Genomic DNA, 112,542 nt, shown 5'->3' on the forward strand with positions numbered 1-112,542 from the left:
GTACCTCCTCGACGGTGGGGGAGCGGCGGATGAGGGCGCTGCCCTCGTCGCGCGCGCCCCGCGCCTCGAGGTAGCCGCGCAGGCCCTGGCCCCGCCCCTCCCCCTCGTCGAGGACGCGATCGAGCACGACTCCCCGGCGGAGGTCCGGCCCACCTGGCGCGGCTGGATCCACGCCGGCCTCTTCCCGGTCGCGATCGTCGCCGGAGTGGTGCTGATCGTGGTCGCGGAGGGGACCGCTGCGAAGTGGGCGGCCGCGGTGTTCGCGACCACGTCGCTCCTGCTCTTCGGCAACTCCGCGCTGTACCACCGCTTCGATTGGAAGCCGCGGACGAAGATGATCCTCAAGCGGATCGACCACGCCAACATCTTCCTGCTGATCGCCGGCACCTACACGCCGCTGGCCGTGCTCGCCCTGCCGCCCGCGCAGGGCACCCTCCTGCTGGTCCTGGTCTGGGCGGGGGCGCTGCTCGGGATCGGCTTCCGCGTCTTCTGGATCGGCGCGCCGCGCTGGCTCTACGTGCCGCTCTACCTCCTGCTGGGCTGGGCGGCCGTGATGTACCTCGGCCCGCTCTTCGAGGCCAGCGCGATCATGATGGTGCTCGTCCTCGTCGGCGGGCTCTGCTACTCCGCGGGCGCCGTGATCTACGGCATCAAGAAGCCGAACCCGGTCCCGGGCGTCTTCGGCTTCCACGAGATCTTCCACGCGCTCACGGCCGTGGCGTTCCTCTGCCACTGGACGGCGGCGCTGATCGTCTCGCTCCACCCCGCCTACAACGCGTAGCGGGACCCGAGTCCGCCGCGGCGGGCCGGGCTCAGCTCCCGCTGCGCTCCGCCTCCTCGGCGTCGAGCCGCTCCTTCACCTGCGCGGTGTAGGTGGTGCGCCGCACGCGTCGGACCATGTCGAGCGCGAGGAGGACGGCGGCGAGGGCGATCACGAGCATCGTGACGAAGCCGAAGAGGCCCGGCGTGACCGTGTCCTCGTTGAACTCGGGACCCGGGGTCGGCACCGTCGTGGAGGCGAGGACGACGGCCCGCTGGGCGCCCTCGAGCAGCCCGGCGATCACGCGCGCACCTCGTCGGCGACGACGACGCCGGAGCCGTCGGGCTCCGGGGAGACCGGGGCCTCCCCCGAGGTCTCGGGGGAGGGAGCGATCGGCGGGACGACCGCGGTCGGGCCCGGGGCGAGCTCGGCCAGGTCCAGACCGGCGAAGAGATCGGTCTCGGGCGTCGGCGCGTCGACCCGGCTCTCGACGAGCTGGAAGTCGTCGGTCGGCCAGGCGGCGTCGATCGCCTCGTGCGGGAGGAAGAAGAAGGCGTTGTCCGGAGCGACCTGGCTGGCGTGCGCGAGCAGGGCCGCATCGCGCCGGTCGTGGAAGCCGGAGATCACGACGCGCGTGGTCGCGAGGTACGGGGTGTCCTCGTTCCAGCGCTTCATCTCCTCGAAGACCGACAGGCGCGGGTCCTCCGGGTCGATCGAGCGCAGGTGCTCGGCGATCGCCCGCAGCTTCTGGCCGCTGAAGACGCGGTCGTAGTACAGCTTCGAGATCGACCACGGAGCGCCCGTGCCCCGGTACTCCTCGGCGAGGCCCGCCGCGCGGTACGCCTCGACGGCGACCTGGTGGGCGCGGATGTGGTCGGGGTGCGGGTAGCCGCCGTTCTCGTCGTAGCTGATGATCACGTGCGGCCGGAACCGGCGGACGAGGCGCACGAGCGGAGCGGCGGCCGTGGCGAGCGGCAGGCCCGCGAACGAGGCGGCGTCGACCTTCCCGTCCTCGGGCATCCCGGAGTCCACGAAGCCGAGCCAGGCGTGCTCGACGCCGAGCGCCTCGCGGGCGGCGGCCATCTCGTACCGGCGGAGGCCGCCGATGTCGCGCTCGGCGTGCGCGCGGGCCTCGAGGCCCTCGTTCAGCACGGAGCCGGCCTCGCCTCCGGTGCAGGAGACCACCATGACCTCGGCGCCTCGCGAGGCGTAGGCGGCCAGCGTCGCCGCGCCCTTGCTCGACTCGTCGTCCGGATGGGCGTGCACGGCGAGGAGGCGCGGAGTGTCCCGCACCTCCGAATCGACGGAGACCTCGACGGCCTGGGACACGATCGCTCGATTCCTCGGGGTTTAATGGGCTCGGCGCTCCCGTCCGCGAAGGACGCGCGCCACCCGTCCAGAGTAGACGCATCACCCAGGGAGTTCCGTGGCCGCCCGCACGTCCGAGAGCGTCGAGGGAGCCGCCGCGCCCGCGCTCGATCCGGACACGGTCCGCGCCGCCGGACCGCTCGCCACCCGCTACGGCCGCACGACGCGCACCCGCCGCGGCAACCGCTGGCTCTTCGGCGGCGTCGCGCTCGCCTTCGTCGCCGTCTTCGCCGCCTGGGTGATCTGGGCCGGACTCGACGGAGCGCGCGGCGGAGTGGACGTCCAGGACACCGCGCACCAGGTCGTCGACGACCGCACCGTCACCGTCTCCTTCGACCTCACCGCGCCCGTCGGCCGCGAGGTCGCCTGCGCGGTCCAGGCCCTCAACGAGCAGTCCGCGGTCGTCGGCTGGCTGGTCGTGGAGTACCCCGCCTCGACGGAGCGCTTCCGCTCGTACACGGAGACGGTCCGCACCACCGAGCTGGCGAACACAGGTTTGATCTCCTCCTGCTGGCTCCCGTAGGCTTGCCCGAAGCCCTGACGGACTCGTCGGGGCCTCGCCATTCCCACCGCCGCCTGACGCCGGCCGTCCCCACCGCCGGACGCGGACACCTCCGCACGGTGCTGCCGGGCGCCGCGAGCGCGGCCCGCAGAGCAGGAGCCCACCATGGCCGACCAGTCACAGGTGACCTGGATGACCCAGGAGTCGTACGACCGTCTCGAGGCGGAGCTCACCGAGCTGTCCACCAACGGACGCGAGGAGATCGCCAAGCGCATCGAGGTCGCCCGCGAGGAGGGCGACCTGAAGGAGAACGGCGGCTACCACGCCGCGAAGGACGAGCAGGGCAAGATCGAGGCCCGCATCCGCCAGCTGACCTCCCTCCTCCGCGAGGCCGAGATCGGCACGCCCCCCGAGAGCCACGGAGTCGTCGAGGCCGGCACCATCATCACCGCCGAGATCGCCGGCGACGAGTCCCGCTTCCTCCTCGGCAACCGCGAGATGGCCGGCGAGAGCGACCTCGACGTCTACAGCCCCCAGAGCCCCCTCGGCTCGGCGATCATGGGCCTGAACGTCGGCGACACCGCCCGCTTCACGGCACCCAACGGGCGGGAGATCGAGGTCCGCGTCGCCAACGTCGAGACCTGGTCCGGCCACTGATCGCACGTCGCGGTGTTCTCCGCGGCGTTGTCGTCGGGCGCGATACCGCCGGTATCGCTTCCTCCTCCGCCTTGCGGAGAACACCGCGACGCACGATCAGCCCTCTCTGAACGGGAGCGGGGCGCCGGCTCCGCGCCGACGACGTCGGGCACGACACCGCCGGTATCGGCTTCCTCCTCCGCCTGAGGGAGTTCGCCGCGACGCACGCTCAGCCTCTCCGAGCAGAGGACGCCGGCCTCACGCGGGGACCGCGGACGCGGCGCCCGCGAGCGGTCAGTTGCGGGAGATGCGGGGGGCGTAGCCGGCGTCGGTGAGGACCTGGATGACGCGGTCGGCGTGCTCGGGGCCGCGGGTCTCGACGCTGATCTCGATCTCCACCTCGCTGATCTGCAGGCCCCGGCCGTGCCGGGTGTGCAGCACCTCGACCACGTTGGCGTTCGCCTCCGAGATGAGCTCCGCGATGCGCGACAGCTGCCCCGGACGATCCGGCAGCCCGATGCTCATCTTGAGGTAGCGCTCCGACGCGGCCAGGCCCCGGCTGATCACCCGCTCCATCATCAGCGGATCGATGTTTCCGCCCGAGAGGATCACCGCGGTCGCTCCGGCGTCGCGGATCTTCCCGGTCAGGATGGCCGCGATGCCCACCGCGCCCGCCGGCTCCACCACGAGCTTCGCCCGCTCCAGCAGCACCAGCAGAGCCCGGGCGATGTCGTCGTCCTCCACGGTGACGACCTCGTCCACCATCTCGCGGATGATCGCGAAGTTCAGCTGCCCCGGCTTCGCCACCGCGATGCCGTCGGCGATCGTCGGGGAGATCGTGATCGCGGTCGGCTCGCCGCTCGCGAGCGAGAGCGGATACGGTGCCGCATTCGCCGCCTGCACGCCGATGACGCGGAGCGTGCGCCCCTCCTCGGCCGCCTTCTGCTTGGCCGCGGACGCGACTCCGGCGATGAGGCCGCCTCCGCCGATGGGCACCACGATGGTCTCGACGGCGGGGGCCTGCTCGAGGATCTCGAGACCGACCGTGCCCTGACCGGTGATCACGTCGGGGTGGTCGTAGGGCGGCACGAAGACCGCGCCGGTGCGCTCGGCGAACTCCGCCGCCGCGGCGAGCGCCTCGTTGAAGATGTGGCCGCTCAGCACCACGTCCGCTCCGTAGTCGCGGGTGGCTGCGAGCTTGGGCAGCGCGACGCCGATCGGCATGAAGATCGTGGCCTTGATCCCCAGCTCCCGCGCCGCGTAGGCGACGCCCTGCGCGTGGTTGCCGGCCGAGGCCGCCACGACACCGCGGGCCCGCTCCTCCGGGGTGAGCCGCGACATCCGGAACACCGCTCCGCGGATCTTGTAGGAGCCGGTGCGCTGGAGGTTCTCGCACTTGAGGAACACGGGCGAGCCGAGGACCTGCGCGAGGAAGGTGCTCGTCTCCATGGGGGTGGCGGCGATGACGGGGGCGAGGACGGCGCGGGCCGCCTCGTACTCGTGGAGGGCGGGTCCGACGACGCGGCTAGTCTGCATGCTCTGCGGCAACTCTCTCGGGGGTTCGGGTCGGCGAGCGCCAGGCTCCGCTCGCCACGTACTTGACCATGACGTTGAGCGTGGCCACGACGGGCACCGCGAAGAAGGCTCCGGCGATGCCGCCGATGATCGAGCCTCCGGCCACCGCGAGCACGACGGCCAGCGGGTGGACCTTGACCGCCGATCCCATGATCAGCGGCTGCAGGATGTGGCCCTCGAGCTGCTGCACCGCCAGGACGACGATCAGCAGGAAGAGAGCGATCAGCGGCCCGTTGTAGACCAGCGCGATGAAGACGGCCAGCGCTCCCGTCACCACGGCGCCGATGACGGGCACGAAGGAGCCGAGGAAGACCAGCACGCCGATCGGGATCGCGAGCGGGACGCCGAGGAGGAAGGAGCCGAGGCCGATGCCGACCGCGTCGACGAACGCGACCAGGATCTGCACCTTCACGAAGTTCGTGAGCGTCACCCACCCGGCGCGACCGGCACCGTCGACGGCTCCGCGGGCGCGGCGCGGGAAGAGGCGGACGACCCAGCTCCAGATGTTCGGCCCGTCGATGAGGATGAACAGCGTCGAGAAGAGGGTGAGCAGCACGCCGGTCAGCAGGTGGCCGACGGTCGAGCCCACGCTGAGCGCCCCGCTGACCACCATCCCCGAGTCCTGCTGCAGGGCCGTGAGCGCCTGCTGCGCGTACTGGTTGATGTCGGTCTCGGTGAGGTGGAGCGGCGACTCGAGGAGGAAGGCCTTGAAGTCGTCGTAGGACTGCACGGTCTGCCGGCTGAGGTCGTCGAAGCCGGAGTAGACCTGGGTGACGACGAGGAACAGGAGCCCGCCGATCACCACGACGATCCCCAGCTCCGCCAGGACGACGGCGGCCCACTTGGGCCAGCGGTGCCGCTGGAGGAAGCTCGAGAACGGCACGAGCAGAGCGGCGATCACGATCGCGAGCAGGAGCGGGATGACGATCAGCCGCAGCTCGATGACGAGCAGCACGAGCACCGCGAGCGCCGCGACCACGACGAGGACGCGCCAGGCCCAGGCGCCCGCGATGCGCATCCCGTCGCTCACGAAGGCCGAATCGGCGACGGGAGCGGGCCGGGAGGGAGTGGCCGGGGCGACGGGCGCGACGGGCTGGACGGCGCGCGGGCCGGAGGTGCGGCGGGACCTGCCGAGTCTCATCTGCCCAGACTAGGCCCCGGCGCATACCCCGCGCGGTATCCCCGGGGAGCGCTCATGCGGCGGCGCCGACCGCCGCCTGCTCCGGTGCCGGGCCGACCGCGACCGGGCGCCGCGCGGGCAGCACGCCGACCCGCTCCCCCGGCTCGAGGCGGTGCCCCGACGTGTGCTGGACGGTGACCTCCTCACCCGTCGACAGCCGGACGGTCGAGCGCCGCACCGGACCCAGGAAGCTCGAGGCGAGGACGACTCCGGGCAGGGAGTCGGGAGCGCCGTCGGCCACGACGGCGAGATCCTCGGGGCGGAGGAACACCGATACGGGCCCGTCCGCCGCCGCCGCGTCGACGAGCGGCAGGCGCACGCCGAGCGCGAGGACCGATCCCGACGAGACCGTCCCCGCGACCACGGTCGAGAGGCCGACGAAGCGGGCCGTGAAAGCGGTCGCCGGGCGCGCGTAGAGGTCCTCCGGTGCGCCCAGCTGCTCGATCCGCCCGGCGTTCATCACGGCGACGCGGTCGGCGACGGCGAGCGCCTCCTCCTGGTCGTGCGTGACGAAGAACGTGGTGATGCCGATCTCGGACTGCAGGCGCTTGATCTCGTCGCGCAGCTGGACGCGGACCTTCGCGTCCAGGGCCGACAGGGGCTCGTCCAGCAGCAGCACCCGCGGCCGCGTGACGAGGGCGCGCGCGAGCGCCACCCGCTGCTGCTGGCCGCCGGAGAGCTCGTGCGCGTAGCGGTCGCCGAGGGCGCCGAGGCCCACGACCTCCAGCGCCTTTCCCGCGGCCGTTCGGCGCTCGCGCGCCCCGACTCCGCGGGTGCGCAGCCCGAACTCGACGTTCTCGCGCGCCCGCAGGTGCGGGAAGAGCGAGTACGACTGGAAGACCATGCCCATGTCGCGCTTCGCGACGGGGACGTGGGCGACGTCCTCCTCGTCGACGAGGATCCGCCCCGCGTCGATCCGCTCGAGACCGCTGAGGGCCCGCAGTGCCGTGGTCTTGCCGCAGCCGGAGGGGCCCAGCAGCGCGATGAACTCGCCCGGGGCCACGTCGAACGAGACGCCGTCGAGCGCCCGCGCGGAGCCGTAGTGCCGCTCCACGTCGACGAAGCGCACGCGGGCGCCGGGGAGGGTGGGAGCGGTCACGAGGAGCCTTTCCAGGAGCGCGCCCGGCCCGTCGGCAGGCCGATCCGCGCGAGGCGGCCGATCCCGAGCAGGAGGGCGAAGGCGAAGAGGAGGGAGAGCAGCAAGAAGATCACGGCCACGTAGGCGTCGGACTTCGACACCTGCACCAGGCCGGTCTGGAGGGTGGTGCGACTGAGGAGCGAGGCGATCGTGTACTCGCCGAGGACGACCGCGACGGTGATCAGCGCCGCCGCGACCAGGCCCCGGCGCAGGTTCGGCAGGAGGACCCTCCCGAGCACCGCGAGCGGGCCCGCGCCGAGCGAGCGGGCCGCCTCCGAGAGCGTCACGGCGTCGAGCCCGGCGAGGTCCGCCGCCACAGCGCGGTAGGCGTAGGGCAGGACCAGCACCCCGTAGGCGAGAGCGAGCGTCCACGGCGCGGAGCCGGCGACCCGGGTGACGACGGAGTAGACCGGCGCGAGGCCGACGACGAGGACGATGGCGGGCACGGTCAGCGGGAGCAGGCAGACCAGCTCCAGAGCCCGGCGCAGGCGCGGGAGCCGGATCTCGACGAGCAGCATCGTCGGCACCAGCAGGACCAGGACGATGAGGGCGGTGACGACGGCGAGGACCAGCGAGTTGCCGATCCCCTGGAACAGCGAGCGGTAGGCGCGCTCGTTCTCCGGGTCGAGGATCCCCGTCCAGTGCGAGAGGTCGTGGCCGCCGGCGCCGCGGAGCGTGAACTCCGCCATCGCGACGATCGGGACGGCGAAGACGAGCCCGGTGATCACGAGCACCGCCCCGGACAGGAGCCGCGCGGGCCTCATCGCTGCCACCGCCGGGCTCGGCGCTGCAGCAGCGCGTACCCGGACATCAGGACCACCATCACCGCGAGCATCCCGAGCGCGAGGGCGCCCGCGAGGTTCTCGCGGCCCAGCACCGTCTCGCTGACCAGCGCGGCGCGGATCTGCAGCGGCACGATCTGCGCGCCCTGGCTGATCAGCGCCGCCGCCGTGGCGAAGGACGAGAACGCGTTCGCGAACAGCAGCAGCACGCAGCCGAGGAACGACGGCGCGAGCACCGGGACGGCCACGTGCCGCCAGTAGCCGAGCCGGCCCCCGCCGAGCACCGCGTTGGCCTCGGCCCACTCCGGACGCAGGCCCTCGAGCGCGGGCAGGAACGTGAGCACCATCAGGGGCACCTGGAAGTAGAGGTAGGGCAGGACGAGCCCGGGCAGCTGGTAGAGCCACACGCCGTCGGCATAGAGGTCGACGCCCGCTCCGGCGAGGAGAGTGGTCACCAGTCCCTGCACGCCGATCGTCGCGATGAACGCGAACGCGAGCATCACGCCGCCGAACTGCGCGAGGACGCTCGCCGCCGCATCGACGACGGTCCGGAGCGCCCCGCGCGGATCGGAGCCGAGCAGCGCCAGGCACACGACCGCGCCCAGCACCGCGCCGACGACGGCGGTGACGGCCGAGAGCCCGAGCGACGCGCCGAAGGCGGACACCACGACGGGATCCGCGAGGGCCAGCACATTCGCCGTGGTGAAGCGGCCGTCTCCGTCCGCGAATCCGGTCGCCACCGAGAGGACCGTGGGAACGGCCAGGAACAGCAGGACGTAGAGCGCGAAGGGGGCGACGCCCAGCACGGCCGGGGTGCCGCGCCGTCCCCGGGGCGCGGACGCCCCGGAGACGGCCTCGGTGGGAGCGGTGGTCACTGGATCGCCGCGGCCCACTTCTCGGCGAGGAGCGACGAGGCCGCCTCGGTCTGCTCCTCCGTGAACTGGACGAGGTCGGAGGGAGCGGCGCCGACGGCGTCGAGCGCGTCCTGGTCGACCGTGCCGGCCTCGGTCATCGCGGCCAGGCGCACCGGGTAGGCGCCGGCGGCGAGGTAGAGGTTCTGCGCGGCGTCGGAGTAGAGGTACTCCTGCCAGAGCCGCGCGGCCGCGGGGTGCGGAGCGTCGGCGTTGACCGCCTGGTTGTAGTAGCTGCCGACGGCGGAGCCGGCGAGGACGGTCGTGGTCCACTCGCGGGTGCCCTCGTTCGCCTTCCCGGCGGCGAGGTTGTTGTAGCTCCAGTCGAAGACGACCGGGGTCTCGCCCGAGGCGATGGTCGCGTCGGTCGGGTCCAGCGGCAGGAAGTTGCCGGCGTCGTTCAGCTTCTCGAAGAAGTCGATCCCCGCCTGGACGTCGTCGGCGGAGCCCCCGGACTGGAGGGCCGCGAGCTGCACCGCGGCCGCGGCGGCTCCCGCCTGGGTCGGGTCGCCGTTGATCGCGACCGAGCCGCGGTAGTCGGCGCCGAGGAGGTCCTCGAGCGACGTGGGCGCGGGCACCGCGTCCGCGTCGAATCCGATCGACATCAGGCCGGTGTAGTCGTTGACCCAGAGGCCCGACTCCTCCTTGTTCCCCTCGGGGATGTCGTCCCACGACTCGACCTTGTACGGCGCGAACATGTCCGTGTTCGCCAGCGCGACGGCCGGCCCCAGGTCGAACACGTCGGGAGCGGTGTCCTGCCCGGCGAGGTTCTCGGCCGTGCTGATCTCCTCCGCGGAGGAGACGTCGGGGTCGGCGGAGTTCACGGTGATGCCGTACTCGTCCTCGAAGCCGCTGATCAGCTCGCCGTAGTTCGCCCAGGTGTCGGGCAGGGCGATGACGTTGAGCTCGCCCTCGGCCTTCGCGGCCTCGACCAGGGCGTCCAGCCCGCCGAGGTCCGCGGCGGACAAGGCGGACGCGGCGTCCGCGCCGCCGCCGTCGGACGAGGCGGTGGCGCCGCCGGAGCAGGCCGAGAGCGTGAAGACGAGGGCGGTGCCGGCGGCGGCGACCGCGGCGGTGCGCGACAGGCGCTGAATGGTCAAGGGTCCTCCAGGAGTCGGGTGGGCCGCCCCGGTGGGACGGCCTCGGGCACGGTAGGAGCGCCGCGAGTCGGCGAGGGAGCGCGGCGGTGAATGCCGGGAAAACGCCGGGGGCCGAATCGGGGACGGCGGTGTCGGGGGCGTTCGCTAGCGTGGGCGGACCATGACCGAGCAGCTCTCCCCCGCGCTGGCGCGCCGCATCGCCCTGGCGGCGCAGGGGTTCGGCGTCCCCCGGCCCTCCTGGGTCGACGCGCGCCGGGTGCGCGCCGCCGTGGACCGGATCCGCCCGCTCCAGCTCGACTCGGTGAACGTCTTCGAGCGGAGCCACTACCTGCCGCTGCTCGCGCGGCTCGGCCCCTACGACCGCTCCCTCCTCGACGCCGCGGCCTTCTCCCCGGACGGCCCCTACGTCGAGTACTGGGCCCATGAGGCCGCCCTCGTCCGCCGCGAGGACCTCCCGCTCTACCGCTGGCGGATGGAGCACTACCGCCGGGTCCGCCTGCCCGAGCACGAGGGCTGGGCCCACGAGAACCGCGCCACCCTCGACTGGCTCCGCGCTGCGCTCGCCGACGGTCCCCTCCGGGCCTCCGAGATCGAGCACGAGGCCAACGTCCGCACGGGCCCCTGGTGGGGCTGGTCCGACATCAAGCGCGGCCTCGAGGTCCTGTTCCGCTGGGGCGAGGTGGTGACGGCGGGGCGCACGCGCTTCGAGCGCTCCTACGGGCTCGCCGAGCGGCTCCTCCCGCGCGAGGTGCTGGACGCCGAGGTGCCCCTCCCCGACGCCGTCCGCGAGCTCGTGCGCAGGGCGGCGCGGGCCCACGGGATCGGCACCCTCGGCGATCTGGCCGACTACCACCGGCTGCTCCGGTCCCCCACCCGCGTCGCGATCGACGAGCTGGTCGAGGCGGGCGAGCTCGAGCCCGTCGAGGTGCGCGGCTGGGAGCGGGGCGGGAGGCCGGTGCCGCTCTGGCGCCACGTCGACTCCCGTCGTCCCCGCACGCTCCGGGCGGACGCACTCCTCTCGCCGTTCGACCCCGTGGTCTGGCACCGCCCGAGGGCGGAGCTGTTCTTCGGCTTCCACTACCGGATCGAGATCTACACCCCGGCCGAGCAGCGGGTCCACGGCTACTACGTCCTCCCCGTGCTCCTCGACGACGTGATCGCCGCCCGGGTCGACCTCAAGAGCGAGCGCAAGCGCCGAGTCCTCCTCGTGCAGGCCGCCTGGCTCGAGCCGGGGGCTCCGTCCGGCACGCCGGAGCGGCTCGCCGCACTGCTGGTCGAGGCGGCGGGCTGGCAGGGCCTCGACGCCATCGAGGTCGTCGGCCGCGGCGACCTCGCGGCAGCCCTCGCCGTCGCGCTGAGGAGGACCGCGTGAGCGCGCCCGGCGGCGTCCTGGCGCTCGCGCTCTCGGAGCGCTGCGTCGCCCATCTGCTCGAGCGCGGGACCGTCGTCGGGGTCGGCACGGGCGAGCTCGCCCACGCGGCCGGGGTCTCCCTCCGGACCTTCCACCGGTACCTCGGCAGCAAGGAGGACTGCGTGCGCCCGGTGCTCGCCGCCGCGATCGCGGCGATGGGACGCGCCCTCCTCGAGCGTCCGCCCGCCGAGCCGCTCAACGCGGCGCTCGGCCACGCCTTCGCCGCGGCGGCCTCCGGTCCCCAGCTCGACCGCACGCTCCGACTCATCCCCCTGCTCACCGAGACGTCGGCGATGCGCGCCGTCTGGGCCCAGTCCCTGCACGACGGCGAGGAGGCGCTGACGCCGTTCCTCGCGGAGCGGATGGGGCTCGGCCGCACCTCCCGGCACCGGGCGGCCGTGCTGGCCACCGTCGTCCTCGCCCTGGTCCGGCGAGCGCTGGTCGACGTGGCCGCGAGCGGCACCGACCCGGCGCCGGTCTTCGCCGAGTACCTGACGACCGTCGACGGCGGACCGCTCGCGGCTCCGACCGGCTGACGTCCCGTCCGGCGCGGTGACACGTGCACCGCGGCCCCGAGGCGTGATCCGGGCGGGGCGGCGATCGACGACGGGGCGGCTGCCGGAGGGGCCCGCTAGAAGCGCGAGCCCATCTCGGAGAGGCGGGCGACGCGGTCCGCGATCGGAGGGTGGGTCGCGAAGAGGCGCGCGACCACTCCCGGCTTCGACGGGTCGGCGATCCACAAGTGCGCCATCGAGCTGTTCTGCCGCTGCATCGGGCGTCCCGCGGACTCGAGCTTGAGGAGGGCGCGGGCGAGGGCGTCGGGGTGGCGGGTCGTCAGCGCGCTCGTGGCATCGGCGAGGTACTCGCGCTGACGGGAGATCGAGAGCTGCACGACCGAGGCGACGATCGGCGCGAGGACCATCGACACCAGCCCGACGATCAGGAGCGCCGGGTTGCCCCCGCCGTTGCCGTTGCCGCTCCGCCCGAAGAAGGCCAGGCGGAGGAAGGCGTCCGAGAGGAAGCCCACCGCGACGACGAGACCGAACACGATCATCGAGACGCGGATGTCGTAGTTGCGGACGTGGCCCAGCTCGTGGGCCATCACGCCCTCCAGCTCGGCGTCGTCCATGATCGCGAGCAGGCCGGTCGTCGCGGCGACGACGGCGTGCTCGGGGTCGCGGCCGGTCGCGAACGCGTTCGGCGCCGGGTCGTCGATCAGGTAGACCTGCGGCATCGGGGTGCCCGTCGCGATCGAGAGGTTCTCGACGACCAGGTACAGCCTCGGCTCGTCCGCCTTCTCCACCGGAACGCCGCCGCTGAGCGCGACCGCCTGGCGAGCGGCGAAGAAGTACTGGAAGAACGCGTAGGCGGCGGCGATCACGAGCACCACCACGACGATCGTCGTGCTGCGGTAGACCGCTGCCGCCAGGGCGCCCAGGCCGCCGATGACCGCCAGGAAGAGGACGAGGATCAGGATCGTGTTGCGCTTGTTGCGGGCGATGGCGCTGTACACGGCGGCTGCCTAGAACTGGACGCGGGGGGGCTCCGAGATCGCGGCGAGATCGCCGACCTCGAAGAACTCGCGCTCCGAGAACCCGAGCCGGCGCGAGAAGAGCGTGTTCGGGAAGACCTTCACCTTGGTGTTCATCTCGCGCACGCCGCCGTTGTAGAAGCGCCGGGCCGACTGGATCTTGTCCTCGGTGTCGACCAGCTCGCCCTGCAGCTGGAGGAAGTTCTGGCTCGCCTGCAGCTGCGGGTACGCCTCCGCGACCGCGAAGATCGACTTCAGCGCACTCTGCATGTGGTCCTCGGCGACCGACGCCTCCGCCGGGCCCTGGGCCTGCAGCGTCTCAGCGCGCGCCTGCGTCACCGACTCGAAGACCTGCCGCTCGTGCGAGGCGTAGCCCTTCACGGAGTCGATCACGTTGGGGATCAGGTCCGCGCGGCGCTTCAGCTGGACGGTGATGTCGCTCCACGCCTCGTCCACGCGGACGTTGAGGGTGACCAGCGAGTTGTACGTCGCCCAGAGGTACACCCCGAGGATGACGACGAGCGCGACGACGACGATGAGCGGGACGAGCCATTCCATGCCGACCAGTGTAGGGACGGAGCGCTCCCCGGCACCTGTCGATGAGGCGCATTCGCAGGGGCGGGTCGGGCCTACTTGAGGGTCTTCTGCAGCAGGACGGTGCTGAGCCAGCGCTCGAACTTGAAGCCGACCCGGCCCATGCGGCCGACCTCGACGAATCCGAACTGCGCGTGCATCGCCAGCGAGGCCTCCGCGCCCTTGTCGGCGATGACGGCCATGATCTGCCGGATCCCCACCGCCTTCGCGCGCTCGAGGAGCTCGGTCATCAGCGCGCGGCCGAGGCCCTTCCCGGTGGAGGCCGCCCGCAGGTAGATCGAGTTCTCCACGGTGAAGCGGTAGGCGCGCTTGGACGACCACGGCGACACCATCGCGTATCCGAGGATCTGGCCCGACGGCGAGACGGCGACGATGAAGGGCAGCCCGAGCTTCTGATTGCGGGAGAACTTCGTCCGCCACTCCTTCAGCGTCGAATCGTCCTCGTCGAAGGTCACCACCGTGTTGCGCACGTAGTGGTTGTAGATCTCGCGGATGTCCGGCAGGTCGGCGTCGCGGGCGTCGCGGATCTCGAACGAGAAGCCGGGCTCGGGAGGCGGCGCCTTCCGCAGGTGCGGCGGCAGGACGCGCCGGCTCTCGTACTCTTCCTCAAGCATCCGGCTCCCCTTCGGCTCCGCCCATCGATCCGGGCCAGCGTAGCCGCCCCAGGGGCGAGCGCCCGGTCACGCGAGAGCGCTCCAGTCGACCGGCTCCGCGCCGCGCTCCTCCAGGAGGGCGTTCGCGCGGCTGAACGGCCGGGAGCCGAAGAAGCCCCGCGAGGCCGACAGCGGGCTGGGGTGCGCGCTCTCGATCACTCCGGCCTCCCCCAGCATCGGGCGGAGCGACGCGGCGTCGCGGCCCCAGAGGATCGCGACGAGAGGCGAGTCCCGCGCGGCCAGGGTGCGGATCGCGTGCTCGGTGACCGCCTCCCAGCCCTTGCCGCGGTGCGAGGCGGGAGAACCGGGGGCGACCGTGAGGACCCGGTTCAGCAGCATCACGCCGCTCGACGTCCAGCCGCTGAGGTCGCCGTGCTCGGGCGGCTCGACGCCGAGGTCGTCGCGGAGCTCGCGGTGGATGTTCTGCAGGCTCCTCGGCAGCGGGCGCACGTGGCGCTCGACAGCGAAGGACAGCCCGATCGGGTGCCCGGGCGTCGGGTACGGGTCCTGTCCGACGATGAGGACGCGCACGTCCGCGAGCGGGGCGGCGAAGGCGCGGAGCACGTCGCGGCCCGCGGGGAGGTAGGGCCGGCCGGCCGCGACCTCGCTGCGGAGGAAGTCGCCCATCGCGGCGATGTCCCCGGCGACCGGGGCGAGCGCCTCCGCCCAGCCCCGGTCGATCAGTCCCGAGGCGGCGAGCTCCGCGAGGTCCACCGGGTCAGCTCGCCGCGAGCGTCGCGACGACGACTCCGGCGTCGCTCCCGCTCACGCGCCACACCGAGCCGGCGCCGCCGACGCGGAGCGCGCCGGTGCCGACGATCAGCACGGTGGACTCGTCGAGCGCGACGCCGCCGTCGACCAGGCCCGCCTCGACGGCGGCGACCAGGCGGCCGAGGGTGCCCCACTGAGCGGCGTGCACGTCGACCGTCACGTCGATGAGGCCGATGCCCTCGAGCACCGTGACCTCGTCGAGCTCCTCCGCCGCGCCCTCCGGGACGACGGCGACGCCGCCGATCCGGTGGCCGCCGACGAGGGCGCGGTCGGCCGCGACGGCGGCTCCCGCCGAGTAGCCGGCGTACGGCACACCGGAGGAGACGAGGTCGCGCAGGCGCGGGAAGGAGGCCTCGAGTGCGTCGCGGTAGGCCGGCGTCAGCCCTCCGCCGACGAAGACCCCGTCGACGTCGTCGAAGACCGCGGGATCGATCCGGCCGCCCTCCGGCTTCATCACCGCGAACGCGTCGAGTGGGCCGACCGTCGCGAGCAGTGCCGCGTAGCCGGCGTAGGCCTCGGGGCCGAGCCCGTCGTGGACGACGACGATCGCGATGCGCGGGCCCTCGATCCGGCCGGCGTCGACGGCGTGGGCGCGCGCCTCCGCGAGGAACGCCCCGTACAGCTGCTGGTCGTGCTCGACTCCGCCTCCGCCGCCGATCAGGTGGACGCTCACTCGTCGTCCTCGGCGAGGGCTCCGTCCACCGGGGGCAGGGCCGACCAGGGGAAGACGATCCAGCGCGGGGTGCGGCGCCAGAAGAAATCGGGTTCGAGGACCGTGCGCGGCTTCGTGTAGAGGGTCACGGTGCGCACCTCGGCGCCCATCGCACGGATGAGCTTCACCGAGAGGGCGAGGGTGTGGCCGGAGTCGGAGACGTCGTCGACCAGGAGGATGCGCTTGCCGCGCACCGACGCCTCGTCGAGCAGCGGCGGCAGCACCACGGGCTCCGCCAGGCGCGCCTCGACGCCGGTGTAGAACTCGACGTTCAGCGCCCCGCAGCTCTTGATGCCGAGCGCGTAGGCCACGGCGCCCGCGAGCAGGAGACCGCCGCGCGCGATGGCGACGACCAGCTCCGGCCGGTAGCCCGACGCGACCACGTCGTCGGCCAGGTGCCGTGCGGCGTCGCCGAACTCGAGCCAGCCGAGCACCTCCTTCTCCGTGGCGGCGAGGAGGGCGGCGGAGTCGTCGGCGTCGGAAACCATGAGGGACAGGCTAGGCCGTCGCGGGCCTCCGCGTCACATCGGTCGGGTGCGCGGCGCCAGGGGCCCCTTCGCGACCTTGTGCGGGGCCGCCTGCGCGACCGGCTTGATGGTCACCAGGTCGAGGTTGACGTGCGCGGGGAGCTCCACCGAGGAGACGATCGCGGCGGCGACGTCCTCCGCGACCAGCGGGTCGGGGACCTCGGCGTAGACCGCGTCGGCGCGGTCCCGGTCGCCGCCGAAGCGGACCAGCGAGAACTCGTCCGTGTGCACCATCCCCGGCGCGATCTCGATCACGCGGATCGGCTCGCCGGCCAGCTCGAGCCGCAGCACGGCGACGAGCGCGTGCGCGGCGTGCTTGGCGGCGTTGTACCCGCCTCCGCCCTCGTAGGCGACGTGGCCGGCGATCGAGGTGACCGTCACGATGTCCGCGGAGGTCCCGCTCCCCCGGATCCCGGCGCGCAGCAGCGGGAGCAGCGCGCTGGTCACCAGCTTCACCGAGAGCACGTTGATCTCGAACATGCGGCGCCAGTCCTCGGGGTCGGACTTCTCGACCGAGTCGAGTCCGAGCGCGCCGCCCGCGTTGTTCACGAGCGCGTGCACGGGCCCGGAGGAGGCGAGGTGGTCGCGCAGCGCATCGACCTGGGCGGCGTCGGTGAGGTCGGCGGCGAAGTACCCGGCGCCGGTCTCGGCGGCGAGCGCCTCCAGCCGGTCGCGCCGGCGCGCGACGGCGACGACCTCCCAGCCGTGCTCGCGGAACAGGCGGACCGTGGCCGCCCCGATCCCTGAACTCGCTCCTGTCACGACAACGCGTCGATCCACGCCCGTCCCCTTCCGTCAAGCCTCGGACACCGTCGACGCCGTCGTCGCAGCCCAACGCTAGTCTGGCCGCGTGCCGCCCGCCGACCCGGTTCCCGCGACCGCCGGGACAGCCGTTGCCCCGAAGCGCCGCGTGCCCCTCTGGGACAACGCGCGCTTCGTCTGCGTGACCCTCGTCGTGATCGGGCACGGCGTCCAGCGGCTCACGGCCAACTCCGACACCTCGCTCATCGTCTACCTGACGATCTACGCCTTCCACATGCCGGCGTTCGCGATCATCTCGGGCTACTTCTCCAAGAGCGGCGCACCGAGTGCGCGCGCGATGCGGCGGGTGCTGACCGACATCCTCCTGCCCTACCTGATCATGGAGACGATCTGGACCCTGGTGCAGTTCCTGGTCGAGGGCAAGCAGGAGTTCAACCCCACGAAGCCGAGCTGGACGCTGTGGTTCCTGCTCGCGCTGGGGATCTTCCGCCTCGTCCTCCCCTACCTGGCACTGCTGCGCTGGCCGCTGCTGATCAGCGTGGTGCTCGCGGTCGGGGTCAGCTACTACGACAACATCGACTCGACCTTCTCGCTCGCCCGCGCGATCGGGATCCTGCCCTTCTTCGTGTTCGGCTGGCGCCTGCGCGGCTTCGCCCCCGGCGGCCGCTCCGCCGTCGACCGCTGGCTCGCCCAGCCGCCGTCGCGGGTGCTCCTCGCCCGGATCCTCGCCGTCGTCCTCTTCGCGGTCACGGCGGTCGTCATGACTGTCAACATCGAGGCGTTCCGCGCGGCGGACCTGCGCTACTGGTTCTTCTACGACCGCCCCTACGACGCCCTCGGCGAGACCCAGTGGTGGGCCGGACTGGTGCGGCTGGCCCTGATGGCGGGGGCGGTCGTGCTCTCGCTCGCGCTGTTCGCGCTGGTGCCGCGCCGCCGCACCGCGCTCACGGCCTGGGGGCAGTCGACGATGTACGTCTACCTCCTCCACAGCTTCGTCCTCTATCCGCTGCGCGAGTCCGGGATCCTCTCGCGGACGGAGAGCACGCTCGCCCTCGTGCTGATGATCGTGTTCTGCATCGCGGTCTCGGTCGCGCTCTCGCTGGGCTGGACCCGCACCGTCTTCCACCGGCTGGTCGAGCCCCGCGCAGCCTGGCTCTTCGCTCCGGCGGCCGATGAGAGGCCCCGGCGCCCGGACCGCGCCGACCCCACCGGCGCCAAGCGCGACCGGCAGCCCGAGCGGCGCTGACGGCCGTTACCCCGTGTGTCGGCGGTCCTGGCCGCCCGGCGGACCCCCGCGTACGCTCGTCGCGACGGAGAACGGCCCCGTCCCCGACCCCGACGATCCGATGGGAAGCACCATGACCGACTCCGAGAAGTGGCAGTTCGAGACCAAGCAGATCCACTCGGGAGCCGCGCCGGACCCGGTGACCAAGGCCCGCGCGACGCCGATCTACCAGACCACCTCCTACGTCTTCGACAACGCGGAGCACGCTCAGAACCTGTTCGCGCTGGCGGAGTTCGGGAACATCTACACCCGCATCCAGAACCCGACCCAGGCGGTCGTGGAGGAGCGGCTCACCGCCCTCGAGGGCGGCTCCGGCGCCCTGCTGCTCGCCTCGGGCCAGGCCGCCGAGACCGCGGCCGTGCTCAACATCGCCCAGGCCGGCGACCACATCGTCTCGTCGTCCTCGATCTACGGCGGCACCTACAACCTCTTCAAGTACACCCTCGCCAAGCTCGGCATCGAGACGACCTTCGTCGAGAACCAGGACGACCGCGAGGAGTGGCGCCGCGCCGTCCGCCCGAACACGAAGCTGTTCTTCGCCGAGACCGTCGGCAACCCCAAGATCAACATCCTCGACATCCGCACCGTGGCCGATGTCGCGCACGACGCGGGCGTGCCCCTGATCGTGGACAACACCATCGCGACGCCCTACCTCATCCGCCCCTTCGAGCACGGCGCGGACATCATCGTCCACTCGGCGACCAAGTTCCTCGGCGGCCACGGCACGGTCATCGGCGGCGCGATCGTCGACGGCGGGCGCTTCTCGTGGACGGCGAACGCCGAGCGCTTCCCCGGCCTCACCACGCCGGACGAGTCGTACCACGGCGCCGTCTACACCGCCGCGGTCGGCGACTCCCTCGCCTACATCATCAAGGCCCGCGTGCAGCTGCTGCGCGACCTCGGCGCCTCGATCGCCCCGGCGAGCGCCTGGCAGCTCATCCAGGGCATCGAGACCCTCTCGCTCCGGATCGAGCGCCATGTGCAGAACGCGCAGGAGATCGCGGAGTACCTCGAGAACCACTCCGACATCGCCTCGGTGAACTACTCGGGGCTGCCCACCTCGCCCTGGTACGCCGCGGCCAACCGCTACGCCCCGAAGGGCGTGGGCGCGGTGCTCTCGTTCGAGCTCAAGGGCGGAGTGGACGCCGGCCGGGCCTTCGTCGACTCGCTGGAGCTGTTCTCGCACCTGGCCAACATCGGCGACGTCCGCTCGCTGGTCATCCACCCGGCGTCGACCACCCACTCGCAGCTCTCGCCCGAGCAGCAGCTGACGGCCGGCGTCACTCCGGGCCTCGTGCGCCTGTCGGTGGGACTCGAGAACGTCGACGACCTCCGCGCCGACCTCGACCAGGCCCTCCGCGCCGCGCGCGCCGTCGTCGAGGCCTCCCGCGCGAACGCCTGAGGCCCCTCGCCGCCCTGACGGGGTCCCCGCCCGCGGGGATCGCGTCAGGGCGCTCCGCGCTCGGGCGGAGGAGCGCGGGAGCAGGGCGTAACAAACGGCTCCGCCCCGCGGCGCTCTGACACGATGGACAGCGCTATGGACTGGCAGCAGACTCTCGAGGACACGGTCCCGTCGGCGTTCGTCACCGAGCGCCAGCTCCTCTCGGTCATCGGCAAGCCGCCCGCCACCGGAGCCTGGCGCGACGGCGACCACCCGGGCGGGCGCCGCTTCGTCGACCTCGGCCCGTTCGACTTCGAGGCGGGCGGCCACCTCCCCCACGCCCGCATCGCCTACGAGAGCTGGGGCGCGCTGAACGAGCGCCGCGACAACGCCGTCCTCGTCCTGCACGCGCTGACCGGCGACTCCCACCTGCTCGGCCGCGGCGATCCCGGCCACGCGACGGACGGCTGGTGGTCGGGACTCGTCGGCCCCGGCCTCGTGATCGACACCGACCGCTTCTTCGTGGTCGCCCCGAACATGCTCGGCGGCTGCCAGGGCTCCACCGGGCCCGCGTCCCTCGCCCCCGACGGCCACGAGTGGGGTGCACGGTTCCCGTACACGAGCATCCGCGACCAGGTGCGGGCGCAGGCGCAGTTCAGCGACCTGCTCGGCGTCGAGCGCTGGCACACCGTCATCGGCGGCTCGATGGGCGGGATGCAGGCGCTGGAATGGGGGATCGACCACGCGGAGCGGGTCGCGCGCCTCGCGGTCCTGGCCGCTCCCCCGCGGGCCACGGCCGACCAGATCGCCCTCAACTTCGTGCAGCTCGAGGCGATCCGCAACGACGCGGCCTTCGCGGGCGGCGCCTACTACGACGCCGGCGACGGCCAGGGCCCGTACCACGGCCTCGCGCTCGCCCGCCGGATGGCTCTGCTCAACTACCGCAGCCCCTCCGAGCTCAACGACCGCTTCGAGCGGAGCTGGCAGTCGGGGCTCAGCCCGCTCGGCGGCGGCGGCCGCTTCGCGGTGGAGTCCTACCTCGACTTCCACGGCAACAAGTTCACCCGCCGCTTCGACGCGAACAGCTACATCACGCTGGTCGAGGCGATGAACTCGCACGACGTCGGCCGCGGCCGGGGCGGCGAGGCGGCGGCCCTCTCCCGGATCACCAGCCCGACCCTCGTCCTCGGCATCGACAGCGATCGGCTCTTCCCGGTCGAGGGGCAGCGGATCATCGCGGCGCACGCTCCGGGCGCCCTGGACGGCGAGGAGGTCGCGGTGATCACCTCGACGTTCGGCCACGACGGGTTCCTCATCGAGGACGACGCGGTCGGCGCGCACCTCGCCCGGCTGCTGGCGCATCCCGCGACGGCCTGACCCGCCCGACTCCGGCGCGGTTCGACGCCCCGAACCGCGCCCACCGGCCCGGCCAGTGGCTATCGTGAGACGGGGGCCAGCCCCGCGCCACGACCGGAGGGGGCCAGAGCGTGCCGATGATCCGCAGCGCCCGCGAGCGCGACCGGCTGCTGCGCCACTCCGCGTGCGGGATCGGCCTGCTCACGGAGGCGGGGGCGCTCGGCATGGCCCTCATCCCCGGGACGCTCCAGCCCGCCGCCGTGCCGTTCGCCGTCGCGCTGCTCCTGGGCATGATGGCCGCCCACGTCGAGCTCGCCCGGACGGGGCGCCGCAGCCGCGTGATCGCCGTGGCCGTCGGCGGCCTGCTGCTGGGCTGGGGCCTCGCGCTGGGGCTCGCTCCGGGCGCCGACTTCGCCGGGTTCGTCCTCGTCAACACCGCGAACGCCGTGACCGCGAGCATCGCCGTGGTCGTGACGACGTCCGCGCGCCGTCTGCTCCTGCTGCTGCCGGTGCTCCTCCCGAGCCTGATCCCGTCGGTGCTCGTCTCGAGCGGCACCATGATCCCCACCGTGGTCGTCCAGAGCCTGCTGCCCTGGGGCACGCTCTGCGGCTTCGCCCTCTGGATCAGCACCGCGGTCCCGCGAGTGGTGCGGCGGATCGACAGCATCGGCAACGCGCACCGCGTGGAGCGCCTGGCCAGCGAGACGGAGGCGCAGCGCCGGCAGGGCGCGCGGCTCCTGCACGACACGGTGCTGGCCACCCTCACGCTCCTCGCGCACTCGGGCCGCGGAGTGTCGGTCGAGGCGCTCCGGCAGCAGGCGGCCCAGGACGCGCAGCTCCTGCGCCAGCTCCGGCTCGGCGGGACCCCCACGCCGAGCGCGTCCGGCTCGTACCAGCTGACCAGCGTCACCTCCGCCCCCGCGGCCAACACCCTCGAGACCGTCCGCAACCGCTTCGGCCGGATGGGGCTCGACGTGATCTGGCACGGCTCCGGCCAGGTGGCTCTCACCGGCGCGGCTCTCGACTCCTTCGTGCTCGCGCTGGCGGAGTGCCTCGAGAACGTGCGCCGCCACTCCGGCGTCGCCTCGGCCGACGTGACGATCACCGAGGACGAGACGACCGTCCGCGCGATGGTCACGGACGCGGGCGCGGGCTTCGACATCGCGACCGTCCCCGACACGAAACTCGGCTTCAAGGAGTCGGTGATCGCCCGGCTCGGCGACGTCGGCGGCCGCACCCGCCTGTTCAGCGCCCCCGGATCGGGGACGACCGTGGTGCTGGAGGTCCCCAAGTGAGCCCCGGACCCGAGTCGCGGGCCCCGCTGCTGGGACGCGTGACCGCCACGCACGGCCGCTCGTCCCGGTCGGCCCGCTCGGTCCGCCGCCAGCAGGAGGGGCTCGGCACCAACTACCTCGGCAGCGGGCTCAACGGCATCGCCGCCGCGATCCTCGCCTACGAGCTGCTGATCTTCCTCTCGACCTCTGCCCGCTACAGCGACCTCGCGCCCGCGGCGATCGCCTGGGTCCTCGTCGTCCTGGCCTTCGGATCCACCGTCCTCGCGATCCACCTCGGCGGACGCCGCCTGCCGCTCCCGGTCTACCTCTGCTTCCTCGTCGCCGTCGGAGCCGCCGTCGTGCTCGACCTGGTGGCCGTGACCGACTCCGGCGCGGCCCGCACCGTCCCCACCGCCGCGGTCGCGGGCGCCGTCGCGCACGCCGCCCTGATCGTCCACCGGCGCGGGATCGAGATCCTCGCGGTGAGCGCCCTCGTCGCGATCGCCGAGGTGATCGCGTTCCTCTCGATGGAGTCGGGCGGAGCGGGCGCGCTCTCGGTGCGCATCAGCGCCCTCGTGGTGACGATCGCGCCGGCCGTCGTCGTGGTCGTGATGATGCGCGGGTTCCGCCGGATGGTCCAGCTCGAGATCGACCGCGCCCTCGTGCAGAGCACCACGCTCGGCCCGCGGTACGCGGTCGGGATGCTCGCCTCGGAGGAGCTCGCACGGCTCGACCTCGCCGCCGAGCGCCTCCTCGCCGAGGTGGGCGACGGCTCGGTCCGGCTGCCCCTCGACGCGCAGCGCGCCGCCCACGCGACCTCGCTCGCCACCCAGCTCCGCCTCCACCTCATCGAGGGGCGGCGCGAGACCTGGCTGCACCACGCCGTGCTCGAGTCCGAGCTGCTCGCACCGCTCGTCGAGCTCGACGACCCGGACGGCACCGCCGGACTCCTCGGACACCAGCAGCGCGACGGGCTCCTCTCGGCCATCTGGCTGATCGCCGACAGCGCGACCGGGCTCGCCGTGGTCCTCCACGTCGAATCGGGCAGCCCCCGCGACCCCGGAGCCGCGACGTCCGCCCGAGGGCTGCTCGTGCCGATCACGCTCCACTCCTCAGGCGCGCCCTTGCGCGGCGTCGATCCTGCGACGTGGGAGGCTATCGCTCAGGTCGGCGTCTTCCGCGACACCTCGCGCGACGGGGAGCTCCGGATCGAGATCGACTGCCTGGTCGAGAATCCCGCCGACCGGTGAGCAGCCGCCGAGAGACCGCCGACGACCGCCGACCGAAGGACACCGATGACACCCACCGCTGACGCGAAGATCACTCTCGCGGTCGTGGACGACCACAAGATGCTCCTCGGGGCGCTCACGGAGTGGATCCGCGGAGCCGCCTCCGACATCCAGCTGGTGGCCGCGGTCGCCTCCTGGCCCGAGCTGCTCACGCACCCCGAGTTCCCCGTCGACGTCGTCCTCCTCGACCTCGACCTCAAGGACAACATCCCGATCTCGGTGAAGCTCTCGACCCTCAAGACCACCGGCGTGAAGACCGTGCTGATGAGCACCTACTCCGAGCCCGCCGTGGTCCGCGAGGCGCTCGCCTCCGGAGCCCTCGGCTACCTGGTGAAGACCGAGGACGCGGACATGATCGTCGAGGCGATCCGCGCGGCCAAGGACGGCCACTCCTACATCTCCCACGAGCTCGACATGGCGCTCTCCACCGGCGACTCCGACGGAGCCCCGAAGCTCAGCGCGCAGGAGCGCCGTGTGATGGCCCTCTACGGCGGCGGCGAGCCGGTGAAATCGGTCGCGTTCGAGCTGGGCATCTCGGAGGAGACGGCGAAGTCGTACCTCAAGCGGATCCGCGAGAAGTACCGCGTCGTCGGCATCGACGTCGGCACGAAGGTGGCTCTGCGCAAGCGCGCCATCCACGACGGGATCCTCATCGAGACGGACTGAGTCGTCTTCCGCGGCGGTCCCTGCCCGCCGCGGCGCGGTCGGCTCCACGACGTGGTGCGTTCCGCAGAGCGGGGTGCGTCGCCCGGCATCGATCCGCTGGCACGCGGATCGCTGTCAGCGGGCTCTGCGAGGGCGCGGCGGTCCCTGCCCGCCGCAGCGCGGTCGGCTCCACGACGTGGTGCGTTCCGCAGAGCGGGGTGCGTCGCCCGGCAGTGATCCGCTGGCACGCGGGCTGCGTCGTCTTCCGCGGCGGTCCCCGCCCGCCGCGGCGCGGTCGGCTCCACGACGTGGTGCGTTCCGCAGAGCGAGGGACGTCGCCCGGCATCGATCCGCTCGAACGCGGATCGCTGTCGGCGGGCTCTACGAGGGCGCTGGGCACGCACCCTCCTGCCGTCGCGCAGGGGAGAGCGCGCCTTTCGATCATGCCGGTCGAGTAGCCGCGGGACGCGGCGTATCGAGACCCCGGACCACGTCCGTCAGGGGCCGAGGACGGCGACCGTCATGCCGGGGGCGACGGCGGGGGCGTCCATCGCGGCGAGGGCGGCGGGCAGGTCCTCGAAGGCGATGGTGCGGCCGACGGAGTCGGCCGGGCGCAGACGGCCGGCGACGATGTCGTCGAGGAGGGCGGTGTAGCCGCTCCGGGCGATACCGTGGCTGCCCAGCAGCTCCAGCTCCTGGGCGATGACCCGCCCGAGCGGGATCGCCGGTGCCGCGTCGGGGCCGAGGAGCAGACCCACCTGCACGTGCCGGCCCCGCGGACGCAGGGCGGCGATCGACGCCTCCGCCGTGACCCTGCTGCCGACGGCGTCGATCGCCAGATGCGCTCCTCCTCCGGTCGCCGCTCGGATCGCCTCGGCGGCGCCCTCGCCTCCGAGGACCGTCACCGCCCCGAGCGCGGCCGCGGCCTCCCGCGCCGGAGCGGAGACGTCCGACGCCACCACCCGGGCTCCGGCCGCGAGCGCGACGATCACCGCGGAGAGGCCCACCCCGCCGCAGCCCAGCACCGCGACCCACTCCCCCGGGGCGACCCGGCCGCGCTCGTGCAGGGCGTGGTACGCGGTCCCGAACCGGCAGCCGAGGCCGGCCGCCTCGACGAAGCCGACGGAGTCGGGCAGGCGCACCAGGTTCAGGTCCGCACCCGGCACGACCACCGCCTCGGCGAACGACCCGTCGAGCGTGAACCCCGGCTGCTGCTGGCGGAGGCACACCTGCGTCGCCCCCTCCCGGCACTGCTCGCAGTCGCCGCAGGCGAACACGAACGGCGCCGTGACCCGGTCGCCGACGTCGAAGAGCGACACCTCGCCGCCCGTCGCGATCACCGTCCCGGCGAACTCGTGCCCGGGGATCTGCGGCAGGACGACCGAGTCGTCGTGCCCCTTCCACGCGTGCCAGTCGCTCCGGCAGACCCCGGTCGCCGCGACGCGGACGACGACGCCGTCGACGGGGCAGACGGGCTCCGGGACCTCGACGATCGCGGGGAGAGCGGAGAAGGACGAGTAGCTGACGGCGCGCATGCCGCGAGTCTTCCAGAGGCCCGGGCCGCGCCGCGGCTCACAGAGCGTCGACCGGGACGCCGTCGGTGTCCGGCCGAGCCGACTCGCGGTGGACCGGGTAGACCGTGCCGCGCGCGCGGTCGATCGCGATGCTGCCGAGAGCGAGCACGATGCCCGCCGCGGTCAGGCCGACGCCGACCCAGATGGGCGACAGGTAGCCGAGTCCGGCGGCGATCGTCAGGCCGCCGAGCGCGGCGCCCACCGAGTTGCCGATGTTGAGGGCGGAGTGGTTGAGCGCGGCCGCGATCGTCTGACTGTCCCGCGCCACGTCCATCAGCCGGGTCTGGATCGCGGGCGACGCGGCCGCCGAGAAGCCCGCCGAGAGGAACGCGAACACCACCAGGCCGACGACCGACGAGGCCGACAGTGCGAGCCCGATCAGCGAGACGCCGACGCCGGCGAAGAACACCACCAGCGCCCGCCGCACGTCGCGGTCGGCGGCCCAGCCGCCGACGAGGTTGCCGACGGTCATCCCGAGGCCGATGACGACCAGGATCCACGGGACCGCGCCCAGCGGCAGACCCGTCACCTCGGTCGCGAGCGGCGAGATGTAGCTGTACATCGCGAAGAGTCCGCCGAAGCCGATGGCGCCGACGAGGAGGGTCATCCAGACCTGCAGGCGCCCGAATGCCCGCAGCTCGTTGCGAACGGTCGCCGCCGGATTCCCGGGCTGCGCGGGCACCAGCAGCTGGACGGCCACGACGGTCAGCGCGAAGAGCACCGCGACCACGAGGTAGGCGCTGCGCCAGCCGGCCACCTGCCCGACCCAGGTGATCGCGGGCACGCCGACGACGTTCGCGATCGTGAGCCCGGAGAGGACGAACGCGACTCCCTTGCCGCGCTTGCCGGGACCCATCAGGTCGGCGGCGACCAGGGAGGCGATGCCGAAATAGGCGCCGTGCGGGAGCGCGGCGACGAAGCGCGCGGCGAGGACGAGCGGGAAGCTCGGCAGCAGCGCCGAGCCGATCGTCCCGACGGTGAAGGCGACCAGGAGGGTCAGGAGGAGCCTCTTGCGCGGCCAGCGCGCCGCGGCGGCGGCGATGGTGGGGGCACCGACCACGACGCCGAGCGCGTAGGCCGAGATCAGCATCCCGGCCTGCGAGACGGCCTGCTCCTGGCTCGCGGCCCAGACCCCGGGGAGGAGGTCGGCGGCGAGCTGCGGGAGGAGCCCCATCGCGACGAACTCGGTCGAGCCGATGCCGAAGCCCCCCATCGCGAGGGCGAGCAGGGCGAGTCGGGTCCGAGCAGGCGAGAGCGTCACCGGTCAAGGCTACTCAGGATCGAGCGGATGTCGAATCGATTCGAGCCTTTCCGGGCGCGAGAGGTCGCGGCGGGAACCCGCTACTCCCCCAGCGCGTCGTTCAGCCGGGCGATCTTGCCGTCGATCTCGCCCGAGTAGCCGGGGCGGATGTCCGCCTTCAGGACGAGCGACACGCGCGTCCCGAACGCTCCGACGGCCTCCGTGGCGCGTTTGACGACGTCGAAGACCTCGTCCCACTCCCCCTCGATCTCGGTGAACATCGAGGTCGTCCGCGACGGAAGGCCACTCTCCCGGACGATGCGGACGGCGGCGGCGACCGCGTCGTGGACGGACGCGTCGGGCGCCTCGCCCCCGGACGGTGCGACCGAGAATGCGACGAGCATGGGAGCCTCCTTGACTGCGCGTGCCGCGTGCCGGCCCCGCGCCCTCCGAGCCTACGAGCCCTGGGGCGCCAGGCGGGTCTCCCCGGTCAGCGACGATGCGGGAGTCGTGACGCCGGATGCGACGACCCGCGCCGTCCCCATCCGCCACAGCTCGCGCAGCAGCCAGCCGAGCAGCACCACGAGCAGGACGTTCCGCACCGTCAGCACGAGCACCATCCACCAGTGCGACCAGAGGAGGAAGAGGTAGAGGTACGGGTAGACCACCTGGGTCAGAGCAGCGGTGACGAGCGTCAGCTTGGCGGGCCGGTCGAACGCGCCGTCGCGGCACGCGATCAGCCCGGCGATGACGGGCGGCGCGAGCCACACGATGTACTGCGGCGAGAGCACCTTGTTGGTGTCGATGAACACGACCACGAAGGTCAGCGCGAGCAGCGGGAACAGCCTGGCGGGGTCCGCCCGACGGGCGAGAGCACGGGCACCCAGCAGGGCCACGCCGAGCATGGCCAGAGCGAGCAGCGGGGTCATCAGGCTCGCGGCGGTCTCGGTGCCGGGGCCGTGCATCTCGAAGGTGTTGATGTCGGCGGCGTAGTAGACGTAGCTCCCCGATCCCGGGAGGACCGACAGCCACATCCAGGGGGTGCTCACGACGGCCTCGATCTGGAGGCCCCGATCCGTCTGATCGGTGACGAAGCTGAAGACCTGGTCCCCGCCGCCGACGAGGACGACCGCGAGCACGATGATCACGGAGGCGACGGCGGGGACGAGGATCATCCGGAGTCGTCCGCGCAGGACCAGCACGGCGGCGGCGAGGATCGCGGCAGGCCACACCTTGATCCAGGTGGCGACGGTCAGCAGGAGTGCCGCGACGCCCGGACGGGTCGCCGCCCAGAGCATCCCGGCGATGGCCGGCGGCGCGGTGAAGGCGTCGATGCGGCCGATCGCGATCGGCCCGAGGAGGACGAGGAACAGCAGCCACCAGCGCGCCGCGGCGAGGCGCGGTGCCGACCGGCCGCGCAGCAGCAGGGCGAAGGCGGCGGCGTCGGCGATCGCGACGAGGACGAGCCACATCAGGTCGTAGCCGGCCGAGCCGAAGAGCCAGGAGGCGGCGATCGGGCCCCAGGCGAGGATCGGGTAGACCCAGCCCGTGTCGATCCCGGCGATGCCGCCGCCCTCGACGGCGGTCCTCATCCACTCCTTGTAGACGATGCTGACGTCGCCCATCGGCAGACCCGGAGCGAACAGCGCCAGGAGGGAGAGCACCACGTGCACCAGCGCGAAGGCGCCCCAGAGCACGGCGACGGAGTCGCGGTTCTCGCGCAGCCGCGCGAGGGGGCGGGAGGACGCTCGAGGAGGGGAGGACGGCACCGCGTCATTGTAGAGGGGCCGCTGAACGGGACCCTGGCAGCACCTGAGCCCGCCTGAGAGCGCCGCTCCCGTCGGGCATCAGCACCCCGGCGGGAGTCGGTACCCGGCGGACCCTCAGTGCCCGCGGATCCTCAGTGCCCGCGGATCCTCAGTACCCGGCGAACGCGTCGGTGCGGATCCGCTTCGCCCCGGCACCGCGCAGGGCGCCGCGGACCGAGTCGACGAACGACGGCGACCCGGAGACGTAGCCCACCCGCCGTCCGGCGTCGGGCACCGCGTCCGCGAGCAGCTCGGCGCTCAGTCGTCCGGTCACGTGCGACCACCCTGCAGGCAGCTCGGTCGGCGCCTCCTTCGAGCAGAGCACGACCCGGGCACCCGACTCCTGCAGCAGGTCGCGGTAGGCGACGTCGGCGAGGCTCGGTGCGGCGACCACGACGACGACGTCGCGCCGCGGACCGTCGGCGAGCGAGCGCAGCTGGCTGGCGAACGGGGTGATCCCGATGCCGCCCGCCACCAGCAGCAGCGGCACGGAGGCGTCGTCCGGCAGGACGAAGTCGCCGCCGACGCTCGTCGCCCGGAGCGAGTCGCCGGGCTCCAGCGCGGCGAGGGCGCGCTTGAAGCTGCTCGCCTTCTCCGGCATCCGCAGGGCGATCGCGATCTCGCCGTCGGACGGAGCGGAGGAGACCGAGAAGGTGCGTCGGCTGCCCCGGCTGTCGGCGCGGTGCGGCAGGTCGAGCTCGAGCCACTGACCGGGCTCGAAGGTCAGCGGCGAGCGGGAGCGGAAGCGGTACTCCGCGATGCCCGGCGTCAGCACGCGGGTCGAGGCGAGCTCGAGCGTGTGCCGGCGGCGCTGGCGGAACGCGAAGGCGAAGGCGAGGGCGTTGCCGACCACGAGGCCCAGCTCCGGGGTGGCGGAGATCACGCCGACGTGGAACGGGACGCTCGCCACGAGCGCTGCGACGACCGCGATGATCAGCTGCTGCGAGCGGCGCGGCGCGAGCGTGAGCGGCTCCGTCAGCATGAAGGCGCCCGCGAAGACGAACGGGTAGGCCGTGAGGACCAGGGCCGCCGCGGCTCCGAGGTCCTGGCCGTTCTGCACTGCCTGCTGCACCGAGACTCCGCCCGCGACGAGCACGAAGACGGCGAAGACCGCCCAGCGGCGGACCCGCGCCACGATCAGGAGGGAGCCCACGACGACGAACGGCCAGATCGCGCCACTGGCGATCCACCAGGCTCCGGCGTTGAGTCCGGTGAAGCCGATGATCAGCACGGCGACCGCGGCCGGGTTGAAGAGGTGGCGGCCCCGCCAGGCGAGGACGTACTTGGACGCAGCGGCGATCGCGCCGACGAGCGCGATCACGGCGAGCCCCCGGGGATCCGCCGTCGGGAAGAGCAGGCAGGCGATCAGCAGACCGGTGACGAGCGAGGACTCCAGGTGCGCGCGGCTCCGGAACAGCCTCGCGAGGACCGCGCTGACCAGGGCCGTCGAGGCGACGGCGACCAGCGTCGTGCCGAGGATCTCGAGCGGCGTCGAGAAGATCAGGCCGGCTGCGGCGAAGCCGACGGCGACGAGCAGGAGCGCGGCGAGCGTCATCCAGACCAGCCGGTAGGTGGTGACGCGGCCGAGGGCGCGGTCGAAGGTGCCGATCATCGGAAGACCTCTCCGGGGAAGGAAGGCGAGTAGTGGAGGGTGCCGTCGCTGCGGACGCGGACGAACTCGAAGTCGAAGCGCTCGGCGAGGATCTCGGGCGGGCAGACGAACAGCGCTGTCGCGAGCCCGTCGGCGACGAGGGCCGTGTCGGCCACCGCCCAGGCGGCGACGATGCTCTCGACCGGAGCGCCGGTCCGCCCGTCGAGGACGTGGTGGAGGCCGCTGCCCCAGGCGCGGCGGTTGCTCGCCGAGCCGCAGAGCGCGCGCTCGCCGGGCACCGCCACTCCCAGTGCGCTGCTCGGGTCCCACGGGTGCTCGAGGCCGACCCGGACGGGTCCGGCTCCGATGCCCCGGAGGTCGCCGCTCGCGTCGACGAGGGCGGGCCCGGCTCCGGCGAGCTCCTCGAGGACGAGGTCGACGAGCTGGCCCTTGCCCGCAGCGCCGACGTCGACGACGGTGCCCGGCTCGACCCGCAGTCCCGCCGCCCCGCGACGGGCTGAGGCCCAGGAGGGAGCGGGGACCGCGGGTCCGCGCGGGACGAGGGTGTACGCGGAGTCGTAGCCGAGTTGCTCGAGCGGGCCGCCGACGAAGGGGGTGACCGCCCCGCCGGTCAGCTCGTCGAGGACGTCGTACAGCGCGAAGAGATCGACCGCCTCGTCGGGGAAGACGCGCTCGCCGCCGACCCGCAGCTGCGAGACGGCGGAGTCGTCGCGGAACCGCGACCAGGTGCGGTCGTACTCCGCGATCCGCGTCTCGACCCGCGCGCGGCGGGAGGGCCCGAGCCGCTCGGCGGTGTCGATCTGCCAGCCGGTGCCGATCGCGTCGAACCGCCATGCGTGGCCGAGGACCGTCGGGGCGTCAGGCCGTGGCATCGGCCTTGATGGTCTCGACGGCGTCGTTGAAGCCGCCGGAGGTGAGGGAGGACCCCGACACCTTGGAGACCTTCAGCTCGTCGAGCTGCTTGCCGACGACCTCGCCCGCGATGCCGCCCGCGAAGCGCGACTGGTACTGCTGGCCGGTGGGGTTCTCGGACTCCGGGGTCACGGTCACGTCGGTGACGACGCCGTCGGCGAGGGTCAGCGAGACGCCCACCGTCTCGTTCCCTCCGGGCGAGGTGTAGGCGCCCTCTGCCTCGTAGGTGCCGTCGGCGTAGCTGCTGCCGCTCGCGGCGGAGGACGCGGCGCCGGTGGCCTCGGGGGCGGAGCTGGTGGCGGTGCTCGGAGCGGTGGTGGTCGCCGCGTCGGCGGCGTCGCTCCCGGTCGTGGTGGTGCTGGAGCAGGCGGCGAGCGCGGCGAGGGTGCCGGCGCCGGCGAGGAGGGTCAGGGCGTAGCGGGCGGGAGTCGTGGTCTTCGCGGTCATGTCTGTTCTCCTGGTCAAGGCGGACGCGGCGGATCCGACGGTAGTGGTGCTCGCTTCGAGCAGCCGATGAGGCGGCGGTGCGGGGCCGGTGAGCCGGGCCGCGGGCGTCGCTTCCTCCAGGACAACGGCGGCGGTCCCGGTTCGGTTCAGGGCTCGTCCGACGGGCGTGTCAGCGCAGGAGTGCGGCGACCACTCCGGCCAGGTGCTCGGCGATGTCGAGCGCGGCGATCGGGCCGCCGGCGGAGGCGCTCCGTCCGGCCTCCGCGTGCAGGACGGCGGCCGCGGCGGCCAGGGGGGCGAGATCCTCCGCGGTCAGGGTCTCCCCGGCCGCCTCGGCGTCCGCGGCTCGACCGGCGAGGAGGGCGCCGAGCACCCCGCCCAGGACGTCGCCGCTGCCCGCGGTCGCCAGCCAGGGCGTGGATCCGGAGACCTCGAGCTCGACGGAGCCCGCGGCGACGTGCGTGGTCCCGCCCTTGAGGAGGACGCAGACTCCGAGGCGGTCCGCCGCCCGGCGCGCCCACTCCCCCGGGGCCTCCGCGATCGTCGCGGCGCCCGCGTCCAGGCCCGCTCGGCCGAGCACTCCGGCGAGCTCGCGGTAGTGCGGCGTGATGACGACCGGGCCGGCGGCCTCGTCGATCAGGTCGAGCGCTCCCGCGTCGAGCACCACCGGGACTCCCGAGTGCAGCTGCTCGATCAGGGTGCGACGCTCCTCGTCGCTGCGGTCCTCGGCGCTGGTGCCGGAGCCGAGGAGCCAGGCCTGCACGCGTCCCACCGCGGTCACGACCTCCGGCCGCCGGGCGAGCACCAGGCCCGAGGGCCGCTCCGGTCCGGAGTAGCGGACCATGCCGACTCCCGTCCGCACCGCCGCCTCGACGCCGAGCACCGCCGCACCCGGGTACCGCTCCGACCCGGTCGCGATCCCCAGCACTCCGCGCGTGTACTTGTCGTCGTCCTCCCGCGGCACCCTGATGCTCCGCGCCGCCTCCGCCGTCCCGACCCGCTCACCCATCCCGCCACCCTACGTCGCCCTCCGGACGCCCCGCCGCGATCCCGCCCCGTCCGCGCACTCCCTCCCGCCGTGCCGGCGCAGCCGCACCCCCCCTCCCCCGTGCTCCAGAGTGGCGCGGGTGCTGGAGGGGGCAGTCGCAAGGCGGAGGAGGAAGCGATACCGGCGGTATCGCGCCCGACGACAACGCCGCGAATGCCCCCTCCAGCGCCCGCGCCTAGCGGCGGGTGGCGTCGTCGACTTCGCCGACGAGCTCCTCGATGATGTCCTCGAGGAACAGCACTCCCGTGGCGCGGCCCTGCTCGTCGAACGCCCGCGCGAGGTGGGCGCCGGTGCGCCGCATGATCGCGAGGGCGTCCTCGAGGTCGGTGGCCTCGAAGATCGAGGCGAGCTGGCGGATGCGCTTGGCGGGGACGGGGAGGCGGAACTTGGCGCCCTCCGTGTCGCCGTCGAGGTCGAGGACGTCCTTGAGGTGGATGTAGCCCTCGGGGGTGCCGTCCTCGCCGAGGATCACGTAGCGCGAGAAGCCGTGCTTGGCGACGGCGCGCTCGACGTCGGCGGGGGTCGCTCCGCTGGGGAGGCTGACGATCCCGTCGAGGGGCAGGGCCACGTCGTGGACCTTCTTCTCGGTGAACTCGAACGCGGCGAGGAGGGTCCCGGTCGAGTCGCGGAGGGTGCCCTCGCGGGTGGACTGGTCGACGATCGTCTGCACCTCCTCGAGCGTGAAGGTGCTGTTCGCCTCGTCCTTGGGCTCCACCTGGAAGAGGCGGAGCACGCCGTTCGAGATCGCGTTGAGGGCGACGATGATCGGGCGGAGGACCCGGGCGATGGCGACGAGCGGCGGCGCCAGGAGGAGCACGGCGCGGTCGGGCATCGAGAACGAGATGTTCTTGGGGACCATCTCGCCGAGCACCACGTGCAGGAACGACACGATCAGCAGCGTGATGACGAAGGCGACGGTGCCGGAGAGCTCGTCGGGGACGCCGACGGCGTGCAGCGGTACCTCGAGCAGGTGGTGGATCGCCGGCTCGCTCACGTTGAGGATCAGCAGCGAGCAGACGGTGATGCCCAGCTGCGTGGTCGCGAGCATCAGGGTGGCGTGCTCCATCGCGGCGAGCGCGGTGATCGCGCTGCGGCGTCCGCTCTCCGCGAGGGGCTCGATCTGGGAGCGGCGCGCGGAGATGACCGCGAACTCCGCTCCGACGAAGAAGGCGTTCGCGGCGAGGAGCACCACGAGCCAGGCGATTCCGGCCCAGTCACTCATCGTCGGACTCCTTCCGGCCGCGGTGCCCGCGGGCGACGTCGGCGAGCGGGTCGGGGATCCCGTCGGGATCCGCGTCGGGGTCGGGCGTGAAGCGGAGGCGGTCGATGCGGCGGCCGTCCAGGCGCTCGACGCGCAGCGAGCCGCCCTCGACGTCGACCCGGTCGCCGACGGCGGGGAGGCGGCCGAGCTCGCTCATCACGAATCCGGCGACCGTCTCGTAGGGGCCCTCCTCGGGGATGTGCACGCCGGCGCGGTCGAGGACCTCGTCGGGGCGGAGCATGCCGGGGAAGGTGGTGGAGCCGGGGAGCTTCACGACGTCGGCCCGGGAGCGGTCGTGCTCGTCGGCGACCTCGCCGACCAGCTCCTCGACCAGGTCCTCGAGCGTGGCGACGCCCGCCGTCCCGCCGTACTCGTCGACGACGACCGCGAGCTGGAAGCCGCGTCCGCGCAGCTCCGTGAGCAGCACGTCGAGCTTCATGGTCTCGGGGACGCGGAGCGGCTCGGAGCGCAGCGCCGTGACGGGCACGTCGGACCTCTTGCCGCGGGGCACCGCGACGGCCTGCTTGACGTGCACGACTCCGACGATGTCGTCGATGTCGTCGTCCGTGATCGGGAAGCGCGAGAACCCGGTGGTGCGGGCGAGGTCGAGCACGTCCTGCGCGGTGCTCGCGCGCTCGACCGTCGACAGGCGCAGGCGCGGCGTCATCACGTCGCCCGCGGTGAGGGCGGAGAAGCGGAGGGTGCGCCCGAGCAGGTCGGCCGTGTCCTCCTCGAGCAGTCCGGCGCTGGCGGAGTGGCGCACGAGGCTCGAGAGCTCCTCGGCGCTGCGGGCGCCCGAGAGCTCCTCCTTCGGCTCGATGCCGACCAGGCGCAGCAGGGCGTTCGCGCTGCCGTTCAGCAGGGCGACGGCCGGGCGGAACACCGTCGTGAACGCGGTCTGCAGCGGCACGACGAGCTTCGCGGTCGCCCGCGGCAGGGCGAGGGCGAAGTTCTTGGGGACCAGCTCGCCGAGGATCATCGACAGCAGGGTCGCGATGACGATGGCGACCACCGTCATCACCGGCGCGAGCGCCTCCTCCGGGATTCCGAGTCCGCTGAACGGCTCCTGGAGCAGCGTCGAGAGGGCGGGCTCCATCGTGTAGCCGGTGAGCAGCGTCGTGAGGGTGATGCCCAGCTGCGCGCTCGAGAGGTGCGTGGAGGTGACGCGCAGGGCGGCGATCGTCATGCCCAGGCGCGTCTCGCCGCGGTCGCGACGGGCTTCGAGGTCGGCCCGGTCGAGGTTCACCAGCGCGAACTCGCTGGCGACGAAGACGCCGGTTCCCAGGGTCAGCAGCAGGCCGACCCCGAGGAGGAGCCACTCAGTTCCCACGGTGGGCGCCCCCGGTCACGAGAGGGAGGTGCGAGGAGGGCCGGACGGTGCGGGCCGGCGGAGCGGCGGCACCGGAGCGGCGAGCGGGAGTCCGAGGAGCACGGCAGCGAGCGGAACGGTCCGGATGCGCAGAGGGAGGGTCGTCCATTGTGGCGCCGAGTCTACCCGCCGCGGAGCCCCGTCGGGCGTGCTCCGACGCGGCGGCTCAGAGCCACTTCTTCCGCTTGAACACCGCGTAGAGCGCGAAGCCGAACAGCACCATCAGGCCCAGCGCCCAGGGGTAGCCGAGCCGCCAGTGCAGCTCCGGCATGTCGTCGAAGTTCATCCCGTAGATGCCGGCCACCAGCGTCGGAGCGAAGAGGATCGCCGCCCACGAGGAGATCTTGCGGACCACGTCGTTCTGGGCGAGCCCGGTCTCGGTCTGCCGGCGCGAGACGAGCGTCGAGTGCACCGTGAGCGCCTTGTCGAGGATCGCGCGCAGGGAGTCGACCGCCTCCGTCACGCGGATGGTGTGGTCGAGCACGTCCCGGAGGGAGCGGCGCAGCTCGATCCGCTCCGGCGAGGGCGAGGGCTCCCCCTCCACGGGCGTCGACTCCTGCAGCAGCTCGTGCAGCAGGGCGGTCAGCGGCTGCACCGAGCGCTGGAAGTGGATGACCTCGCGCGAGAGCCGGTAGATGCGCTCCGAGAGCCCGTCGTCCGAGTCGTCGCCGAAGAGCTGGTCCTCGATCTCGTCCACGTCGCCCTGGACGCCGAACACCACCGGCGCGTACTCGTCGACGACCTGGTCGAGGATCGCGTAGAGCACCGCTTCGGGCCCCCGAGCGAGGAGGGCCGGATCCTCCTCCAGCCGGCGGCGCACGCGGGCCAGGTCCGGGGAGTCGGCGTGCCGGATGGTGACCACGAAGTCGGGGCCGACGAAGACGTGCAGCTCGCCGAAGACGACGGTCTCGGCGGCGTCCGCGTAGCGCGCCGGCCGCAGCACCACGAAGAGCCCGTCGTCGTAGCGCTCGAGCTTGGCCCGCTGGTGCCCGCTCAGCGCGTCCTCGACCGCGAGCGGGTGGAGTCCGAACTCCTCGGCGACCGCCTCGACCTCCTCGCGCGTCGGGCGGTAGAGGCCGATCCAGGCCATGCCGTGCTCGTCGCGCATCAGCTCGAAGGTGTCCTCGAGCGAGTCGGGGTTCCGGATGCGGCGGCCGTCGACGTACACGGCGTTGTCGACGATGGTCATGGGCTCGGTTCTAGCACGCGGCGCCCGCTCACCAGCTGACCGGCAGCGCCTTGCCCTCCTCGTAGCCCGCCGCCGACTGCAGGCCCACGTGCGCCCGCTCGTGGAAGTCGGCCACGCTCCGGGCGCCGGCGTAGGTGAAGGACGAGCGGACCCCCGAGGTGATCATGTCGAGCAGGTCCTCGACCGAGGGCCGCAGCGGGTCGAGGTAGATGGTGGAGGAGGAGATGCCCTCGGCGAAGAGGCGCTTGCGGGCCAACTCGTAGGCGTCGAGGCGGTCGAACCGCTCCTGCACCGCCTTGGCCGAGGCCATGCCCCAGCTCTCCTTGTAGACCCGGCCGGCCGCGTCGCTGCGCAGCTCCCCCGGCGCCTCGATCGTGCCGGCGAACCAGGAGCCGATCATCACGGAGGCGGCGCCCGCGGCCAGCGCGAGGGCGACGTCGCGCGGGTAGCGCACGCCGCCGTCGGCCCAGACGTGGGCGCCCAGCTCGTGCGCGCGCTCGGCCGTCTCGAGGACGGCCGAGAACTGCGGGCGGCCGACCGCGGTCATCATCCGGGTGGTGCACATCGCGCCGGGGCCCACGCCGACCTTGAGGATGTCCGCTCCCGCGTCGACGAGGTCGTGCACCGCGTCGGCCGTGACGACGTTGCCCGCCGCGATCGGCACTCCGAGATCGAGCGCGGAGACCGTCCGCAGCGCCCGGAGCATCCCCTCCTGGTGGCCGTGCGCGGTGTCGAGGACGAGGACGTCGACGCCCGCGGAGACGAGCGCGCGCGCCTTCGCCTCGACGTCGCCGTTGATGCCGACCGCCGCCGCGACCCGCAGACGCCCGTCCGCGTCGAGCGCCGGGTCGTAGACGGTGGAGCGGAGGGCGCCGGTGCGCGACAGCGTGCCGACCAGGGCGCCGTGGTGCAGCACCGGGGCGAAGTCGAGGTCGGCGGCGACCATGAGGTCGAAGGCGGCCCGCCCGGTGGGCACGTCGTCGGCGTCGATCGAGGGGGTGGCGGAGTGCACCAGGTCGCCCAGGCGCGCGTCCGGCAGCGCGGTCGCCAGGCGCGAGGCCGGGACGCAGCCGAGGATCGCGGCGCCCTCCTCCTGCACCACGAAGCCGTGGCCGGCGACGGCGGGCAGGATGCGCAGCGCCTCCTCCACGGTCGTCGCCGGAGAGGCGGTGAGGGCGCCGGAGAAGGCGACCGGCTGGCGCTTCACCCAGCGGATCGCGGCGTCCAGCGCCTGAAGGGGCATGTCCTGCGGGAGCACGCCGAGGCCGCCCCGGCGCGCGAGCGTCGCCGCGAGGCGCTGACCGGTGACCGAGTTCATGTTGGAGGAGACGACGGGGATCGTCGCCCCGGTGCCGTCGCCCGGGGCGAGCGAGACGTCGAGGCGGCTCGTCACCGACGAGCGGCCGGGGACGAGGAAGACGTCCGAGTAGGTGAGGTCGCCTGAGGGTGTTCCGCCGGAGAAACGCATGGGGGAGACGCTACTCCGGCGCGGCCCCGGGTCGGCCGTGCAGGGAACGGGGCTAGGCTTGGCGACCGGGACGGGACCAGGCGACGGCACCGGTTCCCGCTGGTGCGAGGACGGACTCCTCCGCCGCGGTGGCAGGCGCCGAGGGATGCGACGGGCCCGTCCGGATGATCGAGGACGAATCAACGGAGAGAGTGGGCGATCGGCTGTGTCGAGCCAGTTGACCGGAGCAGGAACAGAGCAGGGCGCGGAGGACTTCGGAGCCAACGAGTGGCTCGTGGAGGAGCTGTACGAGCAGTACAGCGCCGACCGCGCCTCGGTGGACGAGTCCTGGTGGCCCATCCTGGAGCGCTACGGCGCCCAGCTCGCGAACTCCGGCAAGGACGCTCCGGCTCCGGCCGCCGCCGCGGCCCCCGCGCCCGCCCCCTCGAAGCCCGCCGCTGCCGCCGAGCGCGTCTCGTCGAGCGGCGGAGGCGCCGTGACCCATCCCGCCGCGGCCTCCTCCTCCGAGTCGACCCCCGCCTCCCGCACCACGTCGAAGCAGCCGAAGGCGCAGCCGATCCCGGCCGACGCTCCGGTGAGCAGGCCCTCCGCCGAGGAGTCGACGCCGGACGAGGACGTCGTCACCCCGCTCCGCGGCATGGCGAAGAGCCTCGCGACCAACATGGACGCCAGCCTCAGCATCCCCACCGCGACGAGCGTCCGCACGATCCCGGCGAAGCTGATGATCGACAACCGCATCGTCATCAACAACCACCTGCGCCGCACCCGCGGCGGCAAGGTCTCGTTCACGCACCTGATCGGCTGGGCGCTCATCCGCGCGCTCAAGGACTTCCCGAGCCAGAACGTGTTCTACGACGAGGTCGACGGCAAGCCCGCCGTCGTCGCCCCGGCGCACGTCAACCTCGGCATCGCGATCGACATGCCCAAGCCCGACGGCACCCGCGCGCTGCTCGTGCCGAGCATCAAGCGCGCCGACACGCTGAGCTTCACCGCCTACCTCTCGGCCTACGAGGACCTGGTCAAGCGCGCGCGCGGCAACAAGCTGGTCGCCGGCGACTTCGCGGGCACCACTCTCTCGCTGACGAACCCCGGCGGGATCGGCACGGTCCACTCCGTCCCCCGCCTGATGAAGGGCCAGGGCTGCATCATCGGCGCCGGCGCCCTCGAGTACCCGGCGGAGTTCCAGGGCGCGTCCGAGAAGACGCTGGTCGAGCTGGGCATCGGCAAGACCATCACCCTGACCTCGACCTACGACCACCGCGTCATCCAGGGCGCCGGCTCGGGCGAGTTCCTCAAGATCGTGCACGAGCTCCTGCTCGGCGGCCGCGGCTTCTACGAGGACATCTTCGCCGCGCTGCGCATCCCCTACGACCCGATCCACTGGTCCACGGACATCGCCGTCGACCTCGCCGAGCGCGTCTCCAAGACCGCCCGCGTGCAGGAGCTCATCAACTCGTTCCGCGTCCGCGGGCATCTGATGGCCGACGTCGACCCGCTGGAGTACGTGCAGCGCTCGCACCCCGACCTCGCCATCGAGAGCCACGGACTCACCTTCTGGGACCTCGACCGCGAGTTCGTCACGGACGGCTTCGGCGGCAAGCGCCAGCTCAAGCTGCGCGACATCCTCGGGATCCTCCGCGACTCGTACTGCCGCACCGTCGGCGTCGAGTACATGCACATCCAGGACCCGGAGCAGCGCGCCTGGATGCAGCAGAAGCTCGAGCGCGGCTACGAGAAGCCGGGCCACGACGAGCAGCTGCGCATCCTCGGCAAGCTCAACGAGGCCGAGGCCTTCGAGACCTTCCTGCAGACCAAGTACGTGGGCCAGAAGCGCTTCTCGCTCGAGGGCGGGGAGTCGCTCATCGCGCTGCTCGACGCCGTCCTGCAGGGTGCGGCCGACGAGCACCTCGACGAGGTCGCGATCGGCATGGCCCACCGCGGCCGCCTGAACGTGCTGACCAACATCGCCGGCAAGACCTACGGCCAGATCTTCCGCGAGTTCGAGGGCACCCAGGACCCGCGCACGGTCCAGGGCTCCGGAGACGTGAAGTACCACCTCGGCACCGAGGGCACGTTCCGCGGTGCCGCGGGCGAGGAGATCCCCGTCTACCTGGCGGCGAACCCCTCGCACCTCGAGGCCGTGAACGGCGTGCTCGAGGGCATCGTCCGCGCCAAGCAGGACCGCAAGCCCATCGGCACCTTCACCACGCTGCCGATCCTCGTCCACGGCGACGCCGCGATGGCGGGCCAGGGCGTGGTGGTCGAGACCCTGCAGATGTCGCAGCTGCGCGCGTACCGCACCGGCGGCACGATCCACATCAACATCAACAACCAGGTCGGATTCACGACTCCCCCTCACGAGGCCCGCACCTCGATCTACTCGACCGACATGGCGAAGACGATCCAGGCGCCGATCTTCCACGTGAACGGCGACGACCCCGAGGCCGTCGTGCACGTCGGCCAGCTCGCGTTCGAGTACCGCCAGCGGTTCAACCGCGACGTGGTCATCGACCTGATCTGCTACCGCCGGCGCGGGCACAACGAGGGCGACGACCCCTCGATGACCCAGCCGCTGATGTACAGCCTGATCGAGGCCAAGCGCTCGGTGCGCAAGCTGTACACCGAGGCGCTCGTCGGTCGCGGCGACATCACCGAGGAGGAGTACGACCGGGCGCACCAGGACTTCCAGGACCGCCTGGAGCGCGCCTTCGCCGAGACCCACGCGGCGCAGACGGGTGCGATCCCCGTGATCAGCGCCGACGGCGACTCCGTGGCCGACCTCGAGCTGCCCGATGCGCAGCAGGGCGAGGACTATCCGGGCGAGCCGGAGGCGACCGGAGTGAAGAACGAGGTCGTCACCCGCATCGGCGACGCGTTCACCACTCCGCCCGAGGGCTTCACCGTGCACCCCAAGCTCCAGCAGCTGCTGGCGAAGCGGCAGGAGATGAGCCGTTCCGGCTCCATCGACTGGGCCTTCGGCGAGCTGCTCGCGCTCGGCTCCCTCCTGCTCGAGGACACCCCGGTGCGCCTCGTCGGCCAGGACACGCGCCGCGGGACGTTCGTCCAGCGCCACGCGGTCCTCCACGACCGCGAGAACGGCCAGGAGTGGCTGCCGCTGATGAACCTGTCCGAGCAGCAGGCCCGGCTGTGGATCTACGACTCGCTGCTCTCGGAGTACGCGGCGATGGCGTTCGAGTACGGCTACTCGGTCGAGCGGCCCGACTCGCTCGTGCTGTGGGAGGCGCAGTTCGGCGACTTCGCGAACGGCGCCCAGATCGTGATCGACGAGTTCATCTCCTCCGCCGAGCAGAAGTGGGGCCAGCGCTCGTCGCTCGTGCTCCTGCTCCCGCACGGCTACGAGGGCCAGGGCCCCGACCACTCGTCGGCGCGGATCGAGCGCTACCTGCAGATGTGCGCGGAGCGGAACATGACCGTCGCGCGCCCGTCGACCCCGGCGTCCTACTTCCACCTGCTGCGTCGACAGGCCTACTCCCGGCCGCGCCGCCCGCTGATCGTCTTCACCCCGAAGGCGATGCTGCGCCTGCGCGGAGCCTCGAGCCCGGTCGAGGACTTCACCTCGGGCCGCTTCGAGCCGGTGATCGACGACGCGCGGATCCAGGACGCCTCCGCCGTGAAGCGCGTCCTGCTCCACGCCGGCAAGGTCCACTACGACCTCAAGGCCGAGCTCGAGAAGAAGCCCGACGACGGCATCGCGCTGGTCCGGGTCGAGCAGTACTACCCGGCGCCGATCGAGGAGCTGCGCGGCATCGCCGAGCGCTACCCGGACGCGGAGCTCGTCTGGGTGCAGGACGAGCCCGAGAACCAGGGCGCCTGGCCGTTCATGGCCCTCGAGGTCGCTCCGAAGCTGGGCCGGTCCATGCGGGTCGTCTCGCGGCCGTCCGCGGCCTCCCCCGCGGCGGGCTCGGCCAAGCGGCACGCCTCCGAGCAGGCCGACCTGCTGTCGCGGGCGCTCACCCGCTGACCCGCGGTCCTCGCGACGCGGTCGGGCCCGTCGGAACCTCGTGTTCCGGCGGGCCCGACGCGTTGCGGGGGGACCGTGCCGGACCGCAGGCCTGCGGGAGCTGCAGCAGCGCTCCCGCTGTGCGCGTCGGCGGCCAGGAGGCCGCCGGACACGACGGAGCCCCGGCCCCTCGAGGGGCCCGCGGTGCGCGGGACTCCTCGTCGGGCCGGGGCTCCCCGGGTCGTGCTGCGCCTAGAGGCGGGCGGGCGTCTGGGAGTGCGCGGCGTGCTCGTCGCGGAGCATGCCGAGAACCTGGGCGCGGAGGTCCTCCGGCGCCGTCTCCTTGCACGCGCGCTGCACGGCGACCGTCAGCACCACGCCGACCTTCGCCTCGTCGGCGCAGTCCACGCATCCCGCCATGTGCTCGCGGATGTCGGCGGAATCCTCCTTGCACAGCTCGTTGTGGAGGTACTCCTCGAGCTCGGCCTTCGCCTTCGTGCAGCCGCTGTCGGTCATTTCGTGCTCCCGGAAGTGAATGCGGCGCGGAATCCGCGCTCGCGTGCGTAGTCGGTGAGTCGTTCGCGCAGCATGCGCCGGCCGCGGTGCAGCCGGCTCATGACGGTCCCGACGGGGGTCTTCATGATGTCCGCGATCTCCTGGTAGGAGAATCCTTCGACATCGGCGAAGTAGACGGCGAGCCGGAAGTCCTCCGGGATCGCCTGGAGCGCCTCCTTCACCGCGGTGTCGGGGAGGTGGTCGATCGCCTCCGCCTCGGCCGAGCGGCTGGAGGTGGCCGTGGTCGACTCGGCGCCGCCCAGCTGCCAGTCCTCGAGCTCGTCGATCGCGCTCTGGTAGGGCTCGCGCTGCTTCTTGCGGTACGAGTTGATGAACGTGTTCGTGAGGATGCGGTAGAGCCAGGCCTTCAGGTTGGTGCCCTGCTCGAACTGGCGGAACGCGCCGAAGGCCTTGGCGAACGTCTCCTGCACGAGGTCCTGCGCGTCGGAGGGGTTCTTCGTCATCCGCAGACCGGCAGCGTAGAGCTGGTCGATGAAGGGCAGCGCCTGCTGCTCGAAGAGGGAGCGGAGATCCACGGGAGCCTCGACCGGGGCGTCGTCCAGCGACTCCTCGACGGTCTCCACGATCGTCTGCTCCGCGTCGGCGGGCTCGGGAGCCTCGTCGGCGGGGGTGGTGCGGGGTTCGTCGTCGCGAGTCATCACGAGCGATTCTAGAGCGGCGGCGCGGCGGACGACCGGGGTTGCTGCCCGAGGGCGCCTCCGGGCGACGGGCCTGCTGCTGGGGAGGACCGGGGGTGCTGCCGTCATGCTCCGCCTCCGTCACGCTCCTGACGACGCCCTGCGCGCCGACTATCCTGACAACCGATGGTCTTCTCGCGTTATTCCGCTCCCGAGTTCGATCCGTACGGCGACGCCCGTGCGCTCCCCGGCGACGACGCCTGGCCCGCACCCCTCGCGGCCGGCGCTCTCGACGCCGAGGTCGGCCTGCCCGGCTCCAAATCGCTGACCAACCGCGAGCTCGTGCTCGCGGCTCTGGCCGACGGGCCCTCCACGCTGCGGGCGCCGCTGCACTCCCGCGACAGCGCCCTGATGATCGAGGCGCTGCGCTCGCTCGGCACCACGATCCGGGAGTCGGGCTCGACCGGCGGCTTCGGCGCCGACCTGGTCGTGGAGCCCGCGGAGGAGCTGCTCGGCTCGACCACGATCGACTGCGGGCTCGCGGGCACCGTGATGCGCTTCGTCCCGCCGCTGGCCGGCCTCGCGCTCGGCCCCACCACCTTCGACGGCGACGCGTACGCGGCGAAGCGGCCGATGGGGGCGACCATCGCCTCCCTCCGCGCGCTCGGCGTCGACGTCGCCGATGACGGGCGCGGCGCGCTCCCCTTCACCGTCCACGGCTCCGGATCCGTCCGGGGCGGCGACGTCGTCGTCGACGCCTCGCGGTCGAGCCAGTTCGTCTCGGCGCTCCTGCTGGCGGGCGCCCGCTTCGACGAGGGACTCCACCTGCGCCACGAGGGCAGCGCCGTCCCCTCCCGGCCCCACATCGACATGACCGTCGCCGCGCTGGCGGCCCGGGGCGTCGAGGTCGGCACGCCCGCCGACGGCGAGTGGACCGTCGCGCCGCAGCCCATCGCCGGCGCCGACGTCCTGATCGAGCCCGACCTCTCGAACGCCGCGCCGTTCCTCGCCGCGGCCCTCGTCACGGGCGGCCGGGTCCGGCTGCGCCACTGGCCGGCCGTCACCACGCAGGTCGGGGCGCACCTCGAGCGGATCCTGCCTCTGTTCGGCGCCCGCGTCGAGCGCGACGGCGAGGACCTCGTGGTCACCGGCGGCGACGAGATCCTCGGCGTGGACCTCGACCTGTCGGAGGGCGGCGAGCTCGCCCCCGCCCTCGCCGCCCTCGCCGCACTGGCCTCCACTCCCAGCACCCTGACCGGGATCGGCCACATCCGCCACCACGAGACGGACCGCCTCGCCGCCCTCGCCGCCGAGATCACCGGCCTCGGCGGCCGGGTCACCGAGCTCGAGGACGGTCTGCGCATCGAGCCCGCCGAGCTCCACGGCGGCCGCTGGCGCACCTACTCCGACCACCGCATGGCTCACGCCGGCGCTCTGATCGGCCTCGTGGTCCCCGGAGTGGTGATCGAGGACGTCGCGACGACCGCGAAGACCCTCCCGCAGTTCCCGGAGCTGTGGACGACCCTCGCCGGATCGGTCTGACCCGTGTCGTGGTGGACGGACAGCGGCCTCGACGCCGACGGTGCTCTCGACGACTTCGACGGCTACGACGAGTCGGACGCGCGGGTGCGCCCGAATCCGAAAGGCACGAAACCCCGGACCAAGAACCGGCCCGCCTACGAGGACGCCGAGATCGCGATGGTGCTCGGCGTCGATCGGGGGCGCTACACCGTGATGATCGGCGACGGGACGCCCGAGGAGCACGAGTTCACGGCCGCCCGGGCCCGCGAGTTGCGGCGCCAGGCGATCGTGGCCGGCGACCGCGTCGACGTGGTCGGGGACTCCAGCGGCGACGAGGGGACGCTCGCCCGCATCGTCCGCGTCCGCGAGCGGTCGACCCTCCTCCGCCGCAGCGCCGACGACACCGACGCGATCGAGCGCGTGATCGTCGCCAACGCCGACCAGATGCTCTGCGTCGTGGCCGCCGCCGACCCCGAGCCCCGGACCCGGCTGGTCGACCGCTACCTGGTCGCCGCCTTCGACGCCGGGATCACGCCGATGCTCTGCATCACCAAGACCGACCTCGCGGACCCGGCCCCGTTCCTCCGCAACTTCGAGGGGCTCGACCTCCGCGTGTTCCTCTCGAGCCAGGACGAGCCGCCGGTCGACGAGATCGCCGACGCCCTCCTCGGCCACGAGACCGTGGTCGTCGGGCACTCCGGAGTCGGCAAGTCCACCCTCGTGAACAAGCTCGTCCCGGACGCGCACCGGGCGATCGGGCGCGTCAACACCGTGACGGGACGCGGACGGCACACCTCCTCCTCCACCGTCTCGCTGCGCGTCGAGCGAGGCGACCGGCACGGTTGGGTGATCGACACCCCCGGCGTCCGCTCCTTCGGACTCGGCCACGTGAACACCGACAACATCCTCGGTGCCTTCACGACCCTCGCGGTGATCGCTCAGGACTGCCCGCGCGGCTGCACGCACCTGCCCGACTCCCCCGACTGCGCGATCATCGAGGCCGTCTCCGGCGGCCTGCTGGGCGCCAGCGGACCGGAGCGCCTCGACTCGCTCCAGCGCCTCCTGACCACCTTCGCCACGACCGACGGAAGCAGACGATGACCGATCTCTCCCCCCTCCCCGCCGAGGCGCGCCTCGCCGCCGGCGACTCCGCTCCGGAGTTCACGCTGCCGAACCAGGACGGCGACCCCGTCTCGCTCGCGGAGTACCGCGGACGGCGCGTCATCCTGTTCTTCTACCCCGAGGCCGACACCCCCGGCTGCACCACGGAGGCCTGCGACTTCCGCGACAACGCGGCGTCCCTCCGCGACTCCGGCTACGAGGTCCTCGGGATCTCGCGGGACGCGCCGGAGGCTCTGCGCCGCTGGGCCGACGCCCAGGGCATCGCCTACCCGCTGCTGAGCGACCCCGACATGACCGTGCACCGCGCCTACGCGGTGTGGGGCGAGAAGAGCCTCTACGGCAAGACCGTCGTCGGCGTGCTGCGCTCGACGTTCGTCGTCGGAGCCGAGGGCGCGCTGGAGTTCGCGCAGTACGGCGTCCGGGCGACCGGGCACGTGCAGGCGCTCCGCAAGAAGCTGAAGCTCGTCTGACCCCGGGCGCGCGGTGCGGGTCATCGCGCGCCACCGGCTCTCCGGACACCGATCGTCTGCGAGCAGCTCTCATGTCGACATGAGCGGCACCACCGGTGCCCCGTCGCGACGAGAGGTGGTCAGGATGCGCTCGAATGCTCGCAGGACGACGGCCGGAGCGGCGATCGCGGTCGTGGCCGCCGCGCTGGCGGGCTGCACGCCGCCGGTTCCGGCGCTCACCGCCGCCAGGGTGCTGCAGTCGGTGTCCGTCGCCGTCTCGTCCGACGGGGGCGTCCGCGCGATCGAGGGGACGGCCCTCGGCGTCGGTGACGATCCCTCCCAGCGGATCCCCGGCACTCCTCGCCGTGCCGCCCCCGATCCGAGCTTCCGTCGGCTTCGAGGGGAGGCGTAGTGGAGACCGCTCGGGCGGATCAGCGGTGGCGCATCGATCAGAACCCCTCGTTGAACCGCGGTGCGTAGTCGGCGCCCAGCGCCTCCAGCTCGTCGGCGGTCAGCTCCACGTCCAGCGACGCGACCGCGTCGTCGAGGTGGTGGAGCTTCGTGGCTCCGACGATCGGAGCGGTGACCGCCTCCTGCTGCCGGACCCAGGCGAGCGCCACCTGCGCACGGGGCACGCCGCGCTGCTCGGCGATGCGTGCGACGGTCGCGACGGTCCGCCGGTCGGCCTCCTCCTGCTGGCGGTAGAGGGTGCCGCCGAAGACGTCGGTCTCGGTGCGCGCAGTGGTCTCGTCCCAGTCGCGGGTGAGCCGGCCCCGGGCGAGCGGCGACCACGGGATCACGCCGACTCCCTGGTCGACGCAGAAGGGGTGCAGCTCGCGCTCGTCCTCGCGCTGGATCAGGTTGTACTGGTCCTGCATCGAGACGAACCGCGTCCAGCCGCCCAGATCCGCGGTGTACTGCGCCTTCGCGAACTGCCACGCCCACATGCTCGAGGCGCCGATGTAGCGCGCCCTGCCCGAGCGGACGACGTCGTGGAGCGTCTCCATCGTCTCCTCGATCGGCGTCTCGGGGTCCCAGCGGTGGATCTGGTAGAGGTCGACGTAGTCCGTGCCGAGTCGCCGGAGGCTGTCGTCGATCGCGCTGAGGATGTGCCGCCGCGAGAGGCCGCCGCCGTTGGGGCCGGGGCGCATCCGCCCGTGGACCTTCGTGGCGATCACGACCTCCTCGCGGACCGCGAAGTCCGCGAGCGCCCGGCCGACGAACTCCTCGCTCGTGCCGTCGGAGTAGACGTCCGCCGTGTCGAACGCGGTGATGCCGAGCTCCAGCGCCCGCCGGAGGAAGGTCCGCGACTCCTCCTCGCCCATGCTCCAGCCGTGGGCACCGCGGTCGGGAGCGCCGAAGCTCATGCAGCCGAGGACGATCGAGGAGATCTGCAGGCCGCTGGAGCCGAGTCGGGTGGAGTCCATGCGCGTCGCTTCCGTGTCGAGGAGGGGGGTCGCCCCAGCGTCGCACCCGCGAGCGGCGGCGCGCCAGCCGTGCGGCTACACGCCCGTATCGCGACGCGTGGCGGCGACCACGCTCGGGAGGAACAGCGCGACGACGGCCACCCCGGCCGGCGCCAGCAGCGCCCAGCCGATGTCCGGCACGGCGTACTGGCCCTGGAAGGCGCCGAGCGCCACGGCCGTCATCACCAGCTGGATCGTCAGCGCCGACGCGCGCATCCAGCCGCGCCGTCGCACGGCTCCGAGCGTCGTCGCAGCGGCCCAGCAGACGGCGATCAGCGCGAGGACGACGATGGCGATCCCGCCGCCGACGGTGTCGGCGCGGGTCGTCAGCAGCTCGAGCACCAGCCACGCTGCGACGGCCGCGACGCCGAGCGTCTCCAGGGCCAGGACCGCGATCAGCACGACCAGGCCGAGCGGCCGGGAGGCGGCCGGGCGGGGTCCGCGGGACCCGTTCGCGTCAGCGGTCACAGGCACATCCCATCCAGGACTCTTGATTCGGGCTCATCCCCGTGACAGGCTAGTCCAGTTCGTTTCACCGCTCACAGGGTCGTGGGTTTCCGCCGATGTGAACATCCGATCCCGCCGCGCCGTCAGGCACGGGGGCGAGCCGGATGACCAGCACTGGAGCCGAGTGGCCGACGCAGTGCTCGCGCATCGCGTCGAGTGCACCGGCAAGAACCGAGCGTCCTCCCGTCCACCACCCCGATCCACCCCGCGCTCCAGCACGGGGCCTCGTGGCGTGCGCCGGTGAGGGCGCGGAGGTCGAGTACTGGTCGGGATCGTCGGCGTGGATCGATCATCCCACCCGAACACTGCGTGGTTCCTCCACGCACGCCTTCACACAAGGAGCACCCGCATGGACTGGCGCGACAAGGCCGCTTGCCTCACCGCAGACCCCGAGCTTTTCTTCCCGGTCGGCAACACCGGCCCGGCCGTGGACCAGATCGAGAAGGCGAAGTCGGTGTGCGCACGTTGCACCGTCACCGAGGTCTGCCTCCAGTACGCCCTCGAGACCGGCCAGGACTCGGGCGTGTGGGGCGGCCTCAGCGAGGACGAGCGCCGTGCCCTGAAGCGCCGCGCCGCCCGCGCACGCCGCGCCTCCTAGGCGCACCAGCCGCTCGGCGGCACGAACGATCCCGACCCCCGTCGCCTCTCGGCAGCGGGGGTCGCGTCGTCTCCGGGCTCAGGAGCGGGCGCGCTCCAGCCACCGCAGCGGCACCTCGATGGTGACCTCTGTGCCGCGCCCGACCAGCGTGTGCCAGTCGATCGTGCCGCCGAGCTCGCCCTGGATGAGCGTGCGCACGATCTGCGTGCCCAGGCCCGATCCCACCTTTCCCTCCGGCAGCCCGACGCCCGTGTCGCGCACCTTCACCGTGAGCTCGTCGTCGCTGCGCGAGGCGACGATCTCCACGTCGCCCTCGCGTCCGGCCAGGCCGTGCTCGACGGCGTTGGTGACCAGCTCGGTCAGGGCGAGGGCGAGCGGAGTCGCGTACTCGCTGGGGAGGTTGCCGAAGCTCCCCGTCAGCTTCGGGTGCACCGTGGTGTTGTGGGTCGAGGCGACCTCGGCGATCAGCAGCAGCACCCGGTCGAAGACCGCGTCGAAGTCGACGTTCTGGTTCAGCCCCTCCGAGAGGGTGTCGTGCACGACCGCGATGGCGGCGACGCGGCGCATCGCCTGCGTGAGCGCCTCCCGGGCGAGGTCGGAGTGGGTGCGCCTGGCCTGGATCCGCAGCAGCGAGGCCACGGTCTGCAGGTTGTTCTTGACGCGGTGGTGGATCTCGCGGATCGTCGCGTCCTTGGTGATGAGCTCCCGCTCCTGGTGGCGCAGCTCCGTCACGTCGCGGCACAGGACGACGGCGCCGACCCGCTCGCCGCGGTCGCGGATCGGGATCGCGCGCAGCGACACCGTCACTCCGCGGGCCTCGATGTCGGTGCGCCACGGCGCCCGGCCGGTCACGACCAGCGGGAGCGACTCGTCGATGACGACCTTGCCGGCGATCAGCTTCGTGGTGACCTCGGCGAGCGACTCCCCCTCGAGCTCGTCGGCGAACCCGATGCGGTTGAACGCCGAGAGGGCGTTGGGGCTCGCGAACGTGGTGACGCCGTCGACGTCCAGGCGGATCAGGCCGTCGGACGCGCGCGGCGCTCCCCGGCGAGGCCCGGTCGGCGCGCCCAGATCGGGGAAGTCGCCCGAGGCGATCATCGAGAAGAGGTCGTTCGCGCAGTCGTTGAACGTCAGCTCCTGCCGGCTCGGCGTGCGCGTCTCGCTGAGGTTGGTGTGGCGCGTGACGACCGCGATGGGGCGGTCCGTCGTCCCGCCGTCGGAGGCCCCCAGGCGGCGCAGGACGGGCACCGCGCGCACGCGGGTGGGCGTCTCCTCGAACCAGTCCGGGGCGGAGGTGTCGACGATCCGAGCGGCCTCGAACGCCTCGACGACCTGGGCGCGCCACTCCGACTTGATCCTCTGCCCGACGAAGTCGCGGTAGAAGAGCGTCGCCGCGCTGCTGGGGCGCGCGTGGGCGACGGCGACGAAGCTGTCGTCGGCCGTGGGCACCCAGAGCACGATGTCGGCGAAGGCCAGGTCGGCGAGCAGCTGCAGGTCGCCGACCAGCAAGTGCAGCCATTCGACGTCCGCTTCGTCGGATCGGCCGTGGGAGAGGACGAGGTCACTAAGGGTCGACACCCGCCAAGCCTAGGGCGCGCTCGGGCGGCGCACGCCGCACTCGCTGTCCACAGCTCGGGGCGGCCGACGATTATCCACAGACTGCGCATCTGCGCTCCATGAGCATCTCTCGACTGCTTCGATGAGGTCGTCCTCGCGTGCCGACCCGGCGCGCCCCGCCCGTCGAGCAGAGAGGTGACCCGGACCCGTGAACAGCTCGTCCTGCCCCAGGAGATCGCCGCATGAGCCTTCCCCTCCACGCCTTCGACTACCGCACCCTCCCCCTCGACCCCGAGGCGGCCGTGGAGCCGCTCACTCTCGCGGAGTTCTTCGCCCCTCAGCCCGCGACCCGCGCGGAGCTGCCCGATCCGGAGCCCCTGCTCGCCCGCCTCACGCACCTCGTGATCGAGATCCTCGAGGGCTCGCGAGAGATCGACCAGATCGCGCGGTGGCTGAGCGACGAGGTGTACCACCACCTGCAGAAGCGGGTCGTGCTCGCGGCCCGCGCCCGCAGCCTGCGGAAGCGGACGGCGCAGCGCGTCCCGTTCACGGTCGGACGGGTGATCGTCACGGAGCCGCGGGACGGCGTCGTCGAGGGAGTGGTCCTGGTGCATCACCGCGCACGGAGCCGAGCCGTCGCGATCCGGCTCGAGGGCACGGATGCGCGCTGGCGGGCCACCGCGATCACCGTGCTGTGAGGAGCGGGTCAGCGCTCCCGGGCGGCGGGGCGTCGGTGACGAGAGAGTCGGCGCGACCGAGCTCCGCTACCTCCTCGGAGACGGCTTCACCGCCGCCGACTACGACCGCGTCGGCGGGCTCCCTCCCCAGCCCGGCTCGGAAGCGGTCTGCGCAGCGGTGGAGTCGACGCTCGAGGCCTGCTGCGTCCCCGGGCTCGTCCTCGAGACGGACCGGCCGACGACGATCGGTCTCGGCGACACCTTCGCCGGCGGCTTCGTCCCGGCCCTCGCGCGCGGCGAGTCCTGACGGCGGGCGCTAAGGGGATCCGAAGCCTCCGCAGGAACGCCGACGGCCCCGGACCCCGCTGCTGCGGGACCGGGGCCGTCGGCGTCGTCCGGGAGGACTCAGCGGCGCTTGGACTGCGCGCGGCGCTCCTCGCGGTTGGCGGGAGGGGCGTCCGAGCCGCCCGGCTTCTGGCCGAAGGCGCCGGTCGTCGGAGTCTCCTCCGCCTCGCCCTCGGGGAGCGCCTTGCGGGCCTCCTCGGCGCGGGCCTTCGCGGTGGCCGCCTGCTGCACCTGTCCGCGCTGGTTGCGGACCTCGACGCCGCCGGTGTCGCTCGGCGCCGAGTAGCTGAGCTTCTCGGCCGGAGCCACCGGCTGAGCGAGCCCCTTGGCCGCGACTCCGGCGACCTCGCCCTGCTTCTGGGTCACCTCGACCTCGAGGTTGAAGAGGAAGCCGACGGTCTCCTCGCGGATCTGCCCCATCATCTGCTGGAACAGGGCGAAGCCCTCGCGCTGGTACTCGACCAGCGGGTCGCGCTGGGCCATCGCGCGCAGGCCGATGCCGTCCTTGAGGTAGTCCATCTCGTAGAGGTGGTCGCGCCAGCGGCGGTCGATCACCGAGAGCACGACGCGGCGCTCGAGCTCGCGCATGGCGGGAGAGCCCAGCTGCTCCTCGCGGCGCTGGTAGGCGAGCTGCGCGTCCGAGAGGATCTCGCGGCGCATGAACTCCTTGTTGATGCGGCCGCGGCTGCCCGCCTCCTGCACCACCTCGTCGATGGTGAGGCTGATCGGGTACAGCGTCTTCAGCTCGGTCCAGAGGGCGTCGAAGTCCCAGTCGTCGCCGTTGCCGTCGCCGGTGTGCACCTCGAGAATCTCGTCGATCACGTCGACGAGGAACTTCTGGGTGCGCTCGTGCAGGTCGTCGCCCTCGAGGATGTGGCGGCGGTCCGAGTAGATCGCCTCGCGCTGGCGGTTGAGGACGTCGTCGTACTTGAGGACGTTCTTGCGGATCTCGGCGTTGCGGGCCTCGACCTGCGACTGGGCGCTGCGGATGGCGCGCGAGACGACCTTCGACTCGATGGCGATGTCGTCCGGGACGTTGCCCCGGCCCATGAGCGCCTCGGCGGCGCCGGAGTTGAACAGGCGCATCAGGTCGTCGGTGAGCGAGAGGTAGAAGCGGCTCTCCCCCGGGTCGCCCTGGCGGCCCGAGCGTCCGCGGAGCTGGTTGTCGATGCGGCGCGACTCGTGGCGCTCGGTGCCGAGCACGTAGAGGCCTCCGGCGGCCTGGACCTTCTCGGCCTCCTCACCCACCTTCTCCTTGACGGCCGCGAAGACCTCGTCCCATGCGGCCTCGTACTCCTCCGGGGTCTCGGAGGGGTTGAGGCCCTTCGCCGTCATCTCGGAGACCGCGAGGAACTCGGCGTTGCCGCCGAGCATGATGTCGGTGCCTCGACCGGCCATGTTGGTCGCGACGGTGACGGCGCCGAGGCGGCCGGCCTGAGCGACGATGGCCGCCTCCCGCGCGTGGTTCTTGGCGTTCAGGACCTCGTGGCGCACGCCCTTCTTGGCGAGCAGGCGCGAGAGGTACTCGCTCTTCTCGACGCTGGTCGTGCCGACGAGGACCGGCTGCCCGGCCGCGTGGCGCTCCGCGATGTCCTCGACGACCTGGGCGAACTTGACCTGCTCGTTCTTGTAGACGAGGTCGGCGTTGTCGATCCGCTGCATCTTGCGGTTCGTCGGGATCGGGACGACGCCGAGCTTGTAGGTCGACATGAACTCGGCGGCCTCGGTCTCGGCCGTTCCGGTCATGCCGGAGAGCTTCGCGTAGAGGCGGAAGTAGTTCTGGAGCGTGACGGTCGCCAGGGTCTGGTTCTCGGCCTTGACCTGCACGCCCTCCTTCGCCTCGATGGCCTGGTGGATGCCCTCGTTGTAGCGGCGTCCCGCCAGGATGCGGCCGGTGTGCTCGTCGACGATCAGGACCTCGCCGTTCAGCACGACGTAGTCCTTGTCCTTCTTGAACAGTGCGCGCGCCTTGATGGCGTTGTTGAGGAACGAGATCAGCGGCGTGTTCGCCGACTCGTAGAGGTTGTCGATGCCGAGGTAGTCCTCGACCTTCTCGATGCCGGGCTCGAGGACGCCGACGGTGCGCTTCTTCTCGTCGACCTCGAAGTCCTCGCCCTCGTCGAGGCGCTTCGCGAGGTTGGCGAACTCCGCGAACCAGCGGTTCGCCTCGCCCGAGGCCGGTCCGGAGATGATCAGCGGCGTGCGGGCCTCGTCGATGAGGATCGAGTCGACCTCGTCGACGATGGCGTAGAAGTGGCCGCGCTGGACCATGTCCTGCGCCTGCCACGCCATGTTGTCGCGGAGGTAGTCGAAGCCGAACTCGTTGTTCGTGCCGTAGGTGATGTCGGCCGCGTACTGCTCGCGGCGCTGCTCCGGGGTCTGGCCGGAGAGGATCACCCCGGTCGTCATGCCGAGGGCGCGGAACACGCGCCCCATCAGCTCGGACTGGTACGACGCGAGGAAGTCGTTCACCGTGACGATGTGCACGCCGCGACTGGCGATCGCGTTGAGATAGGCCGGGAGGGTGGCGACGAGCGTCTTGCCCTCTCCGGTCTTCATCTCGGCGATGTTGCCCAGGTGCAGGGCGGCGCCGCCCATGAGCTGCACGTCGAAGTGGCGGAGGCCGAGCGTCCGGCGCGAGGCCTCACGGACGGCGGCGAACGCCTCCGGCAGCAGGTCGTCGAGGGACTCGCCGTTCGAGTAGCGCTCGCGCAGCTCGACGGTCTCGTTCTTCAGCTCCTCGTCGCTGAGGTGCGTGAAGTCCTCTTCGAGGGCGTTGACGGCCTTCGCGTAGTTCTCGAGGCGGCGGATGACCCGCCCCTCCCCGACGCGAAGGACCTTTTCGAGGACAGAGGCCACGGGGTACTCCAAAAAAGTAGAAGACAGGAGTCGCGCGCCGGAGCGCGGACCGCGACCAGCCTAGCCGGGGCGGGCGGTGAGCGGTCGGGGCGACGCGTCCGCCCTGGGCGGACTCCCTGCCTGGGCACGGGGAGGGCCCCGGAGCGGATGCTCCGGGGCCCGGGGTCGGATCTCAGCCGGCGGCCTGCTCGGCGAGCTCGTCGGCCTCGTCGCCGAGGCCGATGACGCCGTAGTCCCAGCCCTTGCGGCGGTAGACCACGCTCGGGCGGTTCGTGTCGGAGTCGATGAAGAGGTAGAAGTCGTGTCCGACCAGCTCCATGTAGTCGACGGCGTCGTCGACGGTCATCGAGACGGAGGCGAAGACCTTCTTGCGGATGACGACGGGGCAGTACGGCTCCTCCGCCTCGTCCTCCACCGGCTCCGGCGCCTCCTGCACGGGGATCACGCCCGTGCTCAACTGCTCGAGCACCGCGGCGTCGGCCGGCTGGATGGCGACGACGCTGAAGTCGTCGGCGGCCGCGTCGCGGAGCGAGGTCGGCCGATGCTGGCCCCGATGGACCTTCTTCCGATCCTTGGCCCGTCTCACCCGTTCGAGCAGCCGGCCGATGGCGACGTCGAACGCCGCGTACTTGTCGGCTCCGCTCGCCTCGGCCCGGACCACGGGCCCCTTGCCGATCAGCGTCAGCTCCACGCGGTCGCCGCCGGCCGAGCCCTTGCCCTCGGCGTGCCTGCTCGCCTTGATCTCGAGCGCGAGAGCACGATCGGCGAGGTGCGCCACCTTGTCCGACTTCTCCGTCGCGTACGCGCGGAAGCGATCGGTGATGTCGATGTTGCGTCCTGTGATGTCGATGTCCATGACAACCTCCCAGTCGAGTACGGCGTGCCGCCTTTCTCCGGGGCGGACCGTTCACGCCGTGCCCCCACCGTAGACCCCGGCCACCGGATCGTCACCGGGAGTTCGTCCGGATTCTGCTGGTACGTTCCCTCCTCGTTCCGCAGTGCCGGCGAGCGCTGCCGCCGCCCTGACGGTCCCGCCCGCCGCGCGCACGGCGCGCCGCAGCTCGAGCAGGGTCGCGCCCGAGGTGACCACGTCGTCGACGAGGACCACCGGCGGCCACGACGAGAGCGGCCGGCGGGCGCGGAACGCCCCGTCGAGATTGCCGCGCCGCTCGACGCGGCCGAGCCCGACCTGATCGCGGACCATCCGCGACCGCCGGAGAGGACGCGCCGCCCGCCCTCCCGCGGCGGCGACCAGCTGCGCGACGGGATCGGCGCCCCGCCGCACGCGGCCGAGCCAGGAGCCGGGCGGGACGACCAGGATCGCGGGGCTGCCGGCGAGCGCCGCGCCGAGGGCCGGGCGCAGCAGCGCGCCGAGCGGGGCGAGGCAGGCAGTGCGGCCCTCCTCCTTCAGCGCGACGACGAGGCGGCGCACCGTGCCCTCGTACGGGGCCCCGGTGACGACGAGGAGCGGATCGTCCGGCGGCCCGACGACGCGGGTCAGCAGTGACGCCGAGGCGGCCGCGTCGGCCGAGCAGTCCGGGCAGGGCGCCCGGCTCGTCGGCTCTCCGCAGGCGGGGCACTCCAGCGGGAGGAGGACGGCGAGGGCGTCGAGCAGGTGATCGGAGAGCATTCCTCCACGCTCGCCGACCGAGCCGCGGCGCGGGGTGCGGATCCGTCGGACCGGGACGATCCGCCCGCTGGACGAACCTGGGGAGGAGCATCCGGAGCGCACCGCCGCCGTGGGTAGTCGCCGCCGGGGACAGGACCCGTCAGGACCCCATGCCGGTCTGCGCCGCGAGCAGCCGGATGTCCGTCGCGATCGTCTGCCAGGCCGAGCCCCGCTGCTGCCGGAGCTCCCCGCCCTCGGCGAGGATGCGGACCTGGGTCGAGGTGTTGCCCGCGGCGATCTGGACCGTGCCCGTCGTCGTGCCGAGCGCCGTGGCGCCTCCGCCGAGGAGGTTCATCGTGACCGCGTCCTCCCCCGTCGAGCCTCGGACGACCGAGACCACGTCGAGCTCGTCCGTCCAGGCCGCGGCGACCGCGGTCCCCAGGGTCGAGCGGAGGACGACCGGCTCGCCGACCGCCACCGGGTCGCCGTCGCGCGAGCGGGTGATGCCGGCCACCAGCACTGTCGCCTGCTGCCCGTCCTGGGCGAGCGCCAGCATCCGGGTGCCGTCGCGGGACACCGCGATCGAGGCGAGCGACTCGACCTCGCTCCAGGCCGTCGCGACCTGCATCGAGCGTGAGCCGTCCGCGGAGTACGCCACCAGCTGCCCGGGCGAGGCCGAGGGCACGGACCAGACGTACCCGAGCGGATCGATGGTCGGCGCGACGAGGCCCGAGCGCGCGTCGAGCAGGACGTCGCCGCCGTCCGGATCCACGAGGCTCACGCCCGCGGTGGTGAGCACGGCGGCGGCCGCGTCGGAGTCGGCCCCGCGCTGCTCGCCGAGCACCGCGGCCCGCGGCTGCAGCGCCTCGATCCGATCCGAGATCCCGAGGCCGGCCAGGCCGGAGGAGCCGAGGAAGCCGAAGGCGTCGTCGGTCAGCACGAGCGGCCGGGTGTCGACGCGGGGCGAGGTCGGCAGCCCGGTGACCTCGGAGGGGACGTCGATCGGGTTCTGCTCGACCGAGAGCGCGACGCCGGTGACGTTGGAGACGTTCGCGAGGCTCCGGTTCAGCTGCAGGGCCATCAGCCGCCACTGCGCCGGATCGGCCTCGAGCGCGGCCGGGTTCAGGTCGACCACGGCCCGCTGCGACTCGACCGGCACGGTCTCGGCCGCCAGCGTCGTCCCGGTCGGGAAGGCCGACACGACGGCGGCGGAGTCCCGCAGCCACGGTGTGGGGCCGCGCAGCAGCTCGGTGACGATCGTGGTGCTGGTGGAGCTGTCGGCGCGCGAGGCGAACCAGCGCAGGTCCGGCACGAGGTACTGGTATCCGGGGTCGAAGAAGTAGAGGGCGTGCGTCGAGAAGACCTGCTCGAACGTGGTGCGATCGATCACGACACCGCTCGGCGGCGCGCTGATGCGCCACTCGCCGTTCTCCTGGACGAAGCCGTAGTCGAGGGTCAGGCCGGCCGTGGTGGCGAGGTCGGTGTAGACGCCGGTCGCGTCGACTTCGGCGACGGGCGTGATCGTCAGCGAGAGCGTGGAGCCCGACTGCGGCGAGGCGGAGCGCTGGCCCTCGTCGACCGTCACGTGCTCGCCCGGCGTCCAGTCGGCGCCGGTGGAGAGGAACTCCCGGGCGATCTTGTAGTTGCTCTGCGGGCTCGACGCGGCGTCGATGAAGCCGGTGAGGATGTCGCGCTGCGACGCACCGACGGCGGGTCCTGACGGGAGGAAGTCGTACTGGAGGTCCTGCGGCGCGGTGTCGGGCCGTCCGACTCCCACGTCGCCGTCCCTCGGGATGCCGGCGCACCCGGCCAGCCCGAGCGCGAGCAGCGCGGCGGCCGCGGCGGCACGGAGGACGCCGCGCCTCACGGGAGCACCCCCGCGGCCCCGACCGGAGGAGCCTGCAGCGGCGGGAGGACGATCGGCCCGCTGTAGGCCTGCTCGCCCGCGTCGACCGGGGGCAGCGGGAGCGGCGAGGCCTCGATCCGCTCGCCGCGGTGCCGGGGCACGGTGAGGCGGAAGCAGGCGCCGCGGTCCGGCACGGACCAGACCTGCAGCCAGCCGTGGTGCAGGGCCGTGTCCTCCTGCGCGATGGAGAGGCCGAGGCCGGTGCCGCCGAGCGTGCGGCGGCGGGACGGATCGGCGCGCCAGAAGCGGTCGAAGACGCGCACGACCTCCTCGCTGCTCATGCCGTGGCCGTAGTCGCGCACGGCGAGGGCGACCGCGCTGGCGTTGCTGTCGACGGTGACCACGACCTCGCGGCCGTCGCCGTGCTCGATCGCGTTGCCCAGCAGATTGCGGACGATCCGGCGGATGCGGCGCGGATCGAGGTCGGCGTCGAAGTAGCCGCCCGGGGCGGAGAGCGTGAGCCGGGAGCCGTTCGCCTCCGCGATCCCGCGCATCGCCTCGATCTCGTCACCGGCCAGCTTCACCAGGTTGACCGGCTCGAGCTCGAGCTCGGCCGACCCCGCGTCGTGGCGGGAGATCTCGAGCAGGTCGGCGAGGAGGCTCTCGAAGCGGTCGATCTGGCTGTGCAGCAGCTCGACCGTGCGCTCGGCGACCGGGGCGAAGTCCTCGCGCTGGTCGTAGAGCACGTCCCCGGCCAGCTTCATCGTCGTCAGCGGCGTGCGGAGCTCGTGCGAGACGTCCGAGACGAAGCGCTGCTGGACCCGGCTGAGCGTCGCGAGCTCGCTGATCCGGTCCTGCAGGCTGTCCGCCATGCCGTTGAAGGACCGGGCGAGGGTCGCGATCACGTCCTGGCCCCGCTCCGGGATCCGCACGTCGAAGTCGCCGGCGGCGAGGCGCTGGCTCGTCTCTGCCGCGACCCGCACCGGGGCGACGACGATCCGCACGACGACCCAGCTGACCGCTCCGATCAGCAGGATGAGCAGGATCCCCGCCACGTTGAGCACCTGCTGCACGAACTGGAGGGTGCGCTCCGCGTCCGCGAGGGAGTAGCCGATGTACAGCTCGTAGCGCCCGGCCGAGCTCGGCAGCTCGAGGGTCGAGCCGACGAGGATGCCCGGCTGTTGCTGACCGGAGGCGTCGAGCGTCACCGACTGCCAGTACTGCCCGTCGGAGCCCGCCTGCACCCGCTCGCGCAGCGCGTCGCTGATCACGCCGTTCTGCAGCTCGCGGTTGTAGATGTCCTGGGGCGCCAGCGACGACGCCTCCTGGTCGGGCGAGCGCACGACGGCGATGAGCGCGGAGGAGGAGGCGTCCCGGACGGCGGTGCGCACCGAGCTCATCACCTCCTCCATGTCCTGGCGGGTGGAGACGGTGGCGGCGTCGAGGTAGCCCTGCGCGGCCCGGGTCGCGCGCGACGTGTCGCCCGTGACCTGCGTCAGCCGCGACTGGAACAGGTTGTCGCTGATGCTGTACGAGAGGTAGACGCCGGTCGAGCCGATGGCGATGCCGCTGAGCAGGACCGTGATCGCGACCGCGCGGAACTGCAGCGACGTGCGCCACACCCCGAGCACGCGGCGGGGCCACCGGCGCACGTCGGGAGCGGCGAGGCGGCGCACGGTCAGCTCGGGAGGACGGCGCCGGCGCGGTAGCCGACGCCGCGCACGGTCATCACGATGCGGGGGTCGTCCGGGTCCTTCTCGACCTTGGCGCGCAGGCGCTGGACGTGCACGTTCACAAGGCGGGTGTCGGCCTTGTAGTGGTAGCCCCAGACCTGCTCGAGCAGCATCTCGCGGGTGAAGACCTGCTGGGGCTTGGAGGCGAGGGCGAGGAGGAGGTCGAACTCGAGCGGGGTCAGGCCGATGCGCGTCTCGCCGCGGCGGACCTCGTGGCCGGCGACGTCGAGGCTCAGGTCGCCGACCTGCAGCACCGCGTTCGCGGCGGCGGTGGCGGGTCGCAGGCGCGTCTTGATCCGCGCGACGAGCTCCTTGGGGTCGAACGGCTTGACCATGTAGTCGTCGGCGCCGGACTCGAGGCCCTGCACCACGTCCGCCGTGTCGGACTTGGCCGTGAGCATGATGACGGGGACGCCGGACTCGCCGCGGATCGCGCGGCACACCTCGATCCCATCGATCCCGGGCAGCATCAGGTCGAGCAGGACCAGGTCCGGCCGGGCCCGCCGGAAGGCCTCGAGGGCGCCGGAGCCGTCCGCGCAGAAGGAGACGTCGTACCCGTCGGCGCGCAGGACGATGCCGATCATCTCGGCCAGGGCGGCGTCGTCGTCGACCACCAGAATGCGCGCGCTCATCGGTCTGCTCTTCCTCGTCTCGGGTCGCGCCCGCCCACGGCGCGCACGGTGACCGCCCCAGGCTAACCGACGCACCTCCCCGCGGGCGGGGAGCGGGCTCTGCGGGCGAAGGGGGTCCGCTCGGGGGAGGACCCGGCCCGCAGGCCTGTGACAGCATGGAGGGGATGACCGACGCAGCTCAGTGGCCCCCGCCCGCAGGGCGTCCGGACGACGCGGCCGTCCCGGCGCAGGACGGCGACCGGCGCACGCCGCCGCCCGCTCCCGTCGCCCCGTCCTGGTCGCCCGCGCCGCCGAGCGCAGGTCCCGTACCGCCCGGTCCCGCCGGAGGCTCCTGGACGGCCGGATCCGGCGCCGGCCCCTGGCCGCCCGGTCGCCCCGCTCCCGGCTGGACTCCCCCGCCCAGGCCCGGCCTCGTGCCGCTGCGCCCGCTCGGCTTCGGCACCCTGCTCGGCGCCCCGTTCCAGGTCCTCCGCCGCAGCCCCCGCACGACCCTGGGCGTCGCTCTGCTGGTGCAGGGCCTCGGGTCGGTGCTCGCCCTGGCGGTCTACGGCCTGATCGCGGTGCTCGCCGTCGGGCGCATCGCGCAGGCGGAGTCCGCCGACCGCGACGCCGTCGGCGCGGGGTCCCTCGCGGTCGTGGTCCTGGCCGCCCTCATCCCGCTCGCCGTCTCGCTCGCCAGCGGGGCCCTGGTGCAGGGCGTGGTCGTGCTCGAGGTCACCCGCGGCGTCCTCGGCGAGCGGGCGACCTTCCGACAGCTGCTCGCCCGGCTGCGGGGCCGCTTCTGGGCGCTGATCGGCTGGACGGTCCTGCAGGGCGTCGGCTACCTCCTCCTGGTTCTCCTCGCCGTGGCGCTGGCCGTGCCGCTGTTCGTCATCGGAGCGATGGACGGGACGTCGAGCGCGATCGTCGGCGGGATCCTGGTGCTCGTCGGCTCCGGCCTGGTCGCCCTCGCGCTGGGCGTCTGGCTGTCGACGAAGCTCGCCCTGGTGCCGAGCCTGATCGTCGTCGAGCGGCTGCCGCTGCGCCGCGCGGTGGCGCGCTCCTGGCGGCTGGTGGCGGGCGGCTTCTGGCGCACCTTCGGCGCGCTCGCGCTGATGACCGTGATCATCCAGGTCGCGGGCCAGATCGTGGCCACACCCTTCAGCCTGCTCATCCCGATCGCCGGCGCCCTGATCGCCCCGACCGATCCGGATGCGCAGCTCGTCACCTCGCTGGTGGTCACGATCGCCTCCGTCGCCGTGGGCTTCGTGATCGGCGCCGTCGGAACGGTGCTCCAGTCGGCCGTGACGGGCCTGGTCTACCTCGACCGCAGGATGCGCCGCGAGGGCTTCGACCTGGTGCTGATGCGCCACGTCGAGGAGCGCGCGGCGGGACGCCCCTCCCCCGATCCCTTCCCCGTGCCGGAGCGCCCGTGATCCTCGCCGCGGCCCCTCTCGAGCCCGACGCGGAGCAGGCGCGCCGCCTCCTCCTCGAGGAGCTCGCCGACCCGCGCTACCGGGCGGCCGAGCCGACCCTCTTCGACCGGGTGGTGCAGGCGGTGCGCGACTGGTTCGCCTCCCTCACGCTGCAGGGCGACGGCCCGCCGGTGCCGATCGCCGCGGTGATCGGCGTGCTGGTCCTCGTGGCGCTCGTGGTCGCGGCGCTCGTCATCGCCGGACGGCCCCGCGCCGGGCGCCGCAGCACCGTCACGGGAGCCGTGCTCGCCGACGACGACACCCGCTCGGCCGCGACCCTCCGCTCGCTCGCCGAGGCCGCGGCCGCCCGCGGGGACTGGGACGAGGCCCTCGTCGAGCGCTTCCGCGCTCTGGTGCGCTCCCTCGACGAGCGGACCGTCCTGCGGGTCTCGCCCGGCACCACCGCGCTCGGCCTGGCGTCGCGCGCCTCCGCCGCCTTCCCCTCCTCCGCCGCCGCGCTGCGCCGTACAGCCGACGACTTCGACCGCGTGCGCTACCTCGGGCAGCCCTGCGGCCCGGCCGAGTACGAGCGGGTCGCGGCACTGGACCGCGAGCTCGACGCGGCCTCGCCGGTCCTCGACGCCCTGGCGGCGCCCCGGTGAGCGCCGACACGGTCTCCAGCCCGACCCTCGGCGCACTGCTGCGCCGCGGACGGGTGTGGGCGCTCCTCCTGGTGATCGTCGCGGTCGGCAGTCTGCTGCTCACCGTCGCGACCGGGACCCGGGTGGCCGCTCCGGACCTCGACGTCGACAGCGCGACCCCGGACGGAGCCCGCGCGCTCGCCGAGGTGCTGCGCGATCAGGGCGTCGAGGTCGTCCGCGCCGACGACCTCGACTCCGCTCTCGCCGCTTCGTCCACCGACACGACACTGCTCGTCGACGACCCGGACGTCGCCCTCGACGAGGCCCAGTACCGCCGGCTCGCCCGCGCCTACGCGTCGCTCGTCCTGGTGACCCCGGGGGGTGCCGCGCTGGACGCCCTGCTGCCGGCCGTCCGCTTCGCCGGCTCCCCGGCCGGCGACGGCCCCTTCCGCGCCGAGTGCCCGCTCCCCGCGGCCGAGCGCGCCGGGACGCTGCCCGCCGGAGGGAGCACCTACCGGATCCTCGACGACGGCGACGCCGTCGGCTGCTTCCCCTCGGGCGACGACGGCTTCCTGCTCGTGAGCACCGGGTTCCCGCAGGGGGCCGAGGTCACCGCGATCGGCGACGCCGACCTCCTCCGCAACGGCACCATCGGCGAGGACGGCCGCGCCGCCCTCGCGCTCGGACTGCTCGGCGGCGAGGACCGGCTGGTCTGGTACCGCGCCGGAGCCGCCGACGAGGCGAGCACCACTCCCGCACCCGCCGACCTCGCCCCCGGCTGGGTCACCCCGGCCCTCCTGCTGCTGGTGGCTGTCTTCGTCGCCTCCGCCGTCTGGCGCGGCCGTCGGCTCGGCCCGCTCGCGGTCGAGCCGCTGCCGGTCGTCGTGCACGCCAGCGAGACGGCCCGTGGCCGCGCCCGGCTCTACGCTCGCGGAGCCCTGCGGCCCCGCGCCCTCGATGCGCTGCGCATCGGCACCCTCCGGCGCACGGCCGCGCTCCTGGGACTCGCTCCGGCGACCGGAGTCGACGAGATCGTCGCCGTCGCCGCCGAGCGCCTCGGCCGCGATCCGACCGCGCTGCGTCGGCTTCTCGTCGACGACCTGCCGGCCGACGACGCCGCCCTCGTCGCCGCCTCCGACGAGCTCCTCCGCTTCGAGAGCGCGCTCCGCGCCGCCCTCTCCCCGACGACCGCCCGACGACCGGAAGGCCCCTCCCGATGAGCGACACCACCCCCTCCGCCCGCGACGCAGCGCCGGTCTCCGACGACGACCTGCGCGCCGAGCTCGACCGGGTCCGCGCCGAGGTCGGCCGCGCGGTCGTCGGTCAGGACGGCGCCGTCTCCGGGCTCCTGATCGCCCTGCTCGCGGGCGGGCACGTCCTGCTCGAGGGCGTCCCCGGAGTCGCGAAGACTCTCCTCGTGCGCGCCCTGTCCGTCTCGCTCGGCCTCGACACCCGCCGGGTGCAGTTCACGCCGGACCTGATGCCCGGCGACATCACCGGCTCCCTCGTCTACGACGCCTCCACCTCCGGCTTCGCCTTCCGCGAGGGCCCGGTCTTCACGAACCTCCTGCTGGCGGACGAGATCAACCGCACGCCGCCGAAGACCCAGGCCGCGCTCCTCGAGGCGATGGAGGAGCGCCAGGTCAGCGTCGACGGACGCACCCTGCCTCTGCCGGACCCGTTCCTCGTCGCCGCCACCCAGAACCCGGTGGAGTACGAGGGGACCTACGTGCTCCCGGAGGCCCAGCTGGACCGGTTCCTGCTCAAGCTCGTGCTCGACATCCCGCCGCGCGACGTCGAGGTGGAGGTGCTCTCGCGCCACGCCGCCGGGTTCGACCCGCGCGACCTCGACGCCGCGGGCGTGCGCCCTGTGCTCGACGCCGCCCGCCTTCGCGCCGCTCAGGCCTCGGCCCGGCGCGTCGGAGCCGGCCCCGACGTCCTCGGCTACATCGTCGACCTCGCCCGCGCCACCCGTGAGAGCCCGAGCGTCAAGCTCGGCACCAGTCCCCGCGGCTCGACCGCCCTGCTCGCGGCGTCCCGCGCCTGGGCGTGGCTCAACGGATACGGCTCGATCACCCCGGACCACGTGCAGGCGATGGTCCTGCCCGTGCTGCGCCACCGCATCCAGCTGGAGCCGGAGGCGGAGCTCGAGGGCGTCCGCACCGAGGCCGTCCTGGGCGGGATCCTGCAGCAGGTCCGCGTCCCGGTCTGAGCCGTGCACCTCACCGGACGCAGCGTCCTCGTCCTCCTCGTCGGCCTGGTGCCGGTCGTCCTGTTGGGCGGTCGCCCCGAGGTCGCCTTCGCCGTGCTCGGCCTCTGGCTCCTGGCCTGGGCGGCCCTCGTCGGGATCGACGTCGCGGTCGCGGGCTCGCCGCGTGCCGTCGTGCTCGAGCGGCGTGTGCCGGACCGGGTGCGGCTCGGCGAGCGGACCGAGGCGACCCTCCTGGTCACGAGCACCGGCCGCAGGAGGATCACGGGGGTCCTCCGCGACGCCTGGGAGCCGTCGGCCGGCGCCCTCGAGACCCGGTCGTCCCTGCGCCTGCCGCCGGGCGAGCGCCGCGCGGTGACCACGGTCCTGGAGCCGCTCCGCCGCGGCGAGCGCCGGGCGCTCCACGTCACCATCCGCTCCCGCGGGCCGCTCGGGCTGGCGGGCCGCCAGGCGACGCGGGCCGCGCCGGCCGTCGTCCGGGTGCTGCCCGCCTTCCGCTCCCGCCGCCACCTGCCCTCGCGCCTGGCGCGGCTGCGCGAGCTCGAGGGTCGGACCAGCGTGATGATCCGCGGCCAGGGGACGGAGTTCGACAGCCTGCGCGAGTACGTCCGCGGCGACGACGTCCGCTCGCTCGACTGGCGGGCGACCGCCCGGCGCCGGGAGCCGGTCGTCCGCACGTGGCGCCCGGAGCGCGACCGGCGAGTGATCGTCGTGCTCGACACGGGCCGCACCTCTGCCGCCCGGATCGAGGACGAGCCGCGCCTGGACACGGCGATCGAGGCCTCGCTCCTCCTGGCGGCCCTCGCCGCCTCGGCCGGCGACCGGGTCGACGTGCTCGCGTTCGACCGCACCCGGCGAGCCCGCGTGCACGGCGCCACCGGCACGGAGGTGCTGACCCGCGTGGTGGACGCCCTCGCCCCCGTGCAGCCCCAGCTCATCGAGACCGACTGGGCGGCGGTCCCCGCGCAGGTGCGCACCCTGGCCTCGCAGCGCTCGCTGGTAGTGCTGCTCACCGCGCTCGACTCGGTCGGCTCGGCGGAGGGGCTCCTCGCGGTGCTCCCGCAGCTCACCCGCGTGCACACGGTCGTGGTCGCCTGCGCGCTCGACCCCGAGCTGCAGCGGATGGCGGAGGACCGGAGCGACAGAGCCGCGGTCTACTCCGCCGCCGCCGCGGAGCGCTCGCTCGCGGACGTCGACCGGCTCTCGGCCGCCGTCCGCCGCCTCGGCGGGGACGTCGTGCTCGGCAGCCCCTCCGCCCTCCCGCCGGCCCTCGCGGACCGCTACCTCGCGCTCAAGGCGGCCGGACGGCTCTGACCTGCGCGAGCGGCCGTCGTCGGTCCCGAGCGCACCGCGACGACCCCGCTCCGACGAACGCGCTCGTCCGGCCGCGCTCAGCCGACTCCGCTCAGCCGGCCGCGATGCTCCGCGACCCGGCCTCGAACCGGTCGAGATCGCCCGTCTCCCCCGCCCGCACCGCGCGCCCGCCGACGACGATCATGTAGAAGAGGAACGCGCCGAGGGCGAGCGCCCCGATCCCGATCTTGAGCCACCAGGGCCAGGGCGCCGGAGTGACGAACCCCTCGATCACGCCCGAGACGAGCAGCACGAAGACCAGGCCGATCGCCACCGTGAACAGGCTCCGCGCGTCCTCGGCGAGCGCCTGGCCGCGGGTGCGCGCGCCGGGAGCGATCCAGGCCCAGAAGATCCGCAGGCCCGCGGCTGCGGCGACGAACACGGCCGTCAGCTCGAGCTGGCCGTGCGGCGCGATGTAGAGGAAGAACGTGTCGCCCTCCCCCACGTGGAACATCACCGCGATCGACGTGCCGAGGTTCTGCGCGTTCTGCAGCAGGATGTACGGCACGTAGACGCCGACGATCCCGAAGGCCACGCACTGCGCCGCGATCCAGGCGTTGTTGGTCCACACCTGCCCGGCGAACGAGGCGGCGGGGTTCTCGGAGTAGTAGTCGATGAAGTCGCCCCGGGCGAAGCGCCGCAGCTCCTCGTCGTCGCCCAGCGCGGCGAGCAGGCGCGGGTCGCCGAGGATCCAGAGCGCGTAGAGCGTCGCCACCAGAGCGGTCGCGAGGGCGACGGCGAGCGTCAGCCAGCGCAGCCGGTGCAGAGCGGCGGGGAGCGAGAGGACGACGAAGCGGGAGACCGCGGCGAGCGGCTCGTCGCGCGTTCCGGTCAGGCGTCCCCTGGCCCGTGAGAGCGAGACGGCCAGCCGCGTCCCGACGGCCGTCGATCCGGCGGTGGAGGAGATCGCGGCGAGGTCCGCCGAGGCCGCCTGGTAGCGCTCGATCAGCTCGTCCGCCTCGGCTCCGGTCAGGCGGCGCCTGCGCGAGAGCTCGTCGAGGCGGGTCCACTGCGCAGCGCGTGCGGCCGAGAGAGCGTCGATGTCCATCTCCTGACAGGATAGCCAGGCACGCCGCGAGGCCGAGCATCCGGGAGGAGCACCGTGGAGGAGCAGCGGACCGAGTTCGACGACGCCGACCTGGTCACCGGCGAGGCGATCGCGCTCGAGGTGCCCGTCACTTCCTTCGTGCTCCGCGCGGTCGGCGCGATCATCGACCTGATCGCGGAGCTCCTGCTCGCGCTGGGCCTGTTCCTGCTGGTCTCCTCCCTCTCCGGGGACGGCGGCCTCGACCCCGCCGCCTCGGCCGCCGTGGCGATCGCTGCCCTCGTCATCGCCGTGGTGATCGTGCCCGTCACCGTCGAGACGGCCAGTCGCGGCCGCTCGCTCGGGAAGCTGACCGTCGGTGCTCGCGTCGTCCGCGACGACGGCGGCTCCATCGGCTTCCGGCACGCCCTCGTCCGCGGCCTCACCGGCGTCCTCGAGATCCTGATGACCTTCGGCGGGCTCGCCGCCGTCGTCGGCCTCCTCTCGCGCCGGTCGCGCCGGCTCGGCGACGTCCTCGCGGGCACGCACAGCCAGCTCGAGCGCGTCCCCCGCGCGGAGCCGCTGGTCGTCGAGATCCCGGAGCCGCTGCGGGGCTGGGCCGTCACGGCGGACACCGCGCGCCTCCCCGACGCCCTGGCGCGCCGACTGGCGCAGTTCCTCCGCCAGCGCCACGGCATGACGGAGCCCTCGCGCTCGCAGCTCGCCGCCGCACTGGCCGACGAGACCGCCGTCCACGTCTCCCCGCTGCCCGCCGCGCCCGCGGAGGACTTCCTCCTCGCCGTGGCCGCCCTCCGCCGGGCACGGGAGGAGCGCGCTCTGCTCCTGTCCGACCAGCGCCTCGAGCGGCTGGCCCCGGTGCTCTCGAGCACACCGCGCGGCTTCCCCGAACGCCCCTGAGGCGCGCGGCAGCGGCCTAGGCGGGCCCCGCGCCGTAGCGGACGGTCTCCCAGCCGCGCGGGACGAGGAGCCGCCGGTCGTGCTCGGCGCAGAGGTCGTAGCCGTGCGGATCCGGCGCAGGACTCAGCGGCCCGACCGCCACCAGCGAGTCGCGGTAGTCGTAGGTCAGCGTGACGACGGCCTGCGCGCGGCAGCCCGTCCGCGAGCAGTGCCGTCCGGTCATCGCCGCCCACAGTAGCAATAGGCTGGAGCCATGCCCCGTGCTCGTCGTTCCGCCGCTCGCCCGACGAGCGGGTCGCGCGGAGGCTCCCGGGACCGGCACGGCCGCGGCGCACGAGGGCCGATCACCGGTCCGCACCTCCCGCTGCTGCAGACCCGCTCCGACTTCTTCGAGGCGACGATCGGCTCGGCCTTCGACTACCTCCGCGGCACCTGGCCGGAGGAGCTCGCCGGCATCCGGGTCGACGTCGCGGCGACTCCCGACGTCGATCCCGACCGGTTGCAGGGCACGGGCATCGCCCGGTGGCGCGTCGACCACGCCGCGCGCCGCATCACGCTCTACCGCGTGCCGATCGAGCGCCTGGCGAAGCTGCACCGCCGCGACGAGTGGCACCAGCGCATGCTGATCGAGAGCTACGTGTTCCGCGCCGTCGCGGAGCTGCTCGGCCGCGACCCGTGGGACATCTCCCCGGACCGCTACCGGCACCCCTGAGGCGCCGGCACCTTCGCGGCGCCGCCACCACTGGGGTGCCGCCGCCCCGCGTCTCAGTGCGAGTAGACGGTGATCGGCGAGGAGAGCGGTCCCGGCGGCACGATCGGGTACGAGGCGATCCGCCCGTCCCGCGCGATCGAGACCGAGGCCTGCACCGGCTGGGTGCTGCTGACGACCGCGCCGTCACCGTCCAGCGGGGTCGCGAGAGCCGCGAACGGACCCAGCTCGAGCGTGCGGGTGCCGCCCGGCGACGCGATCTCGACCGAGGCGGTCGAGTCGCTGCCGTTGACCAGGTGCAGTCGCGCGTCGCCCTCGCCCGTGCCGGCGACGCCGAACGGCGTCGTGGTCGCGGTGCCGGAGGCGAACCAGGCGAAGTCCGTCCCGGCCGAGCCGGTCGAGGTCGTCCGCCCCGCCGCGACGATCGGCTGGTCGGCCCGCAGGACGATGCGGTAGGAGCCGTCCGCCAGGCCCGTGAGCGGGACCTCGCCGACGAGACCGGCCGGGACGACGACCTGGGTGGAGGCGCCGGACCCGCTCGGGTCCTCGTTGGTCACCTCGACCGAGACCGTGCTGTCGGCGTCGCCGGGGGTGAGGATGCGCAGCACGGGGCTGCCCGCGCCGCCGCTGCCGTCGTCGCTCGCGGTCTCGGCCGGAGGCGACGTGACGGTGAAGCCGGCGATCACGGCGAGCGTGTCCGGGCCGGCGGAGGGTCCGGTGGTCTCGACGCCTTCAGGGGTGAGGCCGGAGATGGCGCTGCTCTGCAGGCTCGCGGCGACCTCGCCGCCCCGGGCGGTCACGTGCACGACGGGCTGGACGACTCCGGGAGCGAGCCCCGCGAGCGGGAGCGCCCGGACCGCTCCGGCCGGAACGACGACGCCCGTGGCGCCGGTGGCCTGGACGGTGCCGGTCTCGGAGAAGAGCGTGAGGTCGACGGTGGAGGCGACCTCGCTCGGGTTCGCCAGGATCAGCACCGAGGTGCGCCCGACGTCGGTCGAGCCGGCCACGAGCCAGCTGTCGGCCGAGGGCTCGGCGCAGGCGCGGGCCGACAGTCCGGAGAGGGTGTCCGTCCCGATGGCCTGGACGGTGGCTCCGCCCGGGGCGGGGTCGGAGCCCGCGGGCACGCTCAGACCGGTGATGCCGGTGCCCGGTGCGGCGACGTCGTCCTCGTCGAGGACCGTGGGGTCGGAGGTGGAGCCCTCGGGCCGGACCGTGGTCGCCGCGCCGTCGAGGGCGCGCAGCTGCTCCGGCTCTCCGGCGTCGATCAGATCGCCGCCGCAGACCAGCGAGCTGTCGGCCGCGACGGGCGTCACGACGACGCCCTCCGCGGCGCTCGAGACCAGGGGGGACGGGAGGAGCTGGGGCACGACCACGGCGGCCGCGGCGATCACGACTCCGGCCGCGCCCACGGCACCGCGCAGGGCCGTCCGGCGCCGACGGGCGGCCGACGGGGCGCGATCGGGCGCCGAGGCCGCGGCGCGGTCGGCGCGGCGCTCCGCGCGGGAGCGGCGGGCGGAGGACTCGGGCATCTGCTTCTCCTGGTCGGCGGGGTCAGACATCGTCGTTCCCGTCGTCGAACTGGCCGGTGGCCTCGCCCGGCTCGTCGTCGATCCCGGCGACCGCGCCGCTGGAGCGGCCCCGCTCGAGGGAGAGCCCGGTGGGCACCGCCAGCAGGAGCGCGACGACGAAGACGAGGAGGAGGGCGATCGTGTAGGCGATCCCGAAGGGTCCGACCACGCCGGACGGAGCGGCCTCGGTGCGGGTCCCCTCCGTGTCGACGGCCGTCCAGAGGAGCCCGTAGCGGGTGTCGCCGACGGCCGAGAAGGCCGCGTTGCCGTCGAGGGAGACGGCCGCCCGCGCACGCACGGCGGCGGCCGCGTCACCGACCTGGGTGCCGGCCGGCTCGGTCAGCACGACGAAGCGCACGCCGAGGCTCTCGAGCGCTGCGGGGACGTCGTAGCCCGTCCGCGAGACGAGGTTGCCCGCCAGCTCGTCGATCGCGTCCGTGCTCTCGGCGCCGGTGTTCGCGAGGGTCGACTGCTGGTCGAGGGTCGCGCCCGCCCCTCGCTCCAGGCGGGCGAGGACGCCGCCGTCCGCCTGTGGAACGAGCACGATCGTGCCCACCCGCGGGTCGTTCTGGGCCTCGGCCGCCACATAGGCGGGAAGCGAGCGGTCCGACGTGGTCGACACGGAGGTGCCGGCACCGGTCGGGAAGGCCACAGCGAGCGGACCGACCAGTGCTGCTGCGGCGGCCGTGACGACGAGCGCCGGCACCACGCGCACCGAGCGCACGGCGGCGAGCGAGAGCGACGCGCCGATCACCAGGCCGAGCCAGTAGAGGCTGAGACCGGTGCCGCTCCAGACGGAGACCGCTTCGGAGCCGGTGGTCGCGACCTGTACGCCCTGGGCGAGCGAGGCGGTCACCAGACCGGCCGCCGCGACGCCGACTCCGCCGAGGGCCGAGAGGTTGTTCGGGAGGAGGAGGGCGGCCAGCGCCGCGACGATCAGCGGCACGACGAGCACGGCCGTGACCAGCGGGGCCGCGGAGGCACCGATCCCCAGGCCGCCGAGGAACGCGAGCCATCCGTCGGGCGGACCGGCCGGGAAGCCGGCGAGCAGCGCGACGAAGTCCGACTGCGCGGAGGGCAGCGGGACGCCCGGATCGGCGAGGACTCCGAGCCAGTCGCCTCGCGGTGCGCGGGCGACCACCAGCGGGAAGAGCAGGACCGCCGCAGGGATCGGCAGGCCGAGGAAACGGCCGATCCGCCGCCCCGAGGTCGCGACGACGACGAGCCAGATCACCAGGAGCGGCACGGCCAGCACCGGCGCGCACGCCACGACGGCCGCGGCCAGGATCGAGGCGCTCGCGGAGGCGGACCACGAGCGGTACGCGCCGAACCCGGCGAAGAAGAGCCAGGGCAGCAGCACGTGCACCAGCAGGGGGGCGGGGCGTCCGTCGGCCTGCGCGGCGAAGAAGGCCGGGGCGAGGACGTAGACGAGGGCTCCGGCGGCGCGGGCGGTCGCGCGCGGGGTGAGCCGCGCGATCATCAGCCAGGCGCCGAGGGCGGCAGCGGGGAGTGCGACGAGGTAGAGCAGCACCATCGAGTAGCTGGGCGACCAGAACGTCAGCGAGCCGAGCACCGCGAGGACGGCGGCGAACGGGTCCGCCGCGCCGATGAACCCGGATCCGAGATCGCGCCAGCCGTAGGCCGCGTTGCGCCACAGCTCGCCGGCCGTCGGCGAGAGCGTCAGCAGACCGCCGCCGCTGAGCGCGGGAGCGGCGAGGAGCGGCGTGTAGATCACCAGGCCGGCGAGCGCCGCGACGAGGACGACCCACACTCCCCCGCCCTGGAAGAAGTGCAGAGGATGGCGGTCCCGCCCGGCCTGCACGCGCACCGCGTCGTGGCGCACCGAGCGCAGCTGCCGCACCACGTCCAGCGGGATGCGCAGCGGCGCGACGGCCTTCCACCCCACGTTCTTCGACGAGCGCAGCACCGTGCGGGCCCGGAGCACCTTCGTCCCCCCGAAGGCGACGACGAGGGCTGCGAGCAGCTCTCCTCCGACCAGCCCCGGCTGCTTGCGCAGCAGGCGCACGACCGCGCGGCCGATCGCCAGGGGGACGAGCGAGAGCCAGTGCAGGAGGAGGAGCGCGACGGGCGCGTAGGCGAGCCGGCGGTGCAGCTGCGCGGTGCGGTGCTGGCGCGTGCGGCGCCGCTCCCCGCCGTCGATGCGGCGGCCGTCGGGGCGCTGCAGCCCGATGCGGGCGGTGGTGACGCGGGCGTCCGGCACACGGCTGACCCGGTGCCCGGCGAGCCGGGTGCGGATCGAGAAGTCGAGGGCGTCGTCGACGACCGGCAGGCCGGGGTCGAAGCCGCCGAGCTCCTCCCAGAGGGAGTGGCGCACGAGCATGCCGCCGGCGGCGACGGCCAGGACGTCGGGCGTGGAGTCGTGCTGGCCCTGGTCGAGCTCGTCCTCGACGAGGTGGACGGTCGTGCCGTGCTTGGTGATCGACTCGCCGTAGCTGCGGATGTAGCCCGAGCGCGTCCAGTCCATGATCTTGGGGCCGGCGACCGCGACGGAGGGGGCGACCTCGACAGCTCCCAGCAGCGCCGCGAGGGCTCCGGGCTCGGGGGCGGAGTCCTGCGCGAGCAGCCACAGCCACTCGTCCTCTCCGGCCGGCGGCTGCATCACGCGGACCGCGCGCGCCACGGCCTGGCCGAAGGGGAGGTGCTCGGCGACCTGCACGAGCTGCGTCGGGCCCCAGGACGCGAGGAGCTCGTCGGTCGAGTCCTTCGAGCCGCCGTCGACGAACACCGTCGCGTCGGGCTGACGGGTCTGCGCCCGCAGGGCCGCGAGGGTTCGTTCCAGATAGGCCGCGCCGTTGCGCGCGACGAGGACGGCGGTGACTCGTGGATACATCGCGGACCACCCTAAGCGATGCCGCCGCGCCGCCCGCCTGCGGCTCGCCGCCCCGTCGAACGGGTCACGGCGAGGAGGTGACTACGCCCGGCGGCGCAGCTTCCGGCGCTCGCGCTCGGACAGGCCGCCCCAGATGCCGAAGCGCTCGTCGTTCTCGAGCGCGTACTCGAGGCACTGCGCCCGGACCTCGCACGACGTGCAGATCTTCTTGGCGTCGCGGGTCGAGCCGCCCTTCTCGGGGAAGAAGGCCTCGGGGTCGGTCTGCGCGCAGAGCGAGTCGACCTGCCAGGAGAGCGCACCCCCCGGCGCCTCGGTCGCGGTGTCGATTCCGGGTCGGACCCCGGGCACGCCCAGGCGGACCGGATCGACGAACCAGTCCTCGGGGACTCCGGAGTGCTGTTCCGGAAGCGTCATGCCGTCTCCTACCCCGCCTGCGAACCGATGATCGGCGGCCGCTCCTCCCGGAGCCGCTGCCTAGGTAATTACAGCGGTGTCATTCGCTCAGGTCAAGTCGCGGACCATAAACCCTCAACCCGCCGTGGAGGGTTCACGACACACCGGCGTGTCGCGAACGTGAGATCCGGTCAGGCGGTCGCGGCGCTCCGTGCGCGCCAGGCGCTCTCCACCATCTCGGCGACGGTGTGCCGCATCTCCCAGCCCAGGTCGCGGGCGGCCGTCTCGCCGGAGGCGACGATGCGGGGCGGATCGCCCGGCCGCCGCGGGACGACCTCGGGCGTGAAGGCGATGCCGGTGCTGTCGGCGATCGCGCGCATGATCTCGCCGACGGAGGCCCCGGATCCGCTGCCCAGGTTGTAGACCGGGTCGATCGGCTCCCCGGCGGCCAGGCGGCGCGCCGCGGCGACGTGCGCGAGCGCCAGGTCGGCGACGTGGATGTAGTCGCGGACGCAGGTGCCGTCCGGCGTCGGGTAGTCGTCGCCGTTGATCCTCGGCGTGCGGCCCTCCAGCAGCGCCTCGAAGACGAGGGGGAAGAGATTGTGGGGACTCGTGTCGTAGACGTCCGGGTAGCCGGACCCGACGACGTTGAAGTAGCGCAGGGAGGCGTGCCGGACGCCGTGCGCGCGCCCCGCGTCCGCGAGCAGCCACTCGCCGATCAGCTTCGACTCGCCGTAGGGCGACTCCGGACTCTTGGGGGTGTCCTCGGTGACGATCTCGACGTCGACCGCGCCGTAGACGGCAGCGCTCGAGGAGAAGACGATCGAGGAGACCCCGGCGCGCTCCATCGCCTCCAGCACGCGCAGGGTGCCGGTGACGTTCTGCTCGTAGGTGTGCAGGGGGCGCTGCACCGAGACGCCGGCGTACTTGAACCCGGCGACGTGGACGACGCCCTCGATGTCGTGCTCGGCGAGCACGCGGTCGAGCAGGGCCCCGTCGAGGATCGAGCCCTGATGGAACGGGACGCCCTCGGGCACGAACGACGCGTGCCCCGACGAGAGGTCGTCGAGGACGACGGGGTCGATGCCCTGCTCCGAGAACGCGCGCACCACGTGCGCCCCGATGTACCCGGCTCCCCCGGTGACCAGCCATGCCATGTGGATCCTCCTCGGTGCGGGCCCGCGACTGCGCGCGCCGGAAGACACCCTAGCGGCGGGGATCGACGGGACGGATCGGCCGGATCGCGACGGGGCGCGATATCCTGCCGCCGTGCTCCGCTCCGTCGCCCTCCTCGCCCTGCCCGGCCTCGCGCCGTTCGAGTTCGGGGTCGTCTGCGAGGTGTTCGGGATCGATCGCGGCGCCGACGGAGGTCCCGCCCTCGACTTCCGGATCGCCACTCCCGATCCGGGCCCCGTCCGGACGAGCCTCGGGTTCGACCTGCTGATCGCCGATGGTCTCGACACGGCCCGGGACGCGGACCTGATCGCCGTCCCCGCCCACGGACGCGGGCCCGCCGACGAGCGGGTGCTCGACCTCCTCCGCGAGGCCCACGAGCGCGGCGCGTGGATCCTCAGCGTCTGCAGCGGGGCCTTCACGCTGGCGCAGGCGGGCCTGCTCGACGGCCGGCGCGCGACCACCCACTGGATGCACGCCGCAGAGCTCGCCCGGCGCTTCCCCTCCGTCACGGTGGACCCGGAGGTCCTCTACGTGCAGGAGGGGCGCATCGTGACGAGTGCGGGCACCGCGGCCGGGATCGACGCGGCGCTGCATGTGGTGCGCGAGGAGCTGGGCGCGACGGCGGCGAGCGTCGTCGCCCGGCGGATGGTCGTGCCCCCGCAGCGCCACGGCGGGCAGGCGCAGTACCTGCGGACCCCCGTTCCCGAGGCGCGCGCGGACTCGCTGGCCGAGGTCACCGAGTGGATGCTGGAGCACCTCGACGAGGACCTCTCGATCGAGGCGCTCGCCCGTCGCGCCCTGATGGCCCCCCGCACCTTCGCGCGCCGCTTCCGCGCCGACCTCGGCACGACTCCGCTCGCCTGGCTCACCCGCCAGCGCCTCCTCCGGGCCCAGGTGCTGCTGGAGGAGACGGAGCTGACCCTCGAGGCGGTCGCCGCGCAGGTCGGCTTCGGCACGGCCGCGGTGATGCGCCACCACTTCACGCGCATCCTGTCGACCACGCCCGCGGCCTACCGCCGCACGTTCGCCGCCTGAGCGGCCGGCGCCGCGGTCGCGGGAGCGTCCGGGGTCAGACCGTCGCGACGAAGAGAGTGCCCCGTCCGGTGACGGCGAGTGCGCCCTCCGACGGGGTCACGAACACGCTGCCGCCGCGCTCGACGCGGACCGAGCCCTCGGCGCCCTCGAGCGAGAACGTGCCCTCGGTCGCGATCGCGATGGCGGGTCCGTGCAGGGCGACGCGGGCCGGCTCCTCCGACTCGGGCTGCACGACCGCGAGCACGAAGTCCGGGACGTCCGGGCGGTAGACGCGCACGCCCGGTCCGGCCTGCTCGGCCGGGAGGTAGGGCACGGGCAGCGGCGAGAACTCGAGCACGCTCACCAGCTCGGGGACGTCGATGTGCTTGGGCGTGAGCCCCCCGCGCAGCACGTTGTCGGAGGCGGCCATCAGCTCCACCCCCGTGCCCGCGAGGTACGCGTGGATGTTGCCGGCGGGCAGGTAGAGCACCTCGCCGCGGGCGAGGCGGACGCGGTTGAGCAGGAGCGAGAGCACGATGCCGGGGTCGCCCGGGTAGCTCTCGGCCAGGTCGCGGACCGTGGTCGTCTCGAGCCGGTCGTCGCCCGCGGAGGCCGCGACGACCGCGGACACCAGCGCCGCGACCTCGGCGCGGTCGCCGTCGGCGAGCAGCCAGGAGACGGCGCCGCGGAGGACCTCCGCGGGCTCGCCCTCGAGGGTCCGGGCGAACCGCGCGATCACGGCCGCCTCCTCCGCCGGGGCGCGTCCGGCCAGCTCGGCGAGCAGCGCCCGGGCGTCCGCCGGCTCGCGGAAGCCGCAGAGCGCGTCGAAGCTCTCGCTGAGCGCGTAGATCAGCTCGGGCTTGTGGAACGGGTCCTTGTAGTTGCGGTCGGCGGCGTCCCGCGGGATGCCGGCCTCCTCCTCCTCGACGAACCGGCGCCGGGCCCGCTCGGAGGAGGGGTGGGCCTGGAGCGACAGCGGCCCGCCCGCCGCGAGGATCTTGAGCAGGAACGGCAGACGGGGAGCGCCCGAGACCGGATCGACCGACCCCTCCACCCCGGCGAGCGCCGCCTCGGGGTGCTCGGCGATCCACTCGGCGAGCGTGCCGGCGCCGACGGAGGCGGGGTCGAGGATGCGAGCGGGCGATCCCGGGTGCGCACCGAGCCAGAGCTCGGCCTCGGGGGCGCCGGAGGGCGCAGTGCCGAGGGCCTCCGAGATGCCGGTGAGCGAGCCCCAGGCGTAGTCGCGGGGGGTGTTGCCGATCGGGATGAACACGGGAGCGCTGGCCTTCCGTCCGAGGGGTGGGTCCGAGCCGCTCAGCCGGACGCGCCGGGGCCGCTCCGCTGCGACGCTAGCAGGATCCACAACGCGGGCCCGGGAGGAGGGCCCGCCTGTTGGTGCTCTCCGCCAGAGGACGCGGCACTCGCAGGCGCGCTTCGTACGCTGGGAGGCGCAGCACTGCCGCCGTCGGAGCGGTCGCCGTGCCGCATCCGACGAGCGAGGGAGCACAGAGCATGGACGGCACGACCTTCGAGACCCTGGGGGCCGACTTCTACGGGTTCGAGGCGGCGCTCACGCCCGCCGAGAAGGAGCTGCTGGTCGGCGTCCGCGCGTTCCTCGAGGAGCAGGTGCGGCCGATCGCCGACGAGTACTGGGAGCGCGCGGAGTTCCCGCGGCAGCTGATCCCCGGGATCCACGCCACCGGCGTCATCGGCCTCTCCTGGCCCGAGACCCGCGCGATCGAGAACTCCGCCGTGTTCCGCGGGTGGGTGGCGCTCGAGCTGGGCCGGGTGGACGCGGGCATCGCGACCTACGTCGGCGTGCAGAACGGGCTGGTGATGGGCACGGTCGGCGTCGCCGGCTCCGAGGAGCAGCGCGCCGAGTGGCTGCCGAAGCTCGCCTCGGGCGAGGTCGTCGGCGCCTTCGGCCTCACCGAGCCGCACTCCGGCTCCGACTCCGCCCAGGGCCTGCGCACCACCGCCCGCCGGGACGGCGACGACTGGATCCTCGACGGCGAGAAGCGCTGGATCGGCAACGCGACCTTCAGCGACGTGACCGTGATCTGGGCGAAGGACGCGGAGGACGGCCAGGTGAAGGGCTTCCTCGTCCCCACCTCGACGCCCGGCTACCGCGCCACCGCCATCGCGCGCAAGCAGAGCCTGCGCACCGTGCAGAACGCCGACATCGTGCTCGAGGGCGTCCGCGTCCCGGAGTCGCTGCGCCTGCAGGGCGCGAACTCGTTCCGCGACACCGCGAAGGTGCTCCGGCTCACGCGCGCCGAGGTCGCCTGGCAGGCCATCGGCGTCGCGATCGGCGCCTACGACGCGGCGCTGCGCTACGCGAAGGAGCGCGTGCAGTTCGGCAAGCCGCTCGTCGGGCACCAGCTGGTGCAGGACCTCCTGGTCAAGAGCATCGGCAACATCACGGCCAGCATCGCCCTGGCGACCCGGGTGTCCGAGATGCTCGACGCCGGCGAGCAGCGCGACGAGCACTCCGCCCTCGCGAAGGCCTACGCGACGGCCCGGATGCGCGAGACCGTCGCCTGGTGCCGCGAGGTGATGGGCGGCAACGGCATCGTCCTCGACTACGGCGTCGCCCGCTTCTTCGCCGACGCGGAGGCCCTCTACTCCTACGAGGGCACCCGCGAGATGAACACGCTGATCGTCGGCCGCTCGATCACCGGCACCGCCGCGTTCGTCTGAGCCTCCCCGGCCGGGCCGTCTCCCCCGAGGGGGCGGCCCGGCCGGGGAGCGAGCGGCGGCGCGCCCGGCACGCCGCCGTGCCGCCCCCGCTCCCTAGACTGGTCGCCATGATCCGACGCGCCGCTCCCGCCGCTCCCCGAGCGCTCGCGGTGGCGGTGCTGGCCGTGCTGCTGGCCGGTCAGTCGCTGCGGAACCTCGCCGGATGGTGGGGCTGGGGCCTCGTCGTCGCCGTGCTCCTGGGCGCCTCGGTCGCCGTGCTCGTCCGCGCCCGCCCCCGCCTGCGCTGGGCCCGCACACCGAAGTCGCTGGTCCTCTTCCTCGGGCTCGCGGTGCTCTCGCTGGTGTGGTCCGCGTATCCGGGAGCGAGCGCGATCGGCGTCACGGCGCAGCTCGCGACGACGCTCGGCGGCGTCGTCCTCGCCGTCACGCTGACCAGCCGGGAGCTGCTCACGGCTCTCGGACGGGCGCTGCGCCTCTCCGTCGGCCTGTCGCTCCTCTTCGAGCTCGTGATCGCTGTCGCGGTGCGGCAGCCCGTCCTGCCGTTCGGCGTCGAGCCTCCCGCCGACGGACCGACGCCCGACGCCTTCTACTGGTCGCAGGCGGCCCTCCTCACCGGCGAGCCCGTCCAGGGGATCGTCGGCAACCGCAACCTCCTGGGCTTCCTCGCCCTGCTCGGCCTGATCGTGGTCGTGATCGAGCTGGCCGCGCGCTCGGTCCGGCGGCGCTGGGGAGCGGTCTGGGTCGCCCTGTTCGTCGCGACCCTCCTGCTCACCCGCTCGGCGACCGTCCTGCTCTGCCTCGTCGCCGTCGTCCTCGCGGCCGCGTTCGCGCTCTGGGCGCGCCGGAGGGGCGAGTCCCGCCGCCGCCCCGTCTACCTGACCGCCGCGGGTCTGACGGTGGCGGCCGTCGCCGGAGGCGCCGCGGGCCGGGGCGCCCTCCTCGGCCTGCTCGGCAAGAGCGAGGACGCCACGGGCCGCCTCGACATCTGGGACTCGGTGATCGCGCTCACGCTGCAGCGCCCGGTCCTCGGCTGGGGCTGGGTCAGCTACTGGGCTCCCTGGGTCGCCCCGTTCGACACCCTCGCCGAGCGCAAGGGCGTGCTCTACCTGCAGGCGCACGACGCCTGGCTCGACGTCGCCCTGCAGCTCGGAGCGGTCGGCCTCGTCCTCTTCGCGGCGCTCGCCGTCTCGACCCTGTGGCGCTCCTGGTTCCGCGCCGTCGACCGCCCGCGGCGCGACGCGACCTCGACCCTCCCCTACACGGCCGTCAGCCTCGCTCCTCTGCTGATCGTCGTCGCCCTCCTCGCGCAGTCGCTGTTCGAGAGCCGGATCCTGATCGAGGGAGGCTGGCTGCTCCTCGTCCTCTTCGCGGTGCAGACCAAGCGGCCGGCGACCGACACGCCCGAGGTCCTCGCCGCGACCCCGCTCCCCCTGGCCGACGCCTCCCCGAGGCGATGAGGCCCCGCCGCCCCTCGCTCCCCGCCTCCGTCGCCGACGCGACGGCGTCCCCGCAGTTCGCGGCGGCCCTCGCCCAGACCACCCTCGTCACCGTCCTCTGCGCCCCGGCGGTCCGGGGGCTCATCGGCTGGCCCGGCTACATCGCCGCCGTCGCCACGCTCACCGCCCTCGCGGCGCTCATGCTCGTCCTGCGGCGCGGCCTGCTCGACTGGGAGGGCCTGCTGCCCACGAGCATCCTGGTGTTCCTCGGCTGGATCGCGCTCAGCGTGCTGTGGAGCGACTACACCTGGGCCACGGTCTCGAGCGTGGTCTACCAGTTCGCCCTGGCGTTCCTGGCGATCGCGATCGGCCTCACGCGCGACATCATCCAGATCATCCGCTCGGTGGGCGACGTGCTGCGGGTCGTGCTGATCGCCTCGCTCGCCGTGGAGGTGCTCTCGGGGGTGCTGATCGACCAGCCGCTGCGCTTCCTCGGCGTGGAGGGCCTGCTCGCGGTCGGCGGGCCGATCCAGGGACTGGTCGGAACGCGCAACCAGCTCGGGCTGGTCTGCCTGCTGGCGATCGTCACGTTCTCGGTGGAGCTGATGACCCGCTCCGTCGCCCGCTGGCCGGCCGTCGCCTCGATCGCCCTCGCCGCGGTCACCCTCCTCTTCACGCGGTCCGCCGTGAGCGCGGGCGTGCTCGCCGTGGCCGTCGTCGTCGCGCTCGCCCTGCGCTGGGTGCGCCACGGCGACGGCACCCGGCGCCGGCGGCGGCAGTTCGCGGTGCTCGGAGTCGCCGCAGCGGCCGCCCTCACCGTGTGGCTCCTGCGCTACCGGGTGATCGAGCTCCTGAACGCGGGCAGCGAGTTCGAGTTCCGGCTGCGGCTCTGGCAGCAGGTCTGGCGCTTCACGGACCTCGCGCCGATCGTCGGCTGGGGCTGGGTGGGCTACTGGCGACCCGACCTCTACCCCTTCACCGCCATCGACTACCTCTCGGGCCGCCCGCACTCGTCGAGCCTCAACGCGCTCTTCGACGTCGCCCTGCAGGTCGGGGCGGTCGGAGTGGTCCTGTTCGTCGTGCTGATCGGCCTCGCGCTCTGGCGCTCCTGGCTGATCGCCTCCGAGCGCAAGGCGGTCGTGCACGTCTGGCCGGTGCTGGTGCTGACGGTGCTGATGGTCACCGCGCTGGCCGAGAGCTCGATCCTGCTCGACGCCGGCTGGCTGCTCGTGGTGCTCTGCGCGATGCGCGCGGCGCAGGGGCTGAGCTGGCGCCGGCTCCTGCACCCGCGGGACTGACCGGCCTCCTCAGCGCCCGCGCCGCCGCGCCACCCGGCGGAGCACGGCGAGGTGCTCCTCCCGGCAGCGCTCCCAGCTGAAGGACCGGGCGCGCTCGACGCCGAGCGGGCCGAGCTCGCCGGTCCGCTCGATCGCCTCCAGGATCCCGTCCGCGATCGAGCGCGGCTCGAGCGGATCGACGTAGACCGCGGCGTCCCCGCAGATCTCCGGGAGCGAGCCCGCGTCGGAGGCGGCGACCGGGCAGCCCGACGCCATCGCCTCGATCGGCGGGAGGCCGAAGCCCTCGTAGAGGCTCGGGAACGCGAGCACCGCGGCCCGGCGGTAGAGGTCGGCGAGCTCCTCCGGAGTGACGTGGCCGCGCCACTCGACGAAGTCCGGCAGCGGGCCGAGACGGTCCAGATCCCCTCCCGTCAGCACGAGCCGGAGGGAGTGCCCCTCCGCCCGCAGCAGGCGCACCGCCTCGAACAGGCGGGCGTGGTTCTTGTGCGGCCAGGCGCGCGCCGGGTAGAAGACGAAGTCCTCCCGTGTCCCCAGATTCGCGACGAAGCGCCCGGTGTCCACGCCGAGATGCGACACGTGGATCCGCTCCTCCGGGATGCCCAGCAGCTCGACGATCCGCCCCTTGGTGAAGGCGCTGATGGTGATGACCGCGTCGGCGCGGCGAGCGGTCGCCTCGTAGGCGAGGCGGCGGAAGACGCGCTCGACGCGGGGGAAGAGGTGCGGGAGGTCGCGGTGCTGCAGGTCGAACAGCATCTGCACGTGCCCCTGCCGCCGTGACGGCCACGGGAGCGGGACCGTGAAGGGGAAGTAGAGCACCGCGTCCCGGCCGACGCGCCGGCGCAGCCGCGGCGTGCGCAGGAGCGCCTGGAGCATCCCGACGGCCCGGCGGCGGTGGCCCGCACCGCTGACGACCCCCTCGGCCACGACCTCGGGCACGCCCTCGCTGAAGCCGCGCGCGTTCTCGGGCACGAGCACCTGCACGGCGGGCCCCTCCTCCCCCGGCCGCGGCACCAGCAGGCGCGTGAGGGCGCGCGCGTAGGTCTCGCCGCCGCCCATCCCGCCCGGGTCGACGGTGAGCACGGCGAGCGTGACGGGGCGGAGTTCCGGCATGGCGTCCAATCGGTCCGAAGCCCGGCCAGGATACCCGCGGACCGCGCCGCGCCCGGCGGCCGGCCGGGCCCGTGGGTAGTATGTGACCCGCTGTCATCGACCCCGACGAATTGGACCACCACGTGCCCCGCGCTTTGATCACCGGAATCACCGGCCAGGACGGCCTCTACCTCGCCGAGCTCCTCCTCTCGAAGGGCTACGAGGTCTTCGGGCTCGTCCGCGGGCAGAACAACCCCAAGTACGAGCTGGTCCGCCGCACCGTCCCCGAGGTGACCCTGCTCACCGGCGACCTGACCGACGTCTCGAGCCTCGTTCGCGTGCTCGCCGCCGCCCAGCCCGACGAGGTCTACAACCTCGGCGCGATCTCGTTCGTGGCCTACTCGTGGGAGAACGCGTCGCTCACCACCGACGTGACCGGCAAGGGCGTGCTCAACATCCTCGAGGCGACCCGCCTCTACGCCGGCTCCGACATGTCGCGCGTGAAGTTCTACCAGGCCTCCTCCTCCGAGATGTTCGGCAAGGTCCAGCAGGTCCCGCAGAGTGAGGAGACGCTGCTCTGGCCGCGCTCGCCCTACGGTGTGGCCAAGGTCTTCGGCCACTACATGACCATCAACTACCGCGAGTCGTACGGCATGCACGCCTCCTCCGGCATCCTCTTCAACCACGAGTCGCCCCGCCGCGGCCCGGAGTTCGTCACCCGCAAGATCAGCCTCGCGGTCGCCCGCATCAAGCTCGGCCTCCAGGAGACGCTGGAGCTCGGCAACCTCGATGCGAAGCGCGACTGGGGCTTCGCCGGCGACTACGTCGACGCGATGTGGCGCATGCTGCAGCAGCCCGAGGGCGACGACTACGTGGTCGCGACCGGCGAGACCCACGAGATCCGCGAGTACCTCGACATCGCCTTCAACCACGTCGGCATCGAGGACTGGACCCCGTACGTGACCCAGAACCCCGCGTTCATGCGTCCCGCCGAGGTGGACCTCCTGATCGGCGACCCGGCGAAGGCGCGCGACGTCCTCGGCTGGGAGCCGAAGGTCTCGTTCCCCGAGCTCGTGGCGATGATGGTCGAGAACGACCTCGCCGAGCAGTCCGCGCTGATCAAGTAGTCATGCCTGCCGCTCTCGTCACCGGAGCGAGCGGTCAGGACGGGGGCTACCTCGTCGAGCGCCTGCTCGCCGACGGCTGGGAGGTCTCCGCGCTCGTGCGCGGGACCGACGACGCCGCTCTGCCCGCCGCCGTCCGGCCCTTCGAGGGCGACCTCCGCGACGCCTCCGGCCTCGGCCGCATCGTCGCGGAGGCGCAGCCGGACACGGTCTTCCACCTCGCCGGCCTCTCCTCCGTCGCGCTCTCGTGGAAGGAGCCCGTGCTCACGGCCGAGGTGACCGGCACCGCGGTCGCCGCGCTCCTGGAGGCCTCGCTGGCGCTCCAGGACTCGGCCGGCCGCGAGGTCCGCTTCGTCCAGGCCTCCTCCTCCGAGATCTTCGGGGCCGCGACCGAGAACCCGCAGACCGAGCGGACCCCGATCCGCCCCGTCTCCCCCTATGGCGCCGCGAAGGCGTTCGCGCACCACCTGGTCGCGGTCTACCGCGGCCGGGGGCTGCACGCCTCGTCCGGCATCCTCTACAACCACGAGTCGCCGCGGCGGCCGCTCGGCTTCGTCACCCGCAAGATCACCGCCGGAGTCGCGGCGATCGCGACGGGCGCCGAGTCGGAGCTCTCTCTCGGCAACCTCGACGCGCGCCGCGACTGGGGCTGGGCCCCCGACTACGTGGACGCCCTGGTGCGCGCCTCACGCGCCGAGGAGGCGGGCGACTACGTCGTGGCGACCGGAGTCGCGCACTCGGTCCGCGACTTCGTCCGCGCCGCGTTCACCGCGGCCGGCATCGACGACTGGGAGCACCGGGTCACGATCGACCCGCGCTTCGCCCGCCCCGTGGACGCCCCCGAGATGCGCGGGGACGCCTCCCGGGCCCGCGAGGTGCTCGGCTGGGCGCCCACTGTGGGCTTCGAGGAGATCGTCGCCCGTATGGTCGAGAACGACCTCGAGCTGGCGCGCCGCTCCGGCTGACCCGCTCCCGCGCACGCGGAAGGCCCCCGCTCCTCGAGCGGGGGCCTTCTCCGTGCGGGCGGCCGAGGACGCCTAGGCGGTCGCGTCCGACCGCTCGGCCCGGGCACGCTCGTCGACGCCCTCGCCCTCGACGAGGTACGACCAGACGCGCGCGGCGTACTCGTCCCACGTGCCGCCGTCGATCGCGAGCGCCTCCGCCGAGAGCCGCGCGTGCAGCTCGTCGTCGGTCAGCAGCCGCTCGAGGGCCGCGGCGATGTCGTGGTCGTCGTGCGGATCCACGAACAGCGCGCCGCCCGAGGCGGAGACCTCGTGCATGCTGCCGAACCCGGAGGTCACGACCGGCGTGCCGACCGAGATCGACTCCACGATCGGGAGACCGTAGCCCTCGTTGATCGAGGGGAACACCGTGCACCGGGCCAGGCGGTAGGCGCTCCAGAGCAGCGCATCGGTGATCTTGGAGAGCGAGCGGACCGGACGGCCCTGGCCCTCCAGGACCTCGAGGCGGTACTCGAACTCGGCGCTGCTCCAGGCGTTGCCGCCGATGAAGACCAGGCTGAAGCGCACGCCCCGGCGCCAGAGCAGCTCAGCCGCCTGGAGCACCGCCAGGTGGTTCTTCCGCGGCTCGTGGCTGCCGACGCAGACGACGAGCGGGAGGTCGCCGGTCACCAGCGAGCGCGCGGCGGTGGCCAGCTCCTCGTCCGAGACGCTCTCCGGCTGCGAGGGCAGCAGGATCGGGCGGATGTCCGGCCCCTGCATCCCGACGCTGCCGAGCATGTGGCGCCAGCCGGAGTACTCGGTCGCGGCCGCCTCGGAGATGGTCGCGATGCGGTCCATGTGCGACACGGCGACGAGAGTGCGCGAGAAGGCGGCGCTGATGCCGGTGCTCGCCGTCTCGGCGGTGGTGACCGGCACGCAGTCGAAGCCGATGGTGCCCGTGCGGTTGCCGCTGAACTCGGCGAGGGCGGAGACGCGCGACGTCCGCTCGTCCTCCACGGCGAGCTCGGGCAGGAGGTAGGTGCCCTCCCACGGCACGATCACACGGGAGCGGTCCTCCGCGGCGTCGGGCACGGCGCCCGAGACGGCGTTCCGGCTCTGCTCCGGGGTGAGCATGACGAGCGACTCGTGGGTGGAGTCCCAGCCGGCGAGCAGGATCTCGTGGTCGCGCGTCCAGCGGACGAGGCTCTGGCGCACCACGCGCTGGATGCCCGTGGCCAGTCCCGTGCGCGCGGTGTGGTGCACGTCGACCACGACCGCGCCGACGACCACCTCGACCTCGGGGTGGTGGAAGCGGGCGAAGACCCGGTTCGAGGCGATGGTGGACGCGGCGTGGGTGAGCAGGCCGGCGGTGCCGTCCAGCCGGGCCCGGCGGCGACCGTCGACGACGTCCTCCCGGCGCGGGAGCGTGCCGCGGAGGACGGCGAGCACCAGCCAGACCTCGCGGTCGGTGGGGGCGGGCAGCAGAACGCTCAGCTGGCCCGTGAGGGCGTCGACGCTGCCCAGCGGCTCCACGGAGGGGGCGAGGGTGCGCACCAGGGTGGCGAGACGGTCGACCAGGTACTGCTTAGAGCGCACGGGGCGCCTCCTCGTGCTCGATGAGGGCCGAGGGGCCGATCAGGGCGGCCCACAGCTCCCGGGCGTAGTCGTCCCAGGTGCGCTCGGGCCGCTCGGCCGCCTCGAGCCGGAGCTCGTCGACGAGCTCCGGCGATGTCAGCAGTCTGCGCATCCCGTCGGTGATCTCCTCGTCGGACTCCGGGTCGATCAGGACGCATCCGCCGTGCTCGGCGATCTGGGCCGTGCTGCCGTAGCGCGAGGTCAGCACGGGGAGCCCGATCGACAGCGCCTCGGCGACCGGCAGGCCGTACCCCTCGTGCAGCGACGGGAACGCCAGGAACAGCGCCTCCCGGTAGCTCGCGATCAGGACATCGTCGTCGGCTCCGCGGAGTACCTCGACCGGGCGCCCGGCGGCGACCAGCTCGCGCACGCGGGGATCGAAGACCTGGTGCGCCCAGGGGTTGGCTCCGCCGATGAAGCGGACGCGGAACCGCAGGCCCTCGCGCCAGAGGACCTCGGCGGCGTGCAGCACCGCGAGGTGGTTCTTGCGCGGCTCCTGGCTGCCGACGCAGAGCACGAGCGGCAGCCCGGACGCGCCCCGGCCCTCGGAGCGCAGGCCGTCCGGGAGCTCCACGGGCAGCGGGACCGGGACGACGGTCGGGCCGGTGAGGCCCTGAGCGGGGAGCGCGCGCACGAAGCCCTCGAACTCCAGCGCGGCCGCGGCGCTCACCGTGGCGACGCGCTCGGCGTGCTTGACCACGGAGAGGAAGTTGACGAACCGCACCGTCTCCTCCGGCGGCACCGTGTCGGCGCTGACGACGGGGATGGCGTCGTGGCCGAGGACGACCACCTCGTTGCCGGAGTACTCGGCGAGGGCCGAGAGCGGCCCGCACTGGTTGTAGTCGGGGACCGAGGGGATGACGACGACGCTGCGGTAGGGCACGACGAACTCGATGCGCTCCGGATCGCCGTGCTCCCAGTCGCGCCGCCCGGCGGAGGACCAGTCGACGACGCGCTCGTGCTCGATCGCGCTCAGCCGTCGGAAGGACATCGAGCCGTGGACCCAGGCGACCGGGACGATCTCGTGCTCGGCGTCCCAGCGGGACACGGTCTGGCGCACGACCCGCTGGACTCCGGTGTTGTGCCCGTGCCGGGCGGGGAAGTCGACGTCGATCAGGACGGCCCCGGCGACGACCTCGACGCGGGCGTCCAGATCGGCGAACCCGGTCGCGGTGCGGGAGCCCGCCTCGAGGAAGATGCGCAGCGCCGCCTCCTCGGGCGCGAGCTCGAGGGCGCGGCGGAACCAGTCGAACAGCTCGCTCGTCGGGTACGCGGCCGTGAACGACACCAGCGCGACCCAGGTCAGCTCGTCGTCCTGGCGCGCGCGGATCTCGCGGGCCACCTCGTCGAGGTACGGGCCGGGCCCGCGGGTGCGCAGCGAGGCGCGCCGCTTCTCGTCGAAGAGGAGCGCGCCGACCTGCTCCAGCCGCTGCAGCATCGCCTCCGTGCGGTGGGCGCGCGCGGTGGCCGCACCGGCGGCGGAGACCTGCGACCGGTCGCTCATCGCGCCCGACCGGACAGGCGGCGCTTCACGAAGCGCGCGCTGTGGCCGACGGCGCCCGACAGCCCGAGCTGCTCGACGCGGATCTGGAAGGTGCGCACCAGGCGGAGCGGCTTCGTCACCCGCCAGGAGAGGGTGCGCTCGAAGCCGGAGGCGGTCACTCCGCCCACCTGGATCCGCTCGACCCACTCGTCGAAGGGGTCGTTGAGGAGGGAGTCGACCTGCGCGCGCAGACGGGCGAGCTCCTCGTCCGGGGACTCGGGCTCGGCGGGACGGGGCTCGACGGGGGCACCGGACGTGCGCGCGGGCGCCGTCGGGACGGTGCTGGGAGCGGCGTCGCCGACGGCCGACTCGAGGCTCGGGTCGGGAGCGGGAGGAGCGTCCTCGCCGGTGCCGCCGAGGACGGGGGCGGGGTCCCCAGCGCTCTGCGGCGCCGGGTCCAGGGGGACGTCGGATGGCTGCGTGGGCATGGCGAACACCTCGTTCGTGTCGTTCAGTCGGCGAGCGGGAGCAAGACTACCCGCCATGCGCCGCGCACCGGCACGCCAGCCAGGGGGCTCCGGGGTGGGCCGCACGTATAATGATGCGGTCCGTCGCCCGGCGGAGGCCGAGAGCTTGGAGTTCCATGCCCAGCAAAGCTGTGGATCGCGCGCGCGCGATCGCCGACGAGCCGTTCCAGATCGCCGGCACCACGTCGGCCGTCGGCGGCGGCTCGGGCGGCTTCGTCGCCTCCCTCGCCGAGATCCTGCGGCACCGCGAGCTGCTCCGCCTGCTCGTCGGGCGTGAGCTGAAGTCTCGCTACAAGGACAGCAGCCTGGGATTCGTCTGGAGCCTCGTCCGGCCGCTGATCATGCTCCTCATCTACTACGTGGCGATCGGCCAGATCCTCGGGGCCTCGCGCGGCGTCCCGAACTTCGCGATCTTCGTCTTCTCGGGGCTCACCCTCTGGGGCCTGTTCAGCGAGATCGTGACCGCGGGCACCACGTCGATCCTCGGCAACGGCGGACTGATCAAGAAGGTGTACCTGCCGCGGGAGATCTTCCCGGTGGCCGCCATCGGCTCGGCCCTGTTCAACTTCGGGGTCCAGTTCGTCGTCCTGATCGCGGGAGCCGTCCTCACGGGCTCGCTGATCTTCGGGGTCCAGCTCCTCTACATCGTGCCCGCGCTGGCGATCGTGCTCGTGTACGGCCTCGCGCTGGCACTGGCTCTGTCGGCCCTCAACGTCTACCTGCGCGACGTCCAGTTCCTGGTCGAGGTGGGGCTGCAGATCTTCTTCTGGCTCTCCCCCATCGTCTACGCGTGGAACTTCGTCGTCGCCGCCTCCACGGGTGCCGGCCACGGCTGGGCCGAGCAGCTCTACCTGATCAACCCGATCTCGAACGCGATCCTGGCCTTCCAGCGTGCGATCTGGGGCGACGGCTCGCGCGTCAGCATCATCGACGGCACCGAGATCGCCCCCCAGGTGTGGCCGCCGGACATGGAGCTGCGCCTTCTCATCGTCCTCGTCGTCGGGCTGGTGTTCGTGTGGATCGGCCACCGGATCTTCCGCCGCCTCGAGGGCAACTTCGCCCAGGAGATCTGATCGTGACCCTCACCAGCAAGCAGGAGTCCGTGCCCGCCTCCTCCGGCACCCCGACCGTCGTCCGGGTGCGCAACGCCTCCAAGCGCTTCGTCATCCGCAAGGACAAGTCGTTCAAGGAGCGGATCGTGAACTTCGGCCGCGGGCGCAAGCACCGCGACGAGTTCTGGGCGCTCCGCGACGTCGACCTCGAGATCCCCCTGGGCTCGACCGTCGGCCTCATCGGCGCGAACGGCTCGGGCAAGAGCACGCTCCTCAAGCTCATCGGCGGCATCGTGCAGCCGACGACCGGCACCGTGGAGCGCCGCGGACGCCTCGCCGCGCTCCTCGAGCTCGGAGCGGGCTTCCACCCCGACCTCACCGGGCGCGAGAACGTCTACCTCAACGGCGCGATCCTCGGACTCTCGCGCAGCGAGCTGGACAGCAAGTTCGACTCGATCGTCGACTTCTCCGAGATCGCCGAGTTCATCGACACCCAGGTCAAGTTCTACTCGTCGGGCATGTACGTGCGGCTCGCCTTCGCGATCGCGATCCACACCGATCCCGACCTGCTGCTGGTCGACGAGGTCCTCGCCGTCGGCGACGAGCCGTTCCAGCGCAAGTGCATGGACCGCATCCGCGCCTTCCAGCGCGCGGGCAAGACCATCGTCCTGGTCACCCACTCGCTCGAGCAGGTCGGCGAGCTCTGCGACCGCACCATCGTCCTCGAGAAGGGCACCGTGGTCTTCGACGGCGAGACCTCCGAGGGGCTCCAGGTCCTCCGCGAGAGCTTCGAGGACCGTCGGGCCGCCCGCCAGGAGCGCGAGGCCGAGGCCGCCGAGGCCGCGGACGAGCCCGCCCCCCAGCTGATCGAGATCCTGGGCTGCCGCCTGCGCGGCGGGTCCATCGAGCACGGCGGCACGGTCGTCCGCAGCGGTGAGACCCTCGAGTTCGACGTCACGGTGCGCACCAGCCGCCCGGTCGACGACTGGAACATCGGGATGGGCATCGACACTCCCCTCGGCCAGCGGGTCTTCGGGACCAACACCGAGCGCATCGGCACGCCGCTGAGCGCGGTCGATGGAGAGATGACGGTCACGTTCACCCTCCCCGACCTGCACCTCGGCGCCGGCAACTACGCCGTGCACGCCTCCTCTGCCACCTTCTCGCAGGGCGAGACCATGCGGATCCCGGTCGCCGCGACCTTCACGGTCGAGCGGGCCTCCGTGCACGACGGCGTCGTCGACATCGACTCCACCGTCCGCCTCAGCAGGCCGTGACCGCGCGGCGCCGCCGCCTCCTGGTCGACGCGACCGCCCTCGCGGCGCCGCGCCTGACCGGAGTCGGCCGCGTCCTGCTCGGCCTGCTGCACGCCCTGGACACCGACGCGACCGCCGCGGAGGTCGAGGTGCTCCTCGTCGTGCCGGCGAGCGAAGCGGGCTCGCTCGAGCGCTTCGGCTTCCGGACCCTGCGCGTCCGGCCGGTGCCGCTGCCCCGGCCGCTGTGGAGCGCTCTGACCCGGCTGCCCGCGCCGGGGATCGACCTCCTGCTCGGCCGCGGCGCCTACTTCTTCCCGAACTTCCGGAGCTGGCCGCTCGCCCGCTCCCGCTCGCTCACCTTCGTGCACGACGTCTGCTTCGCCGTGATGCCCGAGCTCGTTCCGCGCGAGCGCCGGGAGCTGCTGTCGCGGTCGGTGCCCCGGTGGATCCGGCGCAGCGATCTGGTCCTGACCGGCACCCCGTCCTCCGCGGCGGAGGTCGAGAGCGCTCTGGGCGTCGCTCCCGCGCGCGTCCGCGTGCTGCCGACCACGATCGACGCCGACCTCTTCCACGCCCGCGGCGAGGAGGAGGTGGCGCGGGTCCGGGCGGAGCACGGCCTCGGGTCCTATCTGCTCTTCGTCGGATCGATCGAGCGCCGCAAGAACCTCGTCACCCTGGTGGACGCCTACCGGCAGGCCGAGCGGCCGGAGGGTCACACCCTGCTCCTGGTCGGCGGGGACGGCTGGGACAACGGGGACGTCCACTCCGCTGTCGCGCGCGCGGTCGCGGCCGGAGCCGACGTGCGCTTCGCCTCCTCCTACGTCGCCGACGAGGATCTGCCGGCCCTGCTCACGGGCGCCGACGCCGTCGCGATGCCCTCCTGGCACGAGGGCTTCGGCCTCCCCGCCCTCGAGGCCGTCGCCTGCGGCACCCCGGTGCTGGCGGCCGACATCCCCGGCCTCCGCGACGCGCTCGCCGGACGGGAGTCCACCGCCGTCTTCATCGACCCGGCGGACCGCACCGGGTGGACGACCGCGATCGGAGCGGCGCTGCGCAGCCCTCGGCGACTCGCACCGGAGCCGATCCCGGGGTGGGACCGCACCGCGCGGCGCCTGCTCGAGCTGGCCTTCGACGACCGCTGATCAGCGCTGGGTCGTGAACAGCAGCCAGCGCCCCGAGCCGGACGCGACCTCGGGCTCGACGTCCCCGGTCGCCGCCTCGACGTAGGCCCGCCAGCCGTCGGGGTCGTCGGTGTAGCCGGCGGTGTCCACGTAGACGGCGCAGGCGCCGCTGCCCGCCACAGCGCTGGCGAATGCGGCCGGGTCGTCGACGTCGCCCCAGACGTCCCAGCCGTAGGTGCCCTCCACCGCCCCGTAGCTCCAGCGCAGGCGTCCCTCCTCCGTCGCGAGGTACGGCAGCGCCTCGTCGTAGTCGGAGAGCGCTCCGATCCGCCCGCTGTCGGGGAAGCTCTTCAGGGGGAGCTCCACCACTCCGCAGCCGTCGTCCAGCTGCGCGTCGGCCTCCGACACGAACGAGCGCATCTCGGAGTCCTCGGTCGGCGCGATCGGGACCGCGGCCGATACCCCGGCCAGCTGATCGACCACCGCGATCGCAGCGAGCAGCGCCGCCACGAGGATCCGGATGCCGCCGCGGGCCGTGATCCGGTCGAGCAGGAGCGCGAGCACGCCGAGGACGAGGACCGCGATGACGATCGACATCCGCGCCCATGCCCGGATCGTCGGCCCCGCCACCAGCGAGACCACGACGCCCAGGCCCGTCACCGTGTAGAAGAGGAGCGCGGCCAGCGTCGCCACGGCGAGGACGCGCACGCGGGCGTCCGAGAAGAAGCGGCCGACCGCGGTCGCACGCAGCGCCCGCCCGCCGCCGAGCGCGGTGATCGGAAGCGCCACGAGCGTGATCAGGAGCGCGACGCTGGCGAGGATCGAGAACCCGGGCGGCTCCGTCGTCGGCGCCACGCCGGACTGGCCCGCGTAGGTGTTCAGCAGGCCGTACCCCTGCGGCAGCCCGGTCCCCGACCAGGGCAGGCCCAGCAGCACGAGCTTGCCGGCGTAGGCCTCCGACTCCCCCACGGTCCGCGACGTGAAGTACGGGCTGTAGCGCTCCCCGAAGTCGAGCGAGAGCAGCAGCAGCGAGAGCCCGACGAACACGCCGAGCGCGACGAACGGCACCGACGAGACCGCGAGCACGCGCAGCCGCTCGCGGGAGAGCAGCCCGGCGGCCGTGCTCACCGCCCAGGTCGCTCCGAGGACCAGGACCGCGAAGACGTAGTAGTAGCCGCCCGTGCTCGCCACCAGGAGCCCGAGCACGACTCCCGGGACGACGGAGCGCAGCACCCGGCTCCTCCGCGTCGCGCCCCGCTCGGCCCAGGCGCGGAGAGGATCGGTGCGCGGTCCGGCGACCATCAGCACCATCACGCCCACGAGCGGGATCGCCCAGTAGTTGGCGAGGAACGCGTGGCCGAAGCCGATCCGGAGGAAGTGGTAGGGCAGCAGCGACAGCAGGACCGCGGAGAACGCCGCGACCCAGGGCCGCGTGCGCAGGGCGCGGAAGAACACGTAGCCGGTCACGGCGACCGTCGCGAACGTGCCCAGGTAGAAGACGTTCAGGAGCGTCGTCCCGTCGCGCACCAGGAGGGCCAGGACCGAGACGGCGAGGGCGGAGGCGACGTCGAACTGCGCGCTGAAGAACGCGTTGAAGCCGTCGGGGAAGCCGAGCGCCGCGTTGCCGTCGAACGGGAACGCCTGCGTGGCGCTGGTGAAGAGCGTGTAGTGCAGGATCTGGTCGTCCCCGCCCACGGTCCAGCGGGCCGTCAGGTCCTGCGGCCCGATCCCGAGCGCGAGCACGGCGGCGACGACCGAGACGAGGGCGGCGCCGAGGGCCCACCCGAGCTCGACGAGCGTCCGGCGCCGCCGGCTCGCCGTCCGCGGGCCGCGCGTGTCAGTAGCCGCGCTCACGGCGCTGCTCCTCCACGCTGCTCTGGACGATCCTGTTCAGCTCGGTCTCGCCGTCGGTGCCCGCGTAGTCGTAGATGTCGAACCCCCCGCAGGCGACGATATCGGAGGGATCGCCGAGCGTCCCGCGCGCGAGCCCCGCCCAGTCGGGCGAGCGGTCGGCCAGGACGAAGCTGTACTGCCGGTCGCGGTAGTCGCTCAGGTTGTTCATCCAGAGCTGCACCGTGAAGTCGAAGTTGACCTGCTGGACGTGCAGCGAGGCCGGCCCGTAGAGGTCCAGGGGCCGCGTCGACCAGAACGAGCCGACGCCCGCGAGCTCGTGGCCGTCGATCCAGCGCTCCAGGCAGCCGGCGTCCGGGTCCGATCGCGCGCCGGCCGCCGCCGAGGCGACCGCCGCCGTGGCCGGCACGGCGGCGACGACGAGGCCTGCGGCGGCCAGCGGGGCCACGACGCGGACGACCGGCGCCAGTCGTGTGCCCGCGTTCCGCCGGTGCGCCGCCGCGGCGCCGATCAGCGCGATCACGACCACGGTCGCGGTCACCGGGATCGGCATCAGGTAGCGGCTGACCGAGCTGCCGGTGAAGACCTGCACCACCAGGAGCACCGCCGTCTGCGCCGGCAGGAACGCGCACACCGCGAAGCGCGCACGGGCCGCCTCGTCGAGGGCGGCCCCCCGCGCGACGCGGGCGGCACCGGCCACGACGACGGCCAGGGCGGCCAGCAGCAGCAGACCCAGCAGCGCCACCTCGAGCTTGCCGATCAGCGGCGCCTTCAGCACGAGGAACTGCACGATGAGGTCGTCCAGGGCCGTCCCGGCGAGCGGCAGCCGGAGGTACCCGCCGGCGTCGGTCCCGATCAGGAAGCCGAGCGGGATCCGCAGTGCGGCTCCGAGCGCCGCGGCCCCGAGGACCGTGCCCGCGACGACCAGCACCGCTCGGGGAGCAGCCAGAGCGAGCATCAGCAGCACGACGAGGACCACCAGCAGGGGGCCGACGAACTGCACCAGGAGGAGCGGATCGGAGAGGGTCGTCGCGGCGACGGCCGCTCCGACCAGGAGCAGCGGGCGCGCGGCCGGACGGCGCTCGCGCAGCGCGCCCAGGGCGACGGCGAGCCCGGCGAGGCCCGTGAGCACCGCGCCGTAGTAGTAGGTCGTCAGGAGGAAGGTGGTCGCCAGGGCCCCCTCGTTGTTCAGCGCGCGGCCCTCCGTCAGGCAGAGCGCCAGCAGCACGGCGATGCCGGCGAGCGCGGCGGCGGGCCGCAGCCGGCGGTGCCGGGCCGCGACGAGTCGGCGCGCGAGCATCCGGAGCACTCCGTAGAGGAGGACGACGTTGAGCACGGCGTTGACCGCGAGCGCCGCCGCGGGATCGCCGCCGGTCAGCAGCCACGCGACCCCGAAGACGGGGAGCTCGGGGAAGAGGAAGAGCTGGCTCGTCATCACCCAGGCCGCGGGGCGGCCCTCGGCGAAGGACTGCAGGATCAGCGGCAGCGCCAGCGAGTCGCCGTCGCGGAAGAGCAGCGGCCGCCACGGCGTGCCGACCATGAAGCCGAGCACGAGCAGGGTCCCGCTGACGACGACGGCGAGGGCGGCGAGCTCGAGGAGGGCCCTCCGGGTCCGAGGGGATCCCGTCGGACCCGCCGTCACCGGTGCTTCCCGCCGAACCGGATGGCCAGGACGAGCAGGAGGTTCTTCAGGAGGGTGTCGCTCGGGATCTTGGAGTTGCCGACCGTGCGGTCGAGGAAGACGATCGGGATCTCCTTCACTCCGCGGGCCCGGCGCAGCGCCCGGTACTTGAGCACGATCTGGAAGCCGTAGCCGGCTGCGCGGATCGTCTCGAGGTGGAGGGTGCGCAGGAGGTCCGCGCTGAAGAGGTTGAAGCCGCCGGTCCAGTCTGTGATCTTCGAGCCGAGGAAGAGGCGCGTGTAGAGGTTGCCGCCGCCGCTCAGCAGCTTGCGGTCGAGCGTCCAGTCGGGAGTGCCCCCGCCGGCGATGTAGCGGGAGGCGACCACGAAGTCGGCGCCGCCGCGCACCTCCCGCAGGAAGGCGTCGATGTAGTCCGGGTCGTGGGAGAGGTCGGCGTCCATCTGCAGCAGGTAGTCGTAGCGGCGCTCGGCCGCGAGGAGGTGCTGGAAGGCCCAGATGTACGCCGCGCCGAGCCCCTCCTTCTTCTCGCGCGAGAGCACGAGGACCTCGAAGGTGTCGGATCCGAGCTCGGCCGCGAGCTCGCGCGCGCGGTCGGCGGTGCCGTCGGGGGAGCTGTCGTCGATGACGGCGACGGTCACGTGGAAGTCGGGGTTGCGGGACGCCGCGAGCGCGACCCGCGGCAGCGCCGTCGCGATGTTCGCGACTTCGTTGTAGGTGGGGACGACGACGGCGAGGGTGCGCATGAGGCGGGGGGATCCGTTCTTCCGGTGCACCGGCTGACCGGTGAGAGCCCTGCGAGTATAACGAGGCGGTGCTCGCGAGCCTCCGAGCGCGCCCCGCGGCCCGCCGCCCGCCGCCCGCCGCCGCACCGTCCGCGCACTCTCTCAGGAACATGGCACCGGCCGTTCGACCGCCCGGCGGGGGTCCGCGGTTACGATGGTCGACAGTGCACGGCGGTTCACCCCTTGTTCGCCTGCCCCGATGGACGCCCGTCGGAGCCCGACGGTCGGGCATCGACGCCAGAGGGGGACGGGAAAGAGCACCGCAGATGAAGAGACTCCTCGAATCGCAGAAGGTCCGATTCCTCATCGCGGGATGCACCAACACGGCGATCGACTTCCTCATCCTCAACACGCTCGTGCTCCTGCTCGGTCTGCCGACCCTCCTCGCCAACGTCTTCTCCGTCCTGGTCGGCATCACGATCTCGTACGCGCTGAACCACTTCTTCGTCTTCCGCCACCCGGGCAGGGTCTCGGTCGCCACGTTCGCGAAGTTCTTCCTCGTCACCGGGTTCAGCTCGCTGGTCCTGCAGTCGGCGATCATCTACGGCTTCGAGGTCTTCTTCGACACCCGCTTCGGCAACTCGCTGCTCTTCCTCCCCAGCTCCGGCGAGAACGCCTTCCTCGCGATCAACATCGCGAAGGCCGTCGCCGTCCTCGTGGGACTGGTGTGGAACTTCTGCATGTACAAGTTCGTCGTCTTCCGCCGTCCGGCGCACGACGCGCTGCCCGCGATCGAGACGGTCTCCCCCGCCGCCGTGGCCGTCAGCACCGAGCCCGTCGACATCGTCCGCTGAGGGCCCCCGGCTCCCGGGCACCGCTCGAGCCGCGTGCTAGCCTCGTCGAGTTCTTCCGACGGGGCACTCCTCCCGTCGACGCCGCACCACCCGGAGGCTCTCATCGCCCGCTCGACGTTGCCCATCGCGGTCGTCGTCGTCACCCACTTCTCGGGTGAGGTCCTCCGCGCGTGCCTCGAGTCGGTGCCGGAGGCGACGGAGCACGACGTGCGCATCGTGGTGGTCGACAACCTGACCACGGACGACTCCGTCCGCAGCGTCGTCGAGCGACTGCCGCAGGTCGAGTTCCACGAGACCGGGCAGAATCTCGGCTACGGCCGGGCCGTCAACTACGCGGTCGACCGCCTCGGGCCCGAGGTCGAGTGGATCCTGGTGACCAACCCGGACACGGTCTTCCTCCCCGGCTCGATCGACGCCCTCTACGCCGCCGCGTCGGCGGACGACCGGATCGGCTCGATCGGTCCCCGCATCCTCGATTCCGACGGCACGATCTACCCCTCCGCCCGCGCTCTGCCCTCGCTCGGCACGGGCGTCGGGCACGCCGTCTTCGCCCACGTCTGGCCCGGCAACCCGTGGTCGGCGACCTACCGGCGCTCGCGCGCGGTCGAGACCCTGCGCCACGGCCGGATGGAGGCGGGCTGGCTCTCCGGCGCCTGCGTGATGGTGCGCCGCACGGCCTTCGAGGAGATCGGCGGCTTCGACGACCGCTACTTCATGTACTTCGAGGACGTCCAGCTGGGCGACTCGCTCGGGCAGCGCGGGTGGACCAACGTCTACCTCGCCGACGCGGTCGTCTCGCACCTCGGCGGGCACTCCACCCGCCTGGCCTCGGCGCGGATGCTCGCGGTCCACCACCGCAGCGCCTACCTCTACCTCGCGCAGAAGTACGGGGCCTGGTACCAGGCGCCGATCCGCGCGGCGGTGCGCGCCGGGCTGGGCGCCCGGGTCGCGCTGATGCGCCTGCGCTCGAAGAGCTGATCCGCCCCCGCCGGGCGGGAGCCGGGCCGCCCGTCCACCGGATCGGCGGTCAGGACGCGGAGTCGAGCTCCGCGTAGAAGGCCCGCGCTTCGTCCCAGGTCGGCAGCAGGCCCTGCGCCTCGGCCTCGGCCAGTGTCGGTGCATCGGTGTCCTTCGGCGAGAGGAGCAGCTCGCCGGCCTCCTCCGGGAAGCGCAGGCCGATCTGCTCGTCGAGCGGGTCGATCCCCTTCTCCCGCACCGGATCGAAGGTGGCGTTCACGAGGTACGAGACCACGGCGCCCTCGGTCAGCGCCACGAAGGCGTGCGCGATGCCCTCGGCGATGTAGACGGAGCGGCGGTCGACGTCGTCCAGCAGGATCGACTCCCAGCGCCCGAAGGTCGGCGACCCGACGCGCACGTCGATCACGTAGTCGAGGACCGCGCCCGAGAAGCACGAGACGTACTTGGCCTGCGACGGCGGGATCTGCGCGAAGTGGATGCCGCGGACGGTGCCGCGGCGCGAGACGGACGTGTTGCCCTGCCGGAGCGAGAGCGGGTGCCCGACCTTCTCGGCCAGGCGGTCGAAGCGGTAGAACTCGTAGAAGACCCCGCGATCGTCGGGGAACTGGCGCGGAGTCACTTCGTAGACGTCGGGGATGTCGAGCTCTCGGATCTGCACGGTGGCCAGTGTAACGACGGCGTCTCACGGGCCCGCGACGCCTCCGCGCCACGCGGTGCCGGGCCGGTGCGCCGACCGTCGACCGGCGGAGGGCTCGGGCATGATGAGGAGGTGACCTTCCTCATCACGGGCGCCTCCGGCATGCTCGGCACCGACCTGCGCGCGGCTCTCGGCTCCCGCCCCAGCACCGCCCTCGGCCGCTCCGACCTCGACGTGACCGACCTCGACGCCGTGCGCGCCGCCGTCGCGGGCCACGACGCCGTGGTGAACTGCGCCGCGTACACCCGCGTCGACGACGCCGAGACCGACGAGGAGGAGGCGCACCGCGTCAACGCCGTCGGAGCGCACAACCTCGCCCTCGCCACCGCCGAGACGGGAGCCGCGCTCGTCCAGGTCTCCACCGACTACGTCTTCGACGGCTCCGCGACGACCCCCTACTCCGAGGACCACCCCCGGAACCCGATCTCGGCCTACGGCCGCACGAAGGCCGAGGGCGAGCGCCTGGTGCTCGAGGCCAACCCGAAGCGCGGCTACGTCGTCCGCACGGCCTGGCTCTACGGCGAGCACGGCGGCAACTTCGCGAAGACGATGGTGCGACTGGCGGGCGCGCACGAGACGCTGACCGTGGTCGACGATCAGCACGGCCAGCCCACCTGGACCGCCGACCTCGCCGCGCGCCTGATCGAGCTGGTCGACGCGGGCGCCCCGGCCGGCGTCTACCACGGCACCGGCTCGGGCGAGACGACCTGGCTCGGCTTCGCCCGTGCCGTCTTCGCCAAAGCGGGACTGGATCCCGAGCGCCTGCGCCCGACAGACAGCGGCTCGTTCGTCCGCCCCGCTCCGCGTCCCGCCTACTCGGTCCTCGGCCACGACGGCTGGAGCCGCGCGGGCCTGCCGCCACTGCGCTCCTGGCAGGACGCCCTCGCCGCCGCGCCCCTCGAGGCGGTGACCCCGTGACCACCACCCTCCGCGTCGTCGTCGACCAGATGCTCGCCCGCGTCCCCGGCGGCATCGGCCGCTACACCGAGGAGCTCACCCGCGAGCTGATCGCGACGGCTCCGCGCGACTGCGAGGTGGAGGCGGTCGTCTCCGCCCACCCGCCCGAGAAGGAGGAGGAGCTGCGCCTGCGCCTGCCCGGCCTCGCGCGCATCCACCGGCTGCCGCTCGGGCGCCGCGAGCTCTCCCGCGCCTGGCAGTACGGGATCGCCATCCCGGCCGGCGGCGGCATGATGCACGCCCCGAGCCTCTTCGCCCCGCTGCGCAGCCACGACGGGAGCGAGGGCGAGCAGATCGCCGTCACGATCCACGACACGGTGCCCTGGACGCACCCCGAGACCCTCACCCCGCACGGCGCGAAGTGGCACCGGGCGATGGCCAAGCGGGCCCGGAAGCACGCGGACGCCGTCGTCGTCCCCACCCACGCCGTCGCGCACCAGCTCTCCCAGCTGATGGACTTCGGCGACCGGCTGCGGGTGATCGGCGGAGCCGTCGGCTCCGGCCTGGTCGTCCCGGAGGACGCCGACCAGCGCGCCGCAGCGCTGGGGCTCCCCCCGGAGTACGTGCTGAGCGTCGGCACGCTGGAGCCGCGGAAGGGCCTGGTCTCGCTGATCGCGGCCTTCGGAGGAGTGTCCGCGCCGGCGATCCCGCTGCTCCTGGTCGGCCCGACCGGGTGGGGCGACCTCGACGTGGCCTCCGTCGCCGACGAGCAGGGCCTCGACGAGACGCGCGTGCGCGCGCTGGGTGTCCTCAGCGACGCCGATCTCGCCGTCGTCCTCTCCCGAGCCACGCTCTTCGTCTATCCGAGCATCGCCGAGGGCTTCGGCCTGCCGGTGCTCGAGGCGATGCACTTCGGGGTGCCGGTGGTGCACTCCGACGACCCCGCGCTGATGGAGGTCGCCGCGGACGCCGGCGTCGCCGTCGAGCGCGGCGACGCGAAGGACTACCCCGACCGCCTCGCCCTGGCCATGAGCAGCGTGCTCGCCGACACCGGGCTGCGCGAGCGGATGTCCGTGGCCGGCCGCGACCGGTCCCGCGCCTTCAGCTGGCGCGACTCCGCCGAGCGCGTCTGGGCGCTGCACGCCGACCTCTGAGGCGTGCGGCACCCGGCCGGCTACTGCGCGGAGTCGCCCGACAGTCCGGCGCTCACCAGCGAGTGCACGACGTCGTAGTCCGGGTCCTCCGGGTCGACCGCCGGCGGGACCAGCTCGATCGGATCCACCGGCTGCGACTTCGTCTTGAGCCCCAGCTGCACGAAGTAGCCCAGCATCCCCTGCGGGACGTCCGTCTTGATGACCTGGGAACCGGCGGACGCGACGTCCTGGAACTTGGCGAGCACGTTGCCCGGCTCGAACTGGGCGAGCAGCGCCTCCTGCACCTGCCGCTGGCGCGCCATCCGGTCGTAGTCGCTCGTGGTGTAGCGCGAGCGGGCGTAGGCGAGGGCCTGCTCGCCGTTGAAGTGCCAGTGCCCGGGATCGATCCACTGGTTGACGCCCTGCATCACGCCGTCGGAGTCGGGCAGCCCGCCCAGCGGCAGCGGCTCGTCGGCCACGTAGTCGATGTCGATGCCGCCGAGCGCGTCGATCAGCTGGGCGAAGCCCTCCATGTCGATCAGCGCGTAGTACTGGATCCTCAGATCGAGGATGCCCTCGACCGCGTCGCGCATCGCCTCGATGCCCGGCTCGCTGCCGTGGTCGACGGCGTCGGGATAGAGCTCCGGGTGCTTCAGCTCGACCTCGGTGTAGACCGAGTTGAGCTTGCAGACGTCGACGGCGCAGTTGTCGGTGTCGTAGCCGTCGGGGTAGAGCTCGTGCATCGGGCTGGTCTCGGGGAACGGGAAGTCGACGAACTCGCGCGAGACCCCGATGATCGAGGCCTTGCCGCTCGACGCGTCGATGCTGACCACCGAGATGCTGTCGGGGCGCAGACCGTCTCGGTCCTCCCCCGCGTCGCCGCCGAGGAGCATCACGTTGTAGCGGCCGTCGATCGGCTGCTCGATCGCTCCGCCGCCGAAGATCGACGACAGCGTCCCACGGGTGACGCCGAGCAGGTAGGTGCCGTAGGCGGTGGTGCCGACCGAGACCGCTATCAGCGCGATCGTCGCGAAGGCGAGCACGCCGCGCATCCGCGGGCGCACGCGGACCACGCGGATCAGGCGGAGGGTGTCGAGCGTCAGCACGGCCCAGACCACTCCGTAGACGACGAGCGCCGCCTGGAGCGCGAGCATCGAGAGGTCGAAGGTCGCGAGCGTGTAGAGGCCGGTCGGGAAGACGAAGTAGAGGAGCACCGCGACCAGGAGGGCGACCCAGAGCCCGAGGGTGAAGCCGAGCCCGAGGCGCCCGAGCCGCCGGTTCCCCGCCAGGACCTGAGCGGACCCGGGCACCAGGAGGTTGACGATCAGCAGCCACCACGCCCGCCGCGTCATGAAGGCGCGGGAGGCGACGTCCGGGTGCCGCAGCGGCAGAGCGACGGCCGTCACAGGCCCGCCACCAGGGCGTCGTTCTTCGCGGCGACCTGCACCTCGAGGTCGGCGGCGAAGGCGTCGAGCGCTGCGGAGAGGGCGTCGTCCGCCGTCGCGAGGATCTTCACCGCGAGCAGTCCGGCGTTCCGCGCTCCGCCGATGGAGACGGTGGCGACGGGGACGCCCGCCGGCATCTGCACGATCGAGAGGAGGGAGTCGAGCCCGTCCAGGCGGGCGAGCGGGACCGGCACTCCGACGACGGGGAGCGAGGTCACCGCGGCGAGCATGCCGGGGAGGTGGGCGGCTCCGCCCGCTCCGGCGATGACGACCTTCAGGCCGCGGCCGCGGGCCTCGCGGCCGTACGCGATCATCGCCTCCGGGGTGCGGTGCGCGGAGACGACGCGGACCTCGTGCGCCACGCCGAACTCGGCGAGGACGGTGGACGCCGCCTGCATGACGGACCAGTCCGAATCCGAGCCCATCACGACGCCGACGAGCGGCGCGGGCCCGTTCACGAGCGTGTCCTCGCTCACGAGAGGGCTCCGGCAGGGGTCGGGGAGGTCGGCTGGCTCGTCACGGCGACCATCGTACGGGTCAGTCCGTGAGAACGGCCGCCGCCGCGCGAGCCTCGTAGACCACGAGGTCGAGGTCGTCGCCGGTGGCGTTCACGTGCCCGACCTTGCGGCCCGGTCGCGGCTCCTTGCCGTAGTTGTGCACCTTCACGCCCGGGTGATCGGCGAGCACCCGCGGGTAGCGGTCCGTCAGCGACTCCCCCACCGGGCCGCCGAGCACGTTGACCATCACCGTCCACGTGTCGCGGCACCCCGTCGCGCCGAGCGGCAGGTCGAGGACCGCGCGCAGGTGCTGCTCGAACTGCGAGGTGGTCGATCCGTCCATCGTCCAGTGGCCGCTGTTGTGCGGGCGCATGGCCAGCTCGTTGACCAGGATGCGGTCGTCCGTCGTCTCGAACAGCTCGACGGCCAGGACGCCGGTGACTCCGAGGCTGTCGGCGATCGTCTGCGCGATCTCGGCCGCGGCGGCCGCGAGCCGACCGGCTGACGCGGGGGCCGGAGCGATCACCTCGGCGCAGACGCCGTCGCGCTGCACCGACTCCACCACGGGCCAGAGGATGCTCTCGCCGGAGGGGCGCCGGGCGACGAGCTGCGCGAGCTCGCGGCGGAAGCCGACCAGCTCCTCGACCAGGAGCGAGCCGCCCCGGCCGTCCTCGGCGAGGGCGGTGAACCAGTCGTCCGCCTCGTGGGCGCCGCGCACCACGCGCACGCCCTTGCCGTCGTATCCGCCGCGCGCGGTCTTCACCACGGCGCTGCCGCCGTGCTCGGCCAGGAACTCCCCGAGCTCCTCGGCGGAGGAGACCTCGGCCCACTCGGGCACGGGCACGCCGAGCTCGGTCAGGCGGCGCCGCATCATCAGCTTGTCCTGCGCGAACAGCAGGGCGTCGGGGCCGGGGTGCACGGCGACGCCGCGGGCGACGAGCTCGCGGAGGATCGGCTGGGGAACGTGCTCGTGGTCGAACGTGACCACGTCCACGGTCTCGGCGAAAGCGAGCACGGTCGCCTCGTCGCGGTAGTCGCCGACCCGTGTCGCGGCGAGCGCCGCCGGGGCGCCCTCGCTCTCGGCGAGCACGGCGATCTCGATGCCGAGCTCCACCGCCGCGGGGATCATCATCCGAGCGAGCTGGCCGCCCCCGATCACGCCGACGCGCATGGCGCTCCTCCGTCTCCGCCCGCTGGCGCGGGGCGGCTCCATGCTACCGAGGCCCCGGCGGGCTCACGCGGGCGGCGGCCACTCCGGCTCGAGGACCGGAGCCGCGCCGATCGCCTCCCGCAGCAGGTCGGCCGTGAGCTCGGGATCCGGCAGATCGCGCAGCACGAACACCTCCGCGCCCGCCTGCAGGATCCGGACGTCGCCGCAGCGGGCGAGACGCTGGCCGAGGGAGCGCTCGACCGCGACGTCCATCCTCCGGTCGAAGACCACCTCGGCCCGCCGGACCGACGCCACGCCCCGGCGCGCGCTGAGGCCGGAGGCGGTGACGCGGTAGCGCACGCTCGCCCAGCCGGCGATCCCGGGAGCGCAGAGGAGCAGCACCAGCAGGGCGGTGCCGAGCCCGATGATCCAGCGCTGCAGGGCGAGCTCGAACTGCGCGGCGAAGTAGAAGCCCGTCCAGGTGAGCAGGAGGAGGCCGACGACCGGTGCGACCGCCCGGCGGGCGCGCGGGGTCAGCCGCGCCAGCTCGCGGTCGGCGGGGTCGGTCCGGGCCATCAGGAGCGCAGATGCGTGACGTCGCCGGCCGGGAACGAGCGCAGCGCGCCGCCCTGCTCGAGCAGGAGCGAGCCGTCCGGAGCGAGGTCGGAGGCGGTCCCCTCCTCCTGCGTGCCGTCGGGCAGCTCGAGCCGGACGCGCGTGCCGAGGGTGCCGCAGGAGGCGCGGACGGCGGCCGCCGCTCCGGAGGCCTCGGCGTCGCCCTGGGCGAGCAGCGGAGCGAGCAGGGCCTGGAACCCGGTGAGGAACGCGGCGAGCACCTCGTCGGCGCTCGTCGTCCGCGCCCCGGCGAGGGCGAGCGAGGTCGCGGTCGGGACCGGCAGCTCCGCCTCCGTCAGCAGCAGGTTCACGCCGGTGCCGACGACGACCCGCCCGTCCGGCAGGCGCTCGGCGAGGATCCCGGCGACCTTCCGGCCGTCGATCAGGACGTCGTTGGGCCACTTGACGGCGACGTCCCCGTCGACGAGGGGTGCGAGGGCGCGGGCGAGAGCCGCCCCGGCCACGAGCGGCAGCCAGCCGGAGGCCTCGGCGCCGAGGGCGGAGGCGTCGACCAGGGTGGAGGCCGCGAGCGTCCGGCCCGCGGGCGCCTGCCAGACGCGCCCCAGCCGGCCGCGCCCGGCGCGCTGGTCGCCGGTGGCGACGACGGAGAGGTGCGGCCACGCGGCGGGGTCCGCGACCGCCCGCTCGCGGAGCTCGTCGTTCGTCGACCCCGCCGATTCGAGCGCGAGGACGCGGGGGGAGACGGCGGAGGAGAGCGGGAGCTGCATCCCGCCACGGTAGCGGCGGCTCCCGCGAGGCCGCTCCGAGCGCTGCTCGCGACGGCCCACCCTTGTCCGGATCCTCCCGTCCGGAGCGGCCCTCCCTGTGCGAGTGCGACAAGAGGAGGCGTCCGCCCCGCCGGTAGGGTGAGCGGGTGACCGCGAACACCGAACGTCCCGCGCCCGATCTGTACACGACCGCGGGGAAGATCGCGGACCTCAGGAACCGCTACCACGAGGCCGTCACGGCCAGTGGCGAGGCGGCGATCGAGAAGCAGCACGCCAAGGGCAAGATGACCGCGCGCGAGCGGATCGACACCCTCCTCGACCCGGGCTCGTTCGTCGAGCTGGACGAGTTCGTCCGCCACCGCACCCACGCCTTCGGCATGGAGAAGAAGCGCCCTTACGGCGACGCCGTCGTCACCGGGACCGGCACCATCCACGGCCGCCAGGTCGCCGTGTACTCGCAGGACTTCACGATCTTCGGCGGCTCGCTCGGCGAGGTGGCCGGCGAGAAGATCATCAAGGTGATGGACCTCGCCCTGAAGACCGGCGTTCCGATCATCGGCATCCTCGACTCGGGCGGAGCGCGCATCCAGGAGGGCGTGGTCGCTCTCGGCAAGTACGGCGAGATCTTCCGCCGCAACACCGCGGCGAGCGGCGTGATCCCCCAGATCTCGATCATCTGCGGCCCGGCCGCAGGAGGCGCGGTCTACTCCCCCGCGCTGACCGACTTCGTGATCATGGTCGACAAGACCAGCCAGATGTTCGTCACCGGGCCCGACGTCATCAAGACCGTCACCGGCGAGGACGTCGGCATGGAGGAGCTCGGCGGCGCGCTGACCCACAACAAGATCTCGGGCGTCTCGCACTACCTCGCGAGCGACGAGAACGACGCGCTGGACTACGCGCGGACGCTCCTCTCCTTCCTCCCCGACAACAACCTGTCGCCGGTCCCCGTCTTCGAGACCGAGGTCGACCTCGAGACGACCGACGCGGACCGCTTCCTCGACACGGTCATCCCCGACAGCCCGAACCAGCCGTACGACATGCGCGCCGTCATCGAGCACATCGTCGACGAGGGCGACTTCCTCGAGGTGCAGCCGCTGTTCGCGCCGAACATCGTGATCGGCTTCGGCCGTGTCGAGGGCCGCTCCGTCGGCATCATCGCGAACCAGCCGAGCGCCATGGCGGGCACGCTGAACATCGAGGCGGGCGAGAAGGCGTCCCGCTTCGTCCGCTTCTGCGACGCGTTCTCGCTGCCGATCCTGACCCTGGTCGACGTCCCGGGCTACCTGCCCGGCACCGACCAGGAGTGGACCGGCGTCATCCGCCGTGGCGCGAAGCTGCTCTACGCCTACGCCGAGGCGACCGTGCCGCTGGTCACGGTCATCCTGCGCAAGGCCTACGGCGGCGCCTACATCGTGATGGGGTCCAAGCAGCTGGGCGCCGACATCAACCTCGCGTGGCCGACCGCCGAGATCGCCGTCATGGGCGGCCAGGGCGCGGTCAACATCCTCTACCGCAACGAGATCCGCAAGGCGGAGGAGGCCGGCGAGGACGTCGCGGCCGTCCGGACGCGCCTGGCGAACGAGTACACCTACAACGTCGCGAGCCCGTTCCTCGCGGCCGAGCGCGGCGAGCTCGACGGCGTGATCGAGCCCTCGGCGACCCGCGTCTCCGTCATCAAGGCGCTGCGGGCGCTGCGCACCAAGCGGGCCAACCTGCCCGCGAAGAAGCACGGCAACATCCCGCTCTGACCCGGCTCGCTCGGACGCCGCGGCAGGAGACGGGAGACCGTCCGTGCCGCGGCGTTCCGCTGTGTCCGCCTCCTCACGGGGTTGAGGGGCGGAACGATCAGTCGGAGGAGCCGGGGCCGGTCCGTCGGGCAGCGGACTCCGCGGGAGTGTCGGCCTGCACGGCAGGAGCGTCCGGCTCCGCTGCCGGAGCATCCGGCTTCCCCGCCGCGGAACCGGGCCTCGCCGCCCGGGCATCCGTCTTCGCCGCAGGAGCACCCGCCTTCGCTGCCGGAGCACCCGCCTTCGCCACACCAGCGCCCGCTTCGGCTGCAGGAGCATCCGGCTTCGCCGCGGGCGTCTCGGACGGCTTCTCCTCCGGCTTCGCTCCGACCACCCGGGCGAAGGCCAGCGCCTGCGAAGCGGAGAGGTCGGGCAGGTAGGCGCGGCCGAGTGCGGCTCCGATCCGGGGCAGCTGCAGGGCGTCGGGGTAGGTCATCCAGAGGCCCGCGTAGCGCGGGTGGAACTTCGCCTTGAAGCGGAACAGCGACGTGAATCCGTAGGCGGGCTCGAGCGTCCGCGAGAGGAACTCCAGCAGGCGCGAGAGGACCGTCGGCTCCGGAGGCTCCTCCCCCTCCTCGACCGGTGCGGTGGCGAGCGGGGCGCCCGAGAGCGAGAGGAACTCGGCGCCCTCCTCCTTGACGCGCAGCGCCGCGGAGGCGATGAGGAACTCCATGATGCCGGGCATCGCGTCGTCGGAGCGGCGCATGAAGTCGAGGGTCCAGCCGACCACGCGGCCCTCCCTGTGCACCGGCAGCCAGCTCGTCACACCCTGCAGCACGCCGTCCGGCCCGACCGCGAGCAGGAGCGCGACGTCGGGATCGCGGACCTCGTCGATCCCGCCGAGGGTGAAGCCCATCTCGGGCAGCGCCTTCTCGGCGACCCAGCGCTCCGACAGGTCGACGATCTGGTTGGCCATGCCGAGGGAGAGCTCGGGCCAGCTGGTCCACCGCGCCTCGATGCCCAGCTTGATGCCGCGGGTGAGCGGGTAGCGCACCTTCTGCCACCGCTTGCCCGTGAGCTCGAAGGAGGAGAGCTCGATGATCGTCTCCTCGCCGACGGAGAGGCGCGACCAGCCGAGCCGGTCGAAGACGGGGAGCAGCTCGTCGTGGATGCTGTAGAACACGGGCGTCCAGCTGCGCTCGTCGCAGAACCGCACGAACTCGGCTACGACGTCCTCGCGTCGCTCGGGAGCGCAGGCCGGGTCGGAGAGGGTGATCGCCACGCCGCCGATCACCCGGTAGGCGACTCCGCCGGTCCCGTCGGCCGAGATCCAGTGCGCATTGCCCTCCCAGGTCCCCTGGTGGCCGAGGCTGCCGGCGCCGTGCAGGGAGAGGAGCGCGCGGTACCGCGCCTCGTCGCCGCGGTTCCGCTGCACGTCGGCGGCTCGGAGCAGGGCGACCACGGCCACGACGACCACGAGCCAGAACACCGGGCCGACCCACTCGAAGACGATCCGCGCGACGGGCTCCCGCGGCACGGCGAGCAGTCCGGCGCCGCCGAGGAAGCTCACCGGGACGAAGCGCAGCAGCCCGTCCAGGAGGAGCCTCCCGACGCCCAGGAGCGGCTCGAAGCTCGTGCGCACGCCGGCCGAGAGCGCCAGGTAGCCGCCGAGGGACACGACGAAGGCGATCGCGACGACCCGCGTCCAGAGCCTCGCGGCGGCACGGGGAGCCCGGATGCGGAAGTGCCTCCTCCCGATCACGAGCATCGCCACGACGGCCAGCGGCACCAGCACCGTCGTCGCCACCCAGAGCAGGTACTCCGCGTAGTACAGGAACTCGGGGTGCCGGGCCGCGCGCTGGAGGGAGAACACCTCCAGGATCGCGATCGCGATGTTCACCCCGACCGCCAGCAGCAGGCCCAGGCGGCGCCCGGAGCGCAGGCCGTAGGCGGCGACGAGCAGGAGGAGGAGCGGGACGAACGTGAGCAGGATCGGCCCGGGGGCGACCAGGCTCAGCTTCACGTGGTGGGCGCAGTGCCGGAGGGCGCGGCTGCACGGGTCCTCGAGGTCCGTCGTCCCCGTGAAGGCGCTCTGCAGCAGTCGCCCGAGGAACGAGAACGGACCGTAGCCCGAGTCCGAGAGGACGGCGACGAGCGGACCGATCGCGGTGACGACGACGACCGCCGCCAGAAGCCCCCGGGACTCGCGGTGCGAGCTCGGCGCCGGACGCTGCGGACGCAGCCCCGACACTCCTCGCGCGAGCACCGCGCCGAGCACGAGACCCGCACCGCCGGCTAGTAGCCGGTACGCGTCGGCGGAGTCGCCCGCGTAGAGCACGAACATCAGCACGACGGCGAAGACGGTCACCCGGAGCCGGCGGCGCCACAGAGCCCCCATGAAGGCGGTCGAGGCGATGAGGGCGCCGACCGCGCCGATGAGCGGGTCGAAGGTGTGGTCGCCGACGGTGTCGCCCGCCCACCACTCGCCGGCGAGAGCGCCGATCGACTGCACGGCCGACCCGACGACGATCCCGACGGCCCCGGTCACGAGGAAGGCGAGGACGGTGCGGGCCGAGCCGAGGCGGCGCTCCGCGGCGAGGAGCATCGGGAGCACCAGCACGACGTCCAGGAGCAGCTGCAGCGGGTCCGCCGCGATCAGGAGGGCGGCCACCGCCGTCCAGGGACGGCCGTCGAGGGTCGTCGTCGCACCCGCCGCCCACCAGGCCGTCGTCTCGGCTCCTGCGGGGGCGACGAGCGTCCCTGTGACCGCACTCGCAGCCAGGAGGACCAGGACGACCGAGACGGCCGCGGGCGACCTCCGGACCAGCAGACGCAGGGGGCGCAGCGCCGCGGCACCGCTCCTCGGGAACCACGTCGGCATGCGGGGACGCTCCTGTTCGCAACGGATGGACGACGCTCCGGCGGCATCCGGCGTCAGCATAGCCATGCCCCGCCGACCGGCGCCGTGAACGGCATGCGATAGCGTCACGGGATGACCGCCTCCGAGTCCTCACCCGCCGTCGTCATCTCCACCCCCGGCCTCGACGCCGCCGAGATCGCCGCCGTCACGGCCGTCGTCACCGCACTGACCTCGCGCACCGAGCCCGAGCCGGAGACCCCGCAGGAGCTCAGCGGAGGCTGGAACGACCGCACCGCCGCGGTCCGCAGGCCGCTCCGGCCGGCACCCGGAGCATGGCGCTCCTTCTCCGGCTGAGCGCACTCGCAGACGCCGGCCGTGGGCGGACGGGCGATCCGCGACGTGGAACGTGAAATTTGTCCCCCGATTAGTCCCCTAAAGTGCTGACTATGCGCCTCCTGGCGGAGCGAGCACACTAGTGGACGTACGGTACTCCTCCTTCGGAAGGGGCACCGCCAATCACTCGCCGACCAGGGTAAGCAGGCGGGTGTGTTGGGGGCGAGTGAGGGTAATATTCGGGTTGTTACCCTCACTCGGGGTTTGACGGCGGGCCGGGCCCCCTCTTCGGAGGAGTGGACGGCCCGCCGCACTCCGTTAACGGGGGCTGCTGACGATGGGCTCCGGTCATGACGGGCTCCGCTCATGACCGGCTCTGGGCCTGACCGGCTCCGCTCACGATCGTGCCGCGCCGACGACCGGTCCGCGCCGAGACCCGAGCCGTGCCGAGACCTGAGCCGTGCTGAGAGTCGACTGCGTCCCGACCGCGGCGCCGATCCGACATCCGCACGCCCCCTGCACCGGGTCGCCGTCCGTCGCCGCGCGATCCGACTTCCGCGTGGCGCTCTCTCCGCCGCTCAGACGTCCCGTCCGCCGACGCCGTCGCGCCGGATCTCGACCCAGGCGTCGACCTCGTCCCCCGTGTCATCGGAGCCGAGAGCGCCCGCGCTGCCGTCGCCCGCCGTCCGCAGGCCCACGACCGTGACCGCAGAGGCCGAGTCCGCCGACGCGGTGCGCACCACCACGCGGTCGACCTCCTCGCGGATCCCGCTCAGAGCCCGGGCGAGCTCCCCCAGCACTCGACGGCTCTCTTCCTCGGAGGTGCGGTCGAGGCCGCCGTCGTCGAGCACCGACACGGTCACGCCCCGCCGGCGCGCGTCGAGCACGAGACGCCGCACCTCGTCGTCCAGCAGCCGCCGGCCGCGGATCTCGTCGCGCACGGCCGCCTCGAGCAGGCGGCATTCTCGACGCTCCTCGTCGGTGAGGCCCGGCCCCGGCTCCGCGATGCGCAGCAGCATGTCGGAGGCGAGGGCGCGGGTCTGCTCCAGCCGGACCTCGCGCTCCGTGAGGTGCGCCTCCTCCGCCGCCCGCCACGACGCGGCCGCGCGCTCGGCCGCCTCGAGCACGCGCGCCTCCGACCCTGCGCGCCCGAGCTCGACGATGAGCAGCTGCGCGATCGCGACCCAGGCGATCCCCCCGACGACGCCGAGAGTGGCCAGAGCGGCCGGGCCGGCCCAGAACACGGTGTGCACGATCAGGAAGCCGACGCCGACCCAGGCGCAGGCCGCGCGCCGGCGGGCGCACACGATCGTCATCAGGGTGCCGACCGCGGCGATGTACCAGGTGGAGTAGCCGTTGGAGGCTCCGGGATCGAGCGAGGGCGCGACGAGCAGCGGCAGCGCGACGGCGACAGCGGTCATCCCGACCGCGACGGGCGGGGCGAGCCGGGTCGTCGCTCCGGGCCAGAGGGCGACGACGGTCGCCGCGACGTACAGCGCGACCGCGACGAGGTCGGCCGGCGTGGCCGGGGAGATGCGGAAGGAGAAGAAGGCGAGCACCACGTGGTAGAGCGAGAAGCCGGCGCCGAGCACCTGGAGCAGGGGGCGTGGATAGGCGATCATCGCGCTGCTCCCCCGTCCGCCCGCCAGGAGAGGACGACACGGGTGCCCTCGCCCGGAGTCGAGTCGACCCGCGCCGATCCCCGAGCGTTGTGCACCCGCTCGAGGATGGAGAGCCGGATGCCCAGCCGCTCGCGGGGGACGTCGGCGAGCCGGAAGCCGCGGCCGTCGTCCTCCACCACGACCTCCACCGCGCCGACGCCCAGCAGCCCGTGCACGGCGCGGTGGACACTGCCGCTCGGACCCGCGTGCTGGACGCTGTTGGCGAGCGCCTGCCAGACCGCGCCGAGCAGCGCCTCGGCCACTGGACGCGGCAGCGTCGTCGCGCGGGGGTCCACTCCGTCGGCCGTCGCGACCGCGATCTCGGTCCCGAAGGTCGACGCCGCGTGACCGAGCTGACGCTGCAGGAGCTCGAGCGGGACCAGCCCCTCGGGCGGCTCCGGCTCGTGGTCGGGCAGCAGCACGGCGAGGGTGCGCTGCGCCATCGAGGAGACCAGCGCGCGCTCGGCCGGCGACTCGGCGGAGGCGGCGGAGAGCAGCGTCGCGAGCACGTTGTCGTGCACCAGGGCGTCGACCTCGACCCGCTCCATCTCGCCGGCGTGCTGGCGCATCGCCGCCTCGTACTGCTCCATGGCCGTGGTCTGCGCGCGGTCGATCTGGTCGGCCGACTGCCGGAGCACGGTGATCAGCACCAGCATCACGAAGCCGACGATGCCCACGTAGGCGGCGTCGAGGATCGCGCGGGTCGGCTCCGCCCCGCCGCCGGAGGGGAGGACGCGCAGCAGGCCGAACAGCACGGTCGTCACCGACACGTACGCGATCGCGATCCGGAGCGGAGCCGCGATCGTGCAGAAGGCGGTCCCGATGGTCAGCAGATACCAGATCCACGGGGTCTCGCGGTCCGCGCCTCCACTGGCGACGGCGGCCGGCCAGGTCAGGAGCGCGACGAGGACGCCGACCGCGACCAGGACCGCCGTGATCCGCGTGCCCCGCCGCAGCACGGCGGTGACCACGGCGGCGGTGAGCGATCCGAAGACCAGCACCAGCACCGGCCAGGCCACCTCGGGGCGCAGCAGGGGCAGCTGGGCGAGGATCGGCGGAACGGTCTGCACGCCGAAGCCGAAGCCGAAGAACGACACGACCGTGCTGATGATCCTGTCGATCCGCTCGCGCCCGGCGTTGCGGCGGGCGATCGGCGCCTCAGCGCCCGCCATCGCCGTCGTCCGGGTCGATGCCCGGGAGGATGCCGTCCTCCACCGCGCGCCGCAGCAGATCGACCTTCGTCGGGGCGGGACGGCCGATCTCGACGTACTTGTCGCGGATCCGGTCGAGGTACTCCTTCGCCGTCGACACGGAGATCTGCAGCCGCTCGGCCACCAGCTTCAGCGGCAGCCCCGAGGCGTACAGATGCAGGACGTCGCGCTCGCGACGGCCGAGCACGGCCCGGGCGAAGTCGTCGTCGGCGTCGATCGCCGAGGCCCACTCCAGATTGTTGAGGACCTCGCCGCGGGCGACGGTGCGGATGGCGGCGACGACCGTCGACATCGGCGAGGACTTCGGGATGACGCCGGCGGCCCCCGCGGCGAGCGCCTCCCGCACGGCCACGACGCGGTCGGCGATGCTGTGGACGAGGACGGCGGAGCCTCGCACCTGCCCCCACTTGACGTTGCTGGTGATGCTCGAGCCGTCGTTCAGGGACAGGTCGAGGACGAGCACCTCGATCTCGGCGCCGC

General features: G+C 73.2%; 103 protein-coding genes (1 of these 103 only partly in view). 40 read left to right on the forward strand and 63 right to left on the reverse strand.

Annotated elements, in window-relative coordinates:
• The first annotated feature begins 85 nt into the window (after nt 1-85).
• Nucleotides 86-781, forward strand: a complete 696-nt coding sequence (locus C5D08_RS00005) for a hemolysin III family protein (protein WP_104275403.1) — start codon at nt 86-88, stop codon at nt 779-781.
• Between the two features lie 31 nt (nt 782-812).
• Here C5D08_RS00005 and C5D08_RS00010 read toward each other — a convergent pair whose 3' ends face one another.
• Together C5D08_RS00010 and mca are read right to left on the reverse strand one after the other, a co-directional pair.
• Complete coding sequence (locus C5D08_RS00010; RefSeq protein WP_244248096.1) at nt 813-1,064, reverse strand: hypothetical protein; 252 nt, start codon at nt 1,062-1,064, stop codon at nt 813-815.
• Nucleotides 1,061-2,089 (reverse strand): mycothiol conjugate amidase Mca, encoded by a 1,029-nt coding sequence (gene mca, locus C5D08_RS00015; RefSeq protein ID WP_258067141.1) that lies wholly within the window; start codon nt 2,087-2,089, stop codon nt 1,061-1,063. Before mca ends, C5D08_RS00010 begins: the two co-directional genes overlap by 4 nt.
• A gap of 97 nt (nt 2,090-2,186) precedes the next feature.
• Between mca and C5D08_RS00020 the strand changes: the two genes are divergently transcribed.
• Nucleotides 2,187-2,651, forward strand: a complete 465-nt coding sequence (locus tag C5D08_RS00020; RefSeq protein ID WP_104275264.1) for a DUF4307 domain-containing protein — start codon at nt 2,187-2,189, stop codon at nt 2,649-2,651.
• Nucleotides 2,652-2,795: 144 nt separating this feature from the next.
• Nucleotides 2,796-3,287, forward strand: coding sequence for a transcription elongation factor GreA (greA, locus tag C5D08_RS00025; RefSeq protein ID WP_104225519.1), 492 nt, complete (start codon nt 2,796-2,798; stop codon nt 3,285-3,287).
• 273 nt (nt 3,288-3,560) lie between these two features.
• On the opposite strand, the gene ilvA is transcribed toward greA, so the two are convergent.
• The 6 genes from ilvA to C5D08_RS00055 are packed head-to-tail and all read right to left on the reverse strand — an operon-like array spanning nt 3,561 to nt 9,952.
• Nucleotides 3,561-4,802 (reverse strand): threonine ammonia-lyase, encoded by a 1,242-nt coding sequence (ilvA, locus tag C5D08_RS00030; RefSeq protein WP_104275265.1) that lies wholly within the window; start codon nt 4,800-4,802, stop codon nt 3,561-3,563.
• A complete protein-coding gene (locus C5D08_RS00035; protein ID WP_104275266.1) occupies nt 4,792-5,982 on the reverse strand; it encodes an AI-2E family transporter in 1,191 nt (396 codons plus the stop codon). The genes ilvA and C5D08_RS00035 overlap by 11 nt, the downstream gene beginning before the upstream one ends.
• Nucleotides 5,983-6,034: 52 nt before the next feature.
• Complete coding sequence (locus C5D08_RS00040; protein WP_258067143.1) at nt 6,035-7,120, reverse strand: ABC transporter ATP-binding protein; 1,086 nt, start codon at nt 7,118-7,120, stop codon at nt 6,035-6,037.
• Complete coding sequence (locus tag C5D08_RS00045) at nt 7,117-7,923, reverse strand: ABC transporter permease (protein WP_104275407.1); 807 nt, start codon at nt 7,921-7,923, stop codon at nt 7,117-7,119. Before C5D08_RS00045 ends, C5D08_RS00040 begins: the two co-directional genes overlap by 4 nt.
• Complete coding sequence (locus C5D08_RS00050) at nt 7,920-8,816, reverse strand: ABC transporter permease subunit (protein WP_258067145.1); 897 nt, start codon at nt 8,814-8,816, stop codon at nt 7,920-7,922. The genes C5D08_RS00045 and C5D08_RS00050 overlap by 4 nt, the downstream gene beginning before the upstream one ends.
• Nucleotides 8,813-9,952, reverse strand: a complete 1,140-nt coding sequence (locus C5D08_RS00055; RefSeq protein WP_104275268.1) for an ABC transporter substrate-binding protein — start codon at nt 9,950-9,952, stop codon at nt 8,813-8,815. Before C5D08_RS00055 ends, C5D08_RS00050 begins: the two co-directional genes overlap by 4 nt.
• A 160-nt stretch (nt 9,953-10,112) precedes the next feature.
• Here C5D08_RS00055 and C5D08_RS00060 point away from each other — a divergent pair, with 160 nt between their 5' ends.
• Nucleotides 10,113-11,324 carry a winged helix-turn-helix domain-containing protein gene (locus tag C5D08_RS00060; RefSeq protein ID WP_104275269.1) on the forward strand — a complete coding sequence of 404 codons (1,212 nt, stop codon included), beginning with the start codon at nt 10,113-10,115 and terminating at the stop codon, nt 11,322-11,324.
• On the forward strand, nt 11,321-11,899 hold the full coding sequence (locus C5D08_RS00065) for a TetR/AcrR family transcriptional regulator (RefSeq protein ID WP_104275270.1): 579 nt from the start codon (nt 11,321-11,323) through the stop codon (nt 11,897-11,899). The genes C5D08_RS00060 and C5D08_RS00065 overlap by 4 nt, the downstream gene beginning before the upstream one ends.
• Before the next feature lie 95 nt (nt 11,900-11,994).
• Here the strand turns inward: C5D08_RS00065 and C5D08_RS00070 are convergent, their stop codons facing one another.
• The 7 genes from C5D08_RS00070 to C5D08_RS00100 form a co-directional block, all read right to left on the reverse strand.
• Nucleotides 11,995-12,876 carry a M48 family metallopeptidase gene (locus tag C5D08_RS00070; protein WP_104275271.1) on the reverse strand — a complete coding sequence of 294 codons (882 nt, stop codon included), beginning with the start codon at nt 12,874-12,876 and terminating at the stop codon, nt 11,995-11,997.
• Nucleotides 12,877-12,885: 9 nt separating this feature from the next.
• Nucleotides 12,886-13,452: a LemA family protein gene (locus C5D08_RS00075; RefSeq protein WP_104225511.1), complete on the reverse strand. Its 567-nt coding sequence runs from the start codon at nt 13,450-13,452 to the stop codon at nt 12,886-12,888.
• 71 nt (nt 13,453-13,523) lie between these two features.
• Nucleotides 13,524-14,102: a GNAT family N-acetyltransferase gene (locus C5D08_RS00080; RefSeq protein ID WP_104275272.1), complete on the reverse strand. Its 579-nt coding sequence runs from the start codon at nt 14,100-14,102 to the stop codon at nt 13,524-13,526.
• 66 nt (nt 14,103-14,168) lie between these two features.
• A complete protein-coding gene (locus C5D08_RS00085) occupies nt 14,169-14,855 on the reverse strand; it encodes a uracil-DNA glycosylase (RefSeq protein WP_104275273.1) in 687 nt (228 codons plus the stop codon).
• Between the two features lie 4 nt (nt 14,856-14,859).
• Nucleotides 14,860-15,585, reverse strand: a complete 726-nt coding sequence (locus C5D08_RS00090; RefSeq protein ID WP_104275274.1) for a peptidase S51 — start codon at nt 15,583-15,585, stop codon at nt 14,860-14,862.
• On the reverse strand, nt 15,582-16,112 hold the full coding sequence (locus C5D08_RS00095) for a phosphoribosyltransferase (RefSeq protein ID WP_104224441.1): 531 nt from the start codon (nt 16,110-16,112) through the stop codon (nt 15,582-15,584). Before C5D08_RS00095 ends, C5D08_RS00090 begins: the two co-directional genes overlap by 4 nt.
• Nucleotides 16,113-16,145: 33 nt before the next feature.
• Nucleotides 16,146-16,931: an SDR family oxidoreductase gene (locus tag C5D08_RS00100; protein WP_258067147.1), complete on the reverse strand. Its 786-nt coding sequence runs from the start codon at nt 16,929-16,931 to the stop codon at nt 16,146-16,148.
• Between the two features lie 130 nt (nt 16,932-17,061).
• On the opposite strand from C5D08_RS00100, the gene C5D08_RS00105 reads away from it, so the two are divergent.
• The 6 genes from C5D08_RS00105 (at nt 17,062) to C5D08_RS00130 (ending at nt 24,164) form a co-directional block, all read left to right on the forward strand.
• Nucleotides 17,062-18,159, forward strand: a complete 1,098-nt coding sequence (locus C5D08_RS00105; protein ID WP_104275276.1) for an acyltransferase family protein — start codon at nt 17,062-17,064, stop codon at nt 18,157-18,159.
• A gap of 112 nt (nt 18,160-18,271) precedes the next feature.
• The gene (locus tag C5D08_RS00110) at nt 18,272-19,600 is read left to right on the forward strand and encodes a bifunctional o-acetylhomoserine/o-acetylserine sulfhydrylase (protein WP_104225507.1); all 1,329 of its coding nucleotides are present in this window, start codon (nt 18,272-18,274) and stop codon (nt 19,598-19,600) included.
• A gap of 135 nt (nt 19,601-19,735) precedes the next feature.
• A complete protein-coding gene (locus C5D08_RS00115) occupies nt 19,736-20,956 on the forward strand; it encodes a homoserine O-acetyltransferase (RefSeq protein WP_104275277.1) in 1,221 nt (406 codons plus the stop codon).
• Between the two features lie 116 nt (nt 20,957-21,072).
• Entirely contained in the window at nt 21,073-22,230 is a 1,158-nt protein-coding gene (locus tag C5D08_RS00120) for a sensor histidine kinase (protein ID WP_104275278.1), read from the forward strand.
• Nucleotides 22,227-23,459, forward strand: a complete 1,233-nt coding sequence (locus tag C5D08_RS00125) for a hypothetical protein (protein ID WP_104275279.1) — start codon at nt 22,227-22,229, stop codon at nt 23,457-23,459. Before C5D08_RS00120 ends, C5D08_RS00125 begins: the two co-directional genes overlap by 4 nt.
• Before the next feature lie 45 nt (nt 23,460-23,504).
• Nucleotides 23,505-24,164, forward strand: coding sequence for a response regulator (locus C5D08_RS00130; protein WP_104224447.1), 660 nt, complete (start codon nt 23,505-23,507; stop codon nt 24,162-24,164).
• 476 nt (nt 24,165-24,640) lie between these two features.
• Here the strand turns inward: C5D08_RS00130 and C5D08_RS00135 are convergent, their stop codons facing one another.
• The 12 genes from C5D08_RS00135 to C5D08_RS00190 all read right to left on the reverse strand — a co-directional run bounded on the left by C5D08_RS00135 (nt 24,641) and on the right by C5D08_RS00190 (nt 38,071).
• Nucleotides 24,641-25,678, reverse strand: coding sequence for an alcohol dehydrogenase catalytic domain-containing protein (locus C5D08_RS00135; protein WP_104275280.1), 1,038 nt, complete (start codon nt 25,676-25,678; stop codon nt 24,641-24,643).
• A 37-nt stretch (nt 25,679-25,715) separates the two neighbouring features.
• Entirely contained in the window at nt 25,716-26,930 is a 1,215-nt protein-coding gene (locus C5D08_RS00140) for an MFS transporter (protein ID WP_104275408.1), read from the reverse strand.
• 128 nt (nt 26,931-27,058) lie between these two features.
• Nucleotides 27,059-27,361, reverse strand: coding sequence for a thiamine-binding protein (locus C5D08_RS00145; RefSeq protein WP_104224449.1), 303 nt, complete (start codon nt 27,359-27,361; stop codon nt 27,059-27,061).
• Between the two features lie 51 nt (nt 27,362-27,412).
• On the reverse strand, nt 27,413-28,726 hold the full coding sequence (locus tag C5D08_RS00150; RefSeq protein WP_104275281.1) for a glycosyltransferase 87 family protein: 1,314 nt from the start codon (nt 28,724-28,726) through the stop codon (nt 27,413-27,415).
• 148 nt (nt 28,727-28,874) lie between these two features.
• Nucleotides 28,875-30,377, reverse strand: a complete 1,503-nt coding sequence (locus tag C5D08_RS00155; RefSeq protein ID WP_104275282.1) for an oxidoreductase — start codon at nt 30,375-30,377, stop codon at nt 28,875-28,877.
• Nucleotides 30,374-31,249: an FAD:protein FMN transferase gene (locus C5D08_RS00160; protein WP_104275283.1), complete on the reverse strand. Its 876-nt coding sequence runs from the start codon at nt 31,247-31,249 to the stop codon at nt 30,374-30,376. Before C5D08_RS00160 ends, C5D08_RS00155 begins: the two co-directional genes overlap by 4 nt.
• Nucleotides 31,236-31,736: an FMN-binding protein gene (locus C5D08_RS00165; RefSeq protein ID WP_104275284.1), complete on the reverse strand. Its 501-nt coding sequence runs from the start codon at nt 31,734-31,736 to the stop codon at nt 31,236-31,238. Before C5D08_RS00165 ends, C5D08_RS00160 begins: the two co-directional genes overlap by 14 nt.
• 169 nt (nt 31,737-31,905) lie before the next feature.
• Nucleotides 31,906-32,745: an ADP/ATP-dependent (S)-NAD(P)H-hydrate dehydratase gene (locus tag C5D08_RS00170; RefSeq protein WP_104275285.1), complete on the reverse strand. Its 840-nt coding sequence runs from the start codon at nt 32,743-32,745 to the stop codon at nt 31,906-31,908.
• A gap of 214 nt (nt 32,746-32,959) precedes the next feature.
• Nucleotides 32,960-34,006, reverse strand: a complete 1,047-nt coding sequence (locus C5D08_RS00175) for a hemolysin family protein (protein WP_104275286.1) — start codon at nt 34,004-34,006, stop codon at nt 32,960-32,962.
• The gene (locus C5D08_RS00180; protein ID WP_104225499.1) at nt 33,999-35,375 is read right to left on the reverse strand and encodes a hemolysin family protein; all 1,377 of its coding nucleotides are present in this window, start codon (nt 35,373-35,375) and stop codon (nt 33,999-34,001) included. The genes C5D08_RS00175 and C5D08_RS00180 overlap by 8 nt, the downstream gene beginning before the upstream one ends.
• A gap of 205 nt (nt 35,376-35,580) precedes the next feature.
• Complete coding sequence (gene corA, locus C5D08_RS00185) at nt 35,581-36,603, reverse strand: magnesium/cobalt transporter CorA (protein ID WP_104224113.1); 1,023 nt, start codon at nt 36,601-36,603, stop codon at nt 35,581-35,583.
• Between the two features lie 28 nt (nt 36,604-36,631).
• Nucleotides 36,632-38,071 (reverse strand): GuaB1 family IMP dehydrogenase-related protein, encoded by a 1,440-nt coding sequence (locus C5D08_RS00190; RefSeq protein WP_104275287.1) that lies wholly within the window; start codon nt 38,069-38,071, stop codon nt 36,632-36,634.
• 205 nt (nt 38,072-38,276) lie between these two features.
• Here C5D08_RS00190 and C5D08_RS00195 point away from each other — a divergent pair, with 205 nt between their 5' ends.
• Complete coding sequence (locus C5D08_RS00195; RefSeq protein ID WP_181110312.1) at nt 38,277-42,053, forward strand: multifunctional oxoglutarate decarboxylase/oxoglutarate dehydrogenase thiamine pyrophosphate-binding subunit/dihydrolipoyllysine-residue succinyltransferase subunit; 3,777 nt, start codon at nt 38,277-38,279, stop codon at nt 42,051-42,053.
• Nucleotides 42,054-42,284: 231 nt separating this feature from the next.
• Here the strand turns inward: C5D08_RS00195 and C5D08_RS00200 are convergent, their stop codons facing one another.
• On the reverse strand, nt 42,285-42,548 hold the full coding sequence (locus tag C5D08_RS00200; RefSeq protein WP_104275289.1) for a zf-HC2 domain-containing protein: 264 nt from the start codon (nt 42,546-42,548) through the stop codon (nt 42,285-42,287).
• Nucleotides 42,545-43,246, reverse strand: a complete 702-nt coding sequence (locus C5D08_RS00205; RefSeq protein WP_104224117.1) for a sigma-70 family RNA polymerase sigma factor — start codon at nt 43,244-43,246, stop codon at nt 42,545-42,547. The genes C5D08_RS00200 and C5D08_RS00205 overlap by 4 nt, the downstream gene beginning before the upstream one ends.
• A 165-nt stretch (nt 43,247-43,411) precedes the next feature.
• Between C5D08_RS00205 and aroA the strand changes: the two genes are divergently transcribed.
• The 3 genes from aroA to bcp are packed head-to-tail and all read left to right on the forward strand — an operon-like array spanning nt 43,412 to nt 46,338.
• On the forward strand, nt 43,412-44,767 hold the full coding sequence (aroA, locus tag C5D08_RS00210; protein WP_104275290.1) for a 3-phosphoshikimate 1-carboxyvinyltransferase: 1,356 nt from the start codon (nt 43,412-43,414) through the stop codon (nt 44,765-44,767).
• A 3-nt stretch (nt 44,768-44,770) separates the two neighbouring features.
• The gene (rsgA, locus tag C5D08_RS00215; RefSeq protein WP_104275291.1) at nt 44,771-45,847 is read left to right on the forward strand and encodes a ribosome small subunit-dependent GTPase A; all 1,077 of its coding nucleotides are present in this window, start codon (nt 44,771-44,773) and stop codon (nt 45,845-45,847) included.
• On the forward strand, nt 45,844-46,338 hold the full coding sequence (gene bcp / locus C5D08_RS00220; RefSeq protein ID WP_104275292.1) for a thioredoxin-dependent thiol peroxidase: 495 nt from the start codon (nt 45,844-45,846) through the stop codon (nt 46,336-46,338). Before rsgA ends, bcp begins: the two co-directional genes overlap by 4 nt.
• Before the next feature lie 69 nt (nt 46,339-46,407).
• Here bcp and C5D08_RS16820 read toward each other — a convergent pair whose 3' ends face one another.
• The 3 genes from C5D08_RS16820 to C5D08_RS00235 form a co-directional block, all read right to left on the reverse strand.
• The gene (locus tag C5D08_RS16820; RefSeq protein WP_181110314.1) at nt 46,408-46,557 is read right to left on the reverse strand and encodes a hypothetical protein; all 150 of its coding nucleotides are present in this window, start codon (nt 46,555-46,557) and stop codon (nt 46,408-46,410) included.
• 209 nt (nt 46,558-46,766) lie between these two features.
• On the reverse strand, nt 46,767-47,744 hold the full coding sequence (locus C5D08_RS00230; RefSeq protein ID WP_104275294.1) for an aldo/keto reductase: 978 nt from the start codon (nt 47,742-47,744) through the stop codon (nt 46,767-46,769).
• 75 nt (nt 47,745-47,819) lie between these two features.
• On the reverse strand, nt 47,820-48,251 hold the full coding sequence (locus tag C5D08_RS00235) for a hypothetical protein (RefSeq protein ID WP_104275295.1): 432 nt from the start codon (nt 48,249-48,251) through the stop codon (nt 47,820-47,822).
• Nucleotides 48,252-48,639: 388 nt separating this feature from the next.
• Between C5D08_RS00235 and C5D08_RS00240 the strand changes: the two genes are divergently transcribed.
• Nucleotides 48,640-48,888 (forward strand): WhiB family transcriptional regulator, encoded by a 249-nt coding sequence (locus C5D08_RS00240; RefSeq protein WP_055788231.1) that lies wholly within the window; start codon nt 48,640-48,642, stop codon nt 48,886-48,888.
• Between the two features lie 78 nt (nt 48,889-48,966).
• Here the strand turns inward: C5D08_RS00240 and C5D08_RS00245 are convergent, their stop codons facing one another.
• On the reverse strand, nt 48,967-50,466 hold the full coding sequence (locus C5D08_RS00245) for a sensor histidine kinase (RefSeq protein ID WP_104275296.1): 1,500 nt from the start codon (nt 50,464-50,466) through the stop codon (nt 48,967-48,969).
• A gap of 221 nt (nt 50,467-50,687) precedes the next feature.
• Here C5D08_RS00245 and C5D08_RS00250 point away from each other — a divergent pair, with 221 nt between their 5' ends.
• Together C5D08_RS00250 and C5D08_RS17225 are read left to right on the forward strand one after the other, a co-directional pair.
• Complete coding sequence (locus C5D08_RS00250; RefSeq protein WP_219812826.1) at nt 50,688-51,143, forward strand: Rv3235 family protein; 456 nt, start codon at nt 50,688-50,690, stop codon at nt 51,141-51,143.
• A gap of 157 nt (nt 51,144-51,300) precedes the next feature.
• On the forward strand, nt 51,301-51,429 hold the full coding sequence (locus tag C5D08_RS17225; RefSeq protein WP_258067150.1) for a hypothetical protein: 129 nt from the start codon (nt 51,301-51,303) through the stop codon (nt 51,427-51,429).
• 98 nt (nt 51,430-51,527) lie between these two features.
• Here the strand turns inward: C5D08_RS17225 and secA are convergent, their stop codons facing one another.
• The 6 genes from secA to mtrA form a co-directional block, all read right to left on the reverse strand.
• Entirely contained in the window at nt 51,528-54,326 is a 2,799-nt protein-coding gene (gene secA, locus C5D08_RS00260) for a preprotein translocase subunit SecA (RefSeq protein ID WP_104275298.1), read from the reverse strand.
• Between the two features lie 172 nt (nt 54,327-54,498).
• Nucleotides 54,499-55,182: a ribosome hibernation-promoting factor, HPF/YfiA family gene (hpf, locus tag C5D08_RS00265; RefSeq protein ID WP_104275299.1), complete on the reverse strand. Its 684-nt coding sequence runs from the start codon at nt 55,180-55,182 to the stop codon at nt 54,499-54,501.
• 51 nt (nt 55,183-55,233) lie between these two features.
• Complete coding sequence (locus C5D08_RS00270; RefSeq protein WP_104275300.1) at nt 55,234-55,956, reverse strand: ComF family protein; 723 nt, start codon at nt 55,954-55,956, stop codon at nt 55,234-55,236.
• A gap of 139 nt (nt 55,957-56,095) precedes the next feature.
• Entirely contained in the window at nt 56,096-57,802 is a 1,707-nt protein-coding gene (locus tag C5D08_RS00275) for an LpqB family beta-propeller domain-containing protein (protein ID WP_104275301.1), read from the reverse strand.
• Nucleotides 57,799-59,433 carry an MtrAB system histidine kinase MtrB gene (mtrB, locus tag C5D08_RS00280; RefSeq protein WP_258067151.1) on the reverse strand — a complete coding sequence of 545 codons (1,635 nt, stop codon included), beginning with the start codon at nt 59,431-59,433 and terminating at the stop codon, nt 57,799-57,801. The genes C5D08_RS00275 and mtrB overlap by 4 nt, the downstream gene beginning before the upstream one ends.
• Before the next feature lie 26 nt (nt 59,434-59,459).
• Nucleotides 59,460-60,146, reverse strand: coding sequence for an MtrAB system response regulator MtrA (gene mtrA, locus C5D08_RS00285; RefSeq protein ID WP_104275302.1), 687 nt, complete (start codon nt 60,144-60,146; stop codon nt 59,460-59,462).
• A 164-nt stretch (nt 60,147-60,310) separates the two neighbouring features.
• On the opposite strand from mtrA, the gene C5D08_RS00290 reads away from it, so the two are divergent.
• Genes C5D08_RS00290 through C5D08_RS00310 form a run of 5 tightly spaced genes read left to right on the forward strand, consistent with a single transcriptional unit; the run spans nt 60,311 to nt 65,704 of the window.
• Nucleotides 60,311-61,561 (forward strand): hypothetical protein, encoded by a 1,251-nt coding sequence (locus C5D08_RS00290; RefSeq protein WP_146086120.1) that lies wholly within the window; start codon nt 60,311-60,313, stop codon nt 61,559-61,561.
• Nucleotides 61,558-62,202, forward strand: a complete 645-nt coding sequence (locus tag C5D08_RS00295) for a DUF4129 domain-containing protein (RefSeq protein ID WP_104275303.1) — start codon at nt 61,558-61,560, stop codon at nt 62,200-62,202. Before C5D08_RS00290 ends, C5D08_RS00295 begins: the two co-directional genes overlap by 4 nt.
• The gene (locus tag C5D08_RS00300) at nt 62,199-63,401 is read left to right on the forward strand and encodes a DUF4350 domain-containing protein (protein ID WP_104275304.1); all 1,203 of its coding nucleotides are present in this window, start codon (nt 62,199-62,201) and stop codon (nt 63,399-63,401) included. The genes C5D08_RS00295 and C5D08_RS00300 overlap by 4 nt, the downstream gene beginning before the upstream one ends.
• Nucleotides 63,398-64,393, forward strand: a complete 996-nt coding sequence (locus tag C5D08_RS00305) for a MoxR family ATPase (protein ID WP_104275305.1) — start codon at nt 63,398-63,400, stop codon at nt 64,391-64,393. Before C5D08_RS00300 ends, C5D08_RS00305 begins: the two co-directional genes overlap by 4 nt.
• 3 nt (nt 64,394-64,396) lie before the next feature.
• Nucleotides 64,397-65,704, forward strand: coding sequence for a DUF58 domain-containing protein (locus tag C5D08_RS00310; protein ID WP_104275306.1), 1,308 nt, complete (start codon nt 64,397-64,399; stop codon nt 65,702-65,704).
• A gap of 91 nt (nt 65,705-65,795) precedes the next feature.
• On the opposite strand, the gene C5D08_RS00315 is transcribed toward C5D08_RS00310, so the two are convergent.
• Nucleotides 65,796-66,791 carry a stage II sporulation protein M gene (locus C5D08_RS00315; RefSeq protein WP_104275307.1) on the reverse strand — a complete coding sequence of 332 codons (996 nt, stop codon included), beginning with the start codon at nt 66,789-66,791 and terminating at the stop codon, nt 65,796-65,798.
• A gap of 54 nt (nt 66,792-66,845) precedes the next feature.
• On the opposite strand from C5D08_RS00315, the gene C5D08_RS00320 reads away from it, so the two are divergent.
• Nucleotides 66,846-67,685, forward strand: a complete 840-nt coding sequence (locus tag C5D08_RS00320; RefSeq protein ID WP_104224140.1) for an RDD family protein — start codon at nt 66,846-66,848, stop codon at nt 67,683-67,685.
• A gap of 16 nt (nt 67,686-67,701) precedes the next feature.
• On the opposite strand, the gene C5D08_RS00325 is transcribed toward C5D08_RS00320, so the two are convergent.
• Nucleotides 67,702-67,908, reverse strand: a complete 207-nt coding sequence (locus C5D08_RS00325; protein ID WP_104224141.1) for a DUF3499 family protein — start codon at nt 67,906-67,908, stop codon at nt 67,702-67,704.
• 30 nt (nt 67,909-67,938) lie between these two features.
• Here C5D08_RS00325 and C5D08_RS00330 point away from each other — a divergent pair, with 30 nt between their 5' ends.
• Nucleotides 67,939-68,397, forward strand: a complete 459-nt coding sequence (locus C5D08_RS00330) for a metallopeptidase family protein (RefSeq protein WP_104224142.1) — start codon at nt 67,939-67,941, stop codon at nt 68,395-68,397.
• A gap of 53 nt (nt 68,398-68,450) precedes the next feature.
• Here C5D08_RS00330 and C5D08_RS00335 read toward each other — a convergent pair whose 3' ends face one another.
• From C5D08_RS00335 to galE, 4 genes are all read right to left on the reverse strand, one after another.
• A complete protein-coding gene (locus tag C5D08_RS00335) occupies nt 68,451-69,953 on the reverse strand; it encodes a DUF5719 family protein (RefSeq protein ID WP_146086121.1) in 1,503 nt (500 codons plus the stop codon).
• The gene (locus C5D08_RS00340) at nt 69,946-72,813 is read right to left on the reverse strand and encodes a glycosyltransferase family 2 protein (RefSeq protein WP_104275309.1); all 2,868 of its coding nucleotides are present in this window, start codon (nt 72,811-72,813) and stop codon (nt 69,946-69,948) included. The genes C5D08_RS00335 and C5D08_RS00340 overlap by 8 nt, the downstream gene beginning before the upstream one ends.
• An 81-nt stretch (nt 72,814-72,894) precedes the next feature.
• Nucleotides 72,895-73,227, reverse strand: coding sequence for a WhiB family transcriptional regulator (locus C5D08_RS00345; RefSeq protein ID WP_104224145.1), 333 nt, complete (start codon nt 73,225-73,227; stop codon nt 72,895-72,897).
• 170 nt (nt 73,228-73,397) lie between these two features.
• Nucleotides 73,398-74,363 carry a UDP-glucose 4-epimerase GalE gene (gene galE, locus C5D08_RS00350; protein ID WP_104275310.1) on the reverse strand — a complete coding sequence of 322 codons (966 nt, stop codon included), beginning with the start codon at nt 74,361-74,363 and terminating at the stop codon, nt 73,398-73,400.
• 112 nt (nt 74,364-74,475) lie between these two features.
• Between galE and C5D08_RS00355 the strand changes: the two genes are divergently transcribed.
• Complete coding sequence (locus C5D08_RS00355) at nt 74,476-75,417, forward strand: GlxA family transcriptional regulator (RefSeq protein WP_104275311.1); 942 nt, start codon at nt 74,476-74,478, stop codon at nt 75,415-75,417.
• 34 nt (nt 75,418-75,451) lie between these two features.
• Here C5D08_RS00355 and manA read toward each other — a convergent pair whose 3' ends face one another.
• Nucleotides 75,452-76,669 (reverse strand): mannose-6-phosphate isomerase, class I, encoded by a 1,218-nt coding sequence (manA, locus tag C5D08_RS00360; RefSeq protein ID WP_104275312.1) that lies wholly within the window; start codon nt 76,667-76,669, stop codon nt 75,452-75,454.
• 239 nt (nt 76,670-76,908) lie between these two features.
• On the opposite strand from manA, the gene C5D08_RS00365 reads away from it, so the two are divergent.
• The 3 genes from C5D08_RS00365 to C5D08_RS00375 all read left to right on the forward strand — a co-directional run bounded on the left by C5D08_RS00365 (nt 76,909) and on the right by C5D08_RS00375 (nt 80,830).
• Nucleotides 76,909-78,096: an acyl-CoA dehydrogenase family protein gene (locus tag C5D08_RS00365; RefSeq protein ID WP_104275313.1), complete on the forward strand. Its 1,188-nt coding sequence runs from the start codon at nt 76,909-76,911 to the stop codon at nt 78,094-78,096.
• Between the two features lie 107 nt (nt 78,097-78,203).
• The gene (locus tag C5D08_RS00370; protein WP_104275314.1) at nt 78,204-79,553 is read left to right on the forward strand and encodes an O-antigen ligase; all 1,350 of its coding nucleotides are present in this window, start codon (nt 78,204-78,206) and stop codon (nt 79,551-79,553) included.
• The gene (locus C5D08_RS00375) at nt 79,550-80,830 is read left to right on the forward strand and encodes an O-antigen ligase (RefSeq protein ID WP_104275315.1); all 1,281 of its coding nucleotides are present in this window, start codon (nt 79,550-79,552) and stop codon (nt 80,828-80,830) included. The genes C5D08_RS00370 and C5D08_RS00375 overlap by 4 nt, the downstream gene beginning before the upstream one ends.
• 9 nt (nt 80,831-80,839) lie before the next feature.
• Here the strand turns inward: C5D08_RS00375 and C5D08_RS00380 are convergent, their stop codons facing one another.
• Entirely contained in the window at nt 80,840-81,940 is a 1,101-nt protein-coding gene (locus C5D08_RS00380; protein WP_104275316.1) for a glycosyltransferase family 1 protein, read from the reverse strand.
• Between the two features lie 122 nt (nt 81,941-82,062).
• Between C5D08_RS00380 and C5D08_RS00385 the strand changes: the two genes are divergently transcribed.
• Together C5D08_RS00385 and C5D08_RS00390 are read left to right on the forward strand one after the other, a co-directional pair.
• Nucleotides 82,063-83,046, forward strand: coding sequence for a GDP-mannose 4,6-dehydratase (locus C5D08_RS00385; protein WP_104275317.1), 984 nt, complete (start codon nt 82,063-82,065; stop codon nt 83,044-83,046).
• Nucleotides 83,047-83,048: 2 nt separating this feature from the next.
• Entirely contained in the window at nt 83,049-84,008 is a 960-nt protein-coding gene (locus C5D08_RS00390; protein WP_104275318.1) for a GDP-mannose 4,6-dehydratase, read from the forward strand.
• Between the two features lie 72 nt (nt 84,009-84,080).
• Here C5D08_RS00390 and C5D08_RS00395 read toward each other — a convergent pair whose 3' ends face one another.
• Genes C5D08_RS00395 through C5D08_RS00405 form a run of 3 tightly spaced genes read right to left on the reverse strand, consistent with a single transcriptional unit; the run spans nt 84,081 to nt 87,590 of the window.
• Nucleotides 84,081-85,580 (reverse strand): glycosyltransferase family 1 protein, encoded by a 1,500-nt coding sequence (locus C5D08_RS00395; protein WP_104275319.1) that lies wholly within the window; start codon nt 85,578-85,580, stop codon nt 84,081-84,083.
• On the reverse strand, nt 85,570-87,123 hold the full coding sequence (locus tag C5D08_RS00400; protein WP_104275320.1) for a glycosyltransferase: 1,554 nt from the start codon (nt 87,121-87,123) through the stop codon (nt 85,570-85,572). Before C5D08_RS00400 ends, C5D08_RS00395 begins: the two co-directional genes overlap by 11 nt.
• On the reverse strand, nt 87,120-87,590 hold the full coding sequence (locus C5D08_RS00405) for a hypothetical protein (protein WP_104281392.1): 471 nt from the start codon (nt 87,588-87,590) through the stop codon (nt 87,120-87,122). Before C5D08_RS00405 ends, C5D08_RS00400 begins: the two co-directional genes overlap by 4 nt.
• Nucleotides 87,591-87,745: 155 nt before the next feature.
• Between C5D08_RS00405 and C5D08_RS00410 the strand changes: the two genes are divergently transcribed.
• From C5D08_RS00410 to C5D08_RS00420, 3 genes are read left to right on the forward strand one after another with little or no spacing between them, the layout of a single operon-like run.
• Nucleotides 87,746-88,702, forward strand: coding sequence for an ABC transporter permease (locus tag C5D08_RS00410; protein ID WP_104275322.1), 957 nt, complete (start codon nt 87,746-87,748; stop codon nt 88,700-88,702).
• A gap of 2 nt (nt 88,703-88,704) precedes the next feature.
• On the forward strand, nt 88,705-89,958 hold the full coding sequence (locus tag C5D08_RS00415; RefSeq protein ID WP_244229465.1) for an ABC transporter ATP-binding protein: 1,254 nt from the start codon (nt 88,705-88,707) through the stop codon (nt 89,956-89,958).
• Complete coding sequence (locus C5D08_RS00420) at nt 89,955-91,079, forward strand: glycosyltransferase family 1 protein (RefSeq protein WP_104275323.1); 1,125 nt, start codon at nt 89,955-89,957, stop codon at nt 91,077-91,079. The genes C5D08_RS00415 and C5D08_RS00420 overlap by 4 nt, the downstream gene beginning before the upstream one ends.
• Here C5D08_RS00420 and C5D08_RS00425 read toward each other — a convergent pair whose 3' ends face one another.
• The 3 genes from C5D08_RS00425 to C5D08_RS00435 are packed head-to-tail and all read right to left on the reverse strand — an operon-like array spanning nt 91,080 to nt 95,294.
• A complete protein-coding gene (locus tag C5D08_RS00425) occupies nt 91,080-92,912 on the reverse strand; it encodes a hypothetical protein (RefSeq protein ID WP_104275324.1) in 1,833 nt (610 codons plus the stop codon). It abuts the gene before it with no gap.
• Entirely contained in the window at nt 92,896-94,551 is a 1,656-nt protein-coding gene (locus C5D08_RS00430; RefSeq protein ID WP_104275325.1) for a hypothetical protein, read from the reverse strand. The genes C5D08_RS00425 and C5D08_RS00430 overlap by 17 nt, the downstream gene beginning before the upstream one ends.
• Nucleotides 94,548-95,294, reverse strand: a complete 747-nt coding sequence (locus tag C5D08_RS00435) for a polyprenol monophosphomannose synthase (protein WP_104275326.1) — start codon at nt 95,292-95,294, stop codon at nt 94,548-94,550. Before C5D08_RS00435 ends, C5D08_RS00430 begins: the two co-directional genes overlap by 4 nt.
• A gap of 305 nt (nt 95,295-95,599) precedes the next feature.
• On the opposite strand from C5D08_RS00435, the gene C5D08_RS00440 reads away from it, so the two are divergent.
• Both C5D08_RS00440 and C5D08_RS00445 read left to right on the forward strand, forming a co-directional pair.
• A complete protein-coding gene (locus tag C5D08_RS00440) occupies nt 95,600-96,127 on the forward strand; it encodes a GtrA family protein (protein ID WP_104275327.1) in 528 nt (175 codons plus the stop codon).
• Between the two features lie 117 nt (nt 96,128-96,244).
• Nucleotides 96,245-97,105 carry a glycosyltransferase family 2 protein gene (locus C5D08_RS00445; RefSeq protein WP_258065035.1) on the forward strand — a complete coding sequence of 287 codons (861 nt, stop codon included), beginning with the start codon at nt 96,245-96,247 and terminating at the stop codon, nt 97,103-97,105.
• Between the two features lie 49 nt (nt 97,106-97,154).
• Here C5D08_RS00445 and C5D08_RS00450 read toward each other — a convergent pair whose 3' ends face one another.
• Nucleotides 97,155-97,763, reverse strand: coding sequence for a dTDP-4-dehydrorhamnose 3,5-epimerase family protein (locus C5D08_RS00450; RefSeq protein WP_104275328.1), 609 nt, complete (start codon nt 97,761-97,763; stop codon nt 97,155-97,157).
• A 111-nt stretch (nt 97,764-97,874) separates the two neighbouring features.
• On the opposite strand from C5D08_RS00450, the gene rfbD reads away from it, so the two are divergent.
• Together rfbD and C5D08_RS00460 are read left to right on the forward strand one after the other, a co-directional pair.
• Entirely contained in the window at nt 97,875-98,720 is an 846-nt protein-coding gene (rfbD, locus tag C5D08_RS00455) for a dTDP-4-dehydrorhamnose reductase (RefSeq protein ID WP_104275329.1), read from the forward strand.
• On the forward strand, nt 98,717-99,853 hold the full coding sequence (locus C5D08_RS00460) for a glycosyltransferase family 1 protein (protein ID WP_258065036.1): 1,137 nt from the start codon (nt 98,717-98,719) through the stop codon (nt 99,851-99,853). Before rfbD ends, C5D08_RS00460 begins: the two co-directional genes overlap by 4 nt.
• Before the next feature lie 20 nt (nt 99,854-99,873).
• On the opposite strand, the gene C5D08_RS00465 is transcribed toward C5D08_RS00460, so the two are convergent.
• From C5D08_RS00465 to C5D08_RS00485, 5 genes are all read right to left on the reverse strand, one after another.
• A complete protein-coding gene (locus C5D08_RS00465; RefSeq protein WP_258067155.1) occupies nt 99,874-101,238 on the reverse strand; it encodes an LCP family protein in 1,365 nt (454 codons plus the stop codon).
• Nucleotides 101,235-101,702 (reverse strand): 5-(carboxyamino)imidazole ribonucleotide mutase, encoded by a 468-nt coding sequence (gene purE, locus C5D08_RS00470; protein WP_104225651.1) that lies wholly within the window; start codon nt 101,700-101,702, stop codon nt 101,235-101,237. The genes C5D08_RS00465 and purE overlap by 4 nt, the downstream gene beginning before the upstream one ends.
• Nucleotides 101,703-101,814: 112 nt before the next feature.
• Nucleotides 101,815-102,945, reverse strand: coding sequence for a 5-(carboxyamino)imidazole ribonucleotide synthase (locus C5D08_RS00475; RefSeq protein WP_104275330.1), 1,131 nt, complete (start codon nt 102,943-102,945; stop codon nt 101,815-101,817).
• Nucleotides 102,946-103,008: 63 nt separating this feature from the next.
• Nucleotides 103,009-103,500: a PH domain-containing protein gene (locus tag C5D08_RS00480; RefSeq protein WP_104275331.1), complete on the reverse strand. Its 492-nt coding sequence runs from the start codon at nt 103,498-103,500 to the stop codon at nt 103,009-103,011.
• The gene (locus C5D08_RS00485) at nt 103,500-104,267 is read right to left on the reverse strand and encodes a biotin--[acetyl-CoA-carboxylase] ligase (RefSeq protein ID WP_104275332.1); all 768 of its coding nucleotides are present in this window, start codon (nt 104,265-104,267) and stop codon (nt 103,500-103,502) included. Before C5D08_RS00485 ends, C5D08_RS00480 begins: the two co-directional genes overlap by 1 nt.
• A 146-nt stretch (nt 104,268-104,413) precedes the next feature.
• Here C5D08_RS00485 and C5D08_RS00490 point away from each other — a divergent pair, with 146 nt between their 5' ends.
• Entirely contained in the window at nt 104,414-106,018 is a 1,605-nt protein-coding gene (locus C5D08_RS00490; RefSeq protein ID WP_104223164.1) for an acyl-CoA carboxylase subunit beta, read from the forward strand.
• Nucleotides 106,019-106,115: 97 nt separating this feature from the next.
• On the opposite strand, the gene C5D08_RS00495 is transcribed toward C5D08_RS00490, so the two are convergent.
• Nucleotides 106,116-108,878, reverse strand: a complete 2,763-nt coding sequence (locus C5D08_RS00495) for a bifunctional lysylphosphatidylglycerol flippase/synthetase MprF (RefSeq protein ID WP_181110308.1) — start codon at nt 108,876-108,878, stop codon at nt 106,116-106,118.
• A 111-nt stretch (nt 108,879-108,989) separates the two neighbouring features.
• On the opposite strand from C5D08_RS00495, the gene C5D08_RS00500 reads away from it, so the two are divergent.
• On the forward strand, nt 108,990-109,211 hold the full coding sequence (locus tag C5D08_RS00500; protein ID WP_104275334.1) for an acyl-CoA carboxylase subunit epsilon: 222 nt from the start codon (nt 108,990-108,992) through the stop codon (nt 109,209-109,211).
• 557 nt (nt 109,212-109,768) lie between these two features.
• On the opposite strand, the gene C5D08_RS00505 is transcribed toward C5D08_RS00500, so the two are convergent.
• The 3 genes in view from C5D08_RS00505 to C5D08_RS00515 are tightly spaced (each overlapping or abutting the next) and all read right to left on the reverse strand, a layout consistent with a single transcriptional unit that may run on beyond the window.
• The gene (locus C5D08_RS00505) at nt 109,769-110,812 is read right to left on the reverse strand and encodes a hypothetical protein (RefSeq protein WP_104275335.1); all 1,044 of its coding nucleotides are present in this window, start codon (nt 110,810-110,812) and stop codon (nt 109,769-109,771) included.
• Nucleotides 110,809-112,023, reverse strand: coding sequence for a sensor histidine kinase (locus C5D08_RS00510; RefSeq protein WP_104275336.1), 1,215 nt, complete (start codon nt 112,021-112,023; stop codon nt 110,809-110,811). The genes C5D08_RS00505 and C5D08_RS00510 overlap by 4 nt, the downstream gene beginning before the upstream one ends.
• Nucleotides 112,010-112,542, reverse strand: the 3' portion of a protein-coding gene (locus tag C5D08_RS00515; RefSeq protein ID WP_104275337.1) for a response regulator transcription factor. 175 nt of this gene lie beyond the right edge of the window; 533 of the gene's 708 nt are visible here — the last part of the coding sequence; its start codon lies off the right edge, out of view — the gene reads right to left on this strand; it ends in the stop codon at nt 112,010-112,012. The genes C5D08_RS00510 and C5D08_RS00515 overlap by 14 nt, the downstream gene beginning before the upstream one ends.

Origin of the sequence: Rathayibacter sp. AY1B6 (assembly GCF_002932755.1) — a bacterium.
Classification (GTDB): domain Bacteria; phylum Actinomycetota; class Actinomycetes; order Actinomycetales; family Microbacteriaceae; genus Rathayibacter.

Excerpts from the sequence above, each read along its gene's own strand:
- greA (WP_104225519.1), top strand. The coding sequence starts at position 2,796 with ATGGCCGACCAGTCACAGGTGACCTGGATGACCCAGGAGTCGTACGAC.
- ilvA (WP_104275265.1), bottom strand. The coding sequence starts at position 4,802 with ATGCAGACTAGCCGCGTCGTCGGACCCGCCCTCCACGAGTACGAGGCG.
- C5D08_RS00035 (WP_104275266.1), bottom strand. The coding sequence starts at position 5,982 with ATGAGACTCGGCAGGTCCCGCCGCACCTCCGGCCCGCGCGCCGTCCAG.
- C5D08_RS00045 (WP_104275407.1), bottom strand. The coding sequence starts at position 7,923 with ATGAGGCCCGCGCGGCTCCTGTCCGGGGCGGTGCTCGTGATCACCGGG.
- C5D08_RS00060 (WP_104275269.1), top strand. The coding sequence starts at position 10,113 with ATGACCGAGCAGCTCTCCCCCGCGCTGGCGCGCCGCATCGCCCTGGCG.
- C5D08_RS00075 (WP_104225511.1), bottom strand. The coding sequence starts at position 13,452 with ATGGAATGGCTCGTCCCGCTCATCGTCGTCGTCGCGCTCGTCGTCATC.
- C5D08_RS00080 (WP_104275272.1), bottom strand. The coding sequence starts at position 14,102 with ATGCTTGAGGAAGAGTACGAGAGCCGGCGCGTCCTGCCGCCGCACCTG.
- C5D08_RS00095 (WP_104224441.1), bottom strand. The coding sequence starts at position 16,112 with ATGGTTTCCGACGCCGACGACTCCGCCGCCCTCCTCGCCGCCACGGAG.
- C5D08_RS00110 (WP_104225507.1), top strand. The coding sequence starts at position 18,272 with ATGACCGACTCCGAGAAGTGGCAGTTCGAGACCAAGCAGATCCACTCG.
- C5D08_RS00115 (WP_104275277.1), top strand. The coding sequence starts at position 19,736 with ATGGACTGGCAGCAGACTCTCGAGGACACGGTCCCGTCGGCGTTCGTC.
- C5D08_RS00120 (WP_104275278.1), top strand. The coding sequence starts at position 21,073 with ATGATCCGCAGCGCCCGCGAGCGCGACCGGCTGCTGCGCCACTCCGCG.
- C5D08_RS00130 (WP_104224447.1), top strand. The coding sequence starts at position 23,505 with ATGACACCCACCGCTGACGCGAAGATCACTCTCGCGGTCGTGGACGAC.
- C5D08_RS00135 (WP_104275280.1), bottom strand. The coding sequence starts at position 25,678 with ATGCGCGCCGTCAGCTACTCGTCCTTCTCCGCTCTCCCCGCGATCGTC.
- C5D08_RS00140 (WP_104275408.1), bottom strand. The coding sequence starts at position 26,930 with ATGGGGGGCTTCGGCATCGGCTCGACCGAGTTCGTCGCGATGGGGCTC.
- C5D08_RS00145 (WP_104224449.1), bottom strand. The coding sequence starts at position 27,361 with ATGCTCGTCGCATTCTCGGTCGCACCGTCCGGGGGCGAGGCGCCCGAC.
- C5D08_RS00155 (WP_104275282.1), bottom strand. The coding sequence starts at position 30,377 with ATGATCGGCACCTTCGACCGCGCCCTCGGCCGCGTCACCACCTACCGG.
- C5D08_RS00160 (WP_104275283.1), bottom strand. The coding sequence starts at position 31,249 with ATGCCACGGCCTGACGCCCCGACGGTCCTCGGCCACGCATGGCGGTTC.
- C5D08_RS00165 (WP_104275284.1), bottom strand. The coding sequence starts at position 31,736 with ATGACCGCGAAGACCACGACTCCCGCCCGCTACGCCCTGACCCTCCTC.
- C5D08_RS00170 (WP_104275285.1), bottom strand. The coding sequence starts at position 32,745 with ATGGGTGAGCGGGTCGGGACGGCGGAGGCGGCGCGGAGCATCAGGGTG.
- C5D08_RS00175 (WP_104275286.1), bottom strand. The coding sequence starts at position 34,006 with ATGAGTGACTGGGCCGGAATCGCCTGGCTCGTGGTGCTCCTCGCCGCG.
- corA (WP_104224113.1), bottom strand. The coding sequence starts at position 36,603 with ATGACCATCGTCGACAACGCCGTGTACGTCGACGGCCGCCGCATCCGG.
- C5D08_RS00190 (WP_104275287.1), bottom strand. The coding sequence starts at position 38,071 with ATGCGTTTCTCCGGCGGAACACCCTCAGGCGACCTCACCTACTCGGAC.
- C5D08_RS00200 (WP_104275289.1), bottom strand. The coding sequence starts at position 42,548 with ATGACCGACAGCGGCTGCACGAAGGCGAAGGCCGAGCTCGAGGAGTAC.
- C5D08_RS00205 (WP_104224117.1), bottom strand. The coding sequence starts at position 43,246 with ATGACTCGCGACGACGAACCCCGCACCACCCCCGCCGACGAGGCTCCC.
- aroA (WP_104275290.1), top strand. The coding sequence starts at position 43,412 with ATGGTCTTCTCGCGTTATTCCGCTCCCGAGTTCGATCCGTACGGCGAC.
- bcp (WP_104275292.1), top strand. The coding sequence starts at position 45,844 with ATGACCGATCTCTCCCCCCTCCCCGCCGAGGCGCGCCTCGCCGCCGGC.
- C5D08_RS00230 (WP_104275294.1), bottom strand. The coding sequence starts at position 47,744 with ATGGACTCCACCCGACTCGGCTCCAGCGGCCTGCAGATCTCCTCGATC.
- C5D08_RS00240 (WP_055788231.1), top strand. The coding sequence starts at position 48,640 with ATGGACTGGCGCGACAAGGCCGCTTGCCTCACCGCAGACCCCGAGCTT.
- C5D08_RS00250 (WP_219812826.1), top strand. The coding sequence starts at position 50,688 with ATGAGCCTTCCCCTCCACGCCTTCGACTACCGCACCCTCCCCCTCGAC.
- hpf (WP_104275299.1), bottom strand. The coding sequence starts at position 55,182 with ATGGACATCGACATCACAGGACGCAACATCGACATCACCGATCGCTTC.
- C5D08_RS00270 (WP_104275300.1), bottom strand. The coding sequence starts at position 55,956 with ATGCTCTCCGATCACCTGCTCGACGCCCTCGCCGTCCTCCTCCCGCTG.
- mtrA (WP_104275302.1), bottom strand. The coding sequence starts at position 60,146 with ATGAGCGCGCGCATTCTGGTGGTCGACGACGACGCCGCCCTGGCCGAG.
- C5D08_RS00290 (WP_146086120.1), top strand. The coding sequence starts at position 60,311 with ATGACCGACGCAGCTCAGTGGCCCCCGCCCGCAGGGCGTCCGGACGAC.
- C5D08_RS00305 (WP_104275305.1), top strand. The coding sequence starts at position 63,398 with ATGAGCGACACCACCCCCTCCGCCCGCGACGCAGCGCCGGTCTCCGAC.
- C5D08_RS00315 (WP_104275307.1), bottom strand. The coding sequence starts at position 66,791 with ATGGACATCGACGCTCTCTCGGCCGCACGCGCTGCGCAGTGGACCCGC.
- C5D08_RS00325 (WP_104224141.1), bottom strand. The coding sequence starts at position 67,908 with ATGACCGGACGGCACTGCTCGCGGACGGGCTGCCGCGCGCAGGCCGTC.
- C5D08_RS00330 (WP_104224142.1), top strand. The coding sequence starts at position 67,939 with ATGCCCCGTGCTCGTCGTTCCGCCGCTCGCCCGACGAGCGGGTCGCGC.
- C5D08_RS00335 (WP_146086121.1), bottom strand. The coding sequence starts at position 69,953 with ATGTCTGACCCCGCCGACCAGGAGAAGCAGATGCCCGAGTCCTCCGCC.
- C5D08_RS00340 (WP_104275309.1), bottom strand. The coding sequence starts at position 72,813 with ATGTATCCACGAGTCACCGCCGTCCTCGTCGCGCGCAACGGCGCGGCC.
- C5D08_RS00345 (WP_104224145.1), bottom strand. The coding sequence starts at position 73,227 with ATGACGCTTCCGGAACAGCACTCCGGAGTCCCCGAGGACTGGTTCGTC.
- galE (WP_104275310.1), bottom strand. The coding sequence starts at position 74,363 with ATGGCATGGCTGGTCACCGGGGGAGCCGGGTACATCGGGGCGCACGTG.
- C5D08_RS00365 (WP_104275313.1), top strand. The coding sequence starts at position 76,909 with ATGGACGGCACGACCTTCGAGACCCTGGGGGCCGACTTCTACGGGTTC.
- C5D08_RS00370 (WP_104275314.1), top strand. The coding sequence starts at position 78,204 with ATGATCCGACGCGCCGCTCCCGCCGCTCCCCGAGCGCTCGCGGTGGCG.
- C5D08_RS00375 (WP_104275315.1), top strand. The coding sequence starts at position 79,550 with ATGAGGCCCCGCCGCCCCTCGCTCCCCGCCTCCGTCGCCGACGCGACG.
- C5D08_RS00380 (WP_104275316.1), bottom strand. The coding sequence starts at position 81,940 with ATGCCGGAACTCCGCCCCGTCACGCTCGCCGTGCTCACCGTCGACCCG.
- C5D08_RS00390 (WP_104275318.1), top strand. The coding sequence starts at position 83,049 with ATGCCTGCCGCTCTCGTCACCGGAGCGAGCGGTCAGGACGGGGGCTAC.
- C5D08_RS00400 (WP_104275320.1), bottom strand. The coding sequence starts at position 87,123 with ATGAGCGACCGGTCGCAGGTCTCCGCCGCCGGTGCGGCCACCGCGCGC.
- C5D08_RS00405 (WP_104281392.1), bottom strand. The coding sequence starts at position 87,590 with ATGCCCACGCAGCCATCCGACGTCCCCCTGGACCCGGCGCCGCAGAGC.
- C5D08_RS00410 (WP_104275322.1), top strand. The coding sequence starts at position 87,746 with ATGCCCAGCAAAGCTGTGGATCGCGCGCGCGCGATCGCCGACGAGCCG.
- C5D08_RS00435 (WP_104275326.1), bottom strand. The coding sequence starts at position 95,294 with ATGCGCACCCTCGCCGTCGTCGTCCCCACCTACAACGAAGTCGCGAAC.
- C5D08_RS00440 (WP_104275327.1), top strand. The coding sequence starts at position 95,600 with ATGAAGAGACTCCTCGAATCGCAGAAGGTCCGATTCCTCATCGCGGGA.
- purE (WP_104225651.1), bottom strand. The coding sequence starts at position 101,702 with ATGGGCTCGGATTCGGACTGGTCCGTCATGCAGGCGGCGTCCACCGTC.
- C5D08_RS00475 (WP_104275330.1), bottom strand. The coding sequence starts at position 102,945 with ATGCGCGTCGGCGTGATCGGGGGCGGCCAGCTCGCTCGGATGATGATC.
- C5D08_RS00480 (WP_104275331.1), bottom strand. The coding sequence starts at position 103,500 with ATGGCCCGGACCGACCCCGCCGACCGCGAGCTGGCGCGGCTGACCCCG.
- C5D08_RS00485 (WP_104275332.1), bottom strand. The coding sequence starts at position 104,267 with ATGCAGCTCCCGCTCTCCTCCGCCGTCTCCCCCCGCGTCCTCGCGCTC.
- C5D08_RS00495 (WP_181110308.1), bottom strand. The coding sequence starts at position 108,878 with ATGCCGACGTGGTTCCCGAGGAGCGGTGCCGCGGCGCTGCGCCCCCTG.
- C5D08_RS00500 (WP_104275334.1), top strand. The coding sequence starts at position 108,990 with ATGACCGCCTCCGAGTCCTCACCCGCCGTCGTCATCTCCACCCCCGGC.
- C5D08_RS00505 (WP_104275335.1), bottom strand. The coding sequence starts at position 110,812 with ATGATCGCCTATCCACGCCCCCTGCTCCAGGTGCTCGGCGCCGGCTTC.
- C5D08_RS00510 (WP_104275336.1), bottom strand. The coding sequence starts at position 112,023 with ATGGCGGGCGCTGAGGCGCCGATCGCCCGCCGCAACGCCGGGCGCGAG.